Raw genomic sequence first — 107,931 nt, forward strand, 5'->3', positions numbered from 1 at the left:
ACCTATCGTTCTCGACGCCAGGGTCCAGATTGTTTGGACTTGATCCAACCAGAGCGCGCCCGAAAGCACATCGATCGCGTTCTCGGGCGTCTCTGTCAGGACAGCGTTCATCAGGTCCCTGACGGAAGGGTCGAGGAACTCGACGCGCCATGGGCCGACCCGAATGAAGGCTCCGGAAAGAACGCGCAACGCCGTGCGGAAATCGCTCGGCCCAGACGCAAAGCCCCAACGTGCGCATCTCCCCGCATGGAGTTGCGTGAAGGCTTCCTCCAGCGCGGCGTGGGGCGCCTCGCCGTCGAGGCTGTGAAGGGCGAGTAGAAGGCTTCGTCCGGCTTCGCTGATCTGCTGCTCGTAGGCGTGCTTCCAAATCTCGGACGGATCATCGAGAAGGCGACGTGCGAAGTCCGCGTAGCCGGTCTGGAGACACGTCTGCAGGCGGCGCGGCGAGGTCAGCCACTCCACGATCCGCGGTGCGTATTTCGGATGGTCGATGATCTCTTGGTAAAAGTCATCGGCCAGCAGCTGATCCATCAAGCCGTCCGGCAAGTCGCTGGCGAAGGCGTGATTGTAGAGGATGTGAGCGCGCTCGAAGGTCGTGTAGGCGCCGACTTCGACGACGTATCGGTGGTCGGTGACCATCGCGTGGCGCAAGCGCTCGGACGCGAGAAGGGCGTCGCTGAGGATGTGCTCCCGTGTTGTCAGGATCAAAAGCTTGTCCGGATCTCTAGCCACCGCGGCGATGAAGTCGGTGATGGCGCGATCCTCGTTTCGCACGAGGGGAGAGCCGCCTTCGCCCAGGAAGGTCGCACCCAGAAAATCATCGTAATAGAAGATCCGTCGCTCGCCAGGCTGCAGGAGGTGTCGGACCTCGGCCAGGCTGTTGCGCGCGATGGCAGGATCGTAGCCGTCTGCAAACTTCTCATAGAGCAGGTTGTCGGCGATCGTCGTCTTGCCCACCCCCGGGTTGCCCGAGAGGATCAGGATACGCTCAGCCTCGAGCTTCGCCTTGGCGTGGTCAAAGGCCCGGGTCTGGGCGAAGCGCGCGCGGTTGTCCTGGATGCGGGCGTAGTCGAACGCCGTTTGCAGCGCCTGGGCGTTGTGAAGCACCCGTTGAAGGACGGCGGTGCTGGAGACCCACAGCTTGTAGTGCCGCAGCTCAACGTCCTTGTTCAGGCCCAGGAGATTGTTGAGGTCCTCGGAGCCGAGGATGTCGGCCGTATCGCCGATCCCCAGGATCGCGGCCAGCTCGGTCTTGTTGTCGTTGGAAAGTTCGACGCTGGTGACGAGGTAGTAGCGGCTGGGAGGCGGCCGCATCTTGGCGACCTTGGCCGCCTCGGCGCGCACGGCACGCACCAGGGCTCGATAGCCCGACTTCCTCAGATGCTTGGCCTGGACGATCCTGTTCTCGCCATCGCTGGCGTAGCGGAGATCAACGCCACCATCGCGACCGCTCTTGAAGGATTGGAACAGCACCCCATCGCGGGCCTGGAGCAGGTCGCGGGTCAGGATCTCAAAATCGAGGGGCGAGAGGGTGTGAAAGTCGTAGTCCGGCAATGCCCCTTCCCCTGACCAGGGACCGGCGTGGCCCCACGGACTTGACCAGCAATGACGGGTAAGCCCGCCTCTGACAATCTTCAGGTTGCAGCCTATTCGACGCCCGCAAGAAATCTGACGTAGCAGGCCACCCCTTCCCGGCGCGGGTCGCCCGGGCTGCACCAGTCGCCATCCAAGCGGGCAATGGAGTCGGCACCCTCGATCACCAGACCGGCGCCATTCATTTGGAGCCAGGCTCGCGCGGCGTTGCGAATGTCGTGAAGCGTGAGGAAGCCGAAGATCGGGCCAGCACTCAACATCATGCGCTCGACGAAGAGCACCCGTCGATCCTGAATGTAGGTGTCCACTCCGGCCACCGCTCCAACGATTGTGCTCGGGTCCGACATGGCGGTGATCCGAGACGCGGCATTGACGCATGCCGTATTGGTTGGCGCGCAAGCGAAGGCGATAGCTTCGAGGGGTTCGTCGTCGTTGATCAATTGACCGATAAGGGCGCCGGCGAGAAGCAAGAGCGCCAGCCGCCTGCCCCTCCATTGGGGATGGACAATGACCTGGACGATTTCGAGGATCAGTGAGCCTTCCGACGCCGGGGCTCCCAGCCCAACCCCTATAAGTCGGCGCCTTGGACCGTCTTCAAACAGCAGAACCATCTGCCCAAAGGTGATGTGCTGCTGAACATCAGCGAGCGAAAGCGCGATAACTTGGTTCTCGCCATAGGCTGCCGAGAACCGGAGGACTTCCATCGCCAGGTGGCGATCGGCGGCGGTTGTGCGTCGAAGGCCCAACTCGCGAGGCTCGGTCGACATCTCTCTTGTCTCCAGGGGCGGCCGCCACTTTATGGCTGCAGCTGGCCGCCCGAAGGTCACAGGGACCAAAAACTAACGCAGCATAACGGACTTTTCACATCGCAATTACGTGAACCGCATCTAGATCATTTTTCGCATTTTAATGCGAATGTCGCGAGGTTGTCACGGAAACGTCATTAGCGCATTTTAATGCTCTTAGGCATCAAGTATGCAAACTTGGTGGTTAGGAGGATCAGATGGCTCTGCCGACCCCGCGGACCTTCGTTGAGGTCCTGTTGATTGAGGAAGTGGTCAAGCATGTGGCGACGGGCGGCGACGTCCTCGAAGCCGCCGCGCGCTTGGGAGAGATGTCGCAGTTCGAGCAGATCGGGCTCGCCGTCGCGTTCTGGATCGGCCTCAGCGCCGCCTGGCGGTGGGTGCTGGCCCTGTGGCAAGTGGTGGCGATCAGCTACTGGCCGTTCCTGACGCTCGTCGCCGTCAAGGCGGTCGAGGTCTGGGCCAAGCTCGTGGACTGGTGCGCCAAGTAGGGCGAAGGCCGCTGCGGGCTCTAGGCCCGCAGACGGCCCAGCTCACGCCAGTCGTCCTCGATCAGGCGCCAGATCAGAACCTTCGGCAGGCCGCCTCGCGCCAGCAGCCGGACTTGCGGCTTCACGGCCGTCCGTTCTGGATCATCTTCCGGGCAGTACCACCTTCCATCGAGGAAGATGACGGCGGTGTCGTCACACCAGACGAGGCCCTCGGGCTCGGCCATCTGGAGCCACATCTCGGCGGCTTCCTTGATGAACTCCCGCCAGATCATGCCCATCATCGGCTCATCCCCCCAATCGGGGTGCTCGTCATAGGACAGCATGCGACGGCCGATGATGTCGTTGAGCTCCGTGAGGTGGCCCAGAAACTCGCTAGCCGGCTTGAGCAGGTTGGTCGCCTTGGCGCCGGCCGAGAGACAGGCTTCGTTGGCCGGGTCACAGGTGAACATGATGGCGCTGAAGTAGTCGTGGTTGATGGCCTGGCTCATCAGAGCGCCGGCGGCCAACACCTTGGCCATCGCCTTGCCGCGCAGTTCGGGGATGACGATCGTATGCGCGATCTCAAGGACCGGGTCGTCGTGGTGTGACAGCGTGCCAAAGGCGACGCCGACCAGCTTCTCACGCCCGCCCTTGAGCTGAAAAAGCAGAACGGTTTCGCCGTTCCGAATGTGTTCCCGAGTCTCCTCGACCGTTCGCTCGAAAACCTCGCCGTTGCCGTGCTTCTTGGCGAACCGCTTGATTAGCTCGGCGCGATGCACGTCCTGCTCGGTCGTATGCCGCAGGCGGTATTGGGTTCGCGGATTGTCCCAGACGAGTTGCATCGCCATCGGTCACTCCCCTAGTCACAAAGGTCAACCAATCCGAAACGCTACGCTAGACCCCCGCCCCATTTGGCCCCGAAAGAGACCCGCCCTTGTCACATTAGGGGACCAAAGGATCTTTTCGGCAAGTAGGTTCGTTTTTGGTGACGCTATTGTGAAACGCCGTGTTAAGCCGTTTGAGCAATAAAATGCGAAAATGTCTTGGCGAGACAATGCGAACCGGGGTAAGTCACCCAGCGTGTGAGGCCCAGAAGAGAGAGATCATGACCCATGAGAACCGATCAGAAGCTTCCCCGCTCTCCCCTTTCCAGGCTCTCTACCTCGCCGATACCGCCCGATTGGGGGAGTTGATCGCCGCCGTTGAGGGTGATTGGAGCCGGCAGACTTTCCACCACGCCATGTGGCTGGTGATGGCCTTTGGCGGCAACCAGACCGTCTTCGCCAACGAGCACGGCTATCAGCCCACGACCGTCAGCCGATGGGTGAACGGCACCAAGGCTCCGCCGCGGCTTCGCCGAGGTCCGATCGTTCGCGACGCCTTTGCGCACCTAAAGAAGGTGATGCTGGCGTCGCCGCCGGTCGTCCTGCGCGACTTTTCGGAAGACGACGAGACGCCCGCGCCCGATCGCAAGGTCGCTGGCCGACCGAGGATGCACCTGGCCTAGGCCGGGCAAGACCCACAAAAACGTCCCTGAAGGCTCCCGCCCGGCTCAAAAGGCCGGGCTCCTTTCTTCGGGACGCCCACGGATCCTGACCGGGGCGTTGGAAAAGCCGTGCGAGGGCCCCCAGGGTTTTGGCGCGAGCGCTTGAACATGCCGCTAGGCACCCCGATCAGGACCTCCGTGGACTAGGCCGCCGACGTGCGCGCGTCAAAGCGCGCCTACGCCAACGCCTGTCTTTGCCCGCCACCGCACGATCCACGCGCGCCAGCTCTGGCCTCTGATCGCCGCCGCCCGCTTTGTGCTGGGCGAGGTGACCAAGGTAGCGTGATGACGGCGGCGAGGATCCAGTGGCTTCCGATCTTGATCGTCGCGGCCATCGTCCTGACCACGACCTGGACCGCCACGCAGTGGACCGCGTCAGCCCTGGGCGACCAGGCCGGACTTGGCCCGCCGTGGTTCGTATTGGCCGGACATAGGATCTACCCGCCGCCGGCCTTCTTCTGGTGGTGGTTCGTCTATGACGCCTATGCGCCGCGCATCTTCCTTCGCGGGGCGATGATCGCCGCCTCGGGCGGTCTGCTGTCAGCCGCCGTTGCGATCGGCATGTCGGTTGCCCGTGCCAAGGAACGCGGCCAGGCCGACACCTTTGGGTCTGCGCGCTGGGCCAGCGATCGGGAAATCCGGCGGGTGGGCCTCCTGAAGGACGACGGCGTCATCCTTGGCCGATACGACGAGGCCTATCTGCGCCACGCAGGACCCGAGCACGTTCTCTGCTTTGCCCCGACACGGTCGGGCAAGGGGGTCGGCCTAGTCGTTCCAACCCTGCTGACCTGGCCCGGCTCGACGATCGTTCACGACATCAAGGGGGAGAATTGGTCGCTCACGGCCGGCTTTCGGGCGCGCCTTGGCAAGGTGCTGCTGTTCGACCCTACCAACCCCGAGGCTTCGGCCTACAATCCCCTGCTCGAGGTCCGGCAGGGCGAGAGCGAGGTCCGCGATGTGCAGAACATCGCCGACATTCTGGTCGATCCGGAAGGTAGCCTCGACAAGCGTAGCCATTGGGAGAAAACCTCCCACTCGCTCTTGGTCGGCGCGATCCTCCACGTCCTCTACGCCGAGCCCGACAAGACCCTGGCCGGGGTGGCCAACTTCCTCTCCGACCCCAAGCGCACGATCGAGCAGACGCTCAGCGTCATGATGCGAGCCGCTCACCTGGGCGAGGCCGGCCCCCACCCCGTCGTGGCTTCCGCAGCCCGGGAGCTGCTGAACAAAAGCGATAACGAACGATCGGGCGTGCTCTCAACCGCGATGACCTTCCTTGGGCTCTACCGGGACCCCGTTGTGGCCAAGGTCACCTCGCGTTGCGACTGGCGGATTAGCGATCTCGTCCACAGCCCCTGCAGCCTCTACCTGGTCGTCCCGCCGTCCGACGTGAGCCGCACCAAGCCGCTGATCAGGCTCATCCTGAACCAGATCGTCAGGCGGCTGACCGAGACGCTGACCGGCGTCGCCCAGAGGCAGAAGCTCCTGCTAATGCTCGACGAGCTGCCGGTCCTAGGACGGCTCGACTTCTTGGAAAGCACTTTGGCGTTCATGGCCGGCTACGGCGTGCGGGCGTTCTTGATCACCCAATCGCTTGCTCTGGCGGCTGACGTTCTCGTCGAGGGAGATTTCGCCGGGGTCGTTGGTGGTGTCGATCACGCACCGAACGGGCGCCCCCTTGGGCAGGGCCTTGCGCTTGGCCAGCAGGCGCAGGGCTTGGCGGCGGCCTTCGCCGATGGTCACCAGATAGTAGCCGGTCTCGCCGCCGTCCTCCTTCACCTCCGGCTCGACCACGAGCGGCTGCAGCAGGCCCTTGGCCTTGATGCTGGCCGCGCGCGCCTCGATCACCTGGGCCGAATGGCCCACGCGCCGGGCGTTGCGCGGCGAGGCCTTCAGGCGGTTGAGGGGGATGTCACGCACCTCGCCGACTTGGGCGGCGGGGGTGGTTTGGGAAGTCGCAGTCATGTCTGCCTCCTTGGGGTCAGGTCGCAGGCGCAAGGCGCGCCTGCGGCCTTGCCCGTCGGCGAGACCGGGGGTGCAAGCGAAGGAGCGGCTTCGCGGGGACCCGGCTGCAGGGCTTGGAGGCCCGAAGGTTCACGAGGGTTCGACAAAGCCCGAAGCTGGGCGGAAGGCGCTTCGCAGCGCGCTGGGGGCAGCGCCCCAAGCCACGCGGCCGCGGGAGCGGCCGGAAAAGGCCGAGGCGGCCCGCCTATGCCGGCGACGCGCTTGGCTCTGGGCGCCGGCCTGATCGTGGGTTTAGCTTGACGGTATGACCCATGAGCCCGCCCCTGGTTCGGACCCTGCAGACCAGAGCTGGATCTTCGACCAGGACAAGGTGCTGCCCGGCGACGTCGTTCTCGAACGGGCCGAGGGCAAGCAAAGCGACGCGATCGCCCGACTGTCGGGCGGCGAGTTCAGCCATGCCCTGATCCGCGTCGATGGAACCGACTTCATCGAGGCGATCGGCGGCGGCTCTCGCACCATCGCCGTGGCCCGGGTCGTGATCAAAGATCCCTCGCGCTGGCGGCTGCTGCGCTATGTCGGCGCGCGCAAGTACAGCCGACTGGTCGCGAACCAGGCGGCGCTTGAGGCGCGCGGGCTCACCTTCCGAGGCTACAATCTCAAGGGCGCTCTGGCCTCGATCACGCCGGTTCGGATCAAGGATCCGTCGGCGCTCTTCTGCTCTGAACTGGTGGCCGAGGCGTTCCAGCGGGCTCAAGCGCCAGGGTTCGAGGGCGACACCAGCAAGGTGACCCCGGCCAGTCTGGAAAAGTCCAAGGCGTTCGTTTCGATCGAGCCTCTGCCGTTGATACCCGCGCCATTCGATCTGCCGGCGGACCGCTCGGCCGCCTACGCGCCCACCGGTATGAACCGGGAGAACCAGATCTGTCAGGCCGCCTACGCCGCGGTCGCGGCCGACCTGGCGGTGCTTGAGCCCAGCCGCGGGCCGGTGCGCTGGCCACCCGGTGATATTCACGAGGTGATCAACCTGATGGCCTTCTGCGATCCTGCTCTTGGACGGCCAGTCGCCGACAAGATCCATGCGATCTTCGAGGCGAGCGGCTACTATCACCTGCTCGACCCGGTGAAAGCCGAGGTGCTCAGCCACGCGCCGACGGCAAGCCTCCAGGTGGTCCAAGGCTGGCGCAACTCGTTTGGGCGCGCGGCCCAGAATGCCGAGACCTCGGCGGGCTACGCCGCGCAACGGCCCTGGCCCTTGTGGCAAGCGCTCGCCGCCCTCCACACCCGCAATGCGACGTTCTTCGCGACGCTGGTGGCGCGGTCGCCCTATCCCGATCTCTGAGCGCGACACTCGGCTCTGCGCCGAGGCCGGCGTAAATCCGCAAAGCCGGCTCCACGGAAAGGCGCAAACGTTCAAAGCCGTATCGACGGGATTTCGGTTTCCCGGAAAGCTGGCCCGTAATGCCGGAGCGGCGACGCCAAGTTAATTCAAGATCAACCATGGCGCGAAAATTAACTCGGCCGACCACCTTGCGGTCACGCTTGGCTACGCCATTCTTCTCTATGGGGCTCTACGTCCCCATCTGACGCGACCAGCCGGCTTTCTGTGCGCGTGCAAAACCGGAGAAGCGGCTTTGAGCGAGCCAGACCCAGGGCCTTTGAACCGCGCCACGCCGCCGGCGATCACGCCGCTGGGCTATGTGGACCACTCCGAATACGGCGACAAAGGCGTCAAGCTGGCCTACGCCGAGCAGCCCGACGGGGCCATCGTGAAGGTCGATCGGCTCGAGCCGGGTCTTAAACACGATCTGATCTGCCCGGTATGCCGCAAAGCCGTTCACCGGGTCCGCAACAGGTACGACCGGCTCTTCTTCCGCCACACCTCGGACGCGGCCGGCTGCGGCGGTCCGGAGACCAACGCCCACATCTGGGCCAAGGCTCAATTGCTGGAGGCCAAGGCGGTCTGGCTGCCGGAGGTCCTGTCGCGCTTCGCGGAGGTCAACGAGCCCCTTCAGGACGCGCGCTGGTTCAAGTTCATCGACGTCTTGATCGAGCCCGTGCGTGGCGACTTGCGGCCCGACCTGGTCGTGCAGGTCAAGGCACCGGAGGGCGAGATCCGCGAGCTGTGGATCGAGATCCACGTCACGCACAAATGCGGCCCTCGCAAGAGGGCGAAGATCGAGGCCCGGGCCCAGGCCACGATCGAGATCGACCTGTCGGCATTTCGGACCTCGCACGATGCGCCGGCGATCCGGGCCGCCCTGCTGGAAGGCAAGGACAATCGGGAATGGCTCTTTCACAAGGCCCAGGCCGAGGATTTCAGGGTGCGCACCCAGCGCGCCGAAGAGGCGAAGGCCGCCGCCGAAGCGCGCCTTCGCGCCAAGGCCGGGCGTCTGGTGGCCGCGATGCGCTCGGCGCGGATGCTGGCGCCCGAGCCTGGTTTGACCGCGATCATCACCAAGATCGCGGACCATGGGCTGGGGGACGTCGTGGGCCTTGCCGGACCAAAGGCTGGGTTTCGCGTCTCCCAGACCGGCTGGCAGTCGGTGATCTGGAATAGTTTGGTGGTCACGCGCCAGGAAGCCGATCGCGGGGATCTGCCCCTGAAGGCGGCAACGGCGCTTGCGGCGCTAACGGACTGCCTGCCGCCTCCGCTGCAAGGCGTCCTGTCGCCGGAGGTCATCGAAGCGGCCCGACAGATCGACCCCGGGTTCGTGGCGCCTCAGGAGGCCATCGAGCGCTACTTCGAGACGCTCATGCAGCGCGGTGAGTTGTGGCAGGGCCGAGAGGGCGCCTGGTTTGTCCGTCATGAGCGAGGCTCGGCGCTCTATCGGCGGATTGAACATTTCCGACGCGTGCGCGATCGCGTGAAACAGGTCGGCAAACGGGTGAACGGCCTCATTGCCCAGCTTCCGTCCCCGACCTCGTTCGACATGGCGGCCTGGCTCGATCAGCCGTGTCTGGGCGAGTATTCACCGCGCCAGATGATCGAAGGGCGCGAAGCCCTGTGGGACAGCTTCGATGCAGCCCTGCAGGGGATCGAGCGGATGACGCTCGGCTGGCGGCACGTCGATCAATTGCTCGGGCTCCCGATCGAACCGCTGAGGGACGCCGCCCTCGCCCGCGAAGCCGAGGCCAGAGCCAAAGCCGCCCGCGAAAAGGCCCAAGCTGAGGCCAAGGAGGCGCAGGATCGTGTCGAGGCCATCGAGGCTTCGGCGCGCCTGCACCTGGGCGACGGCGCCGAGGCCTGGCTGGACGAGGGCCCGTCCGAGGGGCTGTCCTTCCGGCTGTTGGCGGGCCAAAGCAGCGGAGGTCTCGAACGCGCCCGCAACGCCCTTTGGGCACGTCTCCGAGAGATCGAAGCCGAGGCTGAACGGCAAAAGCGCTGGACCCGCAATCTCGCCGAACTGGGCCGGCAGGTGTTCAAGTTCTACGACGAGGTCAAAGGCCGCGTGTGGATGAACGGCAGCCATCCCAAGCTCGGCGGAATGGCCCCGAGGGACGCCGCCCGGGAAGACGCCGGGCTCAAGGCGAGCCTGGCGCTCCTACCTCGCAAGCCCGAGCGTTCCGGCCACTAGGGACCAACGCCTGCGACCCGACGCCGCTCCGCGTCGCTACGCGCTTGCGCCGGCCCCCAACATGGTGAACGTGCGCCGATGTCCAAGTACGAGCCCCTGCGACGCTACCTTGCCCGGCAACGGGCCGCGCGCGTCGAGATGACCTTCAACGAGATCGAGAACATGATCGGCGCGCTCCTGCCCAAGGCGGCGGCGCGTGCGGTGTGGTGGGACGAAGCGGCGGCGAGCGGCGGCGCCGTTCAAACCCGCGCCTGGCGCGGCGCCGGCTATCGCGCCCAGCTCGGGACCAATGAGCGGGTGGTCTTCGAGCGGAACGCGACCCTGACCTCTTGAACCGGTGACCCGCGCGGCGCCCCCAAAGGGCGCCGCGCCCGGCCCCCGACGCTCGGGAGCCAGACTTGGCCAGCCCTCGTCCTTGCCAGGCCTAGCGCCCCCAGAACACATGCACCTCGCCATGAGGGGCCTCGAGCGTGAAGACGTCGCCGTTGATCGAGGCGTCACGGGCCATGGCGTCATAATCGATGTAGTAGCGCAGGCTTTCCGGGATGGCCGTGGTTTCCTCGGTCAGCTCCTGGAAGTAGTCGGCCAGACGCGCGAACACCCCCCGATATCCATCGTCGAGCGCCTCGGCCGCTGCGGAGAGGTCGCCGCTCAGATGCTCAAGCACCAAGGCGCCCAGTGGGCCACGCTCGCGCAGGAAGCCGGCGATCTCGACCACCCGGTCGATCCCCGCATACTCGGCGATCTCCACGCCCCCAAAGTCCTCATAGTCATGGATGGCGTATTCTTCCGCGCCCGCGATAGGCGAGCTTGCGAGCATGGCGGCGATGGCCTCGCGTACATCGTCGGCGTCCTCGACGTCGATCCATGCCCCATGCAGGTGTCCGTTATTGTAGGCCGCCAGACAGGCGACATAGATCCGGGGCTCCAGGCTCTCCGCGTCAGCCATCTTGCTCTCTCCTTGGGTCGTCGGGTTGCGGACGCAGAAGGCGCGTCTGCAACCCGGCGCCCGTCGGCGAGACCGGGGGTGCAAGCGAAGGAGCGGCTTCGCGGGGACCCGGCTGCAGGGCTTGGAGGCCCGAAGGTTCACGAGGGTTCGACAAAGCCCGAAGCTGGGCGGAAGACGATCCGAAGTGCGCTGGGGGCGGAGCCCCAAGCCTTGCGCGCCCGCATGTCGGGCGCTGATGACAATGAAGCCTGTACAGGAGAGCGCGCGACGCGCGCTCGGGAGGCGGCGTCGAGCGATCGGCGGCAGGCCAAAGCCTGCCCGAAGGGACACGCCCGCAGGAGCCGCGAGCCGGAGGCGGCCCGAAGGGCGCGGCGGGACCGAGCGTGTCCGCCGATCGCTCTCCTGATGGGTCGCCAGCGCCGTGTAGCCAGCGTGACGGCTTCCATCACGGCGGCATTTGGCTGAGTGTGGCCAGCTTAGCCTTAGAATTGGGCGCGCCTAGCCCCGTCCGCCGCGAGAAGGAAAGCGATCGCATGAAGATGCTGAGCGTCGGATCCCAGGGCGTGGTCAATCTCATCCTCGACAAGGTCGAGATCCAAACCACCCTTGGGGGTTTCGAGTTGGTGTTCTGGCTCCAGGGCCAGACCGTGACGCCCAACCCAGACTATTGGGCCCTCGTTCATAGCGCCGACGTCCTGGTCGATGGCGCTCAAGGCCGCCTGGCTGGACTCGGCCTTGCCCGTCCGGCGACACCCCTGCGCTTTGCCACCAGGCCAACGCCCTCAACCGTAAGCGTGCAATTCAGGCTTTCCGTAACCGCGCATCAGTTGGCGGCGATCGAGACGCTGCGAAACTGCGGCGACCTGACGTTCAAACTGGTCGTCTCGGGCGAGGGCGGTCCGCGTTCCGATCCTGACCGCATTGAACGGATCCATGAGGACTTCTGGCTTCGCGAGGAGCGTTCAGCCTGGATCGACAAGTTGGTGGCGGCCAAGGCTTTGGACGTCACGCTTCTCGAAATTCCGATGCCGTTCGTCGATCCGCCCGAGGCCCATCGAACGCTCACGGAAACGCTGCGGCGAGCGCAGCATCTCTTCGCCGAGGGGCGCTATCCTGAGAGCATCACCTGCTGCCGCACGGCGCTCGACGCGCTGGCTGTGCTTGAAGGGCGTGCGGAGGGCTGGGCCAACAAGGCGCTCGAACGCTGCGGCACGGACCGTCGCGGCATGACCAAGGAGCAGCGGCAACTCGCGGTCGAGGGCGCCCTCGTTCATTTCAGCCACTTGGGCGCCCATCCAAATGAGGTGCAACTCGACCGACGAGACGCCAAGCTCGTCATTGCGCTGACTGCCAGTCTCCTTGCATTCCACGCAGGGTGACCGGACTAGCCGTGAGTGGGCGACTTGCCTCTTCTTGTCCGTGGACTCGCCTCAGCTCCTAGGAGATCGATCTGAAGGCGCCCCCGAAACCGCGCACGCATAACATTGATACGCGGAATGTTACCGTGTAGGTTGTTCTCGTAGCCGGGGGGCTTTTCCATGATCTTTCGAGGCAGATTGCAGCGTGGGCTCGTGGTCCGCGCCAAGATGACCAACCTGGGCGCGGGCAATATCCAGCTGCGCTATCGCGGCGGCCAGGGCGGTCCTACCAGTGGGCTCTTGCTGGCCCCGACGGCCGGCGGCGGTTCCAAAGGACCGCCTGAGTGGAGCTTCTCGACCGATCACGTCGCCCAATGGGTTACAGACGGCCTCCCGATTGAGTTTCTGATCACCTTCCAAGGCGGCGCGATCGACGGAGACGCCATCGGCCGGCTCATGGTCAGTCAACAAGGAAACGCCTTGCCAGCGGACGAGGATGGCGAGGCTCTTCCGGCGGACGGCCAAGGCTACGTCCAAGTCGTGACCATCCAGGCCGGCGGTCGCTCGCGGGTCTTCAGCGTGATGCTCACCTGATGCGCCGGCTCACGACGGCGACGCTGCTAGCCGCTGCGGTAAGCATCGCGGGAAATGCCATCGCGCAGGATGGCCCTCAGGAAGCGACTTTGAAGAAGCGCGACCCAGCCAACGAGGGCATCTTCGGTTTCGACTATGGCGCGCCGACATCACCGGCCTTGAGCCTGGCCGGACTTTCGCCGGACAAGACGACCGTTTCGACTAGCTTCAAGCCCTTCATTATCAGCCTGCCCTCGCTTGGCGACGGGGCGGCGGGAGAAAGCGCTGGCCTGGACGTTTCCATGGCCTGGCTGTTCGGCGGCCCCAAGCGCAACACCCTGGGCGACTACCGAAAGCTCGATCCGATCAGCCAGGTCCTTTGGCGCGGCCATCTGGGTTGGGGCGGCACGAACGGGGACGACGCAGGCGGCGACGCCAAGAAGGCGAAGGCCTCCCGCATGGCCTTGTCCTACAGCACCTCACTCCTGCGGCTCAGCGACCCCTTGCTGCAGAAGACCGCGGCCGGCGACTGGCTCTTCGACAGTTGCGTGCAAGGGATCTCCGAGTGGGGCCTGCACGACGCGACGGTGAATGCTTTTGCCGAGAGAGACTACCGACTGGATGGCTTACGCAATCGCCTGGGGAGCGGCGCGCCGCTGTCGGCCGGCGATCGCGCCCAGCTTGTCGCGCTCTTCGGCACGCCGACTTCGGCCGACCCGCCATTGCCGACTTTGCCCGCTCCGGACAAGCAGGAGATCGAGGCGCTGAGCTACCTGAAAGCGCTCGCCGAGAAGCGGGGCAACGCAACGCGGGTTGCAGAGTACGAAACCTTGATCGCGGAGGCGCAGAACCTCCCCGCCAAGGGAGCGCCCAATGCCGAGCCGGCATTCGACGGCGCCGAGCGGGCCTACTACATCAAGGCGCTGAAGGCCTTGCTCGCGAAGCAGTACAAGGCCGCCGACAAGGTCTCCGACAGCTACGCGGAACGGCTCGGGATCACCGAGAAGATCAACGGCTGCAAAAAGGCCGTTTCCAAGCAGGCGATCTACCAACCGCAGATCAACGTCGGCCTTGCGACCCTGTGGACCGGCAACAACGGGGACATGGAGGATTTCGACCCAGCCGGCCGAGCCGTGTGGATCGGCGCCCGCTATCCCCTGGCGCGCGTGATCGGTAAGAAGCCTGGCGACGAAGAAGCCGGCCTCTTGCGCTACCTCATGGTGGGGGTCAGCGGTCGGTTCGGTTGGAACGAGACCTTGGAGACCGGCGACGACACGACGCCGAAGTTCAGGGCCGACAGCTCCAGTGTCTGGGTCGGCATCGAGCACGTCACGCAGAAGACCCAGCTCGCCGCTCAGTACGGCTGGATGGACGTCGATGCTCGCGATCCGGCCCAGGCTGCTTTCTCGCGAGACGGCGAGCGCTGGCTCGTCTCGGCCAAGCGTCGGATCAGCAGCAAGGAAAACGGGATCTGGGCGGCGTTGAGCTATGGCAAGGCTAGTGGGACGTCGGACCTCTTCGACGACAAGGCCTTCACCTTCAGCGTGATCTTCGGCCCACCGGACGCGCCGAACCTGTTCGGCACGAAAACCAAGGACAAATAGGCGATCACGGCGCGCCGCCTCTCGATCTCAGGTCAATAGCGGCGCGACGTCGGCCTTGATCTTGTCCGTGAGCTCCTGAAGCCAATCCTTCGTCGGCGGATAGAGCGCGGCTTCCGGAACCACTGGGAAGGCGTCATTCGCCCAGAAGGTGGCGGGGTTGAAGCGGAACTTGGCGACGATGCGCCGGCCGAAATCCATCTCGTAGTGATCGTACTTGAGGGCCTGAGCCACACCGATCATCTCGGGGTACTCGCCCAGGAGATAGCCCTCCTGGATATGAGGGCGCAGCGCCGAAGGTGGGCAAACGCTCGAGAGCCGAACGATCTGCAGCCCACTCTCAGCATTAGCGGTGATGGCGCCGCTGATGTTCGGGACCGCCAGCACGTAAAGGTAGGCTTCGCGCGTCTTGCCCAAAGAGGCGAACGAGGCGGCGATCCGCAGGGATTGCGAGACGTCGAGCAGCGGCGTGGGGCAAACCTCGTAGTGCTGCAGTATGGACCAGCGCAGCAGACGCTCCCGGGCCACACGCTGGCGGCCGAGGCGCTTTTTGGCGTCGTACCCATCCGAAAGGGCGGCCTCGGCCTCATCGAGCGCCTTGAAACGCTTCTCGACCAGACCCTTTGCAAGGGTCTTCTTCGCCGGCGGCGCGCGAAAGATCGTCGGGCGCAACATGGTCAGGTGTTTGGTGCTCAGATAGTCGCCGGCCTGGCCGCGAAACAGCATGACGTGGGCGCGATTGCGCCACTGTAGTTCGGCGACCTTTGAGGCCAAGGTCGGATAGCTGTCGACGAAATAGCCTGGATCGGCGCGAACCTTGGTGTTCGTCACCTCCAAAGCCTCGGTCGCGGTGCTCAAGAACGACCACAGCCGCGTGCGTCCGACCGGTTCCATTCCGCCTGCCCCCGTCTGCCTTCAGAACAGCTCTTTCCAACCCTAGCGCAGGCTGCGGGCGGGCGCCGCCTCTTCGACCTAGCGAGCGTGACGGTCGGCCCCGTACCAACGCAGGAATATCCAGCCGCCGATGGCGATGCTGAAGGACCACACCCCCACCGACCGGAGCGTGGAGAAGAAACGGCCGGGCTCGATGTCGAGACTGGCGGGGTAGCCACCGATGACCACGGTCAACCAGGTCAGGCTTGCGACGACCAAGGTCACAACGGCTCCGGCGAGCACGATACGAGCCACCCACCTGGTCAACGACACGATCATTGGAAAAGCGCCTCCGACGGGGCATCGCGAAACTGCGAGGGCGGTTGAACATGGCCTCCAGGCTCTGACCCAGCAAGCGGACTGCGCGACCACAGTTGCGATTGATGGGCTGCCGATGGGGTTCTGCTGGTGGCGTCTGTGTGGAGCCCTTATCAGGCAAAGCTCGCCCCCGATGAATCGCCTCGGGCGCCGGTCCAGACCCGGAGCCACACCATACTGATGTTGTTTGCTGTCGCGGCCTCGATCATCGCCTGCACCGCGCCCGCCGTTCACGACGGCGACACCCTTCGCTGCGGCGATGAGCGGGTTCGTCTGTTCGGCGTCGACGCCCCAGAAGTTCGCCGAGGCAAAACGCCCGCCGAGCCCTTCGCCTACGAAGCTCGCGACGAACTCATACGCCTGACGCGCGGTCGGGTGGGGTGCCGATTTGTCGAGCGCGATCACTACGGCCGCTTCGTTGGCCGGTGTTGGTCGGACGCGACGCCAGACATCAACGCGGCCCTGATCCGGTCAGGCCTGGCCACGGAGTATCGACGCTACAGCAAAGGCGCCTACCGGGCGGCGGAAGACCAAGCGCGCGCCGCCAAGCGCGGACACTGGGCGAACGGCCAATAAGCGTCGGAGAAATCACGCCTCATTCAGGCGATTCCATCGGCGAGCCGTGGCGAACCGTATCGTCGGATGGCGAGGTCGAGCGACCATTGAGCCGCAATGCTTGCGAACCCCAGTGCAAAACCCAGTGCAAATCGCACGACTGCACTGGGGCGCTCGCGCCACCTGCGGTCAGGTCATTGATTTTCTTGGAGAAAATGGCGCGCCCGGAACGATTCGAACGTCCGACCCTCAGATTCGTAGTCTGATGCTCTATCCAGCTGAGCTACGGGCGCGCACTGCCTTGCGGCGAGGCGGGGGAGATAGCCGGTTCAATCCGGGGACGCAAGCCCGGTTTCGCGGATAATTTCGAAAAGTTTGGCGCATCGGCGTTCGATCGGCGCCCCGCCCTTGCACGGCTGAGGTTCAGGCGGACGGATTGAGGCCGGCGCCAGACTAACTGGGCGTGACAGCATCGCCCTATTGGTGTCCATGGGCGCTTTCGGGATGGCGGGCAGGCCCTCCCTTTACGTCTGTCGAGGATCCGTATGCGTCGTCTCGTGTCCCTGCTCGCCCTCTCCGCGGCCCTCCAACTGACCCTCTCGCCCGTCGCGGCCCTGGCCGAGTCGATCCCGCTGGGCATGCCGACGCCGAAGCCGGCTTCGACCTCGCTCGCGAGCAAGGGCATGGTCGCCGCAGCCAATCCTCTGGCGGTCGAGGCGGGCCTTCGGGTGTTGCGCGACGGCGGTTCGGCCGTCGACGCGGCCGTGGCCATTCAGGCGGTTCTGGGCCTGGTCGAGCCTCAGAGTTCGGGGCTGGGCGGCGGCTCCTTCCTGGTCTTCTACGACGCCAAGAGCGGCAAGGTGACGGCCTATGACGGCCGCGAGACGGCGCCCAGCGGCGCGGGGCCTGACATGTTCCTGGGCGCCGACGGCAAGCCCCTGCCCTTCGTGACGGCGGTGCTGTCGGGCCGCTCGACCGGCGTGCCGGGGGCGGTGGCCATGCTGGCCCAGGCCCAGAAGGAGCACGGCAAGATCGCCTGGAGCACGCTCTTCAGCGACGCCGAGAAACTGGCCGACGACGGCTTCGTGGTCAGCCCGCGCCTGGCCGGCATGATCAACAGCACGCGCGCGCCCCAGGCCTCCCAGCCTGACGCGGTGAAGTACTTCACCAAGCCCGACGGGACCCGCTACCAGGCCGGCGACGTGCTGAAGAACCCGGCCTATGCCGAGACGGTCCGCAAGATCGCCGCCCAAGGCCCCTCGGCCCTGCTGGAAGGCCCGATCGCCCAGGCGATCGTCGATCGCCTGCACGAGGGCGACCTGCCCAGCAGCATCACGCTGGAGGACCTGAAGCGCTACAAGCCGCGCTCGGCCCCGGCCCTGTGCCAGCCGTGGAAGGTCTACACGGTCTGCGTGCCCAACCCGCAGTCCTCGGGCCTGGCGGTGATCCAGGCGCTGAAGATGCTGGAGCACACCGACATCGGCAAGCGCGGCCCGACCGATCCGGTGGCCTGGACCCTGCTGGCCCAGGCCGAGCGCGTCATGTACGCCGACCGCGACCGCTATGTCGGCGACCCCGCGTTCGTGACCGTGCCGGTCGCCGGCCTGCTGGACCCCAAGTACGTCGCCGACCGCGCCAAGCTGATCACGCCGACGGCCGGTGAGGCGCCGCCCTTCGGCCACCCCAAGGGCGCGCCCAAGGTCGGCGTCGACATGACCAAGGAGCCAGGCGGCACCACCCACCTCGTCGTGGTCGACACCGCCGGCGACGTCGTCTCGATGACCACCACGGTCGAGAGCATCTTCGGCAACGGCCGGATGGTGGGCGGCTTCTTTCTGAACAACCAGCTGACCGACTTCTCGTTCGCGCCAAAGGAGAAGGACGGCGCTCCGGCGGCCAACGCCATCGCGGCGGGCAAGCGGCCGCGCTCGTCGATGGCCCCGCTGATCGTGCTGGACAAGAAGGGCAAGCTGGTCGCCGCCCTGGGCTCGCCCGGCGGCAACGCCATCCTGTCCTATAACCTCAAGGCCATGGTCGGGCTGTTCTACTGGGGCCTGAACATGCAGCAGGCCGTGTCGCTGCCGAACGTCGTCGCGCGCGGCGACACCTATTCAGGTGACGCCGACCTGTTCGGCCCGGCGATGCTGGCCGCGCTCAACGCGCGCGGCGTCAACGTCAAGGTCGGCCAGATCGAGGGCTCGGGCCTGCACGGCGTGATCGTGCGTCCCGGCGGCATGCTGGAAGGCGGCGCCGATCCGCGTCGCGAGGGCGTGGCCAAGGGCCTCTAAAGGGGTGTCAGGTGTGGGCCTGGTGCTCTTCCAGGCCCGCCTCGACCTCGGCCCGGGAGAAGACCTCCTCCTGCCCGTCGATCAGCAGTTCGGCGTCGGACGCCTCCTGCACCGCGACCATGGCCGCCACGCGGCGCAGGGCGCTCGGGGCGTCGGGCGCCTCCACCGTGATCTCGTGGATCGGCGCGCTGTCGGGCGAGGCGCCGATCATCACCGCGATGGTCCAGGTGGTCGTCATCGGATCCTCCTAGGAAGCTGACGCGTCGGCGGCGCGGTCGCCGGGTTCGGACGGCGACTCGGGCAGCGGGTCGGGGACCCCGGCCAGCGTCAGGTCGAACACCGAGCCGCCCGGTCCGGTCTCCACCAGCGCCAGATCGCCGCCATGACCCTGCGCCAGCTCGCGGGCGATGGCCAGACCCAGACCCGTGCCGCCGCGCCGCACCGAGCCGACGAAGGGCTGGAAGAGGTTCGCTCGCGCCCGTTCCGGCACGCCGGGGCCATCGTCCGACAGGCGCAGGATGCTCATGCCGTCGGCGCGACGAAGCTCGACGAACACCTTGCCCTTGCCGCCCCGGTCCGGCGCGCCCTCGATGGCCTCGCGGGCGTTGCGCAGCAGGTTGGTGAGGATGCGGTGCAGCTGGTCCGGATCGGCCAGCACCTGCTCGCGCGCGCTGATCACCGTCTCCAGGCCCACGCCCTGGGGCGTCAAGCCGGCGTCCTCGGCCGCCATCTCCAGGGCCGGGCGCAGCGGCATGACCCGGACGACCGGCTCGGGCTCCTTGGACTTGCCATAGGCCATGACGTCCGAGGCCAGGGTGATGGCGCGGTCCAGGGCCCTTTCAAGACGCGGCAACGCCTGGGCCACCTTGGGATCGCCCAAGGCGGCCAGACGATCGGAGGCCATCTGGGCGCTGGTCAGCATGTTGCGCAGGTCGTGATTGATCTTGGCCACCGCCTCGCCCAACGCCGCAAGGCGCGCCTTGGAGGCCAGGGCGGCCAGCAGGTCGGCCTGCATGCGGTCCAGCTCCAGCTCGGCGCGGCCGATCTCGTCGCGGCGGTTCGACGGCGCGATGCGTGCGGCCGGGTCGTCCGGATCGCCGCGGAACGCCTCCATCGCGCGGGTGATGCGCTGCATGGGACGCACGAGGAAGATGTTCAGGAAGGCGTAGACCAGGAGGCCCGCCAGACCCGCCACGAAGACCGTCACCCCCGCGAGCTGCCAGAAATAGCCGACCAGCTTGGCCTTCAGCGGGGCGTCGGGCAGCACCACCTCGACGAACTCGGCCTTGCGGAAGCGCGGCTCGGCCATCACCCGGACCATGCTGCCCTTGGGGCTGGTCAGGGTGAAGAACGGCGCGGCCAGCCATGAGCCGGGGTTCTGACGGCGCAGGTCGACGAGATACGGCGTCTCGAACGGCTGCTTGGGCGGCAAGACGAGGCGGCGGGCGCCGTCGACCTGGACGGCGACGGTCACGGCCCCGGCCTGGTCGAACATCTGGTTGGCGACCGCGTCGCTGACCCGCAGCTCGGGGTCGGACTCGGCGATGGTCGAGGCCAGTTCGCCGGCCCGCACGCGGTCCAGCAGCCACTGCTCCTCGTAGGCCGCCAGGGCCGGCGGCAGGATCAGCAGGCCGCCGAACGCGACGACGACGGCGGTGAACAGCAGCAGGCGCGCCGACAGGCCGCCGGGCCACGGAAAGCGCTTCCGGGGCGGGGCGGGTTCAGTTTCCGAAGGCGAAACCGTTTCGACCATCCGGGGCGGCTACTTCTCGTCCAGCGGCGCGGCTGCGCGCCCGTTTCGCCAATGGCGCCACAACGGCGGCAGAAAGGCCAGAACGCCCATGCCGATGATTGGAAGATAGATCCGTGGCGACAAGAGGGTTTCGATCGTTACAGGACCGCCACGCGCGAAGAGATGACCAAGTCCCGCGCCGATCCCGGCATAGATGAAGGAGCTCGGGATCATGCCCAGGACAGAGGCCAGGACGAAGGTGCGGACGGGAATGTTGGCCACGCCCGCCGCGACATTGACGGCCAGCAGCGGGAACGCCGGGATCAGGCGCAGGGTCAGCAGGTAGTTGAAGGCGTCCCGGCGCAGGCCCTCGGCCATGCGCGCCAGGAAGGCGTGGGGCCTGCGGCGCAACACCTCGCCGAAGGCGGTGCGGAGGACAAGAAAGGTGACGGTCGAGCCGCCGGTCGCGCCTATGACCGCCAGCCCGCCGCCCAGCGGCCCGAACAGGAAGCCGGCGGTCAGGGACAGGATCAAGGCGCCAGGCAGCGAGACCGCCACCGAGCCGACATAGATGGCCAGATAGATCGCCGCGCACAGCACGGGCTTCTCGCGGGCGAAGGCCTGTAGCTCTGTTCCCCGGGCCCGTAGCTCCTCCAGCGAGAGATGACCGGCCAGGCCGCTGGCAAAGGCGGCCACGGACAGCAGCACGATGACCGCGAGCGGCCCGAAACGGCGCAGCAGCGTCACGGCCCGCTCGCGTGCCATGGGGCGCGTCATGGGGCGCCGACCGCGTCCTCGACCGCCGCGAAGCCGTCGGCCCGCAGACGGGCGGCCAGGTCGCGCTTGATGCGGGTGACCAGGCCCGGACCGCCATAGACCAGGGCCGAATAGAGCTGCACCGCCCGCGCTCCGGCCCGGATCTTGGCGTAGGCGCCCGCGCCGTCGGCGATACCGCCCGCGCCGATCAGGGCCACGCGGCCCGCCGCGGCGGCGTGGAAACGCTTGAGCACCGCCGTCGACGGCGCCAGCAGCGGCGCGCCCGACAGGCCGCCGCCCTCGCCGGCCTGGGCCGACCTCAGGGTGTCGGGGCGGGCGATGGTGGTGTTGCTGACGATGATGGCGTCCAGGCCCGCGCCGACCACGGTCTCGACGATGGCCTCGACCTCGCCGTCCTCCAGGTCGGGCGCGACCTTCAGGAAGACCGGATAGTCGGCGCCGGAGGCGATCCTCAGCGCCGCGCGGGTCTCGGACAGGCGGCCCAGCAGCTCCTCCAGCGCCGCCTTGGTCTGCAGCGCGCGCAGACCGGGCGTGTTGGGCGAGGAGATGTTGGCCGTGAAGTAGTCCGACAGGCCCCACAGTTGGGTCAGGCCGGTGACATAGTCCTGGATGCGGTCGGTCGCGTCCTTGTTGGCGCCGATGTTGGCGCCGACCACACCGCCCTTTTCTTTCCGCGCCGACAGGCGCTGGGCGAAGGATTCAAGGCCGCCGTTGTTGAAGCCCATGCGGTTGATCACCGCCTGGTCCTCGGTGAGGCGGAACAGGCGCGGACGCGGGTTGCCGGCCTGGGCCAGGGGCGTGACGGTGCCGGCCTCGACGAAGCCGAAGCCGGCGGCCAGCATGGCGTCGGGAACCTCGGCGTTCTTGTCGAAGCCAGCGGCCAGGCCCACGCAGTTGGGCAGGTCGAGACCCGCCAACCTCACAGCCAGGATCGGATCGTCCGGACCGCCGTCGCGCGGGCCTAGGCCCCACTTCAGGCCCCGGATGGCCCAGCCGTGCGCATCCTCGGGATCGAAGACGTGCAGGGCGCGGGCGGCGACATCATGAAGGCTCATGCGAGATGGTCGCCCAGCTGCGGCACGCCGTCGGCGTCCAGGGTAAGATCGTTCTGCGTCAGCACCTCGCAGACCAGCAACGGGCGATAGAGATGCGGGAACAGCGCCCCGCCGCGCGAGGCCTCCCACTTCAGGTCCGGCCCCAGGCTCTCGGCCTCGACGCCGAGCAGGACGAGGTCGCGCAGTCCCTTGAAATACCTGGCGGCGGTCTCCTGGGCCTGGTCGGCGGCGGAGAGGTGGATGTAGCCGTCCTGATGATCGACAGCCGAGCCATCGAACCGGCCGACGGCCTTGGCGGCGTCCCACTCGGCGCGGGACAGGATCTTGTAGATGAGGGTCATTCGCCGCCGGCTCCGCCGTTCTCGTTCGCGTACAGCAGGTGCTCCAGCACCGGAGGCTGGCCGCCGCCCAAACCGCCCTTCAGGCCGAACACCACGACCGTCGAGGTCGGAAAGCGGCCTCTCAGCTTGTTGGTCTGGATCGGCGAAGCGCCGCCCCGCAGCGCCAGGCCGAGTGCCAGTTCGTGCATGCCGGGATTGTGACCGACCACCATCACCGTCGCCGCGCCGCCGCTCTCGTCCTCCAGCGCCTGGACGATTTCCTCGGGATCGGCGTGATAAAGCTCGCGCATGTGCTCGACACGCGCCTTGGCCAAGCCGGCGGCGACCTGCTCGGCGGTCTCGCGCGTGCGGCGGGCCGAGGAGACCAGCATCAGGTCGGGCGTCAGCCCCAGGCCGGACAGGACCCGGCCCATGACGGCGGCGTCGGCCCGGCCGCTCTCGGCCAGGGCGCGCTCGAAGTCGCCCCCGGTCTGGGCGTGCCGTTCGGCCTTGCCGTGGCGCATCAGGATCAGTCGCTCCATGCCGACCTCCATAGCCGTCCGCCGCCTTCGCAGGAAGCGGGCGGTTGACACCTTCTTCGCCAAGCGCTCCAAGGCGACATGGCTGCGCTCGATCTGGTCACGCCCGTCCTGTCCGGCGGGGGAACCTGGCGGTTTCCCGCGAACGAACCCCTGCGGCTCGATTCGGGCGGGGTGATCGAGGGGCTGGAGGTCGCCTACCAGACCTACGGCCAGCTGAACGCGGACAAATCCAACGCCGTCCTGATCTGCCATGCCCTGACCATGGACCAGTACGTGGCCTCGCCGCACCCGACCACGGGCAAGCCCGGCTGGTGGCCGCGCCTGGTCGGCCCCGGCAAGCCGCTGGATCCGGCCCGCCATTTCATCATCTGCTCGAACGTGGTCGGCGGCTGCATGGGCTCGACGGGCCCGGCCTCGACCAATCCGGCCACGGGCAAGCCCTATGGCCTGTCGTTCCCGATGATCACCATCGCCGACATGGTCCGGGCCCAGGCCATGCTGGTCACGGCGCTCGGCGTCGACACCCTGTTCGCGGTGGTCGGCGGCTCGATGGGCGGCATGCAGGTCCAGCAATGGGCCGTCGACTATCCCGAGCGGATGTTCAGCGCCGTGATCCTGGCCTCCGCCGCGCGCCATTCGGCCCAGAACATCGCGTTCCACGAGGTGGGCCGCCAGGCGATCATGGCCGATCCGGACTGGCGCGGCGGCGCCTATGCCGATCATGGCGTCCGTCCCGAGAAGGGCCTGGCCGTGGCGCGGATGGCCGCGCACATCACCTATCTGTCCGAGCCCGCCCTGCAACGGAAGTTCGGCCGCGAGCTGCAGCGCGACGGCCTGTCGTGGGGTTTCGACGCCGATTTCCAGGTCGAGAGCTACCTGCGCCACCAGGGGTCCAGCTTCGTCGACCGGTTCGACGCCAACAGCTACCTCTACATCACGCGGGCCATGGACTATTTCGACATCGCCGCCAGCCACGGGGGCGTGCTGGCCAACGCCTTCACCCGCGCCCGTCACGTGCGGTTCTGCGTGCTCAGCTTTTCCAGCGACTGGCTGTACCCGACCGCCGAGAATCGCCACGTCGTGCGCGCCCTGACGGCCGCCGGCGCCCGCGCGGCCTTCGCCGAGATCGAGAGCGACAAGGGCCACGACGCCTTCCTGCTGGACGAGCCGGTGATGGACGCGGCGCTGGAAGGCTTCCTGGCCTCGGCGGAACGCGATCGGGGGCTTGCTTGACCAACACCGTCATCCGCGAGGACTTCCGCGAGATCCTGCGCCTGGTGCGTCCCGGCGCGCGCGTGCTGGACGTCGGCTGCGGCGAGGGCGCCCTGCTGGACCTGCTGGCCCACGAGAAGCAGGTCGACGCACGCGGCCTGGAGCTCAGCGCCAGCGGCGTGGCCGCCTGCATGGCCCGGGGCCTCTCGGTGGTGCAGGGCGACGCCGACCTGGATCTCGACCACTTTCCCGACCGGTCGTTCGACTACGCGGTGCTGTCCCAGACCCTGCAGGCGACGCGCAAGCCGCGCCACGTGCTGGACGAGCTGCTACGGATCGCCGACCGGGCCATCGTCTCGTTCCCGAACTTCGGCCACTGGCGTGTGCGCTGGTCGCTGCTGAGCCGGGGCCGCATGCCCGAGACCAAGGCCCTGCCGCTGCCCTGGTGGTCGACGCCGAACATCCACCTGTGCACCCTGGCCGACTTCATGGCCCTGACGGCGGACCTGAACCTGCGCGTCGACGCCAGCGCGGCCTTCGCCGGAAAGGGGCCCGCGCGGTCGATGAACCCCGCGAGCGCGTTGGAAAACTGGCGGTCCGAGACCTGCCTGTTCATGCTCAGCCGCAACGGCGCGGCGCCGACCCAAAAACTCGCGGAGGGGGAACTTCCGCCCGCCTCGGGCGATCTCTTCGACGGATGAAGACGCTTCGTCTCATGACCTACAACGTCCACCGTTGCGTGGGCACGGACCGCAGGCTCGACGTCGAACGTGTGGCGGAGGTCATCGCGGCCGAAAGGCCGGACGTCGTGGCCTTGCAGGAACTGGACGTGGGCCGGGCGCGCACCAAGAGCGTCGACCAGGCTCACCGCCTGGCCGAACTGCTGAAGATGAGCTTCCACTTCCACCCGGCCATGGCCGTGGAGGAGGAGCTCTATGGCGACGCCATCCTGACTGCCCTGCCCGAGCGCCGGATCCGAGCCAAGGGCTTGCCGATGTACCGGCGCGTGCCGGGTCTGGAGCCGCGCGGCGCCCTTTGGGTCGAGGTCGAGGTCGGCGGAACCAAGGTCCAGATCATCAACACCCACCTCGGTCTGGTGCCGCAGGAGCAGAAGCGCCAGGCCGCCGCCCTGCTGGGTCCCGACTGGATGGGCGATGATCGCTGGGTCGCGCCCGGGGTCGTGCTGGGCGACTTCAACGCCACGCCCTATTCGGCCACCTATCGGATGCTGCGGACCGCCCTGCGCGACGCCCAGGCGCCGACCCCGACCTGGCCCCGGCCCGCAACGGCGACCTTCCCGTCCAGCTTCCCGTTCATGCGCATCGACCACGTCTTCCTGACCAAGGGCCTGGAGACGCGCGGCGTCAGCTCGCCCTACGACATGCGCGCCCGAGTCGCCTCGGACCACCTGCCGCTGGTGGTCGAGCTGGAGATCACGGCAGAAGACGCTCCGGAGGCTCCGGCGGCGGCTGGGTGAGGCGGGCGATGTCGCGCTTCAGGCGCGCGCGACGTCCCCAGGGCCGCCAGGCGTCATCCGGCGCGATGGCGTCGCCCAGGCTCCAGTCGGCGATGAACTGCTGGATCCCTGACAGATAGCGCGTCGGCACGGGCTGCAGCCGCCGAGGCGGACCGCCTCGGACGTCTAGCGCGTTGATCGCCGCCCCCAGGCCGCCCTCGCGCTCCATCGCCTCGAGCACGTCGGTGGCGGATCGGTCGATGAAGTGGCCGACCAGGCGTCCCAGGAAGGCGCGGACGGTTTCACGTTCCAGGTCCGAATGGGCCTCGAAGGCCAGGTCGCACTCGCTGTCCAGGCCGATCGAGCGGTTGTTCAGGTTGGCGGAGCCGATCCGCAGCATCCAGTCGTCCATGATCGCCACCTTGGAGTGGACGATGATCGGCGCGCCCTTGGGCGTATGGGCCGAGAAGGCCGAGAAGCGCTTGTGGATGTCGACGCCGCGCAGCCGATTGATCGCCGCCGTCCGGGCGCTGTCCATGGTCATCTGGTCGAAATAGCTGGGACTGCGGGCCGGGCCGATCGTCACCACCTCGGGACCGTCGGGCTCGGCCAGGCGCTCGGCCAGAGCTTCGACGATGATCGGCGAGGTCAGGTACTGGTTCTCAAGATAGATCAGCCGCCGCGCCCGGCGGATGGCCGACAGATGCAGCAGCATGCACTCGGTGATCTCCCGCCGCCCCTGCCAGGCGGCCGAGGTGCGCGCCACGGCGACCTGCATGCGACGCAGGTCCGGCAACAGGTCCTCGGGCCAGGGCGTCTCCTCGGGCCGTTCGGGGCGCTCGATGGGGTCGCCGCCCGACGACTTCCAACGGTCCATGAAGAGGTCGGCCATCGCCTCGCCCGCCCGGCCGTCGACCAGCATCGAGACCTCGTGGCGGGCTGGGTAGTGGCGGCCCGTCGGCAGGCGGCGCAGCGGGTTGTTGTCCAGGTGCCGGCAGTCGTCCCAGCGGTCGACGCTGATGTCGCCGCCGCTGATCAGCGCCGAGACGCCGTCGATGATCACCGCCTTCTGGTGATGGCAGGCGCTGGCCGGCAGGGTGGCGTCCAGGCGGTACTTGACCCGCGAGCCGGCGAAGAAGGCCGCGCCGCGATGGGGCCCGAACAGCTGCGAGGCGGCGATGGGAAAGGGCATGTCCCAGGTCAGCACCCGCACGTCCAGGGCCGGATTCAGCGCCGCCTGCCGCCGCAGGATCAGGCCGATGCGGTCGGCGTGGGTGGGATCGCGGCTCTTCCTGACCCGGTCGGGATCGAGCCGGGTCAGGGGGTCGAACACCCAGGCCAGGATCCAGATCGACTTGCGCGCCGATAGGATCAACGGCTTCAGCGCGTCGAACGCCTCGTCGTTGTCGATGAACAGGGCCACGCGGTCGGCGGACTCGACCCGCCAGCAGTTGTATCCCGGTTGGAAGACGGAAGACCCTGGATCCATGTCACCTTGAACGCCGTGAACTTGGAGAACGCGCGGACCCGTTTATGGCTCCGCTTGTCCACGGCGTCCCGGGAAATCGGTCAGCCCGCGATGGCGGCCGCGTCGCGTTCGCCGGTGCGGATGCGCAGGGCCTGTTCCAGGTCCAGCACGAAGACCTTGCCGTCGCCGATCTTGCCCGTGTTGGCCGTGCGCTGCAGGGCCTCGATGACCGGTTCCAGGACGTCGGTCGGGACGGCGATTTCCAGCTTGACCTTCGGCAGCAGCTTCACCTCGTACTCGGCGCCGCGATAGACCTCGGTCTTGCCCTTCTGCCGACCGTAGCCGCGCACCTCGGTGACCGTCAGCCCCGACGCCCCCGCCTCGGTGACCGCTTCGAGCACGGCGTCGAGGCGGCTCGGCTTAATCACGGCGACGATCATCTTCATGGCGCGGCTCCCAGGAGCGAACGGTTGTTACGATTCCAAGCTAGGCGTCGAAACGCTTCGCTCCAAGTAAGATCAGCCGTCCCGACCGCTCGGCGCCTGATGAACGGGCGCCTTGTTGACGGGAAGCGGGCGCCCGCCCGTATGGCGCGCGGGCGTCGGGCCCGCCGGGCTGGGCAGCAGCCCCCCGGGCGCGAACACCCGGGCGCGGGCGCTGTGGCCGCGCGGCTTGACCGCGAAGGTCTGCTTGACCGCCTCCATCAGGATCACCCCGGCGAAGCGCGGCCAGAGGCGGGCCCCGACCTGCTCGAAGCCCTCGGCCCAGCCGGCCATGGCCCCGAACGGCGGCACGTAGAGGGCCCGGGTCCAGCCGGCGGGCTCCAGGCCCGCCTCGCGGATCAGGCTTTCCAGCTGGCTGCGGCTGTAGGGGCGGCCATGGCCGAACGGCGTGGTCTCGGCCCCCGTCCAGGCGCCGTCGCGCGACGAGGCGGCCACGATCAGCCGGCCGGTCGGCGCCATGACCCGTCCGATCTCGGCCAGCAGGGCGGCCGGGTCGTCGGCCTCCTCCAGGGCGTGGACGGCCAGGACGCGGTCGAACAGGGCGTTGGGCAGCGGCAGGGCGGTCTCTTCCACCAGGCACGCCTGGTTGCGGCCGCCGTGCGGCCAGACCTCCACCCCCTGCTGGGCGGGCATGGCGGCCACCACGCGCCGGGCCCTGGCGCGAGGGGCGTCGAGGAAGGGGGTGGCGTAGCCGACGCCCAGAACGTCCAGGTCCCGGGTGTCGCCCCAGGCCTCCTCGACCTTGCGCGTCAGCATGGTCCTCGCCGCGCGCCCCAGCGGGGCGGCGTAGAAGGCTCTCAAGTCCAGCACGTCGCGGCGCATTGAGTCTCCCGAGCGTCGAGGTCATCCTTGTAGGCGCGCTGGCTTCGGCGCGATAGAGCAACAGCGCCATGGCCCTGACCGTCCACCAGTTCCCCTGCCTCTCCGACAACTACGGCTTCCTGATCCGCGACGAGGCGACCGGCAAGGTCGCGACCATCGACACGCCGGACGCCGAGGCCATCCTGGCGCAGCTGGGCCAGCGGGGCTGGGGCCTGGACCTGATCCTAAACACCCACTGGCACCCCGACCACGCCGGCGGCAACGAGGCGTTGAAGGCGGCGACCGGCGCGACCATCGCCGGCCCGGCCGAGGTGACCCGCATCGCACCGCTGGACCGGGTCGTGCGCGGCGGCGACGTCGTCATGCTGGGCGATACCCGATTCGAGGTTATCGACAGCGGCGGCCACACCCTGGGCCATGTCGCCTATCACGACGCCGCCGACGCGATCGCCTTCGTCGGCGACACCCTGTTCGCCCTGGGCTGCGGACGGCTGTTCGAAGGCACCGCCGAGCAGATGTGGAGTTCGCTGAGCCGGGTCGCCGGCCTGCCCGACGCGACCACCGTCTACTGCGCGCACGAATACACCGCCTCGAACGCGCGCTTCGCCCTGTCGGTCGACGACGATCCGGCCCTGCAGGCGCGGGCGGCCGCGGTGTTCGCCGCCCGCGAGCGCGGCGAGCCGACCGTGCCGACCACCATCGCGGCCGAGAAGGCCACCAATCCGTTCCTGCGCGCGCCGCTGCTGCGGCCGAGCGCGGCCTCGCCCGCCGAGGCCTTCGCCGAGATCCGGGCCGCCAAGGACAGCTTCAAGGGATGAGTAAGAGCGTGACGGACCCAAATCGACAGGAACGGGCTATCGCGGGCGACCTGGGCGCCAAGGAGATCATCCGGATGCTGGACCTCCAGCCGCATCCCGAGGGCGGCTGGTACCGGCAGACTTTCCAGGACGAAGCCGGCCCCGACGGCCGGGCGAAGTCGACCTGCATCTATTTCCTGCTGGAGGCCGAGCAGGTCTCGGTCTGGCATCGGGTCGACGCGGTCGAGACCTGGCACTGGTACGCCGGCGCGCCGATCTCGATCAGCCTGTCGCCGCCCGATGGCCAGGGCGTCACGGCCTATGTGCTGGGGCCGGACCTGCGCGCCGGCTGCCGGCCGCAGGTGGTCGTGCCGACCTCGTGGTGGCAGACGGCCGTCAGCCTGGGCGCCTGGACGCTGGTCGGCTGCACCGTGGCTCCCGGCTTCCGGTTCGAGGGTTTCGAGATGGCGCCGCCTGATTGGACGCCGTCGCGCGGCTGATCCTCCAAGCTGGGCAGAGGGCGCGTCAACCTGCCGCAGTCCCTCAAAGCGGGTACCCATAGTGGGCAACTTGGTCGCATGGCGTCGGTATCTGAGCCATGCAATCCTTTTCTGGTCGCGTTAAGAGCGTCGGCCCCGGGGAACCAAGTCAACTATGTCCGAAGAGTACGTCAATGCTCGCGCGGCCACCCGCTACGCGACGGATTACATCCTGCGTTGGGTCGAAATCGCCACTGAAGTCCACGGTTCGGATCTTCTCTACGCTCTTGTCTTCACCACGCTTTGGGCCGGCAACTGCTCGCACATCCGCGGCTCGGTCTATACTGAGGTCGACGACATTCCGCCGGATCACGAGCGCAGGCCGCTGACCGTCCGCCAGGTCGCCGATTCCCTGGGCCTGCCCTACGAGACCGTCCGCCGTCGCTTCGTCGAGATGCTCGACAAGGGCATGGCGCAGCGCGTCGGCCGCGAGGGCTTCATCGTCCCGGCGGCGGCCCTGGCCCGTCCCGAGGTCGTGCAGGGCCTGAAGCGCTCGCACATCAGCCTGACCCGGTTTCTCAAGGAGCTGAAGTCGATCGGCGTCGAGGCCGCGTAAAATCCAGCTACGCGACGCTGCTGCCGCGCACGACCAGCTCGACCGGCGCCAGGGTCGAGGGCGCATCCTCGCCGGCCATGCGGCGGAACAGCAGGTCGACCATCGCCCGCGCGCCGAACGCCAGGTCCTGGCGCACGGTGGTCAGGGGCGGGGTGCTGTGCTGGGCCAGGATGATGTCGTCGAAGCCGACCACGGCCACGTCGCCTGGCACGGTCTTGCCCGCCGCCTTCAGCGCGCCGATGGCGGCCAGGGCGATGACGTCCGAGAAGGCGAAGGCCCCGTCGAACGGGACGCCGGTCGCCAGGAAGGCCTCCACCGCCTCCCGCGCCTCCGCCGATGTATAGGGCGTCGAGACGACCAGGGCCGGATCAAATGCGAATCCCGCCTCGGCCAGACCCTTCTTATAGCCCTCGAACCGCTGGATCGCCTCGGGCGCGTCGACCGCGCCCAGGAAGGCGATGCGCTGGCGGCCGTTCGCGGCCAGGTGCGCGACGGCCAGGCGACCGCCCTCCACATTGTCGCTGCCCACGGCGCAATAGCGCTGTCCCGGCAACTGGGCGCCCCAGACCACCATGGGCCTGTAGGTGTCGGAGACGGTGTTCAGCGCGTCGTGCTGGGTGCTCTGGCCGATCAGCAGGAGGCCGTCGGCGCGATGCGACTGGATGATGCGCTCCAGCCACCCCGCCTCGGTGACGATGACCTTGTTCAGCAGGACCGAATAGTCGCGCCGCGTGATCTCGTCGGCCAGTCGCCCGACCATCTCCAGGAAGAACGGGTCGGAGATCAGCTGCCCGGCCTCGTGGGCCAAGGGAATGATGACGCCGATGGTGTTGGTCTTGCGCAGGCGCAGGGACCGGGCCGACTGATTGACCACATAGCCATGGGTCTGGGCGATCTCGACGATCTGGTCGCGCAGGGCCTTGGGGATCAGGGGATTGCCCGCGAGGGCGCGCGACACCGTCGAAATCGACACGCCCGCCATCCGCGCGATGTCGGCCATCTTCAGGCGCCCGCGGTCGGGCGCCTCGGCGATGTCGGGGCTATCCATGGAAGACACTAGAACCTTGCGAACGCGCGAAAAGCCTCGCTGGCGTCGCATTACGCATGGTTGCGCGCGAGGTGCGACGCCACGAAGCCGTGACTAGCGAACACCGATATGCGAGCCAGGTAAACGGCTTCTGAGCACTTATGGTTACGCTTCCAACGCGTAACAAAAGGCCTGTTAGCGGTTGATCACCTTGATGATCCGCTTTGACGACGGGCGTCCGGCCAGGCCCTGGTCGGGCGAATAGGTGATGGTCAGGGAGCCATCCTTGAGGGCCGCGGCGGGCTTGTGTCCCTCGGCCAGCAACACGCGGACGATGCGCGAGATCAGCGAGCGATCGCCCTTGCGCGCCATGCGCTCGAAGGCCTCGGCCACGACCGTCGCGGAGTCCGCCGCGAGGACGGAGGTCTCGGGACGCACGTCCTCGACGGTGGAGAACTCGATCTGATGCTGAGCCGCGCGGCTGGCGCGGTCGGCGGCGATCTTCACCCGCTGCACGAAGACGCCGAACGACAGGATGGCCGGCGGCTGGATCGACGAGGCTCGGCCCGAGAGGGCGGCCGCCGCGCCCATCGGGGCGTCGTCGGTGAACAGGATGACCCCGCCCAGCTTGGTGACCCGCAGTACGGGCTCACCCAGGTCGTTGCGATAGATGACGTCGCCGCGCGAGGCCGGCTGGGCCGACAGCACCCAGACCTCGGCGCTGTTGTCGAACTTCATCAGCGGTCGGGACGCGGCCTGGTCGAGAACGAAGGCGCCGGTCTCGGACACGTAGCGGGCCACGGGCGGGGCCGCGACACGGCGGGCCTCGGCCGGGCCCTTGTGGCCGAGCAGGGCGTCCCGCAGCGAGTGCGGAAGCTGCTGGGCGTTCGCGGACGCCGCCATGACCATCAGAGCCGCGATGGCCAGGGTCGCCTTCGCCCCCCAATCGCCAAGCTCCGCCTTGCAGAATTTCATACGATCCGTACTGCCCGCCGACTGGGGCGAATCTTGGACGTGTTAACGTCCAAACCCCGAAGCCACGCGCATGAGGCCAAACTGCAACAGTCGCCGTCAAGCCCGGGCTTCGGGGGAAGTCTTCGGATCGGGGTCGGACCCCCGGTCAGGCCATGTACTGGCCGCCGTTCAGGCTGAGCGTCGCACCGGTCACGAAGCCGGCCCGCTCGCCCGCCAGGAACGAGACCATGTCGGCGATCTCCTCGCCCTTGCCCAGGCGACCGACGGGGATGCCGGCGATGATGCCGGCCAGGACGTTCTCCGGCACCGCCGCCACCATCTCGGTGTCGATATAGCCTGGGCAGATCACGTTGACGGTCACGCCCTTCTTGGCGTTCTCGAGCGCCAGCGCCTTGGTGAAGCCGATCAGACCGGCCTTGGCGGCCGAGTAGTTGGTCTGGCCCATCTGGCCCTTCTGGCCGTTGATCGAGCTGATGTTGACGATGCGGCCCCAGCCGCGGTCGCGCATGCCCTCGATCACCGGGCGAGTCATGTTGAAGGCCGAGTCCATGTTGACCCGGATCACTTCCGACCACTGCTCGTAGCTCATCTTGTGCAGCATGCCGTCGCGGGTGATGCCGGCGTTGTTGACCAGGATGTCGATCGGGCCCAGCTCGGCCTCGACCTTCTTCACGGCGGCGGCGCAGTCCTCGAACGAGCCGACATTGCCCTTCACGACCATCACGCCCAGCGCCTTGGCGCAGGCCTCGGCCGCTTCCTCGTTGCCCGAATACCCCGCCGCCACCTTGTGGCCGTCGGCGATCAGCCGCTCGCAGATGGCCCGGCCGATCCCGCGGGTGCCGCCGGTCACGAACGCAACTCTCGTCATTTCTGTCTCCCGGATATTTTTATGGTTGGCGCCGGTCCGCGCGCCCCCAGAGCCACAGGATCTGGAAGCGCGCGGTCACGGCTAAGGTTGCGTGTCGAAAAGTGTCAGACCGCCTCGACGCACATGGCCACGCCCATGCCGCCGCCGACGCACAGGGTCGCCAGGCCCTTCTTGGCGCCCGACCGCTTCATCTCGTGCAGAAGGGTGGTCAGGATCCGCGCGCCCGAGGCGCCGATAGGGTGGCCGATGGCGATGGCGCCGCCGTTGACGTTGACCTTGGCCGGGTCGAGGCCCAGCTCGCGGACCACACACAGCGACTGGGCGGCGAAGGCCTCGTTGCTCTCGACAAGGTCGAGGTCGGAGACCGACCAGCCGGCCTTCTCCAGCGCCTTCTTCGAGGCCGGGATCGGGCCGGTGCCCATGATCTCGGGATCGACGCCGGCATTGGCCCACGAGGCGATCTTGGCCAGGGGCTTGAGACCGCGCCTGGCGGCCTCGTCGGCGCTCATCAGGACGAGGGCGGCGGCGCCGTCATTGAGGCCCGAGGCGTTGGCGGCGGTGACCGAGCCTTCCTTGTTGAACACGGGCTTGAGGCCCTGGACGCTTTCCAGGGTCGCGCCGTGGCGGATGAACTCGTCCTTGTCGACGACCGTGTCGCCCTTGCGGCCCTTGATGGTGACCGGGACGATCTCCTCGTCGAACTTGCCGCCCTTCTGGGCCGCCTCGGCCTTGTTCTGCGAGGCGACGGCGAAGACGTCCTGGTCCTGGCGGGTGATCTGCCAGCGGTTGGCGATGTTCTCGGCCGTTTGGCCCATGTGGTAGCCGTGGAAGGCGTCCCACAGGCCGTCCTTGATCATGGTGTCGACGAACTGCAGGTCGCCCATCTTCTGGCCGCCGCGCAGGTTCTGGGCATGCGGGGCCTGGCTCATGCTCTCCTGGCCGCCAGCCACGACGATCCTGGCCGAGCCGTCGGCGATCTGCTGGGCGCCCAGGGCGACCGCGCGCAGGCCCGAGCCGCACAGCTGGTTCAGGCTCCAGGCCGGGCTTTCGACCGGAATGCCGGCCTTGACCGAGGCCTGGCGGGCCGGACCCTGGCCGGCGGCGGCCTGCAGCACCTGGCCCAGGATCACCTCGTCCACGTCCGCCGGCGCCAGTCCCGCGCGGGACACGGCCGCTTCGATGGCGATCTTGCCCAGTTCGGCGGCGGGCAGGCTGGACAGCGCCCCGTTAAACGAGCCGACCGGCGTGCGGGCGGCGGAGACGATGACGATGTCGCTCATGCGATAGCTCCCGTGACGTTTCTGACGAGACGCGTTCGCGGTTGCGGCGCCCGTTCTTTTGCGATGCAGCATCAACATGCACATCCAGGCCGCGTTCGTCACGAGCACATTTTCACGCCTTCGCGACACCTCCAAGTCATCTGACCACTGGCGCCATGCCTTTGCATTAGCGATAGTGCGTTGCGAAGAGCGGACGGAAACCGCTGTCTAGGGAACGAAATGTCCGAGAACCCTGAAAAAGGCGAAACGGCCGCCGGGACCGAGAAATCGGCCGGCCAACGCGTGATCATCAAGAAATACGCCAACCGTCGCCTCTACAACACAGCCTCTTCCTCTTACGTCACCCTCGAACACCTCTCGGACATGGTGAAGGAGGGGGTAGACTTCGTGGTCTACGACGCCAAGACCAACGACGACATCACGCGCTCGGTGCTGACCCAGATCATCTTCGAGGAGGAGAACCGCGGCGGCGGCCAGAACCTGCTGCCGATCCAGTTCCTCCGTCAGCTGATCGGCTTCTACGGCAACTCGATGCAGGCCTTCCTGCCGTCGTACCTGGAAATGTCGCTGGAGAGCTTCACCAAGCAGCAGGAGCGTCTGCGCGGCCAGCTGTCCAACCTGGCCCCCGGCAAGATGCCGGGCATGGGCGTCTACGAAGAGCAGATCCGTCAGAACATGGCGCTGTTCGACCGGGCCATGAAGATGTTCTCGCCGTTCGCCTATGTGCGTCCGGAAGACGCCGCCGCCCCGCCCGCCGAGCCCGCGCCCTCCTCGGCGCCCGCCGCGCCTGCCGGAGACGACTCGCTGGCCGAACTCAAGCGCCAGATGGAGGCGATGCAGGAGCAGCTCGCCAAGTTGGCGAACAAGTCTTAACCCGCACTTTTTTAACCAAGTCGATCCAGGTCTTCTTAACCGTCCTGGCTCTACCGTCCCGCGTATGAACGGCCCGATCGATCCCATTCGACGCCCTGGACCCACGCGTCGCGCCCTCCCGGCGCCGCGCGAGGACGAGCGCCATGAGAGCGAACAAGAGGCCGTCTTCGTCGCGGAGGAAGACGCCCCCCCACCGCGTCAGGAACGACCGCCGCGCGGCCAAGGCTTCGCCGCCTTCGCCGCTCACGTCATGGGTCAATCCGGTCAGAAGCGCGGCCTGCGCGGTGGGCAGGAAGTGCTCGACACGGCCAGATCGACCTATCTCGGCACGGAATATTCCGGCCCGGCCGACCGCCGTCCCAAGGCGGGCCTGCTGAAGAAGACCAACATCTAGCGTCCGAGGCGGGCCAGCTCGGCCTCCAGGACCGCTACCCGCGCCTCCAGCGCCGCGATGCGCTCGGCGTCGCTGGCGGGTGGCGGCCGCACCCCGGCCCGCGAAGCCGCCTCGGCCGGCGTCACGCCCAAAAGCTCGGCGAAAGCAGAGACTTCTCGCATCGACAGTTCGCGCTGATCCTTGAACGCCAGGGCCAGTTCCGTCTCGGTCATGCCGGCCGCGACGGCCAGGGTCGCGCGGTCCAGGCCCCGCTCGGCCAGGCGCGCGTCGTACCACGCCGTATCGAAGAACAGGGCCATCAGCGGATCTCGGCGGCTTGGCGCCAGTCTTGCTTAATCGTGGGTGAACTCACCGCCGCGAGCCCTTCATGCTGTCCGTCGCCATTCGCATCTTCGACGTCGCCGTCGTGGCCCTGATCTTCACGGCGCTGACCTAGGCGCGCCAGCGCCTACGCGCTTTCCAGCAGCATCATCGTGCCCTGGCCGCCGTCGGCGCAGATGCTGACGATGGCGCGCTCGCCCTTCGGACGGGCGGCCAGCTCCTTCACCGCCTGACTGAGGATGCGTGCGCCGGTGGCCCCGAACGGGTGGCCCAGCGCCAGGCTGCCGCCGTACGGGTTCATGCGGTCGCGCGGGAATTCACCCAGGGACGCGCCGACGCCCGCCTTCTCGGCCAGGAACTTGGCGCTCTCCCAGGCGGCGATGTGCGACAGCACCTGGGCGGCGAAGGCCTCGTGGATCTCCCAGAGCCCGACGTCGGCGTAGGTCATGCCGTTGCGCGCCAGCATGCGCGGCACCCCGTAGGCCGGGGCCATCAGCAGGCCCTCGTGGCGCAGGTCGATCGAGGTGACCTCGTGGTCGACGATCCGCACCTTCGGCGTCTCGCCCGGGAGGCGGCCCATGCCGGCCTGGGATCCGACCCAGATCGCCGCCGCCCCGTCGGTCAGGGGCGAAGAATTGCCGGCCGTCAGCGTGCCCTTGCCGCTGGTCTTGTCGAAGGCCGGCCCCAGCTTGGCCAGCTTCTCCAGCGAGGTGTCCTTGCGTGGAATGGTGTCACGCTTGGCGCCGCCGATCGGGATCACCAGATCGTCGAAGAAACCGCTCTCCCAGCCCTTCACCGCGCCCTGGTGGCTGGCCAGGGCGATGGCGTCCTGGTCGGCGCGCGACAGGTTCCATTCCTTGGCCGTGATCTCGGTGTGCTCGCCCATGGAGAGGCCGGTCGTGCGGTTGGCCACCTTGGGAATGAACAGCCTGACGTCCTTCAGGTTCAGCGCGCCCAGGGCCTGGAGGCGCTGCTGGCCGGTCCGCGCGCCCTGGAACTTGCGGATCCAGTCCGACAGGGCGACCGACAAGCCGATCTGCACCCGGCTCATGCTCTCGACGCCGCCAACCAGGGCCAGGTCGCGGCCACGCCCGTCGATCATGCCCGCCGCCTCGATCGCGCCGATCATGCTGGTCGAACAGGCCATCACCGTCGAGAAGGCTGGAATGGTCGGGTCGCCGCTGGCGTCCAGCAGCACCTCGCGGGCGATGTTGCTCCAGGTCAGGTTCGGGATCACCGTGCCCCAGACCGCGAAGTCGGGCCGCGCGCCCCCACCCTTCCCATCTGGCGCCAGCATGGCCTTCACGACCGGGACCGAAAGCTCGATCGCGTCATAGGAGGCCAGCGGTCCGTCGACCTTGGCGAACGGCGTGCGCACGCCCGAAGCGATCCAGACATCGGACTTGCCCGAGGCCTTCGAGGCGGACGATTTGGCGGCGGGCATGGCGAACACTCCGGAGCGGCGGAACCTCGGCCTATATGGGAGCGGCGATCGCTTCTTGTCGAATGTCGTCACACCTATTTGCATGCGGGCGCGTGGAGGCTTAATCGGCGGGCATGAGCACCGATCAAGACCTCGACACCAGGAAGGCGCGCGCCACGGCGTGGTTCGAAAGCCTGCGCGACCAGATCTGCGCCGCATTCGAGCGCCTGGAGGACGAGGCCCCGGCCGATCTCTATCCCGGCGAGGCGGGGCGCTTCGAGAAGAAGCCGTGGGACCGTCCGGCCGGCGGCGGCGGCGTCATGGGCATGATGCACGGCCGCCTGTTCGAGAAGGTCGGCGTCCATGTCTCGACGGTGCACGGCGCCTTCACCCCCGAGATGGCCAAGAACATGCCCGGCGCGGTCGAGGACCCCCGCTTCTTCGCCACGGGGATCAGCCTGATCGCCCACATGGTCAGCCCGCGCGTGCCGGCCGTGCACATGAACACCCGCTTCATCGCCACCACCAAGAGCTGGTTCGGCGGCGGCGGCGACCTGACGCCCCTGCTCGGCTACCAGCGCAGCCAAGACTTCCCGGACGCCATCGACTTCCACGCCGCCTATCAGCGGGCCTGCGACAAGTACGATCCGACCTGGCACGCCAAGTACAAGGCCTGGTGCGACGAGTACTTCTTCCTGCCCCACCGCAACGAGCCGCGCGGCGTCGGCGGCATCTTCTACGACCATCACGACAGCGGCGACTGGGATCGCGACTTCGCCTTCACCCAGGATGTCGGCCGGGCGTTCCTGGGGATCTATCCGGATCTGGTCCGCCGCCGGATGGGCGAGACCTGGACGGCCGACGAGCGCGAGCAGCAGTTGGTCCAGCGCGGCCGTTATGTGGAGTTCAACCTGCTCTACGACCGCGGCACCATGTTCGGCCTGAAGACCGGCGGCAACGTCGAGTCGATCCTCAGCTCGATGCCGCCGACGGTGAAGTGGCCGTAGGCGCCGAGCCTAGGCCTTCGGACATTTTGCGCCGGTGTCGATCCACGCCTTGATCAGCTCACCGAACTGAACCTGCGTGCCGGGAGCCGGGACGCGACCGGCGCCGGGGTTCCAGGCCCAGCCGACCAGGTGGTCCTGGGCCATGTGGTGGTGCAACTCGGCCAGCGACTTGCCGCCGTTGGTCGCCGGGTTCTTGATCTGGCCGCAGATCGCGCCCAGCGACTTGCCCTGCCAGGCCATCTCGGCTGGGGCGAGGGCCCATTTGGGATCGCCGGGGATGCTCTTGATGTCCTGGCCCCAGGTCGGGACGTTGCCCCCCGTGTGGCACGAGAAGCAGGGCATGCCGGCCGGGCCATGGCCGCTGTCGCCGGCGACCATCGGCGGATTGTGCGGATGCAGGTCGTCGCCCTGGGTCGGCGCGCGCTGGACCGGGTGGCAGTTCAGGCAGCGCGGGCTCTGGATCACCTTGCCGGCCTCGGTGAACAGGGCGACCGAGCGCGCGGCCGGATCCTGGATCGACTGAAAGCTGGCGGCGGTCTTCAATGCGACCGGCGAGGCGGGCCGGGTCTCGGGAGCGGCCTGGACGCTGGCGACAACGGCGCCGCCGGCGGCCAGGGCCCCGGCCAGGATCACGCCCGTCACGACACGATGGGGGGCGACACGCATGAGCGTTCCTCCGGAAGGGTCCGGACAGAAACGCTCCCGCTTAGCCCCGGGTTTCCTTGCCCGTTTCCTGGGCCAGGAACCGGCCGATCCACTCGGCCATCCGCTCGCGGTCATTCTCGGCGCCCAGGCTGGCGATGGCGGCGTCGGCCTGCTCGTCGGTGAAGCGGGTTCCACGCCGCGCCTCGATCAGGGCCGTGGCGTAGGCAGGCGTGAATTCCGGGTGGAACTGCATCGAGATCGCCCTGGCGTCGTCATAGGCCAGGACGCCGTAGGGGGTGAAGGCGCTGCCGGCCAGAACGCGCGTCCCGGGCGGCAGCGCGACCACCTGGTCCTGGTGCGATCCCGGCACGGCGACGTGGCGCGCGCTGTCCATCCAGGGCTCGCGCTCGGCGACCTCATAGGCCTGCAGGCCCACGCCCCAGCCCTTGTCGGACTTGATGACCTTGCCGCCGAACGCCTCGGCCATGATCTGGTGGCCGAAGCAGACGCCGACCAGCGGCGTCTCGCCCTTGGCCTCGCGCAGGAACGCCTTCAGCGGCTCGATCCAGGGCAGCGGGTCATAGACCCCGGCCGCCGAGCCCGTGATGACATAGGCGTCGTTCTCCGCCGGATCGGCGGGCAGCTCGCCCTTCTGGACGTCATAGACGCGATAGCTGTGTTCTGGCCCCAGCAACGCCTCGAACATCGCCGAATAGCTGCCGTGCGTCTCCGCGAGGTCGCCCGGCGGATTGCCGGTCTCGAGCAGGCCGATCTTCAAGACACGCCTCCGACTGAACTCTGGTCCTAGTAGACCATCCCTTGCGCGACGGCCTTCAGACGTTCGATAGCGCTGAACTTGTCCTCGATGAAGTCCTGGTCGATCCACCAGGTCTCGATCTCGCGCCTGACCTCGCCGACCAGAGGCCCCTTGGGCACGCCGGCCTTGATGATCTCCTCGCCCGACAGCGGGAAGGCGGGCGGCGTCCAGGTCTCGGCCAGGGCCAGCAAGCCCCGCCATTGCGGCGCGGCGGACTCGCGGCCCGAGCCGGCCCAGGCCAGCTTGATCCGGTCGCAGAACGCGCGCTGGCCCAGGCCATAGACGGCGCGGCGGGTCTCGCGCGGACTCATCCACGACACGATGCGCGGCCCCTCGCCCGCCGCGTCGACGAGGCGATCGCGGACGGTGTTGGGCAGGCGCAGGCGCTCGGCCAGTCGCGCGGCGGCCTCGGCGTCGTCCGGGATCAGGGCGGCCAGGCGCAGGACCGGATCGTTCTCGAACAACTGCTCGGTCTCGATCGCGACCAGCGCCTCGAAGCGGGCGAGGGACTCCACCGACGGCAGGATCGTGGACAATACCCCCGTGGCGGCCATCAACCGGAAGGCCGGGCGCGGATCTTCCGCGGCCAGCATCTTCATCAGTTCCTTCTGGAGACGCTCGGCCGTCCCGCCCAGCAGCATGTCCTTCAGCGCCTTGCAGGCGGCCAGGGCCTCCTGGTCGGCCTCACCCTTGCCGTACCAGGCCTGGAAACGGAAGAAGCGCAGGATCCGCAGATAATCCTCGCGAATGCGGGTCATCGGGTCGCCGACGAACACCACCTTGCCGTCGCGGGCGTCGTTCACGCCTTCGCCCGTCGGATCATGGAGACGGCCCTCGGCGTCCACGTAGAGGGCGTTGAAGCGGAAGTCGCGGCGCTGGGCGTCCTCGCTCCAGTCCTGGGTGAAGGCCACCACCGCCCGGCGGCCATCGGTCGCCACGTCCTTGCGCAGGGTGGTGATTTCATAGGGCCGGCCAGCCGACAGGGCCGTGATCGTGCCGTGGTCGATGCCGGTCGGAATGGCGCGCAGGCCCGCCTGCTCCAGGGCCTCGATGACCACGTCCGGCGTCAGGATCGTGGCGATGTCGATGTCGTCGACCGGCTTGCCCATCAGGGTGTTGCGCACGCAGCCGCCCACGAAGCGGGCGCAGCCGGGACCGCCGCGCGCCTCGAGCGCCGCGATCACCGCCTTGGTCTTCGGAAGCGTCATCCACGGCGCGGGGCCGATCGTCTCGCTGCTCAACGCCTGCTCCCACTCACGCGTCCGAGCCCGGGACGCGTCGACATAGTTAGGCTAGGAGGCGTCGCCTCCGCCAGACGGCAAATGGGGCGGGTGGCCGCTCTCGTCATAGAGCGCCTCGTACAGCGATCGCAGCATGCCCGCCGTCGCCCCCCAGATGAAGCGGTCGTTCCACGGCATGGCGTAGAAGTTGCGACGCTCGCCGCTCGGCGTCTCGCGATGCTGGCGCTGGTGGTTGACCGGATCCATCAGGAAGTCGAACGGCGTCTCGAAGACGTCGGCCACCTCTTCCGGGCTGGGAACGAAGGTCGCCTTGGGATCGATGAAGCCGACCACCGGCATGACGTGGAAGCCGGTCACGGTCTGGTAGCCGTGCAGCAGCCCCGCCACGGTCACGAGGGCCGGGTCCAGCGCCACCTCCTCCTGGGCCTCGCGCAGGGCCGTCTCCCAGGGCAGCTCGCCCGGATCGCAGCGGCCACCGGGAAAGGCGATCTGGCCGGTGTGGCTGCGCAGGGTGTCGGACCGGCGAGTCAGCAGCACGGTCAGGCCGTCGGCGTGCTCGACCAGGCCCACCAGCACCGCGGCGGGACGAAGGGCGTGCGGATTGTCGACCTTGAGGCCGGGATTGAGATCGAAGTCCGACTTCCTGGGGTTGGCCAGGCTGGGATCGTAGTCCGAGATCGGCTCCAGGCGGCTCATGATCCAGGCGCGGCGCTCGTCGCCCTGCAAGTCCTTGGACGTCATGCCGGAAGCGCTCCGGGCGGAGCGATCGGGAAGAAGGCGCCGTTCGATCTGACGCCCCAGGTGTCGCCGTCCAGACTGGCCATCTCGGCCAGCTCGTAGAACACCGGCCGGGCGATCAGCGCCTCCAGGCCCCGGCGCACATGGACATAGGGACGCGGCTCGCCCGTGTCGGGATCGATCTCGACGCGGATCCGGTTCTCCGGCCCAGCCTCGACCGTGTCGCCGACGTTGGTCAGGAAGACGAGCGTGTCACCCACCCGATCAACGCGCGTGGCGATGAACGGCGCGTCCTCGACGGTGATGCGCATCTTCTCGACCGGCGTGACCAGGTGATAACCGTCCGGATCGAGGCGCAGCACGGTCGAGAACAGCCGCACCAGCGCCTCGCGACCAATCGGCGTGCCCTCGTGGAACCAGACGCCGTCCTTGCGGATGCGGATGTCGATCTCGCCGCAGTGGGCGGGATGCCACAGGTGCACCGGCGGCAGGCCGCGCGCGCCGGCCGCCCCCGCCTGCGCCCTTTGGGCGGCCTGGGCGACGCCTTCCAAGCCGGAAGTGGTGGGCGTGTCGGTCATCACCGATCAGTTAGGCCGTAAGGCCCGCCGGCTCAAGCGATCGTGGCGCCAGGTTTCGCGCCCGGCGCGATCGCGACCGGGCCGGAGAGCCCCTCGTCGCCGCCCCGCCGCAGCGGCAGCAGCAGCACGCGGCGCTGGTCCACGGGCCCCGGCATGACGACGCCGGCGGTGTGGTCAGCGCCGAAGCCGACGCGGCCGAAATACGGACCGTCGCCGACCAGCAGCACCGCGCGCCAGCCGGCGGCGCGGGCAGCCTCGACGGCGCTTTCGACCAGGGCCTGGCCGAGGCCCGCGCTGCGTTCGTCCGGATCGACCGCCAGGGGACCGAGGAAGGCGACCGGCTTGCCGCCGATTGTCACCGGCCACATGCGGCAGCAGCCGACCGGCTTGCCGTCGCGCAGGGCCACGAACGAGCAGTCGGCCAACAGGGCGTTGCCCTCGCGCAGGCGCTCGGACGACTTGGCGAAGCGGCCGGGCCCGAAGACCCGGTCGATGAGGTGGGTGACGGCCGCTTCCATCGCCGAGGTCTCGTGGACCAGGGGCGGATAGGCGGGCTCGGAAGAAAGGGACTTCTGGACGGAGGTCATCGGCCTTCGGGAAATGCGAAAGGGCGTCGGGGGCTCCCGACGCGAAGGCGCGACCGGGAGGGCTTCAGATCGTGGCGCGTTCGCGCTGAATTCGTCGCAGGCGTCGCATGCCTGAAAACCTCCAAGAGATGCGCGCGCTGTAGGGCCAAGCCTTTCTCAGGTCAATAACGTTGCGGTGCGGCGACTTGGCTCTATGTTGCGGCGCGATGTCCGACCCAGCTTCCCCAAAGACGCCCGCGTCCGCGCTCGTCACAGACACCTCTACCCGCGCCTTGTTGCGGGAGCGTGACTTCCTCCTGTTCTGGGTGGCGCGGTTCGTCTCCACCCTGGGGGTGCAGATCCAGTCGGTGGCCCTGGGCTGGCAGGTCTACGCCATCGCCCGCCTGACCAAGTCGGTCGGGGAGTCGGCCTTCCTGGTCAGCATGATCGGCCTGGCGCAGTTCCTGCCGCTGTTCCTGCTGACCCTGGTGGCCGGCGAGACGGCCGACCGCCGGACCCGCAAGCTGATCGTCGCCGCGACGCTGTGCCTGGACGCGATCAGCGCCGGCGTCCTCCTGACCCTGGCCCTGATGGGCTCGCACCACCTGTGGCCGATCTTCGCCATCTCGGTGATGTTCGGCGCCAGCCGCGCCTTCCTGTCGCCGGCCAGCAGCGCCATGGGGCCGATGCTGGTGCCGCGCCCGCTCTTGCCGCGCGCTATCGCCTGGAACTCGCTGTCCTGGCAGGCCGGCTCGATCGTCGGGCCGGCCATCGGCGGCCTGCTGCTGATCCACTCGCCGGCCGCCGCCTTTGGCGCCTCGTTCGGCCTCTACCTGCTGGCCGCCGTCCTGGCCCTGCTGATCCGCAAGTCGACCAAGCCCGAAACCCAGCCCGGCTCGCGCGTCGAGCTGATCAAGGAGGGCCTGGCCTATGTCTGGAACAACAAGATCGTCTTCGGCTCGATCTCGCTGGACCTGTTCGCGGTGATCCTGGGCGGGGCCACGGCCCTGCTGCCGGTGTTCGCCAAGGACGTGCTGCACATCGGCCCCGGGGGCTTCGGCCTGCTGCGGGCCGCGCCGGCCGTGGGCGCGGTCCTGGTCGGGATCTACCTGGCCAGCAACCCGATCCGCCGCCATGCCGGCCGGATAATGTTCACCGGCGTGGCGGTCTTCGGCCTGGCGACGGTGGTGTTCGGCCTTTCGAAGCTGGAATGGCTGTCGGTGGCCGCCCTGGCCATCCTGGGCGGGGCCGACATGCTGTCGGTCTATGTGCGCCAGACCCTGGTCCAGATCGTCACCCCGGACGCCATGCGCGGCCGCGTCGCCGCCGTGTCGGGCGTGTTCATCAGCGCCTCCAACGAACTGGGCGAGGTCGAGAGCGGCGCGGCGGCCTGGCTGCTGGGCCCGGTCGGCGCGGCGGTGTTCGGCGGCGTCGGGGCCATGGCGGTCACGGCCGTGTGGGCCTGGCTGTTCCCTGCCCTTCGCAAGGCCGACCGGCTGGATTAGCGCTCAGGCTCCGGCCAGCTCGCGGATCCCGTCGTCGGTCAGGCGACGGATGATCCACTCGTCCATCGCGGCCGCGCCCAGGCTGTCATAGAAGGCGATCGACGGCGCGTTCCAGTCCAGGACCGACCATTCCAGGCGGCCCAGCCCCTCGTCGACGCAGCGCCTGGCCAGGTTGGCCAGCAGCGCCTTGCCCGCGCCGGAGCCGCGCGCCGCCGGCCGCACGAACAGGTCCTCCAGCCAGATGCCGTGCCGGCCGACGAAGGTCGAGTAGCTGTAGAACCACAGCGAGAACCCGACCGGCTGGCCATCGATCTCGACAATGTCGGCGAACGCGCGCGGGGCCTCGCCGAACAGGGCCGCGGTCGTGTCGGCCAGACTGGCCGTGACCGTATCGAGCAGCTTCTCATAGTCCGCCAAATCGAGGATGAACTGGTGGATCAGGCTCGCGTCGGCGGGCGTGGCGGTTCTCACGGACACTTTGGCGGTGACGGGCATGGCGGTCTCTGACGACTATCGGGACTTCGTTCTGGAGCAACTGGCCCCGCTGGGCCACGTCACCTCGCGCCGCATGTTCGGCGGAGTCGGCGTCTATGCGAACGGCCTGTTCTTCGCCCTGATCGACGACGACGTCCTCTACCTCAAGGGCGACGAGACGTTGAAGCCGGAATTCGAGGCCGCCGGCTCGCACGCCTTCGCCCCGTTCGGCGACGACAAGCCGATGGCCTACTGGACGGCCCCCGCCGAGGCGCTGGACGACCAGGAGGTCCTGCTGGAATGGTCGCGCAAGTCGCTCGAGGTCGCGGCGCGCAAGTCGGCCAGGAAGAAGCGCTAGCCGATCTTCACCCCCGGCGGCGGCGCGCTGCTCTCCGGCACGAAGAAGTCCGGCATCAGGGTCGCGGACGGGTCGACCTTGTACGGGTCGAAGTCGCGCACGCCCTCGCCGTACAGGAAACTGTCGTCGATCAGGAAGTTGCCGCTGAAGTCCCGCGACGGCTTCAGGAACACGGCATGGGCCGCGTCGGCCATGATCTCGACCGTGCGACAGTGCTTGAGGCCCTCCTCGCCGGTCAGGGCGAACTGGATGGCGGCGGTGGCGATGCCGGTGCGCGGCCACAGGGCGTTGAAGGCGATCCCGTCGCTCCTGAATTCCTCGGCCATGCCCAGTACGCACATCGACATGCCGAACTTGGCCATGGTGTAGGCCACGTGCGAGCCGAACCACCGCGGCGACATGTCCAGCGGCGGCGACAGCATCAGGACGTGCGGGTTCTGGGCCTTCTTCAGATAGGGGATGCAGGCCTTGGAGGTGACGAAGGTGCCGCGCGTGTTGATCTGGTGCATCAGGTCGTAGCGCTTCATGTCGGTCGACAGCGTGCCGGTCAGCGAGATGGCCGAGGCGTTGTTCACGCAGATGTCGATGCCGCCGAACTGGGCGACGGCCTTCTCCACCGCCTCCTGGACGCTGGCCTCCTCGCGCACGTCGACCACCAGCGGCAAGGCCTGGCCGCCCGCCGCCTCGATCTCCTTGGCGGCGGTGTAGATGGTGCCGGGCAGCTTGGGATGGGCCTCGGCGGTCTTGGCGGCGATGACGATATTGGCTCCATCGCGGGCGGCGCGCAGGGCGATGGCCAGGCCGATGCCGCGCGAGGCGCCGGTGACGAACAGGGTCTTGCCCTGAAGCGAGTTGGTCAGGCTCATGCGGGTTCTCCACGCGCTTTGATCAGGTCGAGGCCGGCGACGATGAAGCCGATGATGAAGCTCATCTTCGCCACGTGCGCGACGGGACCGTGATCCTTCATCGCCAGGCCGACAAGCCCGATGACGAGCGCGACGATCCAGAGGCCGGCGGGAATGCGGAACACCTTGGCCCGCATGAGGTCCACGGCCCAGACCACCATGCCGATCGACCAGAGGCTGGAGGCGATCACGTACGAGGCCCCGCCGAAGATCTCGGCCGACGAGGTCCGCACCAGCATCACGCCCAGCAGCGCCAGGACAAAGCCCGTCAGGCCCAGGGCGCTGGCCGACCGCCGGCTCGCCGACCAGACGCCCAGCATGCCAAGCAGCAGCAGCAGGTCGATGATCACATAGACCAGATGCGGCCACGGATCGGCCAGGCGCGGATAGATCAGGAACGGCGCGGCGATGTCGATCGCCGCCCCGACGATCGTCGCGGCGCCGGCCAGGCGCAGGACCGAACGGTTTCGCATCAGGCGCCGGCACCGACGGTCTTCACCGACAGATCCCACAGCCGGTTGGCCGCCTCGGGGTCGAGGGCGTGGGGCATGACGCCGTTCCAGGGCCGCTCCTGGCTCCAGGGGACGGCCTGGTTGCAATCCTCCAGATAGAGTCCCCCGACGCCGTCCAGCTCGTCGCCGACGGCGGCCCAGACGCTGGTCGCCGCGCCCTGCTCGGTGGTCTTGAAGCCCTCGCGCGGCTTGTCGTTCTCGTCCAGCCAGCCCATGGCCCGCTGCTCATCCAGGCTCATGTGCCGCTGCAGCGGGGTCATGATGCCGCCGGGCATGACGGCGTTGGCGTTGACGCCCTGGTCCCGGAACCGCTTGTCGAAGCCGACCGCGAACAGGCTGTTGGCGGTCTTGGCCTGACCGTAGGCCTCCCACTTGTCGTAGGGCCGGGTCTGGTAGTTCGGGTCCTCGAAGTTCACGCCCGAGCGTCGGTGGCCGATCGAGGACAGCGACACCAGCCGCGAACGACGACCCGAGTGCTCGGCCCCGTCGATCAGGTTTGGCGCCAGAAGCACCGAGAGCAGGAAGTGTCCGAAGTGGTTCGTGCCGATCTGCATCTCCAGCCCGTCGGCGGTGCGCGACAGCGGGCAGGCCATGACGCCGGCGTTGTTGACCAGGATATTCAGGCGGCGGTCGCCCCAGCGATGGGCGAAGTGTCGGATGGCTTCGAGACTGGAAAGGTCCAGCATGCCGAAGCTGACGCGTTTCAGCCCCGCTTCCGCGTTGATCTGATTGGCGACCTCTTCGCCCAGCTCGGGCTTGCGGGCGGCGATGATCACCTCCGCGCCCGCCAGGGCCAGGGCCCGCGCCGTCTCGACGCCGATGCCGGTGGCCGCGCCGGTGACGATGGCCACCCGGCCCGACAGGTCATGACCCGCGACCACTTCGCGCGCCGTCGACTTCGCCCCAAAGGGCGAGGTGATCCGCTCCGCCATGTCGATCCTCCCAGATCGTTTGTTGTCGGTGGAGCTTAGCCCACCTTTGTGAAATCCGGCGGCCGACGCTCCATGAAAGCCATGAAGGCCTCGCGCGCCTCGGCCGTCTGCAGGCGCTCGCCGAACAGCGCGCCCTCGGTGTCCATCAGGGCGGCGATCTTCTCGGCGTCGCGCATCAGGCGCTTGGTGACGGTCAGGGCGCCCAGCGGCCGGATCGCCAGTTGCTCGGCGGCGGCGCGAGCGCGGGCCCGCAGGTCACCGGCCTCGGCCGAGCCGTTGGCGATGCCCCAGGCCACGGCGGTGCCGCCGTCGATCGCCTCGCCCAGGGCGAACATGGCGTAGGCGCGAGCGTGGCCGATGCGGGCCGGCAGCAGCCAGCTGGACGCCGCCTCGGGCACCAGGGCCAGGTTGACGAACGGCACAGTCAGCCGCGCGTCGGGGGTGACGTAGACGAGGTCGCAGTGCAGCAGCATGGTCGTGCCCACGCCCACGGCCTGACCGTGAACGGCGGCGACCAGTGGCCGGGTGGCGTGGGCCAGGGCCTTCAGGAAGCGGATCACGTGGCGCTCGTCCGTGAAGGCGCCCGTGGCCTGGGCCGCGAAGTCCTGCAGGTCGTTGCCGGCCGTGAAGCTGTCGCCGTCGGCCTGGAAGATCACCACGCGCACGGCCGGATCCTTCTCGGCGGCCTCCAGGCTGTCGGCCAGCACGCCGTACATGGCGTTGGACAGGGCGTTCTTCTTTTCCGGACGCGCCAGGGTGAGGGTCATCACGCCGGCGTCGATCTCGACCTTGACGTGTTCGCTCGTCGTGGGGTCGGTCATTGTTGATCTCCCTTCGGGAACTTGGTCTGCAGGCTGGAGAGCCAGCGCGCGACCACGCCGATCTCATCGTCCGTGAAGCCCTCGGTCAGATGGGCGTTGACGCCATCGAGACCCGCTTTCGCGGCCTGGCGGGCGGCGCGGCCCTTGTCGGTCAGGTGCAGGCGCATGGCGCGGCCGTCCTTGGGATCGGCGCGGCGCTCGACCAGTTCGGCGCGGGTCATGCGGTCGATCAGGCCGGTCATGGCCGACGGGGCCAGGTCGAGGGCGTCAGCCGCCTCGCCGATCAGGGCGCCGTCCTGGTCGCCCAGATAGAAAAGCACGCCCGACTGCGCGGCGGTCAGACCACCGTTGGCCGCCATCTTGCCCTCGATCCAGCGCTGAACGCGCCGGTGACCGGCGTTGAGCAGGAAGATGAGTCGGCGATCGGCGGGCACGGACATGTTAGCCAGCCTATATTTCGCATACGAAATGTCAAACGGCCGTTTCTAGTCTGGACTAGAAATCTCACCGTCGGAAAACGCGCGGTACCAGGCCACGCCCTCGGCATCGAGCTCGCGCCGGATTCTGCCCCGCCGGATCAGGCAGTTGAGGTGAGCGAGCGCCTCGCCCGTGGCCATGCCCAGAAGATCGGACCCGATCGGCCGCGCGAACAAGGCCCCGAACGTGTCGACCACCCGCTTGGGCTCGGCCAGCTTCTTTTCCAGGCGCGAAAGGCCCCGCTCGTGCCCCGAGATCAGGCCGTCGATGCGTGTGTGCAGCCCTTCGAATGGATCGTTGTGGGCCGGCAGCACGATCACCTCGTCGGGCACGGTCGCCTTGACCTTGGCCAGCGACCGCAGCCAGTCGCTCAAGGGATCCGCGTCGGGTTCGGTCGGGAACACCGAGACGTTGGACGAGATGCGCGGCAGCACCTGGTCGCCTGAAATGAAGACGTTCAGCTCGGGCGCCCACAGGCAGGCGTGGTCGGGCGAGTGCCCCTGACCCGTCACCACCCGCCAGGTCCGGCCGCCGATCTCGAAATCCTCGCCGTCGGACAGCCGCCGATAGCTGTCGGGCAGGGCGTAGATCGCCTTGCCGAAGCCGCCGAAGCGGGCCTTGTAGTTCTCGATCGCGTCCTCGTCCCAGCCGGCGGCGTGGAAGAACTTCACCCCGTCCTCGGGGGCCTCGCGGCCGGTGTCGGCCACCAGCATGCGGCACTGGAAGTATTCCAGCCGCGTCATCCAGAGCCGGCAGTCGAACTTGCGAGTCAGCCAGCCCGCCAGGCCGATATGGTCGGGATGCAGGTGCGTAACGATTACCCGGGTGACCGGCTTGCCGCCCAGGGCGCCCGTGAACGCCGCCCGCCAGGCCTGGCTGGTCTCGCGGGTCTGGACGCCGGTGTCGACGATCGCCCAGCCCTCGCCGTCGGCGATGGCCCAGACATTGATGAACTGCAGCGATCCGCCCAGCGGCATCCGCAGCCACAGGACGCCGGGCGCGACCTCGACGGCCTCGCCCGAGCCCTGCTCCGGCGCGGTCTCGAACGGATAGACTAGACGCCCTTTTCGGGGTTCCTGAGTCTCGCCGGGCGCCTCGCCCTCTTCGAATCCGTCGCGCATTCCGTCCCCTTCACGCCCCGTTCAACCGACGCTTGTCCTTGATCCAACCCATTTTTTGCGCTCGGAGCCAGTCATCATCGCGCCTAGGTCGGACGGTATCTTGACCCCTGATACAAGCACGCGCTTATGTCCGCGCGAGGAATTCACCCAGGAGATGTTTCCCATGAAGCGTTTCGCGATCGGCCTGTCGGCCGCCCTCGCGGTCGCCATTCTCGTGCCGGCCGCCGTCATTTCGGCGCCGAAGGAAGAGAAGGGCAAGCCCGCCGCTGTCGACGCCAAGGCGCGCGAGGCGGGCATGAAGGAAGCCCCGGCCCTGATCCAGGCCAGCGGCGCCGGTTGCACGGTTTCGGACGCCCGCTTCATCGGCGAGGACAAGAAGGCTGGCGCCAAGTATTTCGAAGTCGCCTGTAACGAAGGCATGGGCTTCGCGCTGATCGCCAAGAAGGACGTGGCTCCGCAGGTCTACACCTGCCTGGAATCGAGCCAGCCGGGTCCCGACGGCAAGGTCGGCGGTCTGGCCTGTATCCTGCCCGGCAACGCCAACCCGGGCGCTGGCCTGGCCCCCTTCGTCCAGAAGGCCGGCGTGACCTGCGATATCGAAAACACCCGCGCCATCGGCTCGGGCGCCAAGAACTCGTACTTCGAAGTCGCCTGTAAGGGCGGCAGCGGCTACGTCGTCCAGACGGTCTCGCCGCTGAACATCAGCGGCGAAGTCACCGTCAACAGCTGCCTGCTGTACGAGGAAGGCGCCAATGTCAGCTGCAAGCTGACCAACCGTCAGACCCAGCTGCAGATCGTCGACACGCTGAACACCGCGGCGGCCTCGGCCGGCACGACCTGCGCCATCAAGGACAAGCGCTACATCCTCAGCACCAAGGCCGACAACTATTACGAAGTGTCGTGCCAGGACGGTAAGGGCTACGTCTACCAGCAGACCGCGACGACGGGCGCCTTCGCCCGCGCCATCCCCTGCGCCCAGGCCGGCTTCGTCGGCGGCGGCTGCACCATGACCGACGCGGTCGCGGCCCAGACCGAACAGGCCGGCTTCTACAGCAAGCTGGCGGCCAAGGCCGGTTTCCCCTGCGACGTCGAGAAGTACGGCATGCTGCCGACCAACGACCCGAAGAAGGAAATCGTCGAGCTGAAGTGCAAGAACAGCGACGCCGGCGCCATCGCCGTGTTCACCGCCACCGGCGGCACGGTCTATGACTGCCTGACGGCCGAGCTGAACGGCTTCCGCTGCTCCTTCACCAAGAAGGACACCCAGTACGCTCGCCTGACCAAGGACCTGGTCGGCTTCAACAAGGCCTCGTGCACCGTGTCGGACGCTCGCGTCATCGGCGCGACCGACACCGAGGGCTTCGTCGAAGTGGCCTGCTCGGACGGCCTGCCGGGCTGGGTGCTGGGCTATCCGACCGGCGTCGCCAAGCCGGCCGCCAAGGAGTTCCTCTCCTGCGTCCAGGCCAAGGGCATCGGCGGCGGCTGCAAGCTGCCGACCAACAAGGTCAAGGGCTGATCCCAGTCCTGATCCGATCTGAAGAAGCCCGCCCGGAGCGATCCGGGCGGGCTTTCTTTTTGCACGAGCCCCTGGATAAGTTCGGGCCATGCTTCGAACGCTGACCCTCGCCTTCGCCCTGCTCGCCTCGACCGCCCAGGCCCAATCGCTCGCCGGCGGACGCTATGTCTCGATGGGCAGCTCATACGCCGCCGGCCTGGGCGTCCCGCCGTACCAGGACGGGGCGCCGGCGCGCTGTACGCGATCGACCCGCAACTACGCCAGCCAGCTGGCGGCCAGGCGCGGCCTAACCCTGGTCGATGTCGGCTGCAGCGGGGCGCGGACCTCGGCGATCCTCCAGCCGTGGGGCGAGCTGCCGGCCCAGATCGATGCGGTGACCGCCGATACGGCCCTGGTCACCGTCACCATCGGCGGCAACGACATCGGCCTGGTCGGCGGCCTCTACGGCGCGTCGTGCCGCCAGCGGGGCGAGGCCAGCTGCGCGCCGGCGACCACGCCGACCGAGGCGGACTACGCCGCGCTGAAGACCGCCATGGCCAGCGTCGTCGCCGCGGTCCGCGAACGGGCGCCGAAAGCCCGGATCGTGCTGGTCGAGTATCCGGCGATCCTGCCGCCCCAGGGCGCATGCGCCGCCACGCCGCTGACCGAGGCGGACGCCGACGCCGCCCGGACCAAGGCCGCGCGCCTGCTGTCGATCACGCGGGAGGCGGCCGCCGCCGGCGGAGCGAGCGTGATCGCCGCCGCCGAGTTCAGCCGAGGCCACGACGCCTGCGCGGTCGAGCCGTGGATGAACGGCTATCCGGCCCCGCCCGGCGGCGCGCCCTATCACCCGAACCTGGCGGCCATGACCGCCATCGCCGAGGCGCTGGACGCGGCCCTGCCGCGCTAGTTCCTGTCTAGTTCAGGGCCGCCTCGATCAGGCGCGGTCCTGGCGTGGCCATGGCGCGGGCGAAGGCCGCGTCGAAGGCCTCGGCCGTCTCGGCGCGCTCGGCGGCCATGCCCATGCCTTGCGCGACCGAGACCCAGTCGATGCGCGGGTCGCCCAGGTCCAGCAGCCGCGAAGCCGCCGGTCCCGGATTGCCCGCGCCGGTGCGGGAAAGCTCGATGCCCAGAATGCGGTAGGCGTGGTTGGCGAAGACGACGACGGTGACGTCCAGCTTCTCGCGGACGATCGTCCACAGGCCCTGCACCGTGTACATCCCCGCCCCGTCGCCGGTCAGGGCCAGCACCTTGCGGTCCGGGCAGGCCACGGCCGCGCCGATCGCCAGCGGGATCCCCTGGCCTATCGCGCCGCCGGTCAGGGACAGCCAGTCGTGGGCCCGGGCGGCGCGGGTCTGGGTGAAGATCGGCAGACCGGCCGTCACCGCGTCGTCCGAGATCACCGTGTCCGCCGGCATGTGTCGCGCCACCGCGGCGCCGATCGCCCAGGCGTCCAGGCGGCCCGTCGGCGCCTCGGGCGGGGCGTAGGCCTCGACCGCCCCCGCCGCCGGCGCCCCGACCGCGTCGGCCAGGGCGTTCAGGGCCGCCGCCGCATCGACCTCGCGGCCGCACAGGGTCTCGACCGAGCAGCCTTCGGGCACGAGCACGCTGGGCCGATCGGGATAGGCGAAGAAGGCGACCGGCCGCTGGGTGGCGACCAACGCCATCAGGTCGACGCCCTCCAGGTCCTTCAGCGCCTGCTCGGCGAAATAGGGCAGCTTGTCGGGCCGGAAGCGGCCCTCGCCCCGCGCCTGGCGGGCGGTGAAGGTGTCGGTGATCACCCGCACGCCATGGGCGGCCAGGCGTCCGGCGGCCGCCAGCGCGGCCTCGCCGCAAGCGCCCGAGCCCAGCAGCAGCACCGGCTTGCTGGCGAAGGACAGCGCCTTGGCGACGGCCTCGACGGCGGCCTTGTCGGGCGCTTCGAAGGTCGGCGGCGTCACCACCGGGCCCTTCACCGTGGCCTCGTTCCAGGCCGCGTCAGCCGGCAGGACCAGGCAGGCGTTGCCGCCGGGCGTCCCGTAGCTGGCGACGATGGCCTCGGCGGTCAGCGGGCCGACGCTGTCGGCGCTTTCGGCCGACTTGACCCAAACCGAATTGGGCGCGGCCAGGGCGGCGATGTCGCTGTTCAGCGGGGCGTCAAAGCCGCGGTGATAGGTGGCGTGGTCGCCGATGACATTGACGATGGGGGTGTAGGCCCTGCGGGCGTTGTGCAGATTGGCCGCGCCGTTGGCGTAGCCCGGGCCCAGATGCAGCAGGGTGCAGGCGGGCTTGCCGGCCATGCGGCCATAGCCGTCGGCGGCGCCGGTAGCCACGCCCTCGAACAGGCACAGCACCGAGCGCATGCGCGGTTCGCGGTCCAGGGCCGAGACGAACTGCATCTCGCTGGTGCCCGGATTGGCGAAGCAGGCGGTCACTCCATTGTCGGCCAGGGTCGTGATCAGGGCGTCCGCGCCGTTCATGGTCTTCTCCGTACCGCCAGGTGATCCTTGCCTCTTGTCTCCGACATTTCGGCATTGGCCTCAACACGATTGCGCCCAGAGCAACACTCGTCGCAGTCTGAGCGAAAGAATCGGGGAGAAAACGCGCCATGAAGGTGATGAGCCCGGCCGCGCGCTGGACGCTGTTCGCATCGGCGATCGCCGGCGTCAGCTATGTCGCGACCTGGGGCCTGGACCTGCCGCCGATGGTCGAGACGGCTTGGAAGGGCGCCGGCGTCGCCCTGCTGGCGATCCACGCGGTGATCCGGGCCAGGAGCCTGGACGGCTGGCTGCTGGTCGCCGTCATGGCCCTGGGCGCGGCCGGCGACGTGCTGCTGGAGACCCATGGCCTGACGGTGGGAGCGTTTGCCTTCCTGCTGGGTCACGTCGTCGCCGTCGCGCTGTATCTGCGCCATCGGCGGCGCGCGTCGCTGCGGCCGTTGTTCCTGATCCCGGCGGTGACGGCGATCGCCTGGATGCTGCCGCACGACCGCGCCGCTGCGCCGGGCATAGCCGTCTACAGCGTCTTCCTCTCGGCCATGGCCGCCGCGGCCCTGAACAGCGACTTCTCGCTCCGCACGGTCGGCCGCGGCGCGCTGATGTTCGTGCTGTCGGACCTGCTGATCTTCGCCCGCCTCGGGCCGCTGCCCGACACCCTGGCGACCGGCCTGGCGGTATGGGGGCTCTACTATTTCGGCCAGATGCTGATCTGCGTGGGCGTGGGCCAGAGGCTCGAACCTAAAATCGCATGACCCCGGCGTCGGGCGTCTCGGCGAACAGCCGCGCCAGCGCGTCCGGTCGCCGATCGCGCGCCAGAGCCTGGTTGATATAGCCCTTGTCGGTCAGCTCGCCGCTGGCCGCGTCGGGCGCGCCGTCCAGGATCAGGGCGCGGACCACCTTGCCGCCGCCGCCCTTGGACGCGGCGTTCATCCGCGACAGGCCCTCGACGATCGCCGCCTGGACCGCCGTCCGATCCCCGCCCCTTTCGGCCGTCAGCCGCTCACAGGCCTTGGCGTCCAGGAACAGCATCAGGCCCACGCCGTCCTGTCCCTCGCCGCAGACCACCGCATCCGCGACCACGCCGCCGATCGCCGAGACCGCCGCCACCCGCAGGGCGCCGGCGGCGACGAAGGTCCCGCTGGCCAGCTTGAAGTTCTCGACCAGCCGCCCGTCAAAGACCAGGCCCGCCGCCGGGTCCTCCGGATCGGCCAGCCGCGCCGCGTCGCCCAAGCGGTAGAAGCCGTCCTCGTCGAAGGCCTGCGCGGTCGCCTCGGGCTGATCCAGATAGCCCGGCGAGACCTGCGGCCCCTTCACCCGGATCTCGAACTTGCCGCCGTCGCCGGCCGGAACCAGCTTCACCGCCGTGCCCGGCGTCGGCAGGCCGACCATGCCCGAGCGGGCGTTCAGCCAGTGGATGTTGCAGGCCGTCGGCCCGGTCTCGGTCGCGCCATAGCCGGCCGCGAAGGTGATCCGCTCGCCGACCGTGCGCGCCGCCACGGCCTGGACGCGGTCGAGGATCGACTGGGCCATGGACGCGCCGCCGTATTGCAGCACCCGGACCTTCTCGAAGAACTTGGCCGCCAGCGCGGCGTCGCGCTCCAGCTCGCCGACGAACATGGCCCAGCCGGCCGGGACCATGTTGTGATAGGTCGTGGCGATCTCCGCCAGATTCCGCACCGTCTCGGAAAAGCGGCCCGCCACCGGCTGGCCGGCGTCGATGTACAGCGTCCCGCCCCGGTGCAGCACCATGTGCAGGATGGCGTTGGCCCCCAGGCTGTGGCTCCACGGCGCGGAATTGACCAGCACCGGCGGTTCGGGATCGGCGTAGCAGGCTTGGATCTGGGCCGCGTTCAGCGCGATGTTGGCGTGGGTGCAGACCACCGCCTTGGGCCGCCCCGTCGAGCCCGAGGTCAGCAATAGCTTGGCGACGTCGTCGGGCCGCGCGACGGGGTCGACCGGATCGCTGTTCAGCAGGTCCGCGAACGCGATGTCGCCGGCGCGCGCGTTGCGACTGACCACCGTCGGCAGGCCGGCCAGGAACGGCGCGGCCAGGGCGTCGCCGAACGCCTCGGCGTCGTCGGCATAGACGGCGGCGGGCTTCAGCCGCTCGACGGCGTGCTGAAGGCGCATCAGGTCCGCGCCCTTCAGCCCGTACTGCGGCGACACCGGCGCGGCGGGCGCGCCCAGGCCCATGGCGGCATAGGCGATCAGGGCGTGGTCGACGCCGTTGCGGGCCAGGATCAGCAGCGGCCGGCCGCGCGTCAGGCCCAGGCTCGCGAGCCCGCCAGCCAGCGCCGCCACCCGGTCGAGGGCCTGGGCGTAGGTCACCGTCCGCCAACCCTCGCCGTCTCGCTCCGCCAGCCACACCCGATCCGGCGCCTCGACCGCCCAGCGCGCCAGCGGCTCGGTCACGGTCCGAACCGCGTCCGAATAGGGCATGGGATTGCGCAGGATCAGGGTGTCGCCCCGCCGCTCGACCTCCAGCGCCCGGGGCGCGTAGCGAGCGTCACGGAAGGGCGCGGTGTTGAGGGTCGATCCGTCCATGACGTCAGTTATGTCGCGGGTCATACGACTGTTCAATCGGCGCATGCCGCCGCCGCTTCACGCGGCGGCCGCTGAAGGGATGGAAAGGGACGCGGAGCGCCGGACACCGTCCGGAGGTTTGGAGAGTGATTACCGTTTCGACGAAGCCAGGACGCTCCGCGTGGCGCGTTATCCGGTGAGCCCACGAGGCGCGGGGTCTTAACCCGCTCTCACGAGAGGCCCCCGACGGGCGGGCCGGGGCGACGACCCCGGTCCCGGAACGCCCGGGCGATTTCAGCCCGGACCTGTCGCGGTCGCCGAAGCCCTCGCCGCCAGCCTTTCGTCCCGATGTTTCGGGGAGCCCGTGCTGGATCCGTCGCGAAGACGCCTTCCCGAAGGAAGACCGGCGAGCGCTTCCCGCTCGACCACCCCTGACAGCCGTCTCGATCGCCGGCCGGACGTCCCTTCCGCGCCATCAGGTGAGGAACAGTATGGGGGCGGTTCTGAACGCGGATCATTCAGCGGCGTCTAAAATCGACAAGCCGTTGATTTCGTGGGCTTCGATCTCGCGAATTCCGAGGACAGAGCGCGCTCAATCCCCATACTCGCCCCCTCCGCGCTGACGCGCTCCTCCCCCGGAGGGGGAAGAAGGACGGCGCGCGCACCTTCCGCCCCCTTTGGGGGCGGACGACCGCGAAGCGGTCAGGTGGGGGCCTGCGGCGCTGGACGGCGGCCCTCGACATTTTTCCGCGCTCGCTGTCGAATCCGCCCTAGCCGGCGCGTCTCTCAGGTCGAAGCGTCGCGATAGCCGCGCGCTCATGGGAGACGAAGCGATGCAATACGCCCTGCTGATCTACGAGAACGAAGACCTCTACCGCACGGGCGAAGGCCGGGCGTTGGACGACATCATCGCCGCCCACCAGGCCCTGGCCGGCGAGCTGGCGGCCAGGGGGATCCTGAAGGGCGGCTCGGGTCTGAAGACCGCCGACACCGCCACCACGGTGCGCAAGACCGGCGGCCAGCACGCCTTGCACGACGGCCCCTATGCCGAGGCGCGCGAACAGCTGGGCGGCTTCTACCTGGTCGAGGTTCCGGACCTGGACGCGGCCCTGGCCATCGCCCGGCGCGTCCCGCTGGCCGGCGACGGCGCGGTCGAGGTCCGTCCCGTCATCGACGAAGATTGAAGACGCTCGGCTCCATAGGGGCTCTCGAAGGGGTCGCGCGGGAGGCGGGCGGGCGCATCGTCGCCGCCCTGGCCGCGACCTTCCGCGACCTGGACCTGGCCGAGGAGGCCTTCGCCGAAGCCTGCGCGCGGGCGGCGGCCGTCTGGCCGTCGGCCCCGCCCCTGGACCCGGCCGCTTGGCTCTACGCCACGGCGCGGCGCCAGGCCCTGGACATGATCCGTAAGCGGAACGTTCGCCAGCGCCTGGCGCCGGACGCGCCCGAGCCCGAAGCCACGACCGAGGAGGTCCTGGCCTCGGACGCACGGCTGATCCCCGACGAGCGGCTGCGGCTGATCTTCGTCTGCTGCCATCCCGCCGTCGCGCCCGAGGCCCGCGCGGCCCTGACCCTGCGGCTGGTCTGCGGCCTCACCGTCCAGGAGATCGCCCGCGCCTTCCTGATCGGCGAGCCGGCCATGTTCCAGCGCCTGACCCGCGCCAAGAGAAAGATCGCGGAGGCCGGGGTGTCGTTCGAGGTTCCCGGTCCCGAGGCCTGGCCGGAACGCGTGGAGGCCGTGCTCTCCACGCTGGAAGTGGCCTATGCCCGCGCCCACGAGGACGCTGCCGGGGCGAGCGCCCATGCCGGCTACGCCCGCGAAATGCTGGACCTGACCGCCGTCCTGGCCGACCTGCTGCCGGAGGAGCCCGAGTGCCTGGCCTTCGCCGCCCTGGTCCGGTTCGCCGAGGCTCGCCGGCCGGCGCGTCTGGACGCCGAGGGGGCGATGATCCCCCTTTCCGAGCAGGATCCCGCGTTGTGGCGCCGGCCGCTGATCCGCGACGGCGACGCCCTGCTGCGGCGGGCGGCCCGGCTGAACCGTCCCGGCCCGCGCCAGCTGCGCGCGGCCCTGCATGCCGCCTGGAGCCTGCGCCGCTCGCGGGCCGAGCCGCCGCCGTGGTCGGCGATCCTGGCGCTGTACGACCAGCTGCTAGACTGGCGCGAGGATCCGTTCGTACGCCTCAACCGCGCCGTCGCCCTGGCCGAGGTCGCTGGTCCGGCGGCAGCGCTGGCCGAGGTCGCGGCGCTGGACACGGCGAAGCTGGCGGACTTCCAGCCCTATCACGCGGTGCGCGCCGACCTGCTGGCGCGGCTGGGTCGGCGGGACGCGGCGCGAGCGGCCTATGACCGGGCGATCGACCTGGCGCCGGGGCCGGCCGAGCGGCTGTGGCTGCTGCGCAAGCGAAGCGAACTCTAGCCCGCCAGCGTCTCCAGGAACCGCACCGGCTCGCCGCGCCCTTCGGCGACGATCTCGTCGTCGCGCATGACCACGATCCCGCGCACGATGGTGGCCTTGGGCCAGGCCTTGGCCTCGAAGCCGTCGAACGGGGTCCAGCCCGAGCGGGTGGCCATCCAGTCGTGGGTGATGGTCCGGCGGGCCTTCATGTCGACGATGGTGAAGTCGGCGTCGAAGCCTTCGGCGATGCGGCCCTTGTCGGCCAGGCCGAACACGCGGTTGACGCCATGGCTGGTCAGGTCGACGAAGCGCTCCAGGCTGAGCTTTCCGTCGACCACGTGGGTCAGCATGATCGGCACCAGGGTCTGGACGCCCGGCATGCCCGAGGGCGAGGCCGGATAGGGCCGGGCCTTCTCCTCGCGGGTGTGGGGGGCGTGGTCGCTGCCCAGCACGTCGGCGATGCCGGCCTCGATCCCGCGCCAGACGCCGGCGACATGGTCGGCCGAGCGGATCGGGGGGTTCATCTGGGCGAAGCCCTTCAGGCGCTCATAGGCCTCGGGGGCGACCAGGGTCAGGTGTTGGGGCGTGACCTCGACGCTGGCGACGTCCTTGTTTTGGGCCAGGAAGTCGATCTCTTCCTTGGTGGTCACGTGCAGCACATGAATACGCTTGCCCAGGGTCTTGGCGATGCGGACCAGGCGATGGGTCGACTGCAGGGCGGCCTGGGCGTCGCGCACCTCGGGGTGGCTGGTCCAGTCGCCGGGACGGGCGAGCGAGCGGCGCTCGGCCAGCCGGTACTCGTCCTCGGAGTGGAAGGCCGCGCGGCGGTTGACGTGGCGCAGCACGTTCTCGACGCCCTCGTCGTCCTGCACCAGCAGGCTGCCAGTCGAGGCGCCCATGAACACCTTGATGCCGCAGCAGCCCGGCAGGCGCTCCAGCTCGCCCAGGAAGGTGGCGTTCTCGTGGGTGCCGCCGACATAGAAGGCGTGGTCGGTGTGCATGCGGTTCTTGGCGCGCGAGAGCTTGTCGGCCAGGGCGTCCGGATCCGTCGTGGTCGGCTCGGTGTTGGGCATCTCGAAGACGGCGACCACGCCGCCCAGGGCCGCGCCGCGCGAACCGCTCTCCAGATCTTCCTTCCACTCCAGGCCCGGCTCGCGGAAGTGGACCTGACTGTCGATCACGCCGGGCAGCACGGTCAGACCCGTGGCGTCGAACACCTCGCCGGCGCTGGCCTGAGAGAGATCGCCGATGGCGACGATCTTGCCGTTCCGCACGCCGATGTCGGTGATCCCGCGCCCCGCGTGGTTCACCACCTCGCCGCCACGCACGATCAGGTCGAAGGTCTGGGTCATGGCGCGGCTCCTCGCGAGGGGGTTTGCGCGGTCGTAGGAGCCCCGCACACACACCGCAACAACTATCCGCTCATCCCCGCGAAAGCGGGGACCCAAGCGGCGCCAACGGGATCAATCGCGCGAGCCTGTCTCGCTCAGCTTGGGTCCCCGCTTTCGCGGGGATGAGCGGTGGTGGGGGCCGTGGCTTCGAGTTCACGGTCCTCGGCCAGCGCCTCCTCGACGACGGCGTCCTCGGATGAGATCTCCGCTGGCGCGACAACCGACTCGATCGCGATGTCCTCGGCGGGAGGCGCTTCCTCAACCCCGGCGGCTTCCTCGGCGAGGACCTCCTCGACCACCGCCGCTTCGGGCGAGATCTCGGCGCTGGGCTCCGTGCGGGCCAGCAGCGCCTTGGCCGCCCTGACCACCGTCGCCACCGGCAGGTCGCTCATGTGGCGGATGGCCTGGGACAGGTCCGGATCGATGGCCATGAACTGGTCGAAGGTGCGGGGGCCGCGCACGGCCTCGGCCTTGTCGCCCCACGGGCCGTAGCGCCGCTCGTCGGATGGGCCGAACAGGCCGATGGTCGGCGCGCCGGCGGCGGCGGCGATGTGCATCAGGCCCGAGTCGTTGCCGATGAACAGCCGCGCCCGGCGCAGGCAGGCATAGGCGGTCAGCAGGTCGACCTTGCCGGTCAGGTCGATGGTGCGACCGCGCGCCGAGGCCATGCGCAGTTCCTCGACCATGCGGGTGTCTTCCGGTCCGCCCAGGATCAGCAGGCGGCCGCCGGCCATCGGGCCGTCCTTGTCCAGCAGCTGGGCCGCCGTCTGGGTGAAGCGCTCGATCGGCCAGACCTTGCCGATCCAGTTCGAGGCCGGGCCCATGGCCAGGATCGGCCCGCCGTCGCCCAGGAGCTCGTCGGCCAGGGCCTGGACCTCGGGCGTGATGTAGAGATAGGGCGCGGGCGGATCGCCCTCGAGCTTCAGGGTGCGGGCGGCGTCGACCACCTTGTGCGTCACGTCGCCGGGCAGCTTCTTCCAGATCGCCCGCTTCTCGCGGCGCAGGAAGAGGGCCGTGGCGCTGCCGCGCAGGTCGACGACCAGGCTCCACTTCTTGTGACGCACCTGGCGCCAGAGCTTGAACCAGTGGCCCTTGCCCTTCCCCTTGGCCTTTTCCATCACGATCACGCGGTCCAGGCCCGGCACGTGGGCGAACAGCGGCGCGGCCAGGGGACCGGCGACGATGGTGAAGCGCGCGTTGGGGATTTGATCAGAGAGAAGTTTGATCAGGCCGGACGACAGCACCGCATCGCCGATGCGGGTGGCCGTGATGAAGAGAATCGGGAAGGCCCGCTGTGTCATCGGTCCATCTATAGGCCGGTCGGTGAGTCGGCGCATCCCACGTTAACGGTTGAGCTTTCCGTCTTTTCAAGGACTGGCGCGATCGTCGCCTCGGCGCCACATCTGCGGGCATGAGTACGCCGTCCACCGCCCATCTGACTTCCCGCGCCATCATCGCCGTGTCCGGTCCGGACTGGCGGAGCTTCCTGCAAGGCCTGCTGACCCAGGACGTCGAGACCCTGGCGCCCGGCGAGCTGCGCTTCGCGGCCCTGCTGACGCCGCAGGGCAAGCTGCTCTACGACCTGTTCGTGGCGGGAACCCAGGATGGCGCGCTGCTGGACGTGGCGACCGAGCACCGGGCCGCGATCCTGACGCGGCTGACCATGTACCGGCTGCGGGCCAAGGTGACGCTGGAGGCCAGCGACCTGCCGGTCTTCGCCGTGTTCGGCGACGAGGTCTCGGGCGAGGGGCTCTACGTCGATCCGCGCCTGCCGGGCCTGGGCGCGCGGGCCTATGGCGAGCGCCAGGCCAACGCCCCCGAAATCCTTGGCGAAGACGCCTACGAGGCGCACCGCCTGGCCCTGGGCGTGCCCGGCCCCGCCGACTGGGGCAGCGAGGCGAACTATCCGATCGAGGCGAACTACGACCTGACGGCCGGCATCGACTTCAAGAAGGGCTGCTTCGTCGGCCAGGAGACGACCAGCCGAATGAAGCGGCGCGGCGTGATCAAGAACCGCATGCTGCCGATCACCTTCGATGGCCCGCCGCCCGCCTTCGGCGCCGAGGTGCTGGCCGGGACCTTGCGCGCCGGCGAGGTGCTGAGCGGCCGCGACGGCCGGGCCATGGCCCTGCTGCGCCTGGACCGCATCGAGGACGCCGAGCTGACCGTGGACGGCCGGCCGGTCCGCGTCGACCGCCCGGAATGGCTCGCCTAGCCCCGCGCCAGAGGGGACTTTCGTTCTCGAAAAGTTCTGCTAGCGTCACCGCATGACCGAGCACACGCGCTGCACCTGGAAGGGCATGAACGGCGACCCGTTCTACGAGGCCTATCACGACCACGAATGGGGGGTGCCCGAGTGGGACAGCCGCGCCCTCTGGGAGAAGCTCGTCCTGGACGGGTTCCAGGCCGGCCTGTCGTGGATCACCATCCTGCGCAAGCGCGAGGCCTTCCGCGCCGCCTTCGCCGGCTTCGATCCCGAGAAGGTCGCCCGCTTCGATGAGACCGACCGCGCCCGGCTGATGGCCGACGCCGGCATCATCCGCTCGAACGGCAAGATCGACGCGGCCATCTCGGGCGCGCGGATCTATCTGGACATGCGAGAGCGCGGCGAGGACTTCGGGGCGTTCCTGTGGGACATGGTCGGCGGCGCGCCGATCCAGAACCAGTGGCGCGCCGGCGAGGTGCCGGCCCAGACCCCGCTGGCCGTCGACATGGCCAAGGCCCTGAAGGCCAAGGGCTTCAAGTTCTGCGGCCCGGTGATCGTCTACGCCTTCATGCAGGCCACGGGCCTGGTCAACGACCACCTGACCACCTGCTTCCGCCACGCGGAGTGTCGCGCGATGGGTCACCATCACTGAAAGACGATTGTCCGCATCCCTTCCCTGATTAAGCTTGACCGGGGACCGGCGGGTCGAGCGGGGAAGCAACGACGTGATGAGGGGGAAAGGTTTGGCGCGGCTCGTCCTCGCCGCGGCCTGCGCGGCTGGGAGCGCGCGGGCCCAGGTCGTTCAGGACGTGCCCGTTGTGGCGGCCATGAGCGCTTATGTCGAACCCTCGGGCCTGGTGGAGGTCGCGCCTGGCCGCCGTATCCATATCCGCTGCCAGGGAACCGGCGCGCCAACGGTCATCTTCACGGCCGGTCTCGGCGCCTGGTCAGGGTCGTGGGCCCTGGTCCAGCCTCAGGTGGCCAAGATCACCCAGACCTGCGCGTGGGATCGCGCCGGGTTCGGTCTCAGCGACGGGGACGAGACGGCCGCCCAGACGGCGTCGCGCACCACCGATGATCTCGAGCGAGCGCTCAAGGCGGCGGGGGTTCCCGGCCCCTATGTCATGGTGGGGCACTCGGCCGGCACGCACGAGACCCTGACCTTCGTCGACCGCCACCGCGACCTGGTCGCCGGCGTGGTCCTCGTCGATCCCGTGCGTCCGCATGACATGGCCCGCGAAGCCGCCGCCGGCCCTAAGGCGGCCGCCCTTGACCGCGCCTATTATGCCGGTGAGACGAAGCGCCTGCGCGACTGCGCCAGAGGGATCGAGACCGGTGCGGTGAAGGCGGGGACGCCAGGCGCGCCTTGCTTCCAGTACTTCCCGGAGATCCCGCCTGACGCCCAGGCCGTACTGGCCCGGCGCGACGCCGAACCCGCCCGGCTGCGGACCCAGGCGTCGCTGTTCGAGGAATACGAGCCGAACGGCGAAAGGGTCGTTCGAGACGACCGCGACTATGGCGACCTGCCGCTGATCGTGGTCAGCGCCGACCCCGCCAAGGTCAGCGGCCTCTGGCCCGAGGCGGCCAAGGACGAGCATGCCGCCCTCATCGCCGACTGGGTCGGCAGCCACCTCGAGCTCAAGGCCCTGTCGCGCCGCGGCGAGCGCCGGATCGCCGACGGCGCCGGTCATCTGGTGCAGGTGCAAAATCCCCAGGCCGTGATCGACGCGGTGCTTGATGTGGTCAAGGCCGCCCGGACCGACCGCCGGCGCTAGGGGCTCGTCGCAACGACCTCGGCGCCGACGACCGCGCAGTCCCAGCGCGACCAGGAGGCCTCGACCCGGCCCGCGTCGATCGCCGCGAAGATCAGCTTGCCGCCCGCCGGCACGACCTGGTCGATGGTGGTCGAGACGCTTCCCGCCACCACGTCGCCGCGCAGCAGGCGGCAGGTCAGGCGCGGGTCGCCGATCGGCAGGCCCGAGGTGTTGATCAGTCCGCCGGTCAGCAGCACGGCGCCGGGCTTGCCGCCCACCGCCTCGCCCCGATCGGCCTTCACCCGGTCCAGGATCAGGTAGCGTTGCGGATCGGCGCGGACCAGGGCCGGGTCGGGCAGGGTCGCGCCGACGATCGGGGCGGGTTTCGGCTTGGGCGGCGGCGTGTCGTCTGGCCGGGTCACGGCCGTCAGGACCGCGCCGCCGATGAACACCAAGACGAAGACGCTCAGCGCCCGGATCGGCGTGGCCACGATCGGCCAATCGGCCTTGGGCCGGAACACGAGGACGAACGCCACGGCCGAGGCGATCAGCCACAGCAGCGGCACGGCGTTGGTCAGCAGCGTCATGGACGATCCCCCGGCCCGTTCCTCTAGAGCGAGCGGGGCCATGGTTCCAGACCTTTAGGGCCGCTGGCTGACCCGCACCCAGTCGACCTCCATGGTCGCCGGCAGCGCGGCCTCGTCGATCCCCTTGGCGTTGGCCCCCTCGGGCCAGCGGCCGCCGAAGGCCAGGTTCAGGATCAAGTGGAACGGCTGGTCGAACGGCGACGGGCCCTCGGGCCCATTCTCGACCTTCAAGTCGTCGCGCTTCCAGTCGGCGGCCTTGGCCTTCGCGTACTGATGTCCGTCCACGAACCAGGTGATCGCCTCGGGCGTCCACTCGACGGCGTAGACGTGGAAGCCGTCCGCGGAGGCCGGCATCGGCGTGCTGGCGTTGACCTGCTTGTGCGTCCCGGCCGCGTCGCCGGCGAAGTGGATCGTGCCGAACACCCGGTTCTCGCGCCCGCCCTCGCAGACGTCACAGGGCGCGCCCAGGTTCACCGTCTCGAGGATGTCGATCTCGCCCGATTTGGGCCAGCCGCCATAGGTCGACAGCTCGGGCATCATCCAGATCGCCGGCCACACGCCCTGGCCGCCGGGGACGCGGGCGCGGGCCTCGACGCGACCGTACAGCCAGCTGGCCTTGCCCTGGGTCAGGATCTTGCCCGAGGCGTAGTCGCCCGTCTTCATCGGCCCGGTCGGACCGGCCCAGGGATTGGCCAACCCTCGGGTCTTGCGCTTGACCGCCGTCAGCCGCAGCACCCCATCCTTGACCGACACGGTCTCGGGACCGACGGCGTAGCACTGGCGCTCGTCATTGCCCCCGCCGCCGCAGTCGGCGGCGTAGGTCCATTTGGTCTCGTCCAGCCGGTCGCCGTCGAACTCGTCCGACCACACCAGCTTCCAGCCGTCCCGGGCATGGGCCGGGACCGAGGTCAGCAGCAACAGGGTCGCGGCGGCGATCGTCTTGAAGCTCATGCGGCCATCTAGACCGCCCGGCGCCGAAACCCCAAGCGTCAGCGCGGCGAATGCTCCAGCGCGGCCCAGCCCGCGTCCAGCCACGCCGGCGCCAGCCGCCGCGCGCCCGAGGCGCTGAGATGGTCGTCGTCGAAATAGATCGTCCGGCCGTCCAGCATCGCCGCACAGCGCCCGCTCCGGCACAGGGTCTCGGACGGGAACACCGCCGCCACGCCCTCGCGATCCTGGATGGCGGCGCGGATCTCGTCCTCGGCCGGACCGGCGCGCGACAGCGGCAGGTCGGCGGCGACGCTGGCGCAGACCTCGGGCCGGCCGCCCACCTGCCGGACCTGGGCCAGGCATTCCGGCGCGCCCAGGGTCAGCTCCGGGAACGGCCCGACGATCAGCACCCGGACGTGCGGATTGCGCCGCTTGATCGCGTCCAGCGTGGCCTTCAGCGACGCGGTCAGCGACGGCCTGTAACCCGGCCGCCCCGCCGCCTCGACGCTCACGCGGGGCGAGTTGACGTCGTAGAACGGCGGCGCGCCGCGATAGAGCGGCCAGCGACCGGACAGGATCACCAGCTTCAGCCGCCTGTCCGAGGCGATCCGGGCCAGGGCGTGGTCGGCGGTCGGGGCGCAGTCCAAAGCGAAACGGGCGGTGATCCGGACCTTCAGCCCCACCATCGGCGGACAGCCGCTGCGCGCCGTCTCGCGCACGCTCCAGCCGCGCCGCTCGGCCCAGGCGACCACGCCCGGCGTCAGGGCGTCGGCGTGGGAGTCGCCCCAGACCATGACGTCCTCGCCCGGCGCGGCCAGCCCGGCCCCGAAGCGGCATTCGTCGCCCTGGCCGTGCTCTTCCAGGCAGGCCTCGCGGGCCGGATTGACGTCGGTCTCCTCCAGGTCGGCCAGGGCCTTGGCGGCGGGCGACAGCCGTCCCGGCAGGCCGTGACTAAAGAACAGCAGGGCGCCCACGGCGATCGGCGCGAGCAGCGGTAGGAGCATCACACCCAGGCGCCGCCAGGGGCGCTCCACCGATCCCCGCCGGAACGGCTGCTCGACGAAACGCCAGGTCAGGACCGCCAGCGCCAGGGACAGGGCGACGAGGCCCAGCCGCTGGGGCACATTCAGCGGCTGCTGGGCGATGTCGGCGGCCAGGACCAGCAGCGGCCAGTGCCAGAGGTACAGGGAATAGGAGATCCGCCCCAGGCCGACGACCGGCCCGAGACGCAGCGGGGCCGCGCCGGGCGCCGCGTCCGTCCCGCTCCAGATCAGCAGCGCCGCGCCCAGGCAGGCCGGAACCGCCGACAGGCCGGGAAAGGCGCTGGTCTCGTTCAGCAGCGCCAGGCTGCCGACGATCATCAGCCCGCCGATGACGCCGGCCAGGTTGGCCGTACCGCAGGTCTCGGGCGGCCGCGCCAGACCCAGGGCCAGGACGCCGCCGGCCAGGAACTCCCAGGCTCGCATCGGCAGGCCGAAGAAGGCCCAGACCGCCGAACCGCGCCCGACCATGACCTGGGCCAGCAGCAGCGATCCCAGCAGCAGGACCAGCGCCAGGCCGGGCCGGAGGGCGCGCCAACGCCTGAGCGACAGCAGCGCGATCAGGGCCGGCCAGACCAGGTAGAACTGCTCCTCGACGCCCAGCGACCAAAGGTGCAGCAGCGGGTTCTGCTGCGGTCCCGGCGCGAAATAGCCGGGGGTCTGGGCGAACAGGATATTGGCCAGGAACAGCCCCGAGGCCGCCGTCGCCGCGCCGGTCTGGGCCAGCAGCCTGGGCATCTCGATCCAGGCGGCCAGGGCGGCCGTGGCCAGCACCACCAGGACATAGGCCGGAACGATCCGCCGCGCCCGGCGCAGGTAGAAGCCGCCCCACGAGAACGTCCCCGCGTCCCGCGCCTGGGCGATCAGCCGGGTGATCAGATAGCCCGAGATGACGAAGAACACGTCCACGCCCACGAAGCCGCCGGGCAGCAGGGTCGGAAAGGCGTGGTGGATGACGATGGCCGCCACCGCCACGGCTCGCAGGCCGTCGACGTCGCGCCGATAGTCCGACTGGATGGTCATGCCGCCCCTCGAATTACACCCGTAATCAAGTGAGCCGGGCGACGTGGCGTCGTCAAGGGAGATAATTACGTCCGTAAACTTTGATGATTCTTCCCCGCCTCGCCGAAGCGGCCTAAACAGCGGCCATGCGGTCCGGACCCGACATGATGCTGGAGCTGGCCTGCGGACAGGGGCCTGTCTGCGGGGTGGACGAGGCCGGGCGCGGCCCGTGGGCCGGACCGGTCAGCGCCGGCGCGGTGATCCTGGATCCCGACCGCGTGCCCAAGGGGCTGAACGACTCCAAGAAACTCTCGGCCAAAGCCCGCGCGGCCCTGGAGGAGGAGATCAAGGCCGTCGCCATCGCCTGGTGCGTCGGCATGGCCTCGATCGAGGAGATCGCGCAGCTCAACATCCTGCACGCCGCCGGCCTGGCCATGCGCCGGGCGGTCGAGGGCCTGCACGTGACGCCGGCCTTCGCCCTGGTCGACGGCAACTACGCCTTCAAGCTGCCGTGCGCGGTCAAGACCGTGGTCAAGGGCGACGCCCTGTCGTGCTCGATCGCCGCCGCCTCGATCCTGGCCAAGGAGGCCCGCGACCGGATCATGGTCGAGATGGACGCGGTCTATCCCGGCTACGGCTTCGCCGGTCACAAGGGCTATCACGCGCCGATCCATGTCGAGGGCCTGCGGCGTCTCGGCCCCTCGCCCATCCATCGCCTGGGCTGGGCCCCGGTCAAGGCCGCGCTCGCGGGCGAACTGGTCCTGAACGAAGAGCTAGATCTTTGATCGCTCACAAGTTTTGAGTCCGACCAGACTCAAATAGTCGCTCCCGGGTCGAGTTAACCCGCCGGTAACCACGTCCATACACACCGCGTTTACCAGTAAGACTCATGATTCCGCTCTATTTCTTGAGGATCGGGACCATGAAGTTCGGGCCGGAAACCATCATCCTGGGCGATTGCATCGAGCAGATGAACGCCCTGCCGGAGAAGTCGGTCGACCTGATCTTCGCCGATCCGCCGTACAATCTGCAGCTGGGCGGCGACCTGCTGCGTCCCGACAATTCCAAGGTCGACGCGGTCGACGACCACTGGGACCAGTTCGAGAGCTTCGCCGCCTACGACAAGTTCACCCGCGAGTGGCTGAAGGCCGCCCGCCGTGTCCTGAAGGACGACGGCGCGATCTGGGTGATCGGCAGCTACCACAACATCTTCCGCGTCGGCGTCGCCATCCAGGACCTGGGCTTCTGGATCCTGAACGACATCGTCTGGCGCAAGTCCAACCCGATGCCGAATTTCAAGGGCACCCGCTTCGCCAACGCCCACGAGACCCTGATCTGGGCCTCCAAGAGCCAGAACGCCAAGCGCTACACCTTCAACTACGACGCCCTGAAGATGGCCAATGACGAGGTGCAGATGCGCTCGGACTGGACCATCCCGCTGTGCACCGGCGAGGAGCGCATCAAGGGCGCCGACGGCCAGAAGGCGCACCCGACCCAGAAGCCCGAAGCCCTGCTCTACCGCGTGATCCTGTCGACCACGAAGCCGGGCGACGTGATCTTGGACCCGTTCTTCGGCGTCGGCACCACCGGCGCGGCCGCCAAGCGCCTGGGTCGCAAGTTCATCGGCATCGAGCGCGAGGCCGAGTACCTGGCCCACGCCAAGGAACGCATCGCCAAGGTCGTGCCGATCGCGCCGGAAGACCTGGACGTCATGGGCTCGAAGAAGGCCGAGCCGCGCGTGCCGTTCGGCACCATCGTCGAGGCCGGCCTGCTGTCGCCGGGCGACACCCTCTACTGCGCCAAGGGCTCGCACATGGCCAAGGTGCGTCCGGACGGCTCGATCACGGTCGGCGACCTGTCGGGCTCGATCCACAAGATCGGCGCCCTGGTCCAATCGGCCCCGGCCTGCAACGGCTGGACCTACTGGCACTTCAAGACCGACGCCGGCCTGGCCCCCATCGACGTCCTGCGGGCCCAGGTCCGCGCGGGGATGAACTAGACCTCGGGACCGTCCTCGTAGAATTCCAACGGCAAGCCGTCCGGGTCCTGGAAGAAGGTGAACCGGCGGTCGGTGTATTCGTCGATCCGCACCGGCTCCACCGCGATCCCCAGGTCCGTCAGCCGCGCGACCTCAGCGTCCAGGTCGGGCACGGCGAACGCCAGGTGGCGCAGGCCGGCGGCCTCCGGATAGCTGGGCCGGGGCGGCGGCGACGGGAACGAGAACAGCTCGATCTGGGCGTTGCCGGCGTCCAGGTCGCATTTCCAGGAAGCCCGCGCCTCGCGATAGACCTCGCGGATCACCCGGAAGCCCAGGACCTCGACATAGAACCGCCGGGACCGGTCATAGTCCGAGCAGATGATCGCGACATGGTGGATGCGGGGCATGGTCCTGCCTATCAGATCAGCCGCTCGGCCGCCCGCGCCGCCTTCAGGAACACGCTGGGCAGGGCGGAGAGCCCTTCGCGCGGGGTCCAGACGAAGTCGGCGCGGTCCTCGTCCGCCCGCGCCACGAACACCCGCAGGGTCAGGGAGAAGTGCGTGAAGACGTGCTCCACGGCCCCGAAGTCGCGCCAGGGGGCCGGGACCGGGGCGGCGACCACGGCTTCGGCGTCCGAGAACGGCTCGGCCCGCCAGTCGCTGGTCGGCAGGCCCAGCATGCCGCCCAGGAGCCCCTTGGGCGGGCGGCGGACCAGGGCCACCGCGTCGCCGCGCGTCAGGACATAGGCGACGCCGTGGCGGCGGGGGCGATCGGCCTTCCTGGTCTTTCTCGGATAGGTCTCCGGCGCGCCCGTGGCGTAGGCTGCGCACCAGGCCGCGATCGGGCAGCGGTCGCACAGCGGGGCCTTGGGCTTGCAGACCGTGGCCCCCAGGTCCATCAGCGCCTGGGCCCAGTCGCCGGGGCGTTCGTCGCCGACCAGCTCGCCAGCCAGGGCCTTCAGCTCGGGCTTGGCGTCGGGCAGCGGCGTCTCGACGGCGAACAGCCGCGCCATCACCCGCTCGACATTGCCATCGACCACATTGGCGGCGCGGTCGAAGGCGATGGCCGCGACGGCGGCGGCGGTGTAGGCGCCTACGCCCGGCAGGGCCCGCAGGCCCTCCTCGGTGTCCGGAAACACCCCGCCGTGCTCGCCGGCCACCGCGCGGGCGCAGGCCAGCAGGTTGCGGGCCCGGGCGTAGTAGCCCAGCCCGGCCCAGGCGGCCATCAGCTCGCCGTCCTCGACGGCCGCCAGGTCCGACACCGTCGGCCACCGCTGGGTGAAGCCGATGAAATAGGGCGTGGCGTGCGGCACGGTGGTCTGCTGCAGCATCACCTCCGACAGCCAGACGCGGTAGGGATCGCCGCGCACGCCGGCGCGGCGGTCGGCGGGCGAGACGCGCCAGGCCAGGTCGCGGGCCTGGCGGTCGTACCAGGCCAGCAGGGCCGCGCGGACCGCTTCCCGGTCAGGAGGAGAACTGGCTTTCATGTCCCTCGCCTACCGCGAAGACCGGGCGTCGTGCTAGCCTTCGTCCATGCGCCGCCCCCTGCCCACGCCGGAAGAAGCCCTCGCGATCCTGCGCAAGAAGCGTACGCGCCCCCAGTTCCGCTCGCCGCCGCCCGCCGGCAAGAACCTGGCGCCGCTGCTGAAGGAGCTCGAGGAGCGCTTCGGCAAGGGCCCGGCCGTCCTGCAGGCCCGCTGGCGCGAGATCGTCGGCGACACCCTGGCCCGCCGCACCGAGCCCGTCCGCATCATCAAGGGCCGCAACGGCGAGGGCGGCGCGCTGGAGCTGCGCGTCGACGGCCCGGTCGCCTCGCTGATCCAGCACCAGGCCCCGCAGATCACCGCGCGCCTGGACATGCTGCTGGGCAAGGGCGTGGTCACCCGCCTGCGCATCGTCCAGGGCCCCGTGAAGGCCGCCGCCGCGCCGGTCGCCCAGCGTTCGCGCCGCAAGCCGCCGCTGGACGCCGCCCTCGAGAAGCAGTTGGCCGACAGCCTGGCCGAGCAGCCCGAGGGCAAGCTGAAACAGGCGCTGCTGAAGCTGGGTCGCGGGGTGCTGCAGTCGGAGCGCTGAGCCGGTTGACAAGCGCGGCGCGCTCAAGCTCTTGAGCCGTCACGGTTGCGCCTCTTTCACGCCCTAGCGAGAATCGGGCTTAACTTCCCAATCGACCGCCGAAGGGCCAATTCATGCGTTCGCTGATCACCCGCCTCACCCTCGTCGCCGCCCTCGCGGCCAGCCTCGCCGCCTGCGGTCCCAAGGGGGCCAAGGTCACCGCCGAGGACATGAGCATGGGCAACCCCAGCGCCAAGGTCACGGTGGTCGAGTACGCCTCGGTCGCCTGCCCGCACTGCGCCAAGTGGAACGCCGAGGTCTTCCCGGCCTTCAAGGCCAAGTACATCGACACCGGCAAGATCAACTACGTCGCCCGCGAGGCCCTGACCGGCGAGCCGACCCTGGCCAACGCCGGCGCCATGCTGGCCCGCTGCGCCGGCAAGGATAAGTACTTCCAGGTGACCGACGCCCTCTACAAGGCCCAGACCAGCATCTTCCAGACCGGCGACATCCGGGGCGAACTGCTGATCATCGCCCGGTCGGCCGGCATGAGCGAGGACCAGTTCAACAGCTGCCTCAGCGACGAGAACGCCGCCAAGTCGGCCGAGCGCATCGAAAAGCAGATGAAGGCCGACAAGATCCAGGGCACGCCCACCTTCATCGTCAACGGCAAGAAGGTCGGCGGCGAAGAAGGCGGCGAAGCCACCCTGGCCCAGCTGGACGCCGCCATCGCGGAAGCCTCGAAGTAATGACCCTGGACCGGCGCGCGCTGATCGTTTCCGGCCTGGCTGTGGCGGCCAGCGCCTCGGCTGCGCGCGCCGCGACGCTGCCGCCGGTTCCCGGCGAGATGGTGCTGGGCTCGCCCAAGGCGCCGGTGCAGCTGGTGGTCTACGCCTCGGCCAGCTGTCCGCACTGCGCCCACTGGTGGACGACCGTGCAGCCGCAGGTCCGCAAGGCCTATGTCGACACCGGCAAGGTGCGCCTGGTCTTCCGCGAGTTCCTGACCCCGCCGGAAGAGTTCGCGGCGGCCGGCTTCATCCTGTCGCGCCGCGTGCCGGGCAAATACTTCGACGTGCTGACCACGGTCTTCCAGAAGCAGAAAGAGATCTACGACAGCGGCCAGCTCTATGAAGGGCTGGAGGCGATCGCCAAGCAGTACGGACTGACCGCCGACCAGTTCAAGGCGGCCATGAACGACGCCGCCGCCCTGAAGGCGGTCAACGACCGCAACGCCAAGGCGATCGACGACGGCGTCGAGGGCACGCCGACCTTCTTCGTCAACGGCGCGCCGATCACCGGCGAGATCGACTTCGCCGCCATGTCCAAGGCCTTCGCCACCGCGGCGAAGGGCTAAAGGACCGAGGGGACCGCCTCCGTGCAGTTCCAGCGCCTCCGCCTCTCGGGCTTCAAGTCCTTCGTCGAACCGACCGAGTTCCGGATCGAGCCCGGGCTGACGGGCATCGTCGGCCCGAACGGCTGCGGAAAGTCCAACCTGCTGGAAGCCCTGCGCTGGGTGATGGGGGCCAACTCGGCCAAGGCCATGCGGGCCGGGGGCATGGACGACGTGATCTTCGCCGGCAGCGGCGCGCGCCCGCCGCGCAACCACGCCGACGTCGCCCTGACCATCGACAACGCCGACCGCACCGCGCCGGCCCAGTTCAACGACGATCCGGTGCTGGAGGTCGTGCGCCGCATCGATCGCGGCGCCGGCTCGACCTACAAGATCAACGGCCGCGAAGTGCGGGCCCGCGACGTCCAGCTGTTGTTCGCCGACGCCTCGACGGGCGCCAACTCGCCGGCCCTGGTCCGTCAGGGCCAGATCAGCGAGCTGATCGGCGCCAAGCCGCAGAACCGCCGCCGCATCCTGGAAGAGGCCGCCGGGGTCTCGGGCCTGCACACCCGCCGCCACGAGGCCGAGCTGCGCCTGCGCGCCGCCGAGGCCAATCTTTCCCGTCTGGAAGACGTGGCCCGAGAACTTGAAACCGCCCTGAACCGCCTGCGCCGCGAAGCCCGCCAGGCCGAGAAGTACAAGCGCCTGTCGTCCGAGATCCGCGCCGTGCAGGGGGCCGTGCTCTACGCCCGCTGGACCGAGGCCCGCGACACCCTGGAGCGCACCCAGCGCGAGGCCACCGAGGCCGCCCGCCTGGTCGAGGAGACCGCCCGCGCCAGCGCCGCGGCCCAGGTGGCGATCACCGAGGCCGAGGCCGCCATGCCGCCCCTGCGCGAGGAGGCGACCATCGCCCAGGCCATCCTGGGCCAGCTGGCCATCCAGAAGGACCGCGCCGAACGCGAGGCCGAGGCGGCCGCCGCCGAGTTCGAGCGGCTGAAGAACGACCTGGCCCGCATCGACGCCGACCTGGCCCGCGAGCGCCAGGCCAAGGAAGACGCCGCCGCCGCCCTGACCCGCATCGACGCCGAGCTCGCGGAGGTCCGCGCCCTGGTCGCCGCCGCGCCGGAGCGGGGTCCTGAGCTGGAAGCCGCCGCCAAGGCCGCCGAGGCCGCCCGCGCCGCCGCCGAGACGCAGGTCGAGCAGCTGGCCGCCCGCGTGGCCGCCGAGGAGGCCCAAGGCCGCGCCGCCGCCACCCGCCTGTCCGAGGCCGAGGCCCGCGCCAACCGCACCAACCGCGCCCTCGACCAGGCCAAGGCCGAGCGGGCCGCCGTCGGTCCCGAGGTCGACCCGGCCGCCGCCGACGCCCGCCAGCGCTTCGCCAACGCCGAGGCCGCCCTGGCCGCCGCCCGCGCGGCGCTGGAAGAGGCCGAGGCCGAGCGCGTCAAGGCCGCCGAGCAGGAGGCCCAGGCCCGCCAGCTGGCGCGCAATGTCGAGGACCAGCTGGGCCGCCTGCGTACGGAAGCCCGAGGCCTGGCGCAACTGACCGCACCGCGCAGCAAGAGCGGCCACGCCCCGGCCCTGGACAGCGTCGCGCCCGACAAGGGCTACGGCGCCGCCCTGGCGGCGGCGCTGGGCGACGACCTGGACGCGGCGCTGGACGCCAAGGCGCCGTCCTACTGGGGCGGCGCCGACGCGCCCGTCCCGACCTGGCCGGAGGCCGCCCAGCCCCTGGCCCCGCTGGTCAAGGCGCCGCCCGCGCTGGCCGCCCGCCTGTCGCACGTGGCCGTCGTTGCCCGCGCCGACGGCGACCGGCTGCAGGCCGCGCTGAAGCCCGGCATGCGGCTGGTGTCCAAGGAGGGCGACCTCTGGCGCTGGGACGGCTTCGTGGCCCGCGCCGATGCCCCCAAGCCCGCCGCCGTGCGACTGGAGCAGCGCACCCGCCTGGCCGAGGTCGAGGCCGAGATCGACGTCATGGCCCCACGCGCCGAGGCCGCCGCCGCCGCCCTGAAGACCGCCGCCGACCGCATGCGCGCCGTCGAGGACCTGCTGCGCGACAAGCGCCGAGGCCCGCCCGACGCCGAGCGTCTGCTCAGCAGCGCCCGCGAGCAGGTGGCAAAGTTCGAGCGCGAGCAGGCGATGAGGGCTGCGCGAGCGCAATCGCTGGACGACACCATCGCCCGCTTCGAGGCCGAGAAGGTCGAGTCCGACGCCGCCCTGGCCGCCGCCCGCGAAGCCCATGCCGCCGCCCAGACCTCGGGCGACCTTCAGCCCCAGCTCGCGGAGGCGCGCCAGGCCTCGGCCCAGGCCCGCGAAGCCGCCAGCGCCGCCCGCACCGCCCTGGACGTCGAGACCCGCGAACGCGCCGGCCGCCAGCGCCGCCTGGAGAGCCTGGAGCGCGATCGCGACGACTGGGCCAGGCGGGCCGAGACCGCCGGCAAGCGCACCGAGTCCCTGGACGGCGACCGCGTGAAGGCCGCCGCCGCCCTGGAGGCCGCCCGCGAGGCGCCGGCCGTCCTGCGGGAAAGGCTGGTCGTGCTGCTGGACGAATTCGCCGCCGCCGAAGCGCGCCGCGCCAAGGCCAGCGACGCCCTGGAGACGGCCGAGACCACGCGCCTGACCGCCGACCGCGCCGCCCGCGCGGCCGAACAGGCGGCGGGCGAGGCCCGCGAAAAGCGCGCGGCCCTGGTCGCCCACCTGGACGGCGCCCGCCAGCGCTTCGGCGAGGTGGCCTCGGCCATCCGCGAGCAGGCGCGCATGGAGCCCGAGGAACTGGGCCGCCACGTCGCCGGCGAGGCCGTGGCCGTCCCGAAGGACGCCGCCGGGGTGGAAGCTCACCTGTTTGCTCTCGAAAGAGAACGCGACGCCATCGGCCCGGTGAACCTGCGCGCCGAGGAAGAGGCCCAGGAATATGCCGGACGCCTGGAGACCATGCGCACCGAGCGCGCCGACCTGTCGGGCGCGGTGACCAAGCTGCGGGCCGGCATCGAGGAGCTGAACGCCGAGGGTCGCGAGCGCCTGCTGGCCGCCTTCGACGTGATCAACGCCAATTTCCAGACGCTCTTCCAGGCCCTGTTCGGCGGCGGCCAAGCCGAGCTGAAGCTGATCGAGAGCGACGATCCGCTGGAGGCGGGCCTGGAGATCTTCGCCTGCCCGCCCGGCAAGCGCATGGCCAGCATGAGCCTGATGAGCGGCGGCGAGCAGGCCCTGACCGCCAGCGCCCTGATCTTCGGCGTCTTCCTGGCCAATCCGGCCCCGATCTGCGTGCTGGACGAAGTCGACGCGCCGCTGGATGACGCCAATGTCGACCGCTACTGCAACATGCTGGACGAGATGCGCCGGCGGACCCAGACCCGCTTCATCGCCATCACCCACAACCCGGTGACCATGAGCCGGATGGACCGCCTGTTCGGGGTGACCATGGCCGAGCGCGGCGTCAGCCAGCTGGTCAGCGTCGACCTGAGCACGGCCGAGAAGCTGGTCGCGGCCTAGAACCCGCCAAATATTCCTAGGGCAGCCTGGCGGATGGGATTGGCCGGATCGGCCAGCAGCTTCACGGCCATGGCGCAGGAGATCACCACCAGCAGCGGCCGGATCAGCTTGGGCCCGAAGCGCATGGCCAGGCGCGAGCCGACCTGGGCGCCGATGAACGCACCGGCCGCCATGGCCAGGCCCACCGGCCAGACGACCACGCCCTTGAGGATGAACAGGGCGAGGCTGCCCAGGTTGCTGGCGGCGTTGGCAAGCTTGGTGTGGGCGGTGGCCTTCAGCACCCCGTAGCCCAGCAGGGTGACGATCGCGACCATGTAGAAGGCGCCCGCGCCCGGCCCGAAGATGCCGTCGTAGAAGCCGACCAGCGGCGCGACGAAACAGGCGAACGGGACCAGCGCCATGCGCGGGGCGACGTCCTCGGTCTTGAGGGCCCGCGAGAAGCCGAAGTAGAGGGCGATGGCGATCAGCAGCACGGGCACGATCGCCCGCAGCAGCTGCGGCGACAGCAGGCTGGCGCAGAGCGCGCCGCACAGCCCGGCGACCGCGGCCGCGCCGGCGACCGGCAGGGCGGTCTTCCAGTCGATCAGGCCGCGCCGGGCGAAGGCGCTGGTCGAGGAGATCGCGCTGATCGCCCCCTGCAGCTTGTTGGTGCCCAGGGCCTGGACCGGCGACAGGCCGGCCAGCAACAGGGCGGGCAGGGTCACGAGGCCGCCGCCGCCGGCGATGGCGTCGAGCGCGCCGGCGAGAGCGGCGACCACGAACAGGCTGGCAAGGACGTCGAGATGAACCATCAGCGGCTCATGATCCCGTTCGCCCCGGCTTGCAAAGCCTGCTGGCGCAGGAAACCAAGACGGGCAAACAAAAAGGGGCCCCGAAGGACCCCTTCTGATCTTTAGCCCAGCAGGTGGCCCCATTGTTGGGCGCGGGACTGCTTGCTGTTGGTCGTCTTGCCCAGGGCGCGAAGCTCGTCGCGTTCCTTGGCCTTCTCTTCCTTGCGGACGCGCATTTCGGCGGCTTCGATCGCCTTGCGCTCCTTCCGCTCGGCGCGCTTGGCGGCCATCAGCTCTTCTTCGCGAGCCAGGGCTTCGAGACGAGCCTTTTCCTTGGCTTCGGCGCGGGCGGCGCGGACGGCTTCGAGTTCGGCGGCGCGTTGTTCTTCACGCTTGTCGAAATCGGGGTCCTGGACGGTCGGCTTGGCCTTGAACTTTGCCAGCATGGCCTTCTTGGCCTCTTGCTGAGCGGAAATACGATCGGCGAATCCGGTGTTCTTCAGGTGCGACATGAATCTTCGTGTTGTTTGGAGGCGGCGGCTCTAAACCCCAGATCGGCGCAAAAATCAATGCGTCATCGGGTCCGTCGCCCCTTGCCTATTGGGGGTGACGCCGAAAGAGCACGCTCCACATAGGAACCGTTCCGCCGTTTCGGTAGACGCGTCTGCCCCGTTAATCCGTCCGGATTGGGGATGGTTTTGCCCTTCCGCGAAGCCGGCGGCGAAATCCTTAAGTATTCCGGCCACTTGACGCACGATGCGGTCACCTTGACGCACCGAGGCGAGGTCTATAGGTTCCGCGCCGATCAAGCCGGCCGGAAAAGCGCCTTGTTTTGGCGCGTCCGCGGGCGTTTTCGGACCTGCCGCTTCCCATGCCCAAGGCCGACGAACCGAACGACAAGGCCCTGCAAAGCCTCGACGCTCGGCTCGACGCATTTGAGGCGAAGAAGGCGGCGGAAAGACCCGCCAAGGCGGAGTCCGAAAGGGCCAACCAGGACGGCTACCGCCTCCTGGCGGACCTGATTGGGGGCGTACTGGTGGGTCTCGGCTTCGGCTGGCTGCTCGACCGCTACGTCCACACGAGCCCCTGGGGCATGGTCGGCGGTCTGCTGATCGGCCTGGGGCTCGCGATTTTCTCCATCGTCCGCAAGGCGATGAAACTGAGCGCGCAGGCGTCGGCGCCGTCCCCACAAGGGAATGCCGACGGAGACACGGGAGACGGGCCAACCGTCCCCAAGCAGAAGAGAGACTAGGGCCGATGGCCGATCCGATGCACCAGTTCCAGATCAAGAAGATCGTGGAACTGCCCACCGTGACCGTTCCCGGCCTCGGCGCTATCGACCTGTCGATCACGAACTCGGTGTTCGCGATGCTGCTGGCCGCGCTGCTGGTCATCACGTTCTACAGCCTGGCGGCCCGCAAGGCCGTGATCCCGGGCCGCCTGCAGTCGGTGGGCGAGATGCTCTACGGACTGGTCGACGGGCTCGCCGAGTCGATCATCGGCCATGACGGCAAGAAGTACCTGCCGTTCATCTTCACGCTGTTCTCGTTCGTGCTGTTCATGAACATGCAGGGCATGTTCCTGGTGTTCACCTCGACCTCGCAGCTGGCCGTGACCCTCACGCTGGGCCTGATGGTCATCCTGACCGTGGTCGCCGTCGGCTTCGCCAAGAACGGCCTGAAGTTCTTCAAGCTGTTCGCGCCGTCGGGCGTGCCCCCCGTGCTGTACATCCTGCTGGTGCCGATCGAGATCCTGTCGTTCCTGATCCGTCCGATCACCCTGGGCCTTCGTCTGTTCGGCAACATGCTGGGCGGCCACGTGGTGCTGAAGATCTTCGCCGGCTTCGTGATCGCCCTGGGCGGTCTCGGCGTGCTGGGCTGGGCCGGTTCGGCCCTGGCCCTGACCTCGGTCGTCGCCCTGACGGCCCTCGAGTTCATGGTGGCCTTCCTGCAGGCCTTCGTGTTCGCGGTGCTCACCTGCGTCTATCTCAACGACGTCGTGCACCTCGACAGCCACTGATCAACCTTTAGTCTTTCCAACAAATACCCTTCCAAGGAGTCTCAATCATGGACGCTGCTGCAGCTAAGTACATCGGCGCTGGCCTGGCCATGCTCGGCATGATCGGCGCGGGCGTTGGCCTGGGCGTGATGTTCGGCAACTACTTCCAAGGCGCCCTGCGCAACCCGACGGCCGCCGCTCAAGAGCGCCCGATGCTGTTCCTGGGCATGGCCCTGACGGAAGCCCTGGGCATCTTCGCCCTGGTCATCGCCTTCCTGATCCTGTTCTCGTAATCCGATCCCTGGAGCGCGGCGCTTCATCGGAAGCGACGCGCTCCATGCTTTTGTTTTCTCGCGCTTTCGGGACGCGGGCCGGCTTGGTCCCCCTGAGAGCGCTCTAGCTGAGAGGCGCCTTCGCCCATGGCGACGGAACATCACGGCACGACCGAGACGACGGAAGCCCCTCAGGGCCACGAAGGCGGCGGCGGTCTCCCGCAGCTGCAGTTCGAGCACTGGGGCGGCCAGATCGTCTGGTTGCTGCTCATCTTCGCCGTTCTCTACGGGGTGCTGTCGAAGGTGCTGCTGCCCCGCGTCAGCGGCGCGATCGACGAGCGCGGCGGCAAGATCGCCGGCGACATCGCCGACGCCCGTCGCATGAAGGACGAGGCCGAGGCCCAGGCCCGCGCGGCCGCCGCCGAGGTCGCCGAGGCTCGCGCCAAGGCCCAGAAGACCGCGGCGGACGCCAAGGCCAAGGCTTCGGCCGAAGCCGCCGAGCGTCAGGCCAAGGAAGAGGCCGTCCTGGCCGAGAAGCTGGCCGCGGCCGAGGCTTCGATCCAGGTCGCCCGCGACAAGGCCATGGGCCAGGTCCGCGTGGTCGCCGAAGAGACGGCCGGCGCGATCGTCGAGAAGCTGACGGGCAAGGCGGCCACGGCCGCCGAGCTGAAGTCGGCCCTCGCCTAAGGAGCTGAAGATGGAACACGAATCCCTGCTCAGCTTCTCGAACCCGGAATTCTGGGTTCTGGTCGCCCTGGTGATCTTCTTCGGCCTGCTGGTCTTCCTGAAGGTCCTGCCGGGCGCGCTGTTCGGCGCGCTGGACGGCTACGCCGCCAAGATCAAGGCCGAGCTCGACGAAGCCCAGCAACTGCGTGAAGAGGCCCAGGCCCTGCTCGCGGACGTGAAGGCCCAGCGCGAGGAAGCCGAGCGCCAGGCGACGGGCATGCTGGAAGCCGCCAAGGCCGACGCCAAGCGTCTGGCCGAGGAAGCCAAGGAAAAGCTCGAGGAGCAGATCAAGCGCCGCGCCGAGATGGCCGAACGCAAGATCGCCCAGGCCGAGGCGCAAGCCGCCGCCGACGTGAAGGCCGCCGCGGTCGACCTGGCCGCCCAGGCCGCCGAGACGGTCCTGACGGCCCGTCTGGCCGGCGCCAAGAGCGACCCGCTCGCCGACGCGGCGATCGGCCAGCTGGGCGCCAAGCTGCAATAGCGGCGGGTCCCAGGCACAAGGCAAAGAGGGCGCGGATCGCGAGGTCCGCGCCCTTTTTCTTGGGCCATCAGGTCGCTTGGACCAGCGTCCGTAAGCCTTCGCTCATCTCGGTCAGTACGGCGGCCACGCGCTCGTCCTCGCCGATCCGCGCCTGGTAGGCGGCCACGGTGGGCAGGCTCCCGACCAGATCGAGACCCAGCCGCCGGCCGGTGACCTCGGCGGCGAAGAGCACCGGGGCCAGGGCGCAGTCGGCCAGAGTCAGGTCCTCGCCTTCATCGCCGAGAAGCCCCTCCAGGACCTCCAGCGCGTCGACCAGCTGTCCGACCAGCTTGCGCCCCTCGCGATCCTCGTATGGCCCAGCCAGGCCGGCCATCGGCGGCATCAGATAGAGGTCGGCGTGCCGGATCAGGGTCCTCACCCTGGCGCGATCGAGCGGATGGCTCGGCAGCAGCGGCCGCTCGGGAAACATCTCCTCGAGAAACTCCAGGATCACCGCCGACTCCCCCACCACCTCGCCGTCGTCGAGGATGAGGACAGGCACGCGCCCCGTCGGGCTGATGTCGCGAAAGCCCCGGTCGTGCGGCCAGCCCGGTGGCGGCGGGACGATCTCGACGGCGAGGTCCTTGGCCCGGATGGCGATCCGGACGCGCGCGGCGAAGGGCGAGACGGGCAAACTGATCAACTGCATGCGACGGCAGGATGGGGCGCCCGCCGCCGATCGTAAATCGCTACGCGACCGCCTTGATCGAGAAGCTCTGCTCGACCAGCATCGCCTCGCCGAAGATGGTCATGAAGGCGATGTCGGCGGCGTCGCGGCCGGTGGCGACCCGGACCAGCCCGTCGACCGGCGCCAGGCCCGTGGCGTCGACCAGCCACCAGCGGCCGCCCAAATAGACCTCGGCGATGGCGTGCAGGTCCGGCGGCTCCAGCCGCCAGGCATAGGCGCTGACCGCTCGGGCGGGGATGTCGGCGGCCCGGCACAGGCCGATGACCAGATGAGTGAAGTCGCGACAGACGCCGGCCCGGTCGATCAGGGTGTCGACCGCCGTCGTGCCCGCGTCGCTGACCCCGGCGCGATAGTTCACGTTCTCGGCGATCCAGGCCAGGATCGCCATCACCCGCCGCCCCCCCTGCAGCTCGCCGAATTCATGGCGGGCGAAGCGCTCCAGCCGGTCGGACGGGCTGTAGCGGCTGGCCCGCAGGAACGGCAGCACGTCGCTGGGCAGGTCGCGGATCGCCATCGCCGGCGCCTGGGACATGTCCTGAGCGCGGGACATGATGTCGACCTGAGCCCGATAGAGCGCGTTGATCCGCCCCGAGGCCGTGAAGACCGTCCGACGCTCGAACGTCACGGGATCGTCGACCCGGACGGCGTCGACATTGGGCCAGAAGGTCAGGGCCTCCAGCCCCACGATCTGGTCGGGCCCGTGCGCCGCCTCGACGAGCAGCAGCACCTCGCACGGGTTGGCGAAGTCGTAGGTCAACGAGGCTTCGACGTCGAAACGCATGGCTTGTCCTGGGGGGTGATGGAGCGCGGCGCGCCCCTGCTACAATCCCCATGGGCCTGATGGGTTCAGGACGATCTTGGCGGGCGGAGGCCGGTCAGCCCTGCTTGGCCATCTTCCGCGCGACGTAGCGCTTCACCTGCTTGCGCGTCTTCTTCAGCAGCCGCCAGCGGGCCTTGCGCAGGACCAGCTTCTCGGTACGGAGCATCTGCTGCCAGACGACCAGCAGCACCTCGGGCTCGCGGCGCATCAGGCGGCGGATCGGGAAGACCAGCTTGGGGTGGCGGCGCTGCCAGCGGATGAAGGTCTTCCGGGCCTGGAACGAATAGCGCAGCACGATCATCAGTCCGATGACCAGCAGCGGCAGGCCCACGTGGCCGGGCAGCGGCGTCAGCACCGCGCCGGCCAGGATCACCAGCGCGCCGAAGCCGATGGCGATCCAGCGAAAGGCGCGGGCCGCGGATTCGCGCAGCAGCAGGGCCAGCCGCGCGCGGCGACGAACCCTGTGCTTGATGTCGATGGTGGAGACGGTCGCGTTCACCGACCGGCTTGCTTCACGGGGCGGCGCTTGAGCGACTTGCGCCAGCGGACGGCGACCCGCCACTTGCGCGGCACGATCAGGCGCTCGATGCGCAGGGCTTGCTGCCAGGCCACCAGCACGACCTCGGGCTCGCGGCGCAGCAGGCGACGCAGCGGGAAGATCAGCTTGGGGTGGGCGTGCTGGAAGCGGACGAACTGCTTGCGGGCCTTGAACGAGTTGCGCAGCACCAGCATCAGGCCGACCACGGTCAGCGGCAGGCCCATCGGGCCGGGCAGCGGCGCGATCAAGGCCCCGGCCGCGATCAGCAGCAGGCCGAGCGTCACCAGCGCGATACGCAGGAATCGCGCGATGAACTCACGGGCGAGGTCATCGGCGGATCTGTGGGCGCGCGGCATGGCGAGGGCGAGAGCAGTCATGGGAGGACAAAACGGGCTTGCGCTTCGCCTGCTCCCTGGGAAAGCCAGCCAGCCCCGACGCGCACCCCCGATATGTGGAGGGATAAGGGCGCCGTAAAGGCGCCCTTCCGTCGCAAGGGGGGTATTGAAAATGCTATTCAGCCGCTAGTGGCGCCGCGGCCACAGGTTTCCACCTCAACCGAGGCTTGCGGGCCGCTTGAGTCTCATCAAGGCGTCGCAGCGGAGCGTGGAACGGCGCGCCCTTGAAGCGCTCCGTCTCGCCGGCTTTCGCCGCGCCGGCCAGCAGGCGGAGGGCTTCGATGAAGCGATCCAATTCCTGCTTGGACTCGGTTTCGGTCGGCTCGATCAGCATGGCGCCGTGGACGACCAGCGGGAAATACATGGTCATCGGGTGGAAGCCCTCGTCGATCATCGCCTTGGCGAAGTCGAGCGTGGTCACCCCGGTGCCTTCCAGCCAGCTGTCGTCGAACAGGGCCTCGTGCATGCACGGCCCTTCCGGGAAAGCCGGGCTCATCACGTCCTTCAGGCGGGCCTTGACGTAGTTGGCGTTGAGGACGGCGTCCTCGGCCACCTGGCGCAGGCCGTCGGCCCCGTGGCTCAGCATGTAGGCGTAGGCGCGGACGTACATGCCCATCTGGCCGTGGAAGGCGCTCATGCGGCCGAAGGCGGTTCTGGCCCCCTCCTCGCCGGCGTGCTCGACCATCGAGAAGCCGTCGTGGCCGTGCACCAGCCAGGGCGTCGGGGCGAAGGCCGCCAGGGCCTCGCTGAGCACCACCGGACCCGCGCCCGGACCGCCGCCGCCGTGGGGCGTCGAGAAGGTCTTGTGCAGGTTGATGTGCATGGCGTCGACGCCCAGGTCGCCCGGGCGCACCCGGCCGACGATGGCGTTGAAGTTGGCGCCGTCGCAGTAGAAGTAGGCCCCGGCCGCGTGGGTCAGGCGGGCGATCTCGACGACGTCGCGCTCGAACAGGCCGCAGGTGTTGGGGTTGGTGACCATGATGGCGGCCACGTGGTCGCCGAGCTTGGACTCCAGGTCCGCCAGGTCGACGCGACCGTCTTCCGTCTGGGCGATCTCGACGACGGTGTAGCCGACGAAGGCCGCCGTGGCCGGGTTGGTGCCGTGGGCGCTGGTCGGGGCCAGGACGGTCTTGCGGTGGCCGTTGCCGGCCGCCTCGTGGGCGGCGCGGATGGCCAGCAGGCCGCACAGCTCGCCATGGGCGCCGGCCTTGGGCGACAGGGCGACGGCGGGCATGCCGGTCAGGGTCTTCAGCCAGTGGGCCAGGCGGTCCATCAGCTGCAGGGCGCCCTGCACGGTCGACTGCGGCTGCAGCGGGTGGATGTCCGAGAAGCCCGGCAGGCGCGCCATCTTCTCGTTCAGGCGCGGGTTGTGCTTCATCGTGCACGAACCCAGCGGATACAGCGCCAGGTCGATGGCGTGGTTCTTTTGGCTGAGGCGCACGTAGTGGCGGACGGCTTCAGGCTCTGACAGGCCCGGCAGGCCGATCGGCTCGGACCGCAGCAGGCCGGCCAGGTCGGCCGACGGGGCGGCGGCCTTAGGCAGGTCGACGCCGGTCTTGTTCCAGCCGTCCAGTTCGAAGATCAGGGCCTCGTCCTGCAGCAGGCCGCGACCACCGCTCAGGGTCTCGTGCCCGGCGGGGGCGTCATTAGCGGCTTCGGGGCGCGTGGGGCGGCCGACGTTGTTCATGCTCATTGGCCCACCACCTTGGTCAGCAGCTTGGCGAAGAAGGGAATATCGATGTCGAGCGTGGTCTCGGTGGCCGCGACCAGCAGCACGTCGTCCAGGCCCGCGCCGGCGTCTAGGCGCGAGAACGGCACGCCGGCGATGACGCCGTGGCCGGCCAGGGCTTCCACCATGTCGGCGGCGTCGCCCGGAACCTTGATGGCGAACTCGTTGAAGAAGCGCGGGGTCAGAATCTCGACGCCCGGCACCGCCGCCAGGGCGTCGCGCAGGGCGAGCGCCTTCTGATGGTTCAGGGCGGCCAGCTGGCGCAGGCCCGTCTCGCCCAGCAGGCTCATATGGATCGAGAAGGCCAGGGCGCACAGTCCGCTGTTGGTGCAGATGTTCGAGGTCGCCTTGTCGCGGCGGATGTGCTGCTCGCGGGTCGACAGGGTCAGCACGAAGCCGCGCTTGCCGTCGGCGTCGACGGTCTCGCCGCACAGGCGGCCCGGCATCTGGCGGACGAACTTTTCCTTGCAGGCGAAGAGGCCGACATAGGGGCCGCCGAAGTTCAGGCCATTGCCGATCGACTGGCCCTCGGCCACGGCGATGTCGGCGCCCATCTCGCCGGGCGACTTCAAGAGGCCGTACGAGACGGCTTCGGTCGTCACGACGATCAGCAGCGCGCCGGCGGCGTGGGCCGCCTCGGCGATCTTGGTGACGTCGGTGACCGTACCGAACACGTTCGGGGTCTGGACGACGACGCAGGCGGTGTCGGCGTCGATGGCGGCGATCACCGCGTCCTCGGCGTCGATGGCCGGGGCCAGGGCCTCCGTCGTGACGCCGGCCGCGTGGGCCAGGGTCTCGATGGTCTCGACATAGTGCGGGTGGACGCCGCCCGACATCACCGCCTTGTTCCGGCGGGTGACGCGCTGGGCCATCATCACGGCCTCGGCCGCGCCGGTCGAACCGTCATACAGCGAGGCGTTGGCCACCTCCATGCCGGTCAGGGCCGCGACCTGGGTCTGGAACTCGAACAGGACCTGAAGCGTGCCCTGGGCGATTTCCGGCTGGTAGGGCGTGTAGCTGGTCAGGAATTCCGACCGCTGGATGATGTGGTCGACCGTGGCCGGCACGTGGTGGCGATAGGCGCCGGCCCCGCAGAAGAACGGTCCCTCCCCTGCGGCGCGGTTGCGACGGGCCAGGCCCGCCATCTCGCGCTCGACTTCGAGTTCGCCGGCATGCAGCGGCAGGTCGACGGTTCCGTCGCGGCGGGCCGAGGCCGGCACGTCGACGAAGAGGTCGTCGATCGACTTCACGCCGATCGCGCCGAGCATCTCGACGCGGTCTTCGGGGGTCAGGGGGAGGTAACGCATGGTCTGCTTTCGCGAGAAGTCCCGGCTCCACGCGCTGCGCGCTTGGCCGGGATGACAGGATTTTACAGCGTGCTCAGGAACGCTTCGTACGCGTCGCGGTCCATCAGGGCGTCGACCTCGGCCGGGTTCGACAGCTTGATCTTGGCGAACCAGCCGCCGCTTTCCGGCAGGGCGTTGACGGTTTCCGGAGCGTCGCCGAGCTCGGCGTTGCCTTCGATCACTTCGCCGGACACCGGCGCGTAGACGTCCGAGGCGGCCTTGACGCTTTCGACGACGGCCAGGCCCTCGCCCTGCTTCACGACCTTGCCCGCTTCCGGGACTTCGACGAACACGACGTCGCCCAACTGCTCGGCGGCGTAGGCGCTGATGCCGACGGTGGCCACGTCGCCTTGGACGATGACCCATTCATGATCTTTGGTGAAACGCATCTCTGTCGGCCCTTGATTAGAGTTTGCGGACGTAACGATTGGGAACGAACGGCGTCGCCACGACCTCGGCGGCGGCCGCTTTCCCGCGAACGATGACTTTCAACTTGGTCCCTACCGCGGCGAAAGCCGGCGGCGCGAAACCGATGGCGATCGGGAAGCCCAGGCTGGGGGCGAAGCCGCCGCTGGTCACCTTGCCGATCACATTGCCGGTCTCGTCGGCGATCTCGGTGCCTTCGCGGGCCGGAGCGCCTTCCAGCACCTTCAGGTTCACGCGGACGCGCGACAGCTCACCGGCCAGCTCCTTGCCGATCCGGCCCGCGCCCAGATAGTCGCCGGCCTCGCGGCGCGACTTGCCGACGGCGAAGTTCAGGCCGGCCTCGATCGGCGAGACGGTCTCGTCCAGGTCGTGGCCGTACAGCGGCAGACCCGCCTCCAGGCGCAGGCTGTCGCGGGCGCCCAGGCCGATCGGCTTGACGCGTTCGTCGGCCAGCAGGGTGTTCCACACCCGCTCGGCGGCGTCGGCCGGAACCGAGATCTCGTAGCCGTCCTCGCCGGTGTAGCCCGAGCGCGAGAGGATGGCGTCGACGCCGAACGCGGTCAGGGCGACGGTGTCCATGAACACCATGCCGGCGGCTTCCGGTACGTGGGCGGCCAGCACGGCGGCGGCCTCCGGACCTTGCAGCGCCAGCAGCGCGCGGTCCTCGAGGCGGGTCACCGTGGCCTCGCCGGCCAGGGTCTCGGCGATGATCTTGTAGTCGTTGTCCTTGCAGGCGCCGTTGACCACCACGAACAGGCCGTCGTCGTCAGGACGCGCGGTCATCAGGTCGTCGATGATCCCGCCCTGCGCGTTCAGCAGCACGCCGTAGCGCTGCTTGCCGGGCTTCAGGCCCTGGTAGTCGGCCGAGACGACCTTTTCGAAGCTCTTGGCGGGATTGTCACCACGCAGGCGCGCCTGGCCCATGTGCGAGACGTCGAACAGGCCGGCGTGCTCGCGCGTCCAGAGGTGCTCTTTCAGCACCCCGTCCTTGTACTGCACCGGCATCGAATAGCCGGCGAACGGCACCATGCGGGCGCCGGCCGCCACGTGGGCGTCGTACAGCGGGGTTTTTTTGAGGTCTTCGGACACTGAAGGGCTCCAAACGGGATCGGCGAGACGACCGGCATCCGCCGGTTGGTCGCGCCCCCGCTGTCCCTTGGACCTGAGAGATTCCGGCCGCCCCCCTCTGCTGTTCGGGTTTGGCCTTGCTCCTTCGGCGAGCCGCCCTTTCGGGAGACTGCTTTCCAGCGTTTTAAAAACCCGCGCGGTCCTTTTGCCTGAGCGTTTCCGGGGCGGTTGCGCCTTCGGCCTCGGGAGCGAATCCCGACGTCTCCCGCGAGGGTCGTCGGCTCAATGCGGGAGGGGCGGGGTGGAGTCAAGCTGGGCCTGCCTCCCCCGCCCCGATTTCCCGGACGGCGCCGTAAGCGATTACATCCGCTCGGGCGCTTCGATGCCCAATAGGTCCAGGGTCAGCGCCAGCTGGCGCAGGGTGGTCTGGGCCAGGGCCAGGCGCGAGGCCCGCAGCGCCTCGGTGTCTGCGCTCATGATCGGGCACGCGGCGTAGAACTTCGAGAAGGTCTGGGCCAGCTTGTAGGCGTGCTCGGCCACGAAGTTCGGGGCCTTCTTGTCATAGGCCTCCTGCAGGGCGCCCTCGAAGGCGTCCAGCAGCATGGCCAGATCCCGTTCGGCCTGTTCGTGGATCACGATCGGGCCAGCGCTCGCGCCGGCCTCGGCGGCCTTGCGCAGCACGCTCTTGATGCGCACCGACTGGTACAGCAGGTACGGGCCGGTCTTGCCCTCGAAGCTGGTGAAGCGGTCGAGGTCGAAGACGTACGAGGTGCCGCGGAAGTTCTGCAGGTCGGCGAACTTCAGGGCCGCGACGCCGACCTTGTGAGCGGTGTCCTCGAACTGTTCTTCCGACAGCTCGGCGCCGAGACCCGCTTCGTGCAGGCGCTCCCGGGCCTTTTCGCGGGCCATTTCGATCAGGTCGTGCAGCTTCAGGACGCCGCCGGCGCGGGTCTTGAAGGGCTTGCCGTCGGCGCCGTTCATGGTGCCGAAGCCGATGTGCTCCAGCGAACCCTCGGCGGCGTAGCCGGCCAGATAGGCGGCGCGGAAGACCTGCTCGAAATGGTCGGCCTGGCGCTGGTCCACGCAGTAGAGGATCAGGTGCGGATCGAACGACTGACGGCGGTCCAGGATGGTGGCCAGGTCGGTGGTGCCGTACATGGCCGAGCCTTCCGACGAGACGACCAGCAGGGGATCGGGGCTCTCGACCTCGATCACGCCGCCATCGGGAAGCTTCTTCTTCTTGGTCTCGCCGGGGCGCGCCACGCGGACGATGCGGGCGCCCTGGTCCTCGACCAGCAGCCCCTTGTCCTCGAGTTCTCGAACCATCGGCTCGATCAGGTCGTTGACGTCGCTCTCGCCCTTCCACAGGTCGAAGTCGACGCCCAGGGCGTGGAACTCGCGCTCCAGGGCCACGCGGCTGACCTTGACGAAGTGACGCCACAGCAGGCGGTAGCCGAAGCGGCCGTTCTGCAGCTCGGCGGTGGCCTTGCGGGCGCGCTCCTTGAACGCCGGATCTTCCTTCTGGCGGACGGAGGCGGCCGGATAGATGCGGTCGAGGTCGGCCAGGGTGATACGGACGTCGAGCTCGGCCGCCAGCTTCAGGGCCGCGGCGCTCTCGGGGTCGGTCGCCGTCTCGGGCAGGGCCTCGACCAGCGCCCTGATCGCGGCGTCCTCGTCCAGGATGGCGCTGATCAGCAGGCCCATCTGGAAGCCCCAGTCGCCGAAGTGGGCGTCGCCCAGAACCTCGTCGCCCCGGAAGCGGTACAGGCGCTTGATCGACTCGCCGATGATCGAGGCGCGCAGATGGCCCACGTGCATCGGCTTGGCCACGTTCGGGCCGGCATAGTCGACCAGGACTCGGCGGGGCGCGTCCAGCAGCTGGGCGCCGACGCGGTCGTCGGAGGCGATCTCGCCGACCCGGACCGACAGGGCCTCGTCGCTGACACGCATGTTGATGAAGCCGGCCCCGGCGATCTCCACGGAGGCCAGGCGTGGGTCGCCCTTGAGAATGTCGACGACCTGGGCGGCGATCTCGCGCGGATTGCGCTTGGCGCTCTTGGCCGCCGCGAGGGCGCCGTTGCACTGGAAATCGGCCAGGTCGGGTCGGTCGGAGGCGGTGACGCGTCCGAACTCGGGAGGAAGTCCGGCGGCCTGGAAAGCGGCCGCGGCCGCCTCGCTCAAGGACCGCTTCAAATCGTTCATTGCTTGGTGGTCGTCCCTGTTTGGGCCTGGCCGGCTTGGGCCGTCTGGCCGGCGTTGACGCGGAAGCGCTTGCCCTCACGGTTGAAGGCGGCCATCTCCGGCGTCACGTCGAAGCCGATCAGCACCTCGAAATTGCCGCCGCTGACCTTGGCGTCGGCGCGCGGGATGGTGATCTGCTCGAGCGTCTCGCGCGCATAGGCGCGGTCCTGGCCGGCGGCGAAGGTCACCGGCAGGTCGAAATATTCCTTGGCGATCACGGCCTGGTTCCGCTCGGTCACGGCCACCCAGTAGCGGTAGACGTGCTTGTCGCCCTGAGCCTGCGGGCCGCGGCCCAGCTGGAACAGGACCTCGGCGCGGATGCGGATCGGCTCGTCGCTCTTGTAGGCGCAGCCCGAGGCCAGGCTCTGGATCTCGCCGGTGAAGCCCGCCTGGTTGGCCGATTCCTTGGCATCCTTGAACTCGACGTAGCGGCTGGCGTCGTACAGCACCTTCACATAGGGGCAGGGACCAGCGTTGCGCAGCTGCTGCAGCGGCGCCTTGGGCTGGTTCCACTCCTCGTCGCGCTTCTTCTTCTTGGCGGCCTGGTCGCCGTCGTCCTGGCCGCCACCGCCGCCGGGGCCTTGCGCGTGAGCGATCGTCGCCGTCGTCGCGGCGATCGAGACGGCCATCAGGGCGCTGAGGGCGAGCGAAAAGGTGCGGCGCATGAAACGTCCGGTTCCGAAAAAAGAAGAGCCAAGCGGGGCCATGGCCCCCATCGGCGTCATGCAGCCTGATAAAGGCATATGCGTGACGTCGCAACGACGCAGACTCCTGGCGCCGGGCCATCCAAGAGACTAGTTTCCGCGCCATGAACGCCCATACGCCCGCCCCCATGCCGGTTCGTCGTCCGATCTCGCTCGTGCTGGCCAGCCCGCGCGGCTTCTGCGCCGGCGTGGATCGCGCCATCCAGATCGTCGAGCGCGCCGTCGAGAAGTTCGGCGCGCCGGTCTATGTGCGTCACGAGATCGTGCACAATCGCCACGTGGTAGATCGCCTGAAGGCGCTGGGCGCGGTGTTCATCGAGGAACTCGAGGAAGCCCCAGACGACCGCCCCGTCGTGTTCTCGGCCCACGGCGTGCCCAAGTCGGTGCCGGCCGAGGCCCGATCGCGCCAGATGATCTATCTGGACGCCACCTGCCCGCTGGTCTCCAAGGTCCATGTCGAGGCTCAGAAGCACTACGACGCCGGCCGCGAGATCGTGCTGATCGGCCACGCCGGCCATCCCGAGGTGATCGGCACCATGGGCCAGCTGCCCGAGGGCGCGGTCACCCTGATCGAGGACCTGAAGGACGCCGCCGCCTGGACGCCCAAGGACGTCTCCAACGTGGCCTTCCTGACCCAGACCACCCTGTCGGTCGACGACACCGCCGACATGATCGCCCTGCTGCGCGAACGCTTCCCCGACATCGCCGCCCCGCACAAGGAAGACATCTGCTACGCCACCACCAACCGCCAGGACGCGGTCAAGCATCTGGCCGAACAGGCCGAGCTGGTGCTGGTGGTCGGCTCGAAGAATTCGTCCAACTCGGTGCGCCTCAAGGAGGTCGGCCTGAAGGCCGGGGCCCGCGAGGCCTATCTGATCGACGACGCCGCCGGCATCGACTGGGCCTGGTTCGAGGGCGTCTCGCGCGTGGGCCTGACCGCCGGCGCCTCGGCCCCGGAGGATCTGGTGCAAGGCGTCATCGACGCCATCTCGGCCCGTTTCGACACCACCGTCGAGGAACTGGTCGAGGCGCGGGAGACGATCACGTTCAAGCTGCCCCGGCTGCTGACGGCTTGAGGAACGCCCCTCCTAGACCGCTCATCCCCGCGAAAGCGGGGACCCAAGCGGCGTTGGAGGATTAATCACGGCCTGCGCTTCAAGCCGAGAGTCAGCTTGGGTCCCCGCTTTCGCGAGGATGAGCGGGATTGGGTGGTTCAGGAACACGCCCCCTTGACCGCCAGCGCCTCCTCCCGCATCCCCGCGCCATGGCCGTCTATACCGACATCACCGACGACGAACTCGCCGCCTTCCTGGAGGGCTATGACCTGGGCGCGCCGCTGGCGTTCAAGGGCATCGCCGAGGGCGTGGAGAACTCCAACTTCCTGCTGGAGACGGAGAAGGGTCGTTACATCCTGACCGTCTACGAACGGCGGGTGAAGGCCGACGACCTGCCCTATTTCCTGAACATGCTGACCTGGCTGGCCGACAGGGGCTTTCCCAGCGCCCGGCCGATCCCGGACCGCAAGGGCGCCACGCTGGCGACCCTGCGCGGCAAGGCCGCGGCGATCGTCGAGTTCCTGCCCGGCCTGTCGGCGCGCCGCCCGACGGTCGCCCACTGCCGCGAGGCCGGCGAGGGCCTGGCCTGGCTGCACCTGGCCGGCGAAGGCTATCCCGGCCGTCGCGCCAACGACCTGGGCCAGAGCGCCTGGGCCACGCTGTTCGCCAAGCACCGCAAGGCGGCCGACGACCTGAAGCCCGGCCTGGCGACCACCATCGACAAGGACCTGGCCCAGCTGGCCCTGATGTGGCCCCGGAACCTGCCGTCGGGCGTGATCCACGCGGACTACTTCCCCGACAACGTCTTCTTCCAGTCGAACGGCAAGTTCGCCGCCGCGATCGACTTCTACTTCGCCTGCGACGACGCCTACGCCTACGACGTGGCCGTGACCCTGAACGCCTGGTGCTTCGAGGCCGACGGCAGCTTCAACATCACCGCCGCCAAGGCGCTGCTGAACGGCTACGAGCGCCGCCGGCCGCTGAGCCCGGCCGAAAAGGAAGCCTTGCCGATCCTGGCGCGCGGCGCGGCCATGCGCTTCTTCCTGACCCGCCTGGCCGACTGGGGCGCGACGCCCGCCGGCGCCCTGGTCAAGCCCAAGGATCCGCTGGAGTACGAGCGCAAGCTGGCCGTCCACCGCGAAGGTCTCGTGCTGTTCTGATGACGCCCAAGGTCACGATCTACACGGACGGCGCCTGCAAGGGTAATCCCGGCCCGGGCGGCTGGGGCGCCATCCTGTTCTATGGCGACAAGAAGAAGGAAATCTGCGGCGGCGAGCCGGGGACGACCAACAACCGCATGGAGCTGATGGCCGCCATCCAGGCGCTGGAGCTCTTGAACCGACCCTGCAAGGTCGAGCTGCACACCGACAGCCAGTACGTCATGAAAGGCATCCAGGAATGGATCCGGGGCTGGAAGGCGCGCGGCTGGAAGACAGCCGACAAGAGCCCGGTCAAGAACGACGACCTGTGGAAGCGGCTCGACGCCGCGCGCGAGCGGCACGACGTCGACTGGCGCTGGGTCAAGGGTCACGCCGGCCATCCGCTGAACGAACGCGCCGACGCCCTGGCCAACGAAGGCCTGCGCAAGGCCAATCCGCGCTTCGTCTAGGCGGCCTCCTCCAACTCTCTGAGCGCGCCCGGCTCGGAACCCTCGGCGAACGGCAGACCCTCGTCGGCCCAGCCGGTGACGCCGCCGATCATCAGCTTCACTGGCCGACCCAGCCGGGCCAGCTTCAGCGCCGCGCGGTCAGCGCCGTTGCAGTGCGGACCGGCGCAATAGACGACGAACAGGGTCTCGGCCGACCACTGCGCCATCCGCTCGACGGTGATGTCCGCGTGGCGCAGGTGGATCGCGCCCGGCACATGGCGGCGCGCGTAGGCCTGCGGCGACCCGACCACGTGCAGCAGGACGAAGTCGACCTCGCCGGCCCGCATCGCGGCGGCGACGTCGGCGCAGTCGGTCTCCAGCGACAGCCGCGCGGCGAAGTGGGCGGCGGCGTCCCGGAACGACGCGGCGGGGATCTCGGATACATGGCTCATGGCGCTCTCCAGCAGTTCTACCGCCGCAGACTTGCCCCACGCCCGCGCCTCGCGTTAGCTGGCGAGATCGACAGCGACCGTAAAGATCATGCCAAACCCCTCTCCCCTCGTCGTCGCCCTGGCCTATGACGGCCTCTGCACCTTCGAATACGGTGTGGCGGTCGAGCTGTTCGCCCTGCCCCGGCCCGAGATGGGGCCGGACTGGTACCGCTTCGCCACCGCCGCCGTGGAGCCGGGCGAGCTGAAGGGCCTGGGCGGGGTGCGGATCGTCGGCGACGGCGGGCTGGAGCTGCTGGACCAGGCCAGCATCATTGTCGCGCCCGGCTGGCGGGGCATGGACGCGCCCGTGCCGGAACCGCTTCTCGAAGCCTTGCGCGCGGCTCACGCGCGGGGCGCGCGGCTGATGTCGATCTGTTCGGGCGTCTTCGTCCTGGCCGCCACGGGCCTGCTGGACGGCCGGCAGGCCACGACCCACTGGCGCTATGCGCAGGCCCTGCGCGAACGCCATCCGGCGATCGAGGTCCAGCCGGATGTGCTCTATGTCGACGAAGGCGACCTGTTGACCTCGGCCGGCAGCGCGGCGGGCATCGACCTTGGCCTGCACCTGATCCGTCGCGACTTCGGCCCCGAGGCCGCCAACACCGTCGCCCGCCGCCTGGTGGTGCCGCCGCATCGCGACGGCGGCCAGGCCCAGTTCGTCCAGCGGCCGGTGCCGGTCGCGCACGAGGCCTCGCGCCTTGGCCCCATCCTGGACCGCATGCGCGCCGATCTGGCCGGCGCCCACACCATCAAGGCCCTGGCCAGCGCGGCCGGCATGAGCGAGCGGACCTTCCTGCGGCGGTTCGAGGCCGCCACCGGCGACACGCCCGCCCGCTGGCTGCTGGCCGAGCGGCTGAACCGGGCGCGGGACCTGCTGGAAACCTCGCCGGCCGGGATCGAGCAGGTCGCCGAGGCCGTCGGCCTGGGCGCGCCGGCCTTGCGCCATCACTTCCGCCGCCAGTTCTCGACCACGCCCGGCGCCTATCGCGCGCGGTTCGCCAGATCGGCCTAGGCGACCGGCGCATCCTTCCAGTGCGGCAGGATCCGGTCGAGATTGAGCTCGATCCAGTCGGCCAGGCCGCGAACCTTCTCGGCGACCTCCGCGCCCAGGGGCGTCAGGCTGTATTCCACGTGCGGCGGCACGACCTTGTAGGCCACCCGCCGGACGAAGCCATCGCCCTCCAGCTGTTGCAGGGTCTGGGCCAGCATGCGCTCGCTGACGCCGCCGATCGCCCGCCGCAGCTCGGAGAAGCGGCGCGTGCGGGTCTCCAGCGCGATCAGCACCAAGACCCCCCAGCTGCTGGTCACGCGCCGCAGCACTTCCCGCGACGGACAGCCCGTGGCCAGGAGATCGCCCCGCGCCATCTTCTCGGACAGGGCCAGCTTCTCGTGTGACGCGGGAATGGTGGGGGCGCAATTTTCTTTCATGCTTACATTTATGTGGGTACTTACGGAAAGTAAGCAAGGCGCCCAGATCGGTCTCGTCATCCACGGAGAACGATCATGACCATCGCCGTCACAGGCTCCACCGGCCAGCTGGGCCGCCTCGTCATCGAGAAGCTGAAGGTCCGCGTCCCGGCCGGCGAGATCATCGCCCTGGCCCGCGACCCGGCCAAGGCGGCCGATCTGGGCGTCGCCGTCCGCGCCGCCGACTACGCCAGGCCCGAGACCCTGGGTCCCGCCCTCGCCGGCGTCGACACCCTGCTGCTGATCTCCAGCGACGCGATCGGCCAGCGCCTGGTCCAGCACGGCGCGGTCATCGACGCCGCCAAGGCCGCCGGCGTGAAGCGGATCGCCTATACCAGCATCCTGCGCGCCGACGCCTCGCCGCTGGTCCTGGCCGACGAACACAAGGCCACCGAGGCGCTGATCAAAGCCTCGGGCCTGACCTACGCCCTGCTGCGCAACGGCTGGTACACCGAGAACTACACCGGCTCGCTGGCCGGCGCCGTCGCGGCCGGCGCGCTGATCGGCGCCTCGGGCGAGGGCCGGATCTCGGCCGCGACGCGCGAGGACTACGCCGAGGCCGCCGCCGCCGTGATCGCGACGCCGGACGCCGAAAACCGCGTCTACGAGCTGGCCGGCGACGTCGCCTTCACCCGCGCCGAACTGGCCGCCGAGGTCTCGCGCCAGACCGGCAAGACCATCCCCTACAACGACCTGCCCGAGGCCGAGTACGCCAGGATCCTGGAGAGCTTTGGCCTGCCGGCCCCGCTGGCGGCGATCCTGGCCCAGTCCGACACCGGCGCGGCCGAGGGCGGCCTGTTCGACGACGGCCGCCAGCTGTCGGCCCTGATCGGCCGCCCCACCACCCCGCTGTCGGTCGCCGTGGCCGCGGCCCTGGCCGGCTAGATCCCGAAGGCGGGACGCGACGAAGCTGTGGGCGGCTGGCCGGGCGCGGCGGAAAACCCTCGCCAAGCGCGAGGGGGTTTGCCAAGCACCCTGGATGAAGCTCGTCGGCTACTATCGCGTCCCGCCCGTGAAGGGGATCTTCTTCAGCCCCGCCCAGGAGGAGCGCCTGCTGCTGCTGGGCTGCGAGGAAGTGTTCAGCGACCGGTGCCTGGCCTCCGGCGTCGTGCGGCCGGGCCTGGCGCGGGCGCTGGACGCGCTGGACGACGGCGGCGCGGTGGCCGTGCCCAGCTTCCACGCCCTGGCCGGCGACATGGCCGGCCTGGTCGACGCGGTGTTGAAGATCCAGGCGCGCGGGCTGAACCTGATCGTGCAGCAGCCCGAGATCGACACCCGCACAGACCCAGGCTTCTTCGAGACCTGCCAGGCCCTGGCGGGCTTCAGCCGCGAGCGCCCGATGGTTCGCGCCGCCGAGGCGGCCCTGGTCGCCAAGGGCGCCGCCAGCGGCATGCAGGGGCTGAAAAACACTCCAACGGATACCGCTGAGAAAGCTCCGCCCCTTTCATCCGCTCATCCCCGCGAAAGCGGGGACCCAAGCTGACTTTCGGAGAACTTGCGAGACTTCGAACAAGCCCCGCTAACGCGGCTTGGGTCCCCGCTTTCGCGGGGATGAGCGGCGTTTTGAGCGACTAGACCTTCAGCCGGTAGCCGGTCTTGAAGATCCACCAGACCGCCGTCAGGCAGACGGCCAGGAACACGGCGGTCATGCCCAGGCTGACGCCGACGCCCACGTCCGACTGGCCGTAGAAGCTCCAGCGGAAGCCGCTGATCAGATAGACCACCGGGTTGAACAGGGTGATCTTCTGCCAGACCGGCGGCAGCATCTTGATCGAGTAGAAGCTGCCGCCCAGGAAGGTCAGCGGCGTGACGATCAGCGCCGGCACGATCTGCAGCTTCTGGAAGTTGTCGGCCCAGACGCCGATCACGAAGCCGAACAGGCTGAAGGTCACCGCCGTCAGCACCAGGAACAGCAGCATCACGAACGGGTGGGCGATCTCGAACGGCACGAAGATCCGGGCCGTGGCCAGGATCAACAGGCCAAGGCAGATCGACTTGGTCGCCGCCGCCCCGACATAGCCCATCACCGTCTCGACCCATGACACGGGAGCCGACAGCAGCTCGTAGATCGTGCCGGCCCACTTGGGCATGTAGATGCCGAACGAGGCGTTGGAGATGCTCTCGCCCAGCAGCGACAGCATGATCAGGCCCGGAATGATGAAGGCGCCATAGCTGACGCCGTCGATGGCCTGCATGCGCGAGCCGATCGCCGAGCCGAACACCACGAAATACAGCGAAGTCGAGATCACCGGCGCCAGGATGCTCTGCAGCAGGGTGCGGAACCACCGCGCCATCTCGAAGCGGTAGATGGCCTTGACGGCAAAGAGGTTCATTGCGGGGCCCTCACCAGGCTGACGAAGATGTCCTCCAGCGAGCTCTGGTCGGTCTTCAGGTCCTTGAATTCGACGCCGTGCTCGGCGAGACGCTTCAGCAGATCGGCGATGCCGGTGTCCTCGGCCTGGGCGTCAAAGGTGTAGACGAGGTCGACGCCCTCGTTGGCCAAGTTCACCGAGACGTCCGCCAAGGCCGCCGGCAGGGCCGCCAGCGGCTCGCGCAGGTGCACGGTCAGCTGCTTCTTGCCCAGCTTGCGCATCAGGACGGTCTTGTCCTCGACCAGGATGATCTCGCCCCTGTTGATCACCCCGATCCGGTCGGCCATCTCCTCGGCCTCCTCGATGTAGTGGGTGGTCAGGATGATGGTGACGCCGCTCTCGCGCAGCTGGCGGACCATCTCCCACATGTCGCGGCGCAGCTCGACGTCGACGCCGGCGGTGGGCTCGTCCAGGAACAGGATGGTCGGCTCGTGGCTCAGCGCCTTGGCGATCATCACCCGGCGCTTCATGCCGCCCGACAGCGCCATGATCTTGCTGTCCTTCTTGTCCCACAGGGACAGGTCGCGAAGGATCTTCTCGATCAAGGCGTCGTTACGCGGCTTGCCGAACAGGCCGCGCGAGAAGCTGACCGTGGCCCATACCGTCTCGAAGGCGTCGGTGTTCAGCTCCTGCGGCACCAGGCCGATCTTGCTGCGCGCGGCGCGGTAGTCCTTCACCACGTCGTGGCCGTCGGCCAAGACCACGCCCAGGCTGGGATTGACGATCCCGCAGATGATGCTGATCAGGGTGGTCTTGCCCGCCCCGTTCGGGCCCAGCAGGGCGAAGATCTCGCCCTTGCGGATCTCGAGGTCGATCGTCTTCAGGGCCTGATGCCCGGACGCATAGGTCTTGGTCAGACCCTTTACCGATATGATCGAAGTCACGCCGTCTCCCCTAAACGCGACGATGCAGCGTCGCGCGCCCGCCCTGCAAGGTGGCTGTTGCGGGCCTCAGATGGTGTCGCTCACGGCCGATAACAGGGGAGTCGCCGCGATCTGTCAGCAGGCTCCGATCAGGTCGGGATCGCGCGCACCGTCAGAACCGCGCCGTCGACGCCGGTGACGACCACCTCCTGGCCGGTCGCCGGGGCCGGCTCGTCGGTCTCGGCCGCCCAGTCCTTGCCGTCGACGAAGACCCGGCCGCGCCCCTGTTCGAACGCCGCCAGCACCTGGCCGCGCTGGCCGACCAGCCGTTGCAGCGGATCGTTGAGGTCAGGATTCTTCGGCTCCAGCACCGGCCGCAGATAGCGCTTGGCCGCCAGGGTCGAGGCGATGGTCAGGGCCGCGAACAGGCCGACCTCGACCACCAGGCCCGGATGGACGAACTGGGCGATCAGCCCGACCACGAAGGCGCTGGCGGCCGGCCACAGCAGCCAGCCCGTGCCGGTCGAGACCTCGACGGCCAGGAAGACGGCCGCGACCGCCAACCAGACCCAGAACGGATGCAAGGCGTAGAAGCCGCCCACGGCGTCCATGGCGTCACGCTCCTCGCTTGCCGCCGGTGGGCGTCGCGGTCGACGCGCCAGAGGACGCGCCGGAGGCCGGACGAGGCGGCGGCGGGCTGCGCGGCGCGTCCGCGCCCAGGCTCTTGATCAGCTCGCTGACGCCCGCGACCGTGCCGGTCAGGCCGGCGAAGTCGGCGGGGACGATGACCGTCTTCTGCTGCGGGCTGCGGGCCAGCTCGCCAAAGGCCTCCACGTACTTCTGGGCGATGAAGTAGTTGATGGCGTTGACGTCGCCCTTCGAGATGGCTTCCGAGACGAAGGCGGTCGCCTTGGCTTCCGCCTCGGCTTCGCGCTCGCGGGCCTCGGCGTCGCGGAAGGCGGCCTCGCGGCGGCCCTCGGCCTGCAGGATCGCCGACTGCTTGGAGCCCTCGGCGCGGGTGATGGCGGACTGCTTCTCGCCCTCGGCCTCAGTGATCACCGCGCGCTTCTCGCGCTCGGCCTTCATCTGGCGGGCCATGGCGTTGGTGATGTCCGGCGGCGGCGTCAGGTCCTTGATCTCGATGCGCGCCACCTTCACGCCCCAGGGACCGGTGGCGTGGTCGATGGTCGAGAGCAGGCGGGTGTTGATCTGGTCGCGCTGGGACAGCACTTCGTCCAGCTCCAGCGAGCCGACGACGGTGCGCAGGTTGGTCTGGGCCAGCTGGGTGATGGCGTAGATCAGGTTGTCGACCCGATAGGCGGCGGCGGCGGCGTCCATCACCTGGATGAAGACGATGGCGTCGACCTTCACCGAGACGTTGTCCTTGGTGATGACCTCCTGCTGGGGCACCTCCAGGACCTGCTCCATCATGTTGACCTTGCGGCCGATGGTTTCGAAGAACGGGGTCAAGAACGAGATGCCGGGCTTGAGGGTCCGCGTGTAGCGGCCAAAGCGCTCGACGGTGAATTCACGCCCCTGGGGCACGATCTTGATCGCGCCGAACAGCAGCACGAAGGCGAAGCCCAGGAAAATCAGAACGACGATGCCGCCCAAGACAGTGCTCCCCAAACGATATCTCGGCCAACGAAACCCTGGCCAAACTTAACTTTGGGTCGAGCTTAGCGCGGCGCTTCGCCCTCCGCCACGGAATCCGGCGCCTTACGGACCTGGCGCATCGACTGCGAGAGCTTCAGGGCCAGGGTCTGGCCCCGGTGGGCCGCCTGCTGTTCGGCTTGGCGGCTGTCCTGGTCGCAGGTCGGGTACTGGCCGCGGCGCGAGGCGAAGCCCGCGTTGAACCGGTCGCGCATCTGGCCGTCGAAGGCCTCGTCGGCCTGCTCGACCTCGGTCACGCGCGCCATCCGCGCCCGCCAGTACTGGTCGGCCTCGCCCTGGCAGACCTGGCGCAGGGCGTGGCTCTCGCCCAGCGCATAGGCCAGGTCCAGCAGCAGCTGACGGCCGTCCGCGTCCCGTTCCTGGGCCAGGACGGGCGCGGCGACGAAGGCGGCCAGGGCGACGCCGAGGAGGAACGGACGCGACATGGCCCCCGTTATCGCCAAAGCCCCTGCGCCTGTCACGCGGCCATGCTCGGCGACGCGCCAGCGGGGCTGGAACGGATCGGCCAAGCTGGGGACAAGATGTCCCCCGGTGTCAAAAAAGCTTTGTCGATAAAGGCCTTGCGATCGCCACGGTTCGGGTCTTTCCTGTGGATACTGCAAGGAGGTCTTCCCATGACTGAGGTGCATTACGGCGTCGTGCGCGTCGGTGATCACTGGTCGATCATCGGCGACAATCTGCGGTTCGGCGCCTACGAGACGCTGGGCGAAGCCCGCGCCGCCGCCCACCGCCTGGCCGAGCATCCGGCCGGCCTTGGCCTGCCGGTGATGATGCACGTGCAGGAAGAAGACTGGATCCTGCCGGGTCCCACCGCCCTGCTTTAAAAGCGGCCCCGAACCGTCGCGTCTTTCACGATCCGCCCGAGGGTGGTCGAGAAGAGTCTCGCCTTTCCCGGGAAACTAAGCCGTGCCCCGCGCGCTTAAGCATTCGAAAGCGCCACCGGGAGATACGCATGACCGCCTTCGCCCGCATCGTCCGCAGCGCCGTCGAAGGCGACGCCGCGCCGCCCTACGCCTCCAACCGCCTACTGGCGGCCCTGCGGCCTGACACCCTGACCGAGCTGTCGCCGCATCTGGTGCTGGTCGACCTGCCGCTCGACGCCGTGCTGTTCGACGCCGGCGACGACGTGGAGCACACCTACCTGCCCTGCGGCCCGACCCAGGTCTCGCTGCTGGTGGTCACCTCCGACGGCCAGGAGATCGAGGCGGCCAGCATCGGTTTCGAAGGCGCGATCGGCGGCGTGGTCAGCGCCGGCTTCAAGCCCGCCTACGGCCGCGCCGTGGTCCGGGTGCCGGGCCGCGCCTTCTGCATCCCCACCGCCAGGCTGGAGGACATCAAGACCCGCCAACCCGCCGTGGCCGACCTGTTCGATCGCGCCGCCGACGTGTTCATCGCCCAGATGATGCAGGTCGCGGCCTGCAACGCCTTGCACCCGATCGAGCAGCGGACGTGCCGCTGGCTGCTGTTCGCCCACGACCGCTCGGGCGACGAGCCGATCCGCCTGACTCAGGAGACCCTGGCCCAGATGCTGGGCGTGCAGCGCACGACGATCAGCGCCGTCGCCCGGGTGCTGCAGGACGCCGGGATCATCGACATCGGTCGCGGCAAGGTCACGGTGCTGGACCGCCCGGGCCTCGAGAAACGCGCCTGCGAGTGCCACGACGCGGTCGAGACCCACTTCAAGCGGATCCTGCCGAAGTTCGAGGCCCTCTAGATGCGGAAGGCGCTGGCCCGATCCAGCGCCGCCTCCGCCTCGCGGACCAGCCTCGTGACGATCTCGCCGGCTGGCAGCACCTCGCGCACCCCGCCGGCGCTCTGGCCCATGGCGAAGCAGGACTTGTCGGGATCCAGGCCTTCGATCTGGCCGCCGATGCCGCCCATCGCCCCGTTCCGGATCGAGATCATGGCCTGCTGCGGGAACGGCTGGATGTCGGCCGGCCGCGCCTCCCAGTCGTCGACATAGGGGTTCTTCCTCACCCGCATCGGCTTGCCCGAGTAGCAGCGGGTGCGGACGGTGTCCTCGTCGGCGGCCTCGACCACCGCCTGGCGGTAGAGGTCGCCGGCATGCGCTTCGCGCGACGCGATGAAGCGGGTGCCCATCCAGACGCCCTGGGCGCCCAGGGTCAGGGCCGCCGCCAGGCCTCGGCCGTCATACAGCCCCCCGGCGGCGACCACCGGGATCTTCACCGCCTCCACGGCCTGGGCGACCAGCGGCAGGGTCCCGACCAGGCCCGTATGGCCGCCGCCCTCGCCGCCCTGGCAGATGACCGCGTCGCAGCCGGCCTGCTCGGCCTTGACCGCGTGCTTCACCGCCCCGCAGACGACCATGACCTTGAGGCCCGCCGTCTTCAGCCGTTCGATGATCGGCAGCGGCACGCCCAGGCCGGCGATGAAGGACGACGCGCCTTCCGCGATGATGACCTCGACGCTGGCGGTCAGGGCGTCGGGCGTGGCGGCCAGCAGGTCGACGCCGAACGGCTTGTCGGTCAGCGTCCGGACCTGCCGCATCTGGTCGCGAATGAAGTCCGGCGAGGTCCCGGCCATGCCCAGCACGCCATAGCCGCCGGCGTTCGACACCGCCGCCGCCAGCGGCGCGTACGAGACCCCGCCCATGCCGGCCAGCAGGATCGGATGCTCGATGTCCAGAAGATCGCAGAGCGGCGTGCGCAGTCCCATGGCCGTTCCTCCCGTTATTTTCAGGGAGGATTTCGACACGCGTCCCGCGCGGCAAGCGTGCCGCGAGGTCAGCGGTCCGTCGGCTCGGCGTCAGCCGTGCTTGGCCAACTCGGTCTCGACGTCGGTCTCGCAGGTCCAAAAGCAACTGGCCATGGCGGTCAGGACCAGGGCGACCAGCATCAGGAAGCCCCGCGGTGGAGCCAGGCTGACAACGTCTTGGGGCGTCATCTCTCTCGTTTCCTCGTCGGCGCCCGGATCTGATGTCCAGGCTGCCAGAGGAAAAGCTTCTCACCGCGCGCAGGGTTCCGCAAGAGGCTGTTTTTAAAAGCCTTTTATTGGACGACAGAGTCCAAGAAACACAAGCCCTAGAAGATCGAGTATCCGCCGTCGATCACCAGGGTCGTGCCCGAATGGTAGCTGGAGGCGTCCGAGGCCAGGTAGACGGCTATGCCGCCAAAGTCCTCGGGCTCGCCCCAGCGGCGGGCCGGGACGCGGGGGATGACCTTGTCGGCGAAGGCCGAATTGGCCTGGGCCCCGGCGGTCATGTCGGTGGCGATCCAGCCGGGCAGGATGGCGTTGGCGCGCACGCCGTAGCGGGCGTGCTCGACGGCGACCGACTTGATCATCGAGATCACCGCGCCCTTGGTGGCGGCGTAGGCCTCGTTGCGGGCCGCGCCCTCGATGGCGGCCAGCGAGGCGACGCCGACCAGCGAGCCGCCCGGATCGCCGGCCTTGGCCCGCTCGACCATGTGGCGGCAGGCCTCGCGCAGGGTGAAGAAGACGCCGTCCAGATTGACCGACAGCACCTTGCGATAGGTCTCGGTCTTCATCTCGACGAACGAGGGCGAGCCATAGCCGATGCCGGCGTTGGCGAAGACGCTGTCGACCCGGCCCATGGCGGCCACCGCCTCCTCCATGCCCTCGCGGACCTGGGCCTCGTCGGAGACGTCGACGGTCTGGGCCTTCACCCGGACGCCGAGGTTGGTCAGTTCGGTCTCGGCGGCGAGGTTGCGCTCGGGGTTCGAGCCCCAGATCACGATGTCGGCCCCGGCCTGGGCCATCGCCTTGGCCATGCCCAGGCCGATGCCGCGATTGCCGCCGGTGACCAGGGCGACCTTGCCCGACAGATTGAACGGCGCGTAGGCCATGGCGAACCTCCCCTTCTCGAAACGCTTGTTTGAGCGAAGGAGAGGGGCTGACGTTACGTTGGTCAAGAGCCCCAGAAGTGGAAGGCCTGCCAGCCGTCGCGGATCGCCGGCCGCGAGACGCCCAGAAGATCGGTGATCGTCAGGGCCAGGCTGAAGATGAAGCCGCTGACGCCGGGGACCCAGAAGATCAGGGCGAACAGGATCAGGAAGCCGATCCGTTCGATCTTGACCATCCGGTCGCGCACGCCGCCCGGCAGGAACGGCCGGATGACGCCGTAGCCGTCCAGGCCCGGGATCGGCAGCAGGTTCAGCACCAGGGCGCTGGCCTGCAGGAAGGCCAGCATCGCCAGGGCGTTGCGCAGCGGGGTCGAGACCACAAACGGCAGCGCCGCCGCCAGTACGATCAGCACCAGCAAGGTTCCCAGCGGTCCCGCCAGCGAGGCCAGCGACCGCCAGCCCCGGGACCGCATCAGGTCCTCGCGCAGATAGACCGCGCCGCCGGGAAAGCCGATGCCGCCCAGGGCCAGGGCGATCAGCGGAAAGACGATCGTGGTGACGAGGTCGGAATATTTCAGCGGGTCGAGGGTCAGGTAGCCCTTCTCGACGATGGTCGTGTCGCCGGCCTTGTGGGCGACGAAGGCGTGGCCGAACTCGTGGACGCCGACGCTGAGGACCCAGGTCGCGGCGACGAAGGCGAAGGTGAAGACGCCCGCCGGCGGCAGCTGGGCGGTCACCGCCCAGCCCAGCCCCACGCAGGCGGCGATCAGGATCAGGGCGTTGGGGCTGATCGGGGCGCGCGGCGCGCGGGCTTCGATGACGGTCATGAGCGCGATGTTGGCCGGCTAGAGCGGAAGCGCAAGCGCCGAACCAAACCGCTCGTACGTCTCGGCGATCACTCGCCGGGTCTCGTCCCATTCGACCAGCGCCATGGCCTCGTCATAGCCGACGAACCTGGCGTCGGCCGCGTCGTCGCCGGCCACGGGCTCACCCGAAGTCCAGCGCGCGGCGTAGTCGATCATCACGTAGTGCCGGGAAATCTCGCCGCCCGGCCGCGCCGGGAAGACGCCGTCGACCACGTCGATCAGGCCCAGCAGCGTCGCGTCGACGCTCGTCTCTTCCTTCAGCTCGCGCAGGGCGGCGGCCTCCAGCGTCTCGCCCCATTCCAGGCGGCCGCCCGGCAGGCTCCACTGGTTCAGCCTAGGCGGCTTGCCGCGCCGGATCAGCAGGACCTCGGCGCCGCGCAGGCAGACGACACCGACGGTCGGAACGGGATGATTCACGGGAAACCGACCTTCAGATCGACGCTGGAGCGCTGACCGATACAGCCTCCGCACTCGGTCAGCCAGGCCTCCGCCGCCGTCCGACCGCGCTCCTTGAGGTCGCTCAGGAAGCTCCATTCGGTGTTGAACTTGGTCGACAGCGACAGATCCGCCAACGGCTTGTCGGCGGTGATGGCGTGGACCAGCATCCGGCGATAGCGGCCCCGGGCGTTGTCCTTCAGCAGGCCCTCGTCCAGCAGCTTCTGCACGAAGCCGATGGCCCGCAGTTCCGAGGCCAGCGAGGCGTTGAAGGTGATCTCGTTCAGCCGGTCCATGATCTCGCCCGGCGTCTTGGGCGTCTCCTCGCGGACGAAGGGGTTGAGGCTGACGATCAGGATGTCGTCGGGGGTGTCGTCGTAGAACAGCGGCCACAGCGGCGGATTGGCCAGGAAGCCGCCGTCCCAATAGGGCTCGCCGTCGATCTCCACGGCCTGGAAGACCTGCGGCAGGCAGGCGCTGGCCATGATGTGGCGGGCGGTCAGCTCGGTCTCGCGGAAGATCGCCGCCTTGCTGGTCCGCACCGCCGTGGCGGAAATATAGAGCTTCAGCGGGCTCTTCTCGCGGATCTGGCTGAAGGTGATCTCGGCCTCCAGCGTGTCGTGCAGCGGGTTCAGGTTGAACGGGTTGAACTCGTAGGGGCTGAACGACAGCGCCAAGGTCTCGGCCATCCGCCAGCCGGGCGTGTTCTTGATCCAGTCGGCCCCGCCACTGAACGCGCTGGTCCAGATCGAGGTGTCGCCGAAGACGTTGCGGCCGCCCTGGCGATTGACCTGCCGCCAGAACGAGTCGAGCCGCTTGCGGGCCCCAGCCTTGCCGTCGTCGATCAGGCCCTGGGCCAGGCAGACCGCGTTCATCGCCCCGGCCGAGGCGGCGGTGACGGCCTTGATCTCGAGGTCTTCCTCCTCGAGCAGGCGATCGAGAATGCCCCATTCGAACGCCCCGTGGGCGCCGCCGCCCTGCAGGGCGAGGCTCAGGGTCTTGGGACCGGACGGCTTTTTCTTGAACGGTGGAATGGGCATGCGAACTCCCGAAGGGCTGCCCCGAGCATTTCCGTTGGAGCGGCTTCCTCCGGTGACGCTATTGCGCGACCCAGCCGCCGTCGACCTGGAAGGCCGCGCCGTTGGCCGAGGCGCCCGCATCCGAGACCAGATAGAGCAGCATGCCCGTCAGTTGGTCGAAGGTGACGAACTGCTTGGTCGGCTGGGCGGCCAGGATGACGTCCTTCATCACCGCCTCTTCCGAGATGCCGCGGGCCTTGGCCTGGTCGACGATCTGGGCCTCGACCAGCGGGGTCTTCACGAAGCCCGGGCAGATGGCGTTGCAGGTGATGCCGTGGGTGGCGACCTCGAGGGCGACGGTCTTGGTCAGGCCCATGATCCCGTGCTTGGCGGCGACATAGGCCGCCTTGAACGGCGAGGCGATCAGCGCGTGGGCCGAGGCGATGTTGACGATCCGCCCGCGCCCCTGCTCCTTCATGATCGGCACCGCCGCCTTGGTGGCGTGGAAGGCCGAGGACAGGTTGATGGCGATGATCAGGTCCCACTTGTCGTCGGGAAAATCCTCGATCGGGGCCACGTGCTGGACGCCGGCGTTGTTGACCAGGATGTCCAGCTCGCCGAACTCGGCCTTGGCGGCGCGGACCATGTCGGCGATCTCGATCGGCTTGGTCATGTCGGCGCCGTGATAGAGCACCTCGACACCGTGCCGCTCGGCCATCTCGGCCCGGGCCCGCTCGATGGCGTTCATCTCGCCCAGGCCGTTCATGACGATGTTGACGCCCTGGGCCGCGAGACCGTCGGCGAGCGCGTGGCCGATGCCGCTGGTCGAACCGGTGACGATGGCGACCTGCCCCTGCAAACCGAAATCGACGGCCATGCGAACGCTCCTGGATGACGCCCCAATGATGTTGCGACGCAACATATAGCTCGCCACTGCGAGAGGCGAGCGCTTATTAAATTCACCAGTAGATGAATTCAGGGCTGTGGGCGAGCGAAAACCCAGTCGGCCTCGGTCGAGAGCGACGGCTGGAATCGGTAGCCGTCCAGGTCGAAGCCCTTCAGCCCCTCGGCGCGGTCGACGCGGTTGTCGATGGCGTAACGGGCCATGCGGCCCCGAGCCTTCTTGGCGAAGAAGCCCAGCACGCGCAGTTCGTTGCCCTTCTCTTCCTTGAAGTGGCAGGTGACGACCGGCAGCTTCAGCGCCTTGGCGTCGACGGCGCCGAAATATTC

121 protein-coding genes, 1 tRNA gene, 2 pseudogenes and 1 riboswitch (2 of these 125 running past the window's edge) are annotated in these 107,931 nt (G+C 68.9%); of the genes and pseudogenes, 50 read left to right on the forward strand and 74 right to left on the reverse strand.

Features of this window, described 5'->3' with window-relative positions; all coding sequences use genetic code 11:
* Positions 1-1,554: the 5' portion of a restriction endonuclease gene (locus K8940_RS21065; RefSeq protein ID WP_223392001.1), read on the reverse strand. 729 nt of this gene lie to the left of the window's left edge; the window shows 1,554 of its 2,283 coding nt (coding positions 1-1,554); the start codon lies at positions 1,552-1,554; its stop codon lies off the left edge, out of view.
* 92 nt (positions 1,555-1,646) lie between these two features.
* Complete coding sequence (locus tag K8940_RS21070; RefSeq protein WP_223392002.1) at positions 1,647-2,360, reverse strand: hypothetical protein; 714 nt, start codon at positions 2,358-2,360, stop codon at positions 1,647-1,649.
* Positions 2,361-2,596: 236 nt separating this feature from the next.
* On the opposite strand from K8940_RS21070, the gene K8940_RS21075 reads away from it, so the two are divergent.
* The gene (locus tag K8940_RS21075; RefSeq protein ID WP_223392003.1) at positions 2,597-2,887 is read left to right on the forward strand and encodes a hypothetical protein; all 291 of its coding nucleotides are present in this window, start codon (positions 2,597-2,599) and stop codon (positions 2,885-2,887) included.
* Positions 2,888-2,907: 20 nt separating this feature from the next.
* On the opposite strand, the gene K8940_RS21080 is transcribed toward K8940_RS21075, so the two are convergent.
* The gene (locus K8940_RS21080; protein ID WP_223392004.1) at positions 2,908-3,714 is read right to left on the reverse strand and encodes an N-acetyltransferase; all 807 of its coding nucleotides are present in this window, start codon (positions 3,712-3,714) and stop codon (positions 2,908-2,910) included.
* A gap of 257 nt (positions 3,715-3,971) precedes the next feature.
* On the opposite strand from K8940_RS21080, the gene K8940_RS21085 reads away from it, so the two are divergent.
* Together K8940_RS21085 and traG are read left to right on the forward strand one after the other, a co-directional pair.
* Entirely contained in the window at positions 3,972-4,373 is a 402-nt protein-coding gene (locus K8940_RS21085) for a hypothetical protein (protein WP_223392005.1), read from the forward strand.
* Positions 4,374-4,697: 324 nt separating this feature from the next.
* A pseudogene (gene traG, locus K8940_RS21090) lies at positions 4,698-6,008 on the forward strand (IncP-type conjugal transfer protein TraG); the annotation flags it as partial.
* Here the strand turns inward: traG and K8940_RS21095 are convergent.
* The gene (locus K8940_RS21095; RefSeq protein ID WP_223395936.1) at positions 5,925-6,377 is read right to left on the reverse strand and encodes a ParB/Srx family N-terminal domain-containing protein; all 453 of its coding nucleotides are present in this window, start codon (positions 6,375-6,377) and stop codon (positions 5,925-5,927) included. The pseudogene traG and the gene K8940_RS21095 sit on opposite strands and share 84 nt — an antisense overlap.
* Before the next feature lie 304 nt (positions 6,378-6,681).
* Between K8940_RS21095 and K8940_RS21100 the strand changes: the two genes are divergently transcribed.
* The 3 genes from K8940_RS21100 to K8940_RS21110 all read left to right on the forward strand — a co-directional run bounded on the left by K8940_RS21100 (position 6,682) and on the right by K8940_RS21110 (position 10,285).
* Entirely contained in the window at positions 6,682-7,716 is a 1,035-nt protein-coding gene (locus tag K8940_RS21100; RefSeq protein WP_223392006.1) for a hypothetical protein, read from the forward strand.
* 316 nt (positions 7,717-8,032) lie between these two features.
* The gene (locus K8940_RS21105) at positions 8,033-9,952 is read left to right on the forward strand and encodes a hypothetical protein (protein ID WP_223392007.1); all 1,920 of its coding nucleotides are present in this window, start codon (positions 8,033-8,035) and stop codon (positions 9,950-9,952) included.
* Positions 9,953-10,030: 78 nt separating this feature from the next.
* Positions 10,031-10,285 carry a hypothetical protein gene (locus K8940_RS21110; protein WP_223392008.1) on the forward strand — a complete coding sequence of 85 codons (255 nt, stop codon included), beginning with the start codon at positions 10,031-10,033 and terminating at the stop codon, positions 10,283-10,285.
* 91 nt (positions 10,286-10,376) lie between these two features.
* Here K8940_RS21110 and K8940_RS21115 read toward each other — a convergent pair whose 3' ends face one another.
* Positions 10,377-10,901, reverse strand: coding sequence for an antirestriction protein ArdA (locus K8940_RS21115; RefSeq protein ID WP_223392009.1), 525 nt, complete (start codon positions 10,899-10,901; stop codon positions 10,377-10,379).
* Positions 10,902-11,434: 533 nt separating this feature from the next.
* On the opposite strand from K8940_RS21115, the gene K8940_RS21120 reads away from it, so the two are divergent.
* From K8940_RS21120 to K8940_RS21130, 3 genes are all read left to right on the forward strand, one after another.
* Positions 11,435-12,280 carry a hypothetical protein gene (locus K8940_RS21120; protein WP_223392010.1) on the forward strand — a complete coding sequence of 282 codons (846 nt, stop codon included), beginning with the start codon at positions 11,435-11,437 and terminating at the stop codon, positions 12,278-12,280.
* Between the two features lie 207 nt (positions 12,281-12,487).
* The gene (locus tag K8940_RS21125; RefSeq protein ID WP_223392011.1) at positions 12,488-12,853 is read left to right on the forward strand and encodes a hypothetical protein; all 366 of its coding nucleotides are present in this window, start codon (positions 12,488-12,490) and stop codon (positions 12,851-12,853) included.
* Positions 12,853-14,436, forward strand: a complete 1,584-nt coding sequence (locus K8940_RS21130) for a hypothetical protein (protein ID WP_223392012.1) — start codon at positions 12,853-12,855, stop codon at positions 14,434-14,436. The genes K8940_RS21125 and K8940_RS21130 overlap by 1 nt, the downstream gene beginning before the upstream one ends.
* Positions 14,437-14,463: 27 nt before the next feature.
* Here K8940_RS21130 and K8940_RS21135 read toward each other — a convergent pair whose 3' ends face one another.
* Positions 14,464-15,291, reverse strand: coding sequence for an FRG domain-containing protein (locus K8940_RS21135; protein ID WP_223392013.1), 828 nt, complete (start codon positions 15,289-15,291; stop codon positions 14,464-14,466).
* A 114-nt stretch (positions 15,292-15,405) separates the two neighbouring features.
* A complete protein-coding gene (locus K8940_RS21140; RefSeq protein ID WP_223392014.1) occupies positions 15,406-15,645 on the reverse strand; it encodes a hypothetical protein in 240 nt (79 codons plus the stop codon).
* Positions 15,646-15,864: 219 nt separating this feature from the next.
* On the opposite strand from K8940_RS21140, the gene K8940_RS21145 reads away from it, so the two are divergent.
* A complete protein-coding gene (locus K8940_RS21145) occupies positions 15,865-16,260 on the forward strand; it encodes a thermonuclease family protein (RefSeq protein WP_223392015.1) in 396 nt (131 codons plus the stop codon).
* Positions 16,261-16,455: 195 nt separating this feature from the next.
* Here K8940_RS21145 and K8940_RS21150 read toward each other — a convergent pair.
* A tRNA-Arg gene (locus K8940_RS21150) sits at positions 16,456-16,532 on the reverse strand.
* A 252-nt stretch (positions 16,533-16,784) separates the two neighbouring features.
* Here K8940_RS21150 and ggt point away from each other — a divergent pair.
* Positions 16,785-18,527, forward strand: a complete 1,743-nt coding sequence (gene ggt / locus K8940_RS21155) for a gamma-glutamyltransferase (protein WP_223392016.1) — start codon at positions 16,785-16,787, stop codon at positions 18,525-18,527.
* A 7-nt stretch (positions 18,528-18,534) separates the two neighbouring features.
* Here ggt and K8940_RS21160 read toward each other — a convergent pair whose 3' ends face one another.
* From K8940_RS21160 to K8940_RS21185, 6 genes are read right to left on the reverse strand one after another with little or no spacing between them, the layout of a single operon-like run.
* Positions 18,535-18,765, reverse strand: a complete 231-nt coding sequence (locus K8940_RS21160) for a hypothetical protein (protein WP_223392017.1) — start codon at positions 18,763-18,765, stop codon at positions 18,535-18,537.
* A 9-nt stretch (positions 18,766-18,774) separates the two neighbouring features.
* Positions 18,775-20,280, reverse strand: a complete 1,506-nt coding sequence (locus K8940_RS21165; protein WP_223392018.1) for a sensor histidine kinase — start codon at positions 20,278-20,280, stop codon at positions 18,775-18,777.
* A 9-nt stretch (positions 20,281-20,289) separates the two neighbouring features.
* Positions 20,290-21,024, reverse strand: a complete 735-nt coding sequence (locus K8940_RS21170; RefSeq protein ID WP_223392019.1) for a TVP38/TMEM64 family protein — start codon at positions 21,022-21,024, stop codon at positions 20,290-20,292.
* Positions 21,025-21,032: 8 nt separating this feature from the next.
* Positions 21,033-22,091, reverse strand: a complete 1,059-nt coding sequence (locus K8940_RS21175; protein ID WP_223392020.1) for a quinone-dependent dihydroorotate dehydrogenase — start codon at positions 22,089-22,091, stop codon at positions 21,033-21,035.
* Positions 22,088-22,432, reverse strand: coding sequence for a DUF952 domain-containing protein (locus K8940_RS21180; protein WP_223392021.1), 345 nt, complete (start codon positions 22,430-22,432; stop codon positions 22,088-22,090). The genes K8940_RS21175 and K8940_RS21180 overlap by 4 nt, the downstream gene beginning before the upstream one ends.
* Positions 22,429-22,953, reverse strand: a complete 525-nt coding sequence (locus K8940_RS21185; RefSeq protein ID WP_223392022.1) for a SixA phosphatase family protein — start codon at positions 22,951-22,953, stop codon at positions 22,429-22,431. The genes K8940_RS21180 and K8940_RS21185 overlap by 4 nt, the downstream gene beginning before the upstream one ends.
* 78 nt (positions 22,954-23,031) lie before the next feature.
* Between K8940_RS21185 and metX the strand changes: the two genes are divergently transcribed.
* Genes metX through K8940_RS21200 form a run of 3 tightly spaced genes read left to right on the forward strand, consistent with a single transcriptional unit; the run spans position 23,032 to position 25,642 of the window.
* Positions 23,032-24,186, forward strand: a complete 1,155-nt coding sequence (metX, locus tag K8940_RS21190; protein WP_223392023.1) for a homoserine O-acetyltransferase MetX — start codon at positions 23,032-23,034, stop codon at positions 24,184-24,186.
* Positions 24,183-24,866: a methionine biosynthesis protein MetW gene (gene metW, locus K8940_RS21195; RefSeq protein ID WP_223392024.1), complete on the forward strand. Its 684-nt coding sequence runs from the start codon at positions 24,183-24,185 to the stop codon at positions 24,864-24,866. Before metX ends, metW begins: the two co-directional genes overlap by 4 nt.
* Positions 24,863-25,642 (forward strand): endonuclease/exonuclease/phosphatase family protein, encoded by a 780-nt coding sequence (locus tag K8940_RS21200; protein WP_223392025.1) that lies wholly within the window; start codon positions 24,863-24,865, stop codon positions 25,640-25,642. Before metW ends, K8940_RS21200 begins: the two co-directional genes overlap by 4 nt.
* On the opposite strand, the gene K8940_RS21205 is transcribed toward K8940_RS21200, so the two are convergent.
* The 3 genes from K8940_RS21205 to K8940_RS21215 all read right to left on the reverse strand — a co-directional run bounded on the left by K8940_RS21205 (position 25,599) and on the right by K8940_RS21215 (position 28,414).
* The gene (locus K8940_RS21205; RefSeq protein ID WP_223392026.1) at positions 25,599-27,110 is read right to left on the reverse strand and encodes a phospholipase D-like domain-containing protein; all 1,512 of its coding nucleotides are present in this window, start codon (positions 27,108-27,110) and stop codon (positions 25,599-25,601) included. The genes K8940_RS21200 and K8940_RS21205 overlap by 44 nt on opposite strands.
* An 80-nt stretch (positions 27,111-27,190) precedes the next feature.
* Entirely contained in the window at positions 27,191-27,535 is a 345-nt protein-coding gene (locus tag K8940_RS21210; protein WP_047411696.1) for a P-II family nitrogen regulator, read from the reverse strand.
* 72 nt (positions 27,536-27,607) lie between these two features.
* Positions 27,608-28,414, reverse strand: a complete 807-nt coding sequence (locus K8940_RS21215) for a class I SAM-dependent methyltransferase (protein WP_223392027.1) — start codon at positions 28,412-28,414, stop codon at positions 27,608-27,610.
* Between the two features lie 68 nt (positions 28,415-28,482).
* On the opposite strand from K8940_RS21215, the gene gloB reads away from it, so the two are divergent.
* From gloB to K8940_RS21230, 3 genes are all read left to right on the forward strand, one after another.
* A complete protein-coding gene (gene gloB / locus K8940_RS21220) occupies positions 28,483-29,232 on the forward strand; it encodes a hydroxyacylglutathione hydrolase (protein WP_223392028.1) in 750 nt (249 codons plus the stop codon).
* Positions 29,229-29,711, forward strand: a complete 483-nt coding sequence (locus K8940_RS21225) for a cupin domain-containing protein (RefSeq protein WP_223392029.1) — start codon at positions 29,229-29,231, stop codon at positions 29,709-29,711. Before gloB ends, K8940_RS21225 begins: the two co-directional genes overlap by 4 nt.
* Before the next feature lie 154 nt (positions 29,712-29,865).
* Entirely contained in the window at positions 29,866-30,306 is a 441-nt protein-coding gene (locus K8940_RS21230) for a hypothetical protein (RefSeq protein ID WP_223392030.1), read from the forward strand.
* A gap of 7 nt (positions 30,307-30,313) precedes the next feature.
* Here K8940_RS21230 and K8940_RS21235 read toward each other — a convergent pair whose 3' ends face one another.
* The 4 genes from K8940_RS21235 to K8940_RS21250 form a co-directional block, all read right to left on the reverse strand.
* Entirely contained in the window at positions 30,314-31,306 is a 993-nt protein-coding gene (locus K8940_RS21235) for a LacI family DNA-binding transcriptional regulator (protein ID WP_223395938.1), read from the reverse strand.
* A 222-nt stretch (positions 31,307-31,528) separates the two neighbouring features.
* Positions 31,529-32,308, reverse strand: coding sequence for a DUF4908 domain-containing protein (locus K8940_RS21240; protein WP_223392031.1), 780 nt, complete (start codon positions 32,306-32,308; stop codon positions 31,529-31,531).
* A gap of 145 nt (positions 32,309-32,453) precedes the next feature.
* Positions 32,454-33,176 (reverse strand): beta-ketoacyl-ACP reductase, encoded by a 723-nt coding sequence (locus tag K8940_RS21245; RefSeq protein WP_223392032.1) that lies wholly within the window; start codon positions 33,174-33,176, stop codon positions 32,454-32,456.
* 104 nt (positions 33,177-33,280) lie between these two features.
* Positions 33,281-34,456 (reverse strand): acetyl-CoA C-acetyltransferase, encoded by a 1,176-nt coding sequence (locus K8940_RS21250; protein WP_223392033.1) that lies wholly within the window; start codon positions 34,454-34,456, stop codon positions 33,281-33,283.
* A 219-nt stretch (positions 34,457-34,675) separates the two neighbouring features.
* Between K8940_RS21250 and phaR the strand changes: the two genes are divergently transcribed.
* Both phaR and K8940_RS21260 read left to right on the forward strand, forming a co-directional pair.
* Positions 34,676-35,329 (forward strand): polyhydroxyalkanoate synthesis repressor PhaR, encoded by a 654-nt coding sequence (gene phaR / locus K8940_RS21255; RefSeq protein WP_223392034.1) that lies wholly within the window; start codon positions 34,676-34,678, stop codon positions 35,327-35,329.
* A 64-nt stretch (positions 35,330-35,393) separates the two neighbouring features.
* Positions 35,394-35,723 carry a hypothetical protein gene (locus tag K8940_RS21260; RefSeq protein ID WP_223392035.1) on the forward strand — a complete coding sequence of 110 codons (330 nt, stop codon included), beginning with the start codon at positions 35,394-35,396 and terminating at the stop codon, positions 35,721-35,723.
* Here K8940_RS21260 and K8940_RS21265 read toward each other — a convergent pair.
* Positions 35,720-36,022 carry a helix-turn-helix domain-containing protein gene (locus tag K8940_RS21265; RefSeq protein WP_223392036.1) on the reverse strand — a complete coding sequence of 101 codons (303 nt, stop codon included), beginning with the start codon at positions 36,020-36,022 and terminating at the stop codon, positions 35,720-35,722. The genes K8940_RS21260 and K8940_RS21265 overlap by 4 nt on opposite strands.
* A 71-nt stretch (positions 36,023-36,093) precedes the next feature.
* Here K8940_RS21265 and K8940_RS21270 point away from each other — a divergent pair, with 71 nt between their 5' ends.
* Positions 36,094-36,159 (forward strand): hypothetical protein, encoded by a 66-nt coding sequence (locus tag K8940_RS21270; RefSeq protein ID WP_125155815.1) that lies wholly within the window; start codon positions 36,094-36,096, stop codon positions 36,157-36,159.
* A gap of 12 nt (positions 36,160-36,171) precedes the next feature.
* Here K8940_RS21270 and K8940_RS21275 read toward each other — a convergent pair whose 3' ends face one another.
* Entirely contained in the window at positions 36,172-37,488 is a 1,317-nt protein-coding gene (locus tag K8940_RS21275) for an acetyl-CoA C-acyltransferase (RefSeq protein ID WP_223392037.1), read from the reverse strand.
* A gap of 113 nt (positions 37,489-37,601) precedes the next feature.
* Here K8940_RS21275 and hemF point away from each other — a divergent pair, with 113 nt between their 5' ends.
* Positions 37,602-38,474, forward strand: coding sequence for an oxygen-dependent coproporphyrinogen oxidase (hemF, locus tag K8940_RS21280; protein WP_223392038.1), 873 nt, complete (start codon positions 37,602-37,604; stop codon positions 38,472-38,474).
* A gap of 9 nt (positions 38,475-38,483) precedes the next feature.
* Here the strand turns inward: hemF and K8940_RS21285 are convergent, their stop codons facing one another.
* From K8940_RS21285 to K8940_RS21315, 7 genes are all read right to left on the reverse strand, one after another.
* Complete coding sequence (locus K8940_RS21285) at positions 38,484-39,140, reverse strand: Isoquinoline 1-oxidoreductase subunit (protein WP_223392039.1); 657 nt, start codon at positions 39,138-39,140, stop codon at positions 38,484-38,486.
* A 40-nt stretch (positions 39,141-39,180) separates the two neighbouring features.
* On the reverse strand, positions 39,181-39,897 hold the full coding sequence (locus K8940_RS21290; RefSeq protein WP_223392040.1) for a glutamine amidotransferase-related protein: 717 nt from the start codon (positions 39,895-39,897) through the stop codon (positions 39,181-39,183).
* 26 nt (positions 39,898-39,923) lie between these two features.
* Complete coding sequence (locus tag K8940_RS21295) at positions 39,924-41,177, reverse strand: CCA tRNA nucleotidyltransferase (protein WP_223392041.1); 1,254 nt, start codon at positions 41,175-41,177, stop codon at positions 39,924-39,926.
* 51 nt (positions 41,178-41,228) lie between these two features.
* Entirely contained in the window at positions 41,229-41,918 is a 690-nt protein-coding gene (locus tag K8940_RS21300) for a CoA pyrophosphatase (RefSeq protein WP_411675570.1), read from the reverse strand.
* Entirely contained in the window at positions 41,915-42,493 is a 579-nt protein-coding gene (locus K8940_RS21305) for a DUF1285 domain-containing protein (protein WP_223392042.1), read from the reverse strand. The genes K8940_RS21300 and K8940_RS21305 overlap by 4 nt, the downstream gene beginning before the upstream one ends.
* Before the next feature lie 32 nt (positions 42,494-42,525).
* Entirely contained in the window at positions 42,526-43,080 is a 555-nt protein-coding gene (locus K8940_RS21310) for a GNAT family N-acetyltransferase (RefSeq protein WP_223392043.1), read from the reverse strand.
* A gap of 64 nt (positions 43,081-43,144) precedes the next feature.
* On the reverse strand, positions 43,145-43,189 hold the full coding sequence (locus tag K8940_RS21315) for a hypothetical protein (protein WP_223395942.1): 45 nt from the start codon (positions 43,187-43,189) through the stop codon (positions 43,145-43,147).
* Between the two features lie 97 nt (positions 43,190-43,286).
* Here K8940_RS21315 and K8940_RS21320 point away from each other — a divergent pair, with 97 nt between their 5' ends.
* Positions 43,287-44,564, forward strand: a complete 1,278-nt coding sequence (locus K8940_RS21320; protein ID WP_223392044.1) for an MFS transporter — start codon at positions 43,287-43,289, stop codon at positions 44,562-44,564.
* Positions 44,565-44,567: 3 nt separating this feature from the next.
* Here the strand turns inward: K8940_RS21320 and K8940_RS21325 are convergent, their stop codons facing one another.
* A complete protein-coding gene (locus tag K8940_RS21325; RefSeq protein WP_223392045.1) occupies positions 44,568-45,059 on the reverse strand; it encodes a GNAT family N-acetyltransferase in 492 nt (163 codons plus the stop codon).
* On the opposite strand from K8940_RS21325, the gene K8940_RS21330 reads away from it, so the two are divergent.
* Complete coding sequence (locus K8940_RS21330) at positions 45,049-45,396, forward strand: TfoX/Sxy family protein (RefSeq protein ID WP_223392046.1); 348 nt, start codon at positions 45,049-45,051, stop codon at positions 45,394-45,396. The two genes, K8940_RS21325 and K8940_RS21330, sit on opposite strands and share 11 nt — an antisense overlap.
* Here K8940_RS21330 and K8940_RS21335 read toward each other — a convergent pair.
* From K8940_RS21335 to K8940_RS21360, 6 genes are read right to left on the reverse strand one after another with little or no spacing between them, the layout of a single operon-like run.
* Entirely contained in the window at positions 45,393-46,262 is an 870-nt protein-coding gene (locus tag K8940_RS21335; RefSeq protein ID WP_223392047.1) for an SDR family oxidoreductase, read from the reverse strand. The two genes, K8940_RS21330 and K8940_RS21335, sit on opposite strands and share 4 nt — an antisense overlap.
* Positions 46,259-46,774, reverse strand: coding sequence for a hypothetical protein (locus K8940_RS21340; protein WP_223392048.1), 516 nt, complete (start codon positions 46,772-46,774; stop codon positions 46,259-46,261). Before K8940_RS21340 ends, K8940_RS21335 begins: the two co-directional genes overlap by 4 nt.
* Positions 46,774-47,745, reverse strand: a complete 972-nt coding sequence (locus K8940_RS21345; RefSeq protein WP_223392049.1) for an SDR family NAD(P)-dependent oxidoreductase — start codon at positions 47,743-47,745, stop codon at positions 46,774-46,776. The genes K8940_RS21340 and K8940_RS21345 overlap by 1 nt, the downstream gene beginning before the upstream one ends.
* A 35-nt stretch (positions 47,746-47,780) precedes the next feature.
* Entirely contained in the window at positions 47,781-48,566 is a 786-nt protein-coding gene (locus K8940_RS21350) for an enoyl-CoA hydratase (RefSeq protein WP_223392050.1), read from the reverse strand.
* Positions 48,563-49,006: a MarR family winged helix-turn-helix transcriptional regulator gene (locus K8940_RS21355; protein WP_223392051.1), complete on the reverse strand. Its 444-nt coding sequence runs from the start codon at positions 49,004-49,006 to the stop codon at positions 48,563-48,565. Before K8940_RS21355 ends, K8940_RS21350 begins: the two co-directional genes overlap by 4 nt.
* Positions 49,007-49,051: 45 nt before the next feature.
* Complete coding sequence (locus tag K8940_RS21360) at positions 49,052-50,164, reverse strand: MBL fold metallo-hydrolase (RefSeq protein ID WP_223392052.1); 1,113 nt, start codon at positions 50,162-50,164, stop codon at positions 49,052-49,054.
* A gap of 154 nt (positions 50,165-50,318) precedes the next feature.
* On the opposite strand from K8940_RS21360, the gene K8940_RS21365 reads away from it, so the two are divergent.
* On the forward strand, positions 50,319-51,680 hold the full coding sequence (locus K8940_RS21365; RefSeq protein WP_223392053.1) for a hypothetical protein: 1,362 nt from the start codon (positions 50,319-50,321) through the stop codon (positions 51,678-51,680).
* A gap of 88 nt (positions 51,681-51,768) precedes the next feature.
* The gene (locus K8940_RS21370) at positions 51,769-52,569 is read left to right on the forward strand and encodes an SGNH/GDSL hydrolase family protein (RefSeq protein WP_223392054.1); all 801 of its coding nucleotides are present in this window, start codon (positions 51,769-51,771) and stop codon (positions 52,567-52,569) included.
* A 7-nt stretch (positions 52,570-52,576) separates the two neighbouring features.
* Here the strand turns inward: K8940_RS21370 and K8940_RS21375 are convergent, their stop codons facing one another.
* Complete coding sequence (locus K8940_RS21375; protein ID WP_223392055.1) at positions 52,577-54,118, reverse strand: acetolactate synthase large subunit; 1,542 nt, start codon at positions 54,116-54,118, stop codon at positions 52,577-52,579.
* Positions 54,119-54,246: 128 nt separating this feature from the next.
* Between K8940_RS21375 and K8940_RS21380 the strand changes: the two genes are divergently transcribed.
* Positions 54,247-54,888, forward strand: coding sequence for a lysoplasmalogenase (locus tag K8940_RS21380; protein ID WP_317847013.1), 642 nt, complete (start codon positions 54,247-54,249; stop codon positions 54,886-54,888).
* On the opposite strand, the gene K8940_RS21385 is transcribed toward K8940_RS21380, so the two are convergent.
* Both K8940_RS21385 and K8940_RS23970 read right to left on the reverse strand, forming a co-directional pair.
* On the reverse strand, positions 54,875-56,680 hold the full coding sequence (locus K8940_RS21385) for a feruloyl-CoA synthase (protein ID WP_223395944.1): 1,806 nt from the start codon (positions 56,678-56,680) through the stop codon (positions 54,875-54,877). The genes K8940_RS21380 and K8940_RS21385 overlap by 14 nt on opposite strands.
* A 588-nt stretch (positions 56,681-57,268) precedes the next feature.
* Positions 57,269-57,348: pseudogene (locus K8940_RS23970) on the reverse strand (hypothetical protein); the annotation flags it as partial.
* Positions 57,349-57,492: 144 nt separating this feature from the next.
* Here K8940_RS23970 and K8940_RS21390 point away from each other — a divergent pair.
* Positions 57,493-57,843 carry a YciI family protein gene (locus K8940_RS21390; protein WP_223392056.1) on the forward strand — a complete coding sequence of 117 codons (351 nt, stop codon included), beginning with the start codon at positions 57,493-57,495 and terminating at the stop codon, positions 57,841-57,843.
* 14 nt (positions 57,844-57,857) lie between these two features.
* On the forward strand, positions 57,858-59,072 hold the full coding sequence (locus tag K8940_RS21395) for an RNA polymerase sigma factor (RefSeq protein ID WP_223395946.1): 1,215 nt from the start codon (positions 57,858-57,860) through the stop codon (positions 59,070-59,072).
* On the opposite strand, the gene K8940_RS21400 is transcribed toward K8940_RS21395, so the two are convergent.
* The gene (locus K8940_RS21400; protein WP_223392057.1) at positions 59,069-60,403 is read right to left on the reverse strand and encodes a dihydroorotase; all 1,335 of its coding nucleotides are present in this window, start codon (positions 60,401-60,403) and stop codon (positions 59,069-59,071) included. The genes K8940_RS21395 and K8940_RS21400 overlap by 4 nt on opposite strands.
* 134 nt (positions 60,404-60,537) lie before the next feature.
* Positions 60,538-61,743, reverse strand: coding sequence for a glycosyltransferase family 9 protein (locus tag K8940_RS21405; protein ID WP_223392058.1), 1,206 nt, complete (start codon positions 61,741-61,743; stop codon positions 60,538-60,540).
* A gap of 110 nt (positions 61,744-61,853) precedes the next feature.
* Between K8940_RS21405 and K8940_RS21410 the strand changes: the two genes are divergently transcribed.
* The 3 genes from K8940_RS21410 to K8940_RS21420 all read left to right on the forward strand — a co-directional run bounded on the left by K8940_RS21410 (position 61,854) and on the right by K8940_RS21420 (position 64,423).
* A complete protein-coding gene (locus K8940_RS21410; protein WP_223392059.1) occupies positions 61,854-62,657 on the forward strand; it encodes a YgfZ/GcvT domain-containing protein in 804 nt (267 codons plus the stop codon).
* A 52-nt stretch (positions 62,658-62,709) separates the two neighbouring features.
* Positions 62,710-63,300, forward strand: coding sequence for a DNA-3-methyladenine glycosylase I (locus K8940_RS21415; RefSeq protein ID WP_223392060.1), 591 nt, complete (start codon positions 62,710-62,712; stop codon positions 63,298-63,300).
* A gap of 91 nt (positions 63,301-63,391) precedes the next feature.
* Positions 63,392-64,423, forward strand: a complete 1,032-nt coding sequence (locus tag K8940_RS21420; RefSeq protein WP_223392061.1) for an alpha/beta fold hydrolase — start codon at positions 63,392-63,394, stop codon at positions 64,421-64,423.
* Here K8940_RS21420 and K8940_RS21425 read toward each other — a convergent pair.
* The 3 genes from K8940_RS21425 to K8940_RS21435 are packed head-to-tail and all read right to left on the reverse strand — an operon-like array spanning position 64,420 to position 67,982.
* Positions 64,420-64,989: a hypothetical protein gene (locus K8940_RS21425; protein ID WP_223392062.1), complete on the reverse strand. Its 570-nt coding sequence runs from the start codon at positions 64,987-64,989 to the stop codon at positions 64,420-64,422. The two genes, K8940_RS21420 and K8940_RS21425, sit on opposite strands and share 4 nt — an antisense overlap.
* Before the next feature lie 54 nt (positions 64,990-65,043).
* A complete protein-coding gene (locus tag K8940_RS21430) occupies positions 65,044-65,940 on the reverse strand; it encodes a family 16 glycosylhydrolase (RefSeq protein WP_223392063.1) in 897 nt (298 codons plus the stop codon).
* Positions 65,941-65,978: 38 nt separating this feature from the next.
* Positions 65,979-67,982 (reverse strand): acyltransferase family protein, encoded by a 2,004-nt coding sequence (locus K8940_RS21435; RefSeq protein ID WP_223392064.1) that lies wholly within the window; start codon positions 67,980-67,982, stop codon positions 65,979-65,981.
* A gap of 125 nt (positions 67,983-68,107) precedes the next feature.
* On the opposite strand from K8940_RS21435, the gene K8940_RS21440 reads away from it, so the two are divergent.
* Together K8940_RS21440 and ccrM are read left to right on the forward strand one after the other, a co-directional pair.
* Complete coding sequence (locus K8940_RS21440) at positions 68,108-68,746, forward strand: ribonuclease HII (RefSeq protein ID WP_223392065.1); 639 nt, start codon at positions 68,108-68,110, stop codon at positions 68,744-68,746.
* 137 nt (positions 68,747-68,883) lie between these two features.
* On the forward strand, positions 68,884-69,960 hold the full coding sequence (ccrM, locus tag K8940_RS21445) for an adenine-specific DNA-methyltransferase CcrM (protein WP_223392066.1): 1,077 nt from the start codon (positions 68,884-68,886) through the stop codon (positions 69,958-69,960).
* Here ccrM and K8940_RS21450 read toward each other — a convergent pair.
* Positions 69,957-70,346, reverse strand: coding sequence for a VOC family protein (locus K8940_RS21450; protein WP_223392067.1), 390 nt, complete (start codon positions 70,344-70,346; stop codon positions 69,957-69,959). The two genes, ccrM and K8940_RS21450, sit on opposite strands and share 4 nt — an antisense overlap.
* A gap of 11 nt (positions 70,347-70,357) precedes the next feature.
* Positions 70,358-71,425 (reverse strand): A/G-specific adenine glycosylase, encoded by a 1,068-nt coding sequence (gene mutY, locus K8940_RS21455; RefSeq protein WP_223392068.1) that lies wholly within the window; start codon positions 71,423-71,425, stop codon positions 70,358-70,360.
* Between the two features lie 46 nt (positions 71,426-71,471).
* Between mutY and K8940_RS21460 the strand changes: the two genes are divergently transcribed.
* The 4 genes from K8940_RS21460 (at position 71,472) to smc (ending at position 76,809) form a co-directional block, all read left to right on the forward strand.
* On the forward strand, positions 71,472-72,011 hold the full coding sequence (locus tag K8940_RS21460; protein WP_223392069.1) for a DUF721 domain-containing protein: 540 nt from the start codon (positions 71,472-71,474) through the stop codon (positions 72,009-72,011).
* A 113-nt stretch (positions 72,012-72,124) separates the two neighbouring features.
* Positions 72,125-72,739 (forward strand): DsbA family protein, encoded by a 615-nt coding sequence (locus K8940_RS21465; protein ID WP_223392070.1) that lies wholly within the window; start codon positions 72,125-72,127, stop codon positions 72,737-72,739.
* Positions 72,739-73,344 carry a thioredoxin domain-containing protein gene (locus tag K8940_RS21470; RefSeq protein WP_223392071.1) on the forward strand — a complete coding sequence of 202 codons (606 nt, stop codon included), beginning with the start codon at positions 72,739-72,741 and terminating at the stop codon, positions 73,342-73,344. The genes K8940_RS21465 and K8940_RS21470 overlap by 1 nt, the downstream gene beginning before the upstream one ends.
* Before the next feature lie 21 nt (positions 73,345-73,365).
* Positions 73,366-76,809, forward strand: a complete 3,444-nt coding sequence (gene smc, locus K8940_RS21475) for a chromosome segregation protein SMC (protein WP_223392072.1) — start codon at positions 73,366-73,368, stop codon at positions 76,807-76,809.
* On the opposite strand, the gene K8940_RS21480 is transcribed toward smc, so the two are convergent.
* Both K8940_RS21480 and K8940_RS21485 read right to left on the reverse strand, forming a co-directional pair.
* On the reverse strand, positions 76,806-77,600 hold the full coding sequence (locus tag K8940_RS21480) for a TSUP family transporter (protein ID WP_223392073.1): 795 nt from the start codon (positions 77,598-77,600) through the stop codon (positions 76,806-76,808). The genes smc and K8940_RS21480 overlap by 4 nt on opposite strands.
* Before the next feature lie 101 nt (positions 77,601-77,701).
* Positions 77,702-78,091 carry a DUF6481 family protein gene (locus K8940_RS21485; RefSeq protein ID WP_223392074.1) on the reverse strand — a complete coding sequence of 130 codons (390 nt, stop codon included), beginning with the start codon at positions 78,089-78,091 and terminating at the stop codon, positions 77,702-77,704.
* A 359-nt stretch (positions 78,092-78,450) separates the two neighbouring features.
* Here K8940_RS21485 and K8940_RS21490 point away from each other — a divergent pair, with 359 nt between their 5' ends.
* The 5 genes from K8940_RS21490 (at position 78,451) to K8940_RS21510 (ending at position 81,056) form a co-directional block, all read left to right on the forward strand.
* The gene (locus tag K8940_RS21490; RefSeq protein ID WP_223392075.1) at positions 78,451-78,831 is read left to right on the forward strand and encodes an AtpZ/AtpI family protein; all 381 of its coding nucleotides are present in this window, start codon (positions 78,451-78,453) and stop codon (positions 78,829-78,831) included.
* A 5-nt stretch (positions 78,832-78,836) separates the two neighbouring features.
* Positions 78,837-79,598: a F0F1 ATP synthase subunit A gene (locus K8940_RS21495; RefSeq protein ID WP_223392076.1), complete on the forward strand. Its 762-nt coding sequence runs from the start codon at positions 78,837-78,839 to the stop codon at positions 79,596-79,598.
* 47 nt (positions 79,599-79,645) lie between these two features.
* Complete coding sequence (locus K8940_RS21500) at positions 79,646-79,870, forward strand: F0F1 ATP synthase subunit C (protein ID WP_004615714.1); 225 nt, start codon at positions 79,646-79,648, stop codon at positions 79,868-79,870.
* Between the two features lie 126 nt (positions 79,871-79,996).
* Complete coding sequence (locus K8940_RS21505) at positions 79,997-80,536, forward strand: hypothetical protein (protein WP_223392077.1); 540 nt, start codon at positions 79,997-79,999, stop codon at positions 80,534-80,536.
* A gap of 10 nt (positions 80,537-80,546) precedes the next feature.
* On the forward strand, positions 80,547-81,056 hold the full coding sequence (locus tag K8940_RS21510) for a F0F1 ATP synthase subunit B (protein WP_223392078.1): 510 nt from the start codon (positions 80,547-80,549) through the stop codon (positions 81,054-81,056).
* A 67-nt stretch (positions 81,057-81,123) separates the two neighbouring features.
* Here the strand turns inward: K8940_RS21510 and K8940_RS21515 are convergent, their stop codons facing one another.
* The 10 genes from K8940_RS21515 to K8940_RS21560 form a co-directional block, all read right to left on the reverse strand.
* Positions 81,124-81,744 (reverse strand): glutathione S-transferase family protein, encoded by a 621-nt coding sequence (locus K8940_RS21515; RefSeq protein WP_223392079.1) that lies wholly within the window; start codon positions 81,742-81,744, stop codon positions 81,124-81,126.
* Between the two features lie 40 nt (positions 81,745-81,784).
* The gene (locus tag K8940_RS21520; RefSeq protein ID WP_223392080.1) at positions 81,785-82,564 is read right to left on the reverse strand and encodes a transglutaminase-like domain-containing protein; all 780 of its coding nucleotides are present in this window, start codon (positions 82,562-82,564) and stop codon (positions 81,785-81,787) included.
* A 94-nt stretch (positions 82,565-82,658) separates the two neighbouring features.
* On the reverse strand, positions 82,659-83,102 hold the full coding sequence (locus tag K8940_RS21525) for a hypothetical protein (RefSeq protein ID WP_223392081.1): 444 nt from the start codon (positions 83,100-83,102) through the stop codon (positions 82,659-82,661).
* The gene (locus K8940_RS21530; protein ID WP_223392082.1) at positions 83,099-83,518 is read right to left on the reverse strand and encodes a hypothetical protein; all 420 of its coding nucleotides are present in this window, start codon (positions 83,516-83,518) and stop codon (positions 83,099-83,101) included. The genes K8940_RS21525 and K8940_RS21530 overlap by 4 nt, the downstream gene beginning before the upstream one ends.
* A 133-nt stretch (positions 83,519-83,651) precedes the next feature.
* On the reverse strand, positions 83,652-85,229 hold the full coding sequence (gene gcvPB, locus K8940_RS21535; protein WP_223392083.1) for an aminomethyl-transferring glycine dehydrogenase subunit GcvPB: 1,578 nt from the start codon (positions 85,227-85,229) through the stop codon (positions 83,652-83,654).
* A complete protein-coding gene (gene gcvPA, locus K8940_RS21540; protein WP_223392084.1) occupies positions 85,226-86,572 on the reverse strand; it encodes an aminomethyl-transferring glycine dehydrogenase subunit GcvPA in 1,347 nt (448 codons plus the stop codon). The genes gcvPB and gcvPA overlap by 4 nt, the downstream gene beginning before the upstream one ends.
* A gap of 62 nt (positions 86,573-86,634) precedes the next feature.
* On the reverse strand, positions 86,635-87,039 hold the full coding sequence (gcvH, locus tag K8940_RS21545) for a glycine cleavage system protein GcvH (RefSeq protein WP_263285800.1): 405 nt from the start codon (positions 87,037-87,039) through the stop codon (positions 86,635-86,637).
* On the reverse strand, positions 87,017-88,126 hold the full coding sequence (gene gcvT / locus K8940_RS21550; protein WP_223392086.1) for a glycine cleavage system aminomethyltransferase GcvT: 1,110 nt from the start codon (positions 88,124-88,126) through the stop codon (positions 87,017-87,019). Before gcvT ends, gcvH begins: the two co-directional genes overlap by 23 nt.
* 166 nt (positions 88,127-88,292) lie before the next feature.
* Positions 88,293-88,383: riboswitch (glycine riboswitch) on the reverse strand.
* A gap of 82 nt (positions 88,384-88,465) precedes the next feature.
* Complete coding sequence (locus tag K8940_RS21555; RefSeq protein ID WP_223392087.1) at positions 88,466-90,307, reverse strand: arginine--tRNA ligase; 1,842 nt, start codon at positions 90,305-90,307, stop codon at positions 88,466-88,468.
* Positions 90,304-91,011 (reverse strand): Tat pathway signal sequence domain protein, encoded by a 708-nt coding sequence (locus K8940_RS21560; RefSeq protein ID WP_223392088.1) that lies wholly within the window; start codon positions 91,009-91,011, stop codon positions 90,304-90,306. Before K8940_RS21560 ends, K8940_RS21555 begins: the two co-directional genes overlap by 4 nt.
* Positions 91,012-91,178: 167 nt before the next feature.
* Between K8940_RS21560 and ispH the strand changes: the two genes are divergently transcribed.
* From ispH to rnhA, 3 genes are all read left to right on the forward strand, one after another.
* Positions 91,179-92,126 (forward strand): 4-hydroxy-3-methylbut-2-enyl diphosphate reductase, encoded by a 948-nt coding sequence (gene ispH, locus K8940_RS21565; RefSeq protein WP_411675606.1) that lies wholly within the window; start codon positions 91,179-91,181, stop codon positions 92,124-92,126.
* Between the two features lie 188 nt (positions 92,127-92,314).
* Positions 92,315-93,265 carry a homoserine kinase gene (gene thrB, locus K8940_RS21570; protein WP_223392090.1) on the forward strand — a complete coding sequence of 317 codons (951 nt, stop codon included), beginning with the start codon at positions 92,315-92,317 and terminating at the stop codon, positions 93,263-93,265.
* Positions 93,265-93,714: a ribonuclease HI gene (gene rnhA / locus K8940_RS21575; protein ID WP_223392091.1), complete on the forward strand. Its 450-nt coding sequence runs from the start codon at positions 93,265-93,267 to the stop codon at positions 93,712-93,714. Before thrB ends, rnhA begins: the two co-directional genes overlap by 1 nt.
* Here rnhA and K8940_RS21580 read toward each other — a convergent pair.
* Entirely contained in the window at positions 93,711-94,145 is a 435-nt protein-coding gene (locus K8940_RS21580; RefSeq protein ID WP_223392092.1) for a rhodanese-like domain-containing protein, read from the reverse strand. The genes rnhA and K8940_RS21580 overlap by 4 nt on opposite strands.
* A gap of 88 nt (positions 94,146-94,233) precedes the next feature.
* Between K8940_RS21580 and ftrA the strand changes: the two genes are divergently transcribed.
* Complete coding sequence (gene ftrA, locus K8940_RS21585; RefSeq protein WP_223392093.1) at positions 94,234-95,196, forward strand: transcriptional regulator FtrA; 963 nt, start codon at positions 94,234-94,236, stop codon at positions 95,194-95,196.
* On the opposite strand, the gene K8940_RS21590 is transcribed toward ftrA, so the two are convergent.
* Positions 95,193-95,549, reverse strand: coding sequence for a winged helix-turn-helix transcriptional regulator (locus K8940_RS21590; protein ID WP_223395948.1), 357 nt, complete (start codon positions 95,547-95,549; stop codon positions 95,193-95,195). The two genes, ftrA and K8940_RS21590, sit on opposite strands and share 4 nt — an antisense overlap.
* A 138-nt stretch (positions 95,550-95,687) precedes the next feature.
* On the opposite strand from K8940_RS21590, the gene K8940_RS21595 reads away from it, so the two are divergent.
* The gene (locus K8940_RS21595) at positions 95,688-96,536 is read left to right on the forward strand and encodes an SDR family oxidoreductase (RefSeq protein WP_223392094.1); all 849 of its coding nucleotides are present in this window, start codon (positions 95,688-95,690) and stop codon (positions 96,534-96,536) included.
* A 94-nt stretch (positions 96,537-96,630) separates the two neighbouring features.
* Complete coding sequence (locus K8940_RS21600; protein WP_223392095.1) at positions 96,631-97,134, forward strand: recombinase family protein; 504 nt, start codon at positions 96,631-96,633, stop codon at positions 97,132-97,134.
* An 88-nt stretch (positions 97,135-97,222) separates the two neighbouring features.
* Here K8940_RS21600 and K8940_RS21605 read toward each other — a convergent pair whose 3' ends face one another.
* The 5 genes from K8940_RS21605 to K8940_RS21625 form a co-directional block, all read right to left on the reverse strand.
* On the reverse strand, positions 97,223-97,984 hold the full coding sequence (locus K8940_RS21605) for an ABC transporter permease (RefSeq protein ID WP_223392096.1): 762 nt from the start codon (positions 97,982-97,984) through the stop codon (positions 97,223-97,225).
* Positions 97,981-98,931: an ABC transporter ATP-binding protein gene (locus tag K8940_RS21610; protein ID WP_223395950.1), complete on the reverse strand. Its 951-nt coding sequence runs from the start codon at positions 98,929-98,931 to the stop codon at positions 97,981-97,983. Before K8940_RS21610 ends, K8940_RS21605 begins: the two co-directional genes overlap by 4 nt.
* A 104-nt stretch (positions 98,932-99,035) precedes the next feature.
* The gene (locus tag K8940_RS21615) at positions 99,036-99,497 is read right to left on the reverse strand and encodes an NfeD family protein (RefSeq protein ID WP_223392097.1); all 462 of its coding nucleotides are present in this window, start codon (positions 99,495-99,497) and stop codon (positions 99,036-99,038) included.
* Between the two features lie 4 nt (positions 99,498-99,501).
* On the reverse strand, positions 99,502-100,500 hold the full coding sequence (locus K8940_RS21620) for an SPFH domain-containing protein (protein WP_223392098.1): 999 nt from the start codon (positions 100,498-100,500) through the stop codon (positions 99,502-99,504).
* Between the two features lie 65 nt (positions 100,501-100,565).
* Positions 100,566-100,985: a TIGR02301 family protein gene (locus K8940_RS21625; RefSeq protein WP_223392099.1), complete on the reverse strand. Its 420-nt coding sequence runs from the start codon at positions 100,983-100,985 to the stop codon at positions 100,566-100,568.
* 171 nt (positions 100,986-101,156) lie between these two features.
* Here K8940_RS21625 and K8940_RS21630 point away from each other — a divergent pair, with 171 nt between their 5' ends.
* Both K8940_RS21630 and K8940_RS21635 read left to right on the forward strand, forming a co-directional pair.
* On the forward strand, positions 101,157-101,384 hold the full coding sequence (locus K8940_RS21630) for a hypothetical protein (RefSeq protein WP_411675607.1): 228 nt from the start codon (positions 101,157-101,159) through the stop codon (positions 101,382-101,384).
* A 128-nt stretch (positions 101,385-101,512) separates the two neighbouring features.
* A complete protein-coding gene (locus tag K8940_RS21635; protein ID WP_223392101.1) occupies positions 101,513-102,274 on the forward strand; it encodes a Crp/Fnr family transcriptional regulator in 762 nt (253 codons plus the stop codon).
* On the opposite strand, the gene K8940_RS21640 is transcribed toward K8940_RS21635, so the two are convergent.
* From K8940_RS21640 to yaaA, 8 genes are all read right to left on the reverse strand, one after another.
* A complete protein-coding gene (locus K8940_RS21640) occupies positions 102,271-103,236 on the reverse strand; it encodes an NAD(P)H-dependent flavin oxidoreductase (RefSeq protein WP_223392102.1) in 966 nt (321 codons plus the stop codon). The two genes, K8940_RS21635 and K8940_RS21640, sit on opposite strands and share 4 nt — an antisense overlap.
* A gap of 90 nt (positions 103,237-103,326) precedes the next feature.
* On the reverse strand, positions 103,327-103,464 hold the full coding sequence (locus K8940_RS21645; RefSeq protein ID WP_223392103.1) for a hypothetical protein: 138 nt from the start codon (positions 103,462-103,464) through the stop codon (positions 103,327-103,329).
* Between the two features lie 137 nt (positions 103,465-103,601).
* The gene (locus K8940_RS21650) at positions 103,602-104,384 is read right to left on the reverse strand and encodes an SDR family NAD(P)-dependent oxidoreductase (protein ID WP_223392104.1); all 783 of its coding nucleotides are present in this window, start codon (positions 104,382-104,384) and stop codon (positions 103,602-103,604) included.
* A gap of 62 nt (positions 104,385-104,446) precedes the next feature.
* Positions 104,447-105,208, reverse strand: a complete 762-nt coding sequence (locus tag K8940_RS21655) for a site-2 protease family protein (protein WP_223392105.1) — start codon at positions 105,206-105,208, stop codon at positions 104,447-104,449.
* 18 nt (positions 105,209-105,226) lie between these two features.
* A complete protein-coding gene (locus K8940_RS21660; protein WP_223392106.1) occupies positions 105,227-105,664 on the reverse strand; it encodes an NUDIX hydrolase in 438 nt (145 codons plus the stop codon).
* Positions 105,661-106,722, reverse strand: coding sequence for a patatin-like phospholipase family protein (locus tag K8940_RS21665; protein WP_223392107.1), 1,062 nt, complete (start codon positions 106,720-106,722; stop codon positions 105,661-105,663). Before K8940_RS21665 ends, K8940_RS21660 begins: the two co-directional genes overlap by 4 nt.
* A gap of 58 nt (positions 106,723-106,780) precedes the next feature.
* The gene (locus K8940_RS21670) at positions 106,781-107,578 is read right to left on the reverse strand and encodes a 3-hydroxybutyrate dehydrogenase (protein WP_223392108.1); all 798 of its coding nucleotides are present in this window, start codon (positions 107,576-107,578) and stop codon (positions 106,781-106,783) included.
* Between the two features lie 98 nt (positions 107,579-107,676).
* On the reverse strand, positions 107,677-107,931 hold the end of the coding sequence (gene yaaA / locus K8940_RS21675) for a peroxide stress protein YaaA (RefSeq protein ID WP_223392109.1). Its footprint extends 513 nt past the window's final position; only the last 255 of its 768 coding nucleotides appear in the window; the start codon falls outside the window, past its right edge; the stop codon is at positions 107,677-107,679.

The organism is Caulobacter segnis, assembly GCF_019931575.1.
Lineage (GTDB): Bacteria > Pseudomonadota > Alphaproteobacteria > Caulobacterales > Caulobacteraceae > Caulobacter > Caulobacter segnis_C.

Coding starts and splice junctions, on each gene's coding strand:
- K8940_RS21070 (WP_223392002.1), bottom strand. CDS start 2,360: ATGTCGACCGAGCCTCGCGAGTTGGGCCTTCGACGCACAACCGCCGCC.
- K8940_RS21075 (WP_223392003.1), top strand. CDS start 2,597: ATGGCTCTGCCGACCCCGCGGACCTTCGTTGAGGTCCTGTTGATTGAG.
- K8940_RS21080 (WP_223392004.1), bottom strand. CDS start 3,714: ATGGCGATGCAACTCGTCTGGGACAATCCGCGAACCCAATACCGCCTG.
- K8940_RS21085 (WP_223392005.1), top strand. CDS start 3,972: ATGACCCATGAGAACCGATCAGAAGCTTCCCCGCTCTCCCCTTTCCAG.
- K8940_RS21095 (WP_223395936.1), bottom strand. CDS start 6,377: ATGACTGCGACTTCCCAAACCACCCCCGCCGCCCAAGTCGGCGAGGTG.
- K8940_RS21100 (WP_223392006.1), top strand. CDS start 6,682: ATGACCCATGAGCCCGCCCCTGGTTCGGACCCTGCAGACCAGAGCTGG.
- K8940_RS21110 (WP_223392008.1), top strand. CDS start 10,031: ATGTCCAAGTACGAGCCCCTGCGACGCTACCTTGCCCGGCAACGGGCC.
- K8940_RS21115 (WP_223392009.1), bottom strand. CDS start 10,901: ATGGCTGACGCGGAGAGCCTGGAGCCCCGGATCTATGTCGCCTGTCTG.
- K8940_RS21120 (WP_223392010.1), top strand. CDS start 11,435: ATGAAGATGCTGAGCGTCGGATCCCAGGGCGTGGTCAATCTCATCCTC.
- K8940_RS21125 (WP_223392011.1), top strand. CDS start 12,488: ATGACCAACCTGGGCGCGGGCAATATCCAGCTGCGCTATCGCGGCGGC.
- K8940_RS21130 (WP_223392012.1), top strand. CDS start 12,853: ATGCGCCGGCTCACGACGGCGACGCTGCTAGCCGCTGCGGTAAGCATC.
- K8940_RS21140 (WP_223392014.1), bottom strand. CDS start 15,645: ATGATCGTGTCGTTGACCAGGTGGGTGGCTCGTATCGTGCTCGCCGGA.
- K8940_RS21145 (WP_223392015.1), top strand. CDS start 15,865: ATGTTGTTTGCTGTCGCGGCCTCGATCATCGCCTGCACCGCGCCCGCC.
- ggt (WP_223392016.1), top strand. CDS start 16,785: ATGCGTCGTCTCGTGTCCCTGCTCGCCCTCTCCGCGGCCCTCCAACTG.
- K8940_RS21160 (WP_223392017.1), bottom strand. CDS start 18,765: ATGACGACCACCTGGACCATCGCGGTGATGATCGGCGCCTCGCCCGAC.
- K8940_RS21165 (WP_223392018.1), bottom strand. CDS start 20,280: ATGGTCGAAACGGTTTCGCCTTCGGAAACTGAACCCGCCCCGCCCCGG.
- K8940_RS21170 (WP_223392019.1), bottom strand. CDS start 21,024: ATGGCACGCGAGCGGGCCGTGACGCTGCTGCGCCGTTTCGGGCCGCTC.
- K8940_RS21175 (WP_223392020.1), bottom strand. CDS start 22,091: ATGAGCCTTCATGATGTCGCCGCCCGCGCCCTGCACGTCTTCGATCCC.
- K8940_RS21180 (WP_223392021.1), bottom strand. CDS start 22,432: ATGACCCTCATCTACAAGATCCTGTCCCGCGCCGAGTGGGACGCCGCC.
- K8940_RS21185 (WP_223392022.1), bottom strand. CDS start 22,953: ATGGAGCGACTGATCCTGATGCGCCACGGCAAGGCCGAACGGCACGCC.
- metX (WP_223392023.1), top strand. CDS start 23,032: ATGGCTGCGCTCGATCTGGTCACGCCCGTCCTGTCCGGCGGGGGAACC.
- K8940_RS21200 (WP_223392025.1), top strand. CDS start 24,863: ATGAAGACGCTTCGTCTCATGACCTACAACGTCCACCGTTGCGTGGGC.
- K8940_RS21205 (WP_223392026.1), bottom strand. CDS start 27,110: ATGGATCCAGGGTCTTCCGTCTTCCAACCGGGATACAACTGCTGGCGG.
- K8940_RS21210 (WP_047411696.1), bottom strand. CDS start 27,535: ATGAAGATGATCGTCGCCGTGATTAAGCCGAGCCGCCTCGACGCCGTG.
- K8940_RS21215 (WP_223392027.1), bottom strand. CDS start 28,414: ATGCGCCGCGACGTGCTGGACTTGAGAGCCTTCTACGCCGCCCCGCTG.
- gloB (WP_223392028.1), top strand. CDS start 28,483: ATGGCCCTGACCGTCCACCAGTTCCCCTGCCTCTCCGACAACTACGGC.
- K8940_RS21225 (WP_223392029.1), top strand. CDS start 29,229: ATGAGTAAGAGCGTGACGGACCCAAATCGACAGGAACGGGCTATCGCG.
- K8940_RS21230 (WP_223392030.1), top strand. CDS start 29,866: ATGTCCGAAGAGTACGTCAATGCTCGCGCGGCCACCCGCTACGCGACG.
- K8940_RS21235 (WP_223395938.1), bottom strand. CDS start 31,306: ATGGCCGACATCGCGCGGATGGCGGGCGTGTCGATTTCGACGGTGTCG.
- K8940_RS21240 (WP_223392031.1), bottom strand. CDS start 32,308: ATGAAATTCTGCAAGGCGGAGCTTGGCGATTGGGGGGCGAAGGCGACC.
- K8940_RS21245 (WP_223392032.1), bottom strand. CDS start 33,176: ATGACGAGAGTTGCGTTCGTGACCGGCGGCACCCGCGGGATCGGCCGG.
- K8940_RS21250 (WP_223392033.1), bottom strand. CDS start 34,456: ATGAGCGACATCGTCATCGTCTCCGCCGCCCGCACGCCGGTCGGCTCG.
- phaR (WP_223392034.1), top strand. CDS start 34,676: ATGTCCGAGAACCCTGAAAAAGGCGAAACGGCCGCCGGGACCGAGAAA.
- K8940_RS21260 (WP_223392035.1), top strand. CDS start 35,394: ATGAACGGCCCGATCGATCCCATTCGACGCCCTGGACCCACGCGTCGC.
- K8940_RS21265 (WP_223392036.1), bottom strand. CDS start 36,022: ATGGCCCTGTTCTTCGATACGGCGTGGTACGACGCGCGCCTGGCCGAG.
- K8940_RS21275 (WP_223392037.1), bottom strand. CDS start 37,488: ATGCCCGCCGCCAAATCGTCCGCCTCGAAGGCCTCGGGCAAGTCCGAT.
- hemF (WP_223392038.1), top strand. CDS start 37,602: ATGAGCACCGATCAAGACCTCGACACCAGGAAGGCGCGCGCCACGGCG.
- K8940_RS21285 (WP_223392039.1), bottom strand. CDS start 39,140: ATGCGTGTCGCCCCCCATCGTGTCGTGACGGGCGTGATCCTGGCCGGG.
- K8940_RS21300 (WP_411675570.1), bottom strand. CDS start 41,918: ATGACGTCCAAGGACTTGCAGGGCGACGAGCGCCGCGCCTGGATCATG.
- K8940_RS21305 (WP_223392042.1), bottom strand. CDS start 42,493: ATGACCGACACGCCCACCACTTCCGGCTTGGAAGGCGTCGCCCAGGCC.
- K8940_RS21310 (WP_223392043.1), bottom strand. CDS start 43,080: ATGACCTCCGTCCAGAAGTCCCTTTCTTCCGAGCCCGCCTATCCGCCC.
- K8940_RS21320 (WP_223392044.1), top strand. CDS start 43,287: ATGTCCGACCCAGCTTCCCCAAAGACGCCCGCGTCCGCGCTCGTCACA.
- K8940_RS21325 (WP_223392045.1), bottom strand. CDS start 45,059: ATGCCCGTCACCGCCAAAGTGTCCGTGAGAACCGCCACGCCCGCCGAC.
- K8940_RS21335 (WP_223392047.1), bottom strand. CDS start 46,262: ATGAGCCTGACCAACTCGCTTCAGGGCAAGACCCTGTTCGTCACCGGC.
- K8940_RS21340 (WP_223392048.1), bottom strand. CDS start 46,774: ATGCGAAACCGTTCGGTCCTGCGCCTGGCCGGCGCCGCGACGATCGTC.
- K8940_RS21345 (WP_223392049.1), bottom strand. CDS start 47,745: ATGGCGGAGCGGATCACCTCGCCCTTTGGGGCGAAGTCGACGGCGCGC.
- K8940_RS21350 (WP_223392050.1), bottom strand. CDS start 48,566: ATGACCGACCCCACGACGAGCGAACACGTCAAGGTCGAGATCGACGCC.
- K8940_RS21355 (WP_223392051.1), bottom strand. CDS start 49,006: ATGTCCGTGCCCGCCGATCGCCGACTCATCTTCCTGCTCAACGCCGGT.
- K8940_RS21360 (WP_223392052.1), bottom strand. CDS start 50,164: ATGCGCGACGGATTCGAAGAGGGCGAGGCGCCCGGCGAGACTCAGGAA.
- K8940_RS21365 (WP_223392053.1), top strand. CDS start 50,319: ATGTTTCCCATGAAGCGTTTCGCGATCGGCCTGTCGGCCGCCCTCGCG.
- K8940_RS21370 (WP_223392054.1), top strand. CDS start 51,769: ATGCTTCGAACGCTGACCCTCGCCTTCGCCCTGCTCGCCTCGACCGCC.
- K8940_RS21375 (WP_223392055.1), bottom strand. CDS start 54,118: ATGAACGGCGCGGACGCCCTGATCACGACCCTGGCCGACAATGGAGTG.
- K8940_RS21380 (WP_317847013.1), top strand. CDS start 54,247: ATGAAGGTGATGAGCCCGGCCGCGCGCTGGACGCTGTTCGCATCGGCG.
- K8940_RS21385 (WP_223395944.1), bottom strand. CDS start 56,680: ATGGACGGATCGACCCTCAACACCGCGCCCTTCCGTGACGCTCGCTAC.
- K8940_RS21390 (WP_223392056.1), top strand. CDS start 57,493: ATGCAATACGCCCTGCTGATCTACGAGAACGAAGACCTCTACCGCACG.
- K8940_RS21400 (WP_223392057.1), bottom strand. CDS start 60,403: ATGACCCAGACCTTCGACCTGATCGTGCGTGGCGGCGAGGTGGTGAAC.
- K8940_RS21405 (WP_223392058.1), bottom strand. CDS start 61,743: ATGACACAGCGGGCCTTCCCGATTCTCTTCATCACGGCCACCCGCATC.
- K8940_RS21410 (WP_223392059.1), top strand. CDS start 61,854: ATGAGTACGCCGTCCACCGCCCATCTGACTTCCCGCGCCATCATCGCC.
- K8940_RS21415 (WP_223392060.1), top strand. CDS start 62,710: ATGACCGAGCACACGCGCTGCACCTGGAAGGGCATGAACGGCGACCCG.
- K8940_RS21425 (WP_223392062.1), bottom strand. CDS start 64,989: ATGACGCTGCTGACCAACGCCGTGCCGCTGCTGTGGCTGATCGCCTCG.
- K8940_RS21430 (WP_223392063.1), bottom strand. CDS start 65,940: ATGAGCTTCAAGACGATCGCCGCCGCGACCCTGTTGCTGCTGACCTCG.
- K8940_RS21435 (WP_223392064.1), bottom strand. CDS start 67,982: ATGACCATCCAGTCGGACTATCGGCGCGACGTCGACGGCCTGCGAGCC.
- K8940_RS21440 (WP_223392065.1), top strand. CDS start 68,108: ATGCGGTCCGGACCCGACATGATGCTGGAGCTGGCCTGCGGACAGGGG.
- ccrM (WP_223392066.1), top strand. CDS start 68,884: ATGAAGTTCGGGCCGGAAACCATCATCCTGGGCGATTGCATCGAGCAG.
- K8940_RS21450 (WP_223392067.1), bottom strand. CDS start 70,346: ATGCCCCGCATCCACCATGTCGCGATCATCTGCTCGGACTATGACCGG.
- mutY (WP_223392068.1), bottom strand. CDS start 71,425: ATGAAAGCCAGTTCTCCTCCTGACCGGGAAGCGGTCCGCGCGGCCCTG.
- K8940_RS21460 (WP_223392069.1), top strand. CDS start 71,472: ATGCGCCGCCCCCTGCCCACGCCGGAAGAAGCCCTCGCGATCCTGCGC.
- K8940_RS21465 (WP_223392070.1), top strand. CDS start 72,125: ATGCGTTCGCTGATCACCCGCCTCACCCTCGTCGCCGCCCTCGCGGCC.
- K8940_RS21470 (WP_223392071.1), top strand. CDS start 72,739: ATGACCCTGGACCGGCGCGCGCTGATCGTTTCCGGCCTGGCTGTGGCG.
- K8940_RS21480 (WP_223392073.1), bottom strand. CDS start 77,600: ATGGTTCATCTCGACGTCCTTGCCAGCCTGTTCGTGGTCGCCGCTCTC.
- K8940_RS21485 (WP_223392074.1), bottom strand. CDS start 78,091: ATGTCGCACCTGAAGAACACCGGATTCGCCGATCGTATTTCCGCTCAG.
- K8940_RS21490 (WP_223392075.1), top strand. CDS start 78,451: ATGCCCAAGGCCGACGAACCGAACGACAAGGCCCTGCAAAGCCTCGAC.
- K8940_RS21495 (WP_223392076.1), top strand. CDS start 78,837: ATGGCCGATCCGATGCACCAGTTCCAGATCAAGAAGATCGTGGAACTG.
- K8940_RS21500 (WP_004615714.1), top strand. CDS start 79,646: ATGGACGCTGCTGCAGCTAAGTACATCGGCGCTGGCCTGGCCATGCTC.
- K8940_RS21505 (WP_223392077.1), top strand. CDS start 79,997: ATGGCGACGGAACATCACGGCACGACCGAGACGACGGAAGCCCCTCAG.
- K8940_RS21510 (WP_223392078.1), top strand. CDS start 80,547: ATGGAACACGAATCCCTGCTCAGCTTCTCGAACCCGGAATTCTGGGTT.
- K8940_RS21515 (WP_223392079.1), bottom strand. CDS start 81,744: ATGCAGTTGATCAGTTTGCCCGTCTCGCCCTTCGCCGCGCGCGTCCGG.
- K8940_RS21520 (WP_223392080.1), bottom strand. CDS start 82,564: ATGCGTTTCGACGTCGAAGCCTCGTTGACCTACGACTTCGCCAACCCG.
- K8940_RS21530 (WP_223392082.1), bottom strand. CDS start 83,518: ATGACTGCTCTCGCCCTCGCCATGCCGCGCGCCCACAGATCCGCCGAT.
- gcvPB (WP_223392083.1), bottom strand. CDS start 85,229: ATGAGCATGAACAACGTCGGCCGCCCCACGCGCCCCGAAGCCGCTAAT.
- gcvPA (WP_223392084.1), bottom strand. CDS start 86,572: ATGCGTTACCTCCCCCTGACCCCCGAAGACCGCGTCGAGATGCTCGGC.
- K8940_RS21555 (WP_223392087.1), bottom strand. CDS start 90,307: ATGAACGATTTGAAGCGGTCCTTGAGCGAGGCGGCCGCGGCCGCTTTC.
- K8940_RS21560 (WP_223392088.1), bottom strand. CDS start 91,011: ATGCGCCGCACCTTTTCGCTCGCCCTCAGCGCCCTGATGGCCGTCTCG.
- ispH (WP_411675606.1), top strand. CDS start 91,179: ATGCCGGTTCGTCGTCCGATCTCGCTCGTGCTGGCCAGCCCGCGCGGC.
- thrB (WP_223392090.1), top strand. CDS start 92,315: ATGGCCGTCTATACCGACATCACCGACGACGAACTCGCCGCCTTCCTG.
- rnhA (WP_223392091.1), top strand. CDS start 93,265: ATGACGCCCAAGGTCACGATCTACACGGACGGCGCCTGCAAGGGTAAT.
- K8940_RS21580 (WP_223392092.1), bottom strand. CDS start 94,145: ATGAGCCATGTATCCGAGATCCCCGCCGCGTCGTTCCGGGACGCCGCC.
- ftrA (WP_223392093.1), top strand. CDS start 94,234: ATGCCAAACCCCTCTCCCCTCGTCGTCGCCCTGGCCTATGACGGCCTC.
- K8940_RS21590 (WP_223395948.1), bottom strand. CDS start 95,549: ATGGCGCGGGGCGATCTCCTGGCCACGGGCTGTCCGTCGCGGGAAGTG.
- K8940_RS21595 (WP_223392094.1), top strand. CDS start 95,688: ATGACCATCGCCGTCACAGGCTCCACCGGCCAGCTGGGCCGCCTCGTC.
- K8940_RS21600 (WP_223392095.1), top strand. CDS start 96,631: ATGAAGCTCGTCGGCTACTATCGCGTCCCGCCCGTGAAGGGGATCTTC.
- K8940_RS21605 (WP_223392096.1), bottom strand. CDS start 97,984: ATGAACCTCTTTGCCGTCAAGGCCATCTACCGCTTCGAGATGGCGCGG.
- K8940_RS21615 (WP_223392097.1), bottom strand. CDS start 99,497: ATGGACGCCGTGGGCGGCTTCTACGCCTTGCATCCGTTCTGGGTCTGG.
- K8940_RS21625 (WP_223392099.1), bottom strand. CDS start 100,985: ATGTCGCGTCCGTTCCTCCTCGGCGTCGCCCTGGCCGCCTTCGTCGCC.
- K8940_RS21635 (WP_223392101.1), top strand. CDS start 101,513: ATGACCGCCTTCGCCCGCATCGTCCGCAGCGCCGTCGAAGGCGACGCC.
- K8940_RS21640 (WP_223392102.1), bottom strand. CDS start 103,236: ATGGGACTGCGCACGCCGCTCTGCGATCTTCTGGACATCGAGCATCCG.
- K8940_RS21645 (WP_223392103.1), bottom strand. CDS start 103,464: ATGACGCCCCAAGACGTTGTCAGCCTGGCTCCACCGCGGGGCTTCCTG.
- K8940_RS21650 (WP_223392104.1), bottom strand. CDS start 104,384: ATGGCCTACGCGCCGTTCAATCTGTCGGGCAAGGTCGCCCTGGTCACC.
- K8940_RS21655 (WP_223392105.1), bottom strand. CDS start 105,208: ATGACCGTCATCGAAGCCCGCGCGCCGCGCGCCCCGATCAGCCCCAAC.
- K8940_RS21665 (WP_223392107.1), bottom strand. CDS start 106,722: ATGCCCATTCCACCGTTCAAGAAAAAGCCGTCCGGTCCCAAGACCCTG.
- K8940_RS21670 (WP_223392108.1), bottom strand. CDS start 107,578: ATGGCCGTCGATTTCGGTTTGCAGGGGCAGGTCGCCATCGTCACCGGT.